The following is a 113940-nucleotide window of genomic DNA, read 5'->3' as shown; positions in this document are numbered from 1 at the left end:
TTACCTGGCGATGATGCGGCGCTTCTACGAGGCGGGCGTCACCGAACTCAACGGCCATCTGCTCTACGCGCTGCCCGAAGGCGAGTACACCACTGCAAACGCCTGGCTGGACCACCACGGCATCGGCGAGGCGGTCGCCGAGGCCGCCTCGGAGTACCGGGACCGCCCCGACGGCGAGATCGACGCGATCTTCGACCGGGTCGAATCCAAGGCCGTCGACGCCTGGCAGCTCGACGCCGGCTTGATGACCTACGGCGAGGCGGTCGCCGAGCTGCTCGAGTTCCGCGAGAGCGAGGGCGAGCAACTCGACATGAGCGTCGCGGAGTGGCGGGCGTTCGCCGAGCGCGCGCCCCTCTACACCGCGCGCGAGAAGGCCAGAGAGATCGGAGCGGCGGTCGGCTGGGACTGCGAGCTGGCCAAGACGCCGGAAGGCTACTACCAGGTTCGCGGGGGAATCCCCTACGCGATCACGAAATCGCTTGCCGCCGCGCCGTTCGCCGACATCCTGTGGATGGAGACCAAGACCGCCGACCTCGCCGACGCACGCGAGTTCGCCGAGGCGATTCACGCCGAGTTCCCGGAAAAGATGTTGGCCTACAACCTGTCCCCCTCGTTCAACTGGGACACGACCGGTATGACCGACGACGAGATGCGGACCTTCCCCGAGGAACTCGGAAAGATGGGCTTCGTCTTCAACTTCATCACCTACGGCGGTCATCAGGTCGACGGTGTCGCGTCCGAGGAGTTCGCCACGGCGCTTCGCCAGGACGGCATGCTGGCGCTGGCGCGGTTGCAGCGCAAGATGCGCCTGGTCGAATCGCCCTACCGCACACCGCAGACGCTCGTCGGCGGGCCGCGCAGCGATGCCGCGCTGGCGGCGTCGTCGGGCCGCCTGGCGACCACCAAGGCGATGGGCAAGGGTTCGACCCAGCATCAGCATCTGGTGCAGACCGAGGTGCCCAAGAAGCTTCTCGAAGAGTGGCTGGCGATGTGGGGTGAGCACTACAAACTGGACGAGCGGCTGCGGGTGCAGCTGCGCCCGACCCGGCCCGGGTCAGACGTGCTGGAACTGGGCATCTTCGGCGAGCGTGACGGTGAGGACGAGAAACTCGCCAACGTGATCGTCGACCCGATCAAGGACCGCCACGGCCGCAGCATCCTGACGGTGCGTGACCAGAACACGTTCGCCGAGAAGCTGCGCCAGAAGCGGTTGATGAGCGTCGTGCACCTGTGGCTGATCCACCGGTTCAAGCCCGAGATCATGTACTACGTCACGCCGACCGAGGACAACATCTATCAAACCGAGAAGATGAAGTCGCACGGCATCTTCACCGACGTGTACCAGGAGGTCGGCGAGATCATCGTGGCTGACATCAACCAGGCGAGGATCGAGGAGTTGCTGGCCCCCGATCGCGAGGCGCTGGGCCGGTTGATCCGCAAGGAGGATTAGGGCGCGCTGACTTCCCGCGTGGGCCTGCGGCGGACCCGTGCCTCTTGCGCGGGCCTGCGGCGGACCCGTGCCGTCTCGCGCGGGCCTGCGGCGGACCCGTGCCCTCTCGTGCGGGCCTGCGGCGGACCCGTGCCCTCTCGCGGACTTGGTGGGCGCAGCGCCCACCTATCAGCGAAAAAGTCGCTGGGAGCGAATTTTTCGCTGTGAGGTGGGCATCGAAGGTGGTGCTGACCGCTCGACGCTGGGAGCGAAAATTTCGCTGTGCGTTGGAACGCGCGAGAGTGCCTCAGCCGCCCGGCGGCGACCAGTGCACGACTTTCATCGCGGTCATCTCGTCGAGCAGTTCTGGGCCGAAGCCGAAGCCGTTACCGCTTGCGCGGCGCGGTTGCGACGCCCCGCCGGGCGCTCCGCCGAACACATCGTTGATCTTCACGGTGCCCACCGGTAGAGCTCGCCACGCCTCTTGAGCGTGCCCCATGTCGGCGGTCAGCACGGTCGCGGCCAGGCCGTAGCGGTCGTCGGCCGCTTCACGCAACGCGGTGTCGAAGTCCGGAACCACTCGCACCGGGGCCACCGGACCGAAGGTCTCCTCACAGAACACCAACATCTTCGCCGTGCAGTCGGCGAGCACCGTCGGCGGGTAGAACGAACCGGGCCCCGGCTGCGGTGCGCCGCCCGCCAGGACCCGCGCACCGTTGGCAACCGCGTCGTCGACCTGGTCTTGCACCACGTCGCGCTGACGCCTGTCGACCAACGGCCCGATCCGGTCGGCCCAAACGTCCGCTTGCGTTGCCAATTCGTCGAGAAAGGCCTCGGCCAGCGACTCGACCACGAAGACCCGCTCCAACGAAACGCAGATCTGCCCCGCGTTGGCGAACGCGCCGAGCGCGGCCTGCTCGGCCGCCCACCGCGGGTCCACGCCCGCATCGACGACCAACGCGTCGTTGCCGCCGTTCTCCAGCACCGTCTTGGCCCCGCGTTCCGCGCACACTCGAGCGATCGCCGTGCCGGTCGCGGTGCTGCCCACGTGCGCCACTACGTCGACGTCGGCCACCGAGGCAAGCTGGGCGCCGACCGATCCGTCACCGTCGAGGATCTCCAGCACACCGTCGGGAAGTCGCTCGGCCAACAATTCGGCGAATCGCCGACCGGTGGCCGGACACCGCTCACTTGGCTTGTGCACCACCGTATTTCCCGTCACCAGCGCCGCGCCCAGCAGGCCGGCCGCGACAGCGACCGGATCGTTCCACGGGGTGAGTACCGCAACGACGCCGCGCGGCTCGGGGAGCATCAGATCGGTTGCGGACCAGGAGCCGTGCAGGCTGCGGCCGCGATGCAGCGGGCCGAGTTCGGCGTACTGCACCAGCGTGCCCGCGCCCGCGTCGACTCCGCCCAACGCGTCGTCGCGGGTCTTGCCGGTCTCACGTTCGTTGAGCTCGGCCAGCTCGTCGGCCGCGGCGCGAACCGCTGCGGCCGCCTTGGTCAGCGCGGCCGCGCGTTCGGCGGCGGGGGTGCGCGCCCACCCCGGCGCGGCTGCGCGGGCTCGTCTCACGGCTTGGGCGCAGCTGCAGGCATCGGTGATCGGAATCCTGCTGACTTCGTCGCCAGTGCGGGGGTCCAGAACGGTCATTTCCATGGTCTGCGGCACGCGGAGGGTGGTACCCGCTGCGATCGTGATCAACCGCGCCGCGCGCCGCGTCTTGGCGGCCCGGCGTGGTCAGCCGTAGAGCTCTTCGAACTTGCGGATCGAACGTTCGATGTCGCCCTTCACCGCGCGTACCGCCGTCGCGCCGATTGGCCCGAACAGCGGCGCTCCCCCGAGATTCATTGTGAGAGTGAACGCCGAACCGGCTTCGACCTCGGCGACCGTCATCGTGAGCCCGTACCTGGTGCCGCCGACACCTTTTCCGGTGACCTCGATCAGCTTGGGCGGGTCGAATTGCTTGATGGTCCACGTGACGCGGTTGCGCAACCCCTTGGCCCCCGCGACGCCGACAATCGTGGTGCCGACCGTCAGCTCGTCGGGCAGTTCGCTGCGCCAGCCTTCGTACATGACCATCCAGTCCCCCAACGAGTTGAGATCCGATACGTGCTCCCACGCCTCCTGCGGAGTCAACGTGAGCTGACGCGACAACTCGAGTTTGGCCATCTTCGGATCGTAGTCAGGTCAGCTCGGCGCGGGCAGGCGTAACACCAACCGGGCCCCGCCGAGTGGGCTGGCCTCCATCGCGGCGGTGCCCCCGTGCAGCTCGGCCTGCTGGGCGACCAGCGCCAGCCCCAGCCCCGACCCGGATCGCGCCGCCGTCGAACCGCGGGAGAACCGCTCGAACACCGCGGCGCGCTCCTCCTCAGGTATCCCCGAACCGTTGTCGTCGACGGTGATCTGCACGCCTTCACCGGAAGCGACTGCGCCGAGCTGGATTTCGGTGGCGTCGCCGTGCTTGATCGCATTGGTGATCGCGTTGTCGACGACGAGCCGCAGCCCGGCAGGCAGGCCGACCATGAGCACCGTCGTCGACGACGACAGCGACACCTTCAGCCCGGGATAGTTGCGCATCGCGTCGTGTGCGGCCCGGTCCAGCAGTTCGGTGATGTCGACGGGGACGAAGTCGTCAACGGTGGTGAGTTCGCCCTGCGCGAGTCGCTCCAACGCGGTCAGCGTCGCCTCGATCCGGCTCTGGGTGCGCATGACGTCGGCGATCACCTCCTGGCGCTGCTCGTCACGCATCTGAAGCGTGGAGAGCACCTCGAGGTTGGTGCGCATCGCGGTCAGGGGTGTGCGGAGTTCGTGCGAGGCCACCGCGGCGAAATCCCTCGCTGACTCCAGTGCCGCTCGCGTGCGCTGCTGTTCATCGCCGATCCGGGCGAGCATCCCCTCGACGGCTTCAGCGATCTCGACGGCCTCCTGCACGCCGCGCACCTGAACCTCTTCCGGTTTGGACTGGGCGTTGATCGCGCGCGCCTGCTGGGCCAGCAAGCGGAACGGGTTGATCATGATCGACCACATGACCCAGCCGACCAGCACGGTGCCGACGATCACGCCGCCGCAGATCAGCAGCACCCGTCGATGCAGTTCGTCGATGCGGCGTTGCGTCTCGGCCAGCGGCGCGCCGATCGCGATCAACGCGTCGCCGGCGGTGAACGTCCGGACGCGGTATTCGACACCGTCGATGGTGGTGTCGGCGTAACCGACGTCGAACCGCGGCAACACGATGTTCTCCGGTATGGAGACCGTGATCTCGTCGACGCGGGCCGTGCGGACCAGGCCGCCGTCGGGGATGGGCGGGTTGACGTCGGCCTGTTGCGCGGTGCGCAGCAGTTCGCTGATGTCGCCGAGGCTGCTCACTGAGTCGAGGCGACGGTCCAGCTGGCTGTACTGGTCGTTGGTGACGCCGAACCACACCCATGCGCCCAGCGTGATCACCAACGCGACCACCGACAGCGCCGCGACGATCACGATGATGCGCAGCGACATCACGCGGGTCAGCAGCTGGTACAGGCGTCCACCGAGTCGCACGATCAGCAACGATAGGACGGATCAGACCCGTCGCGGCAGTTGCGCGCCGATCAATGGCGCAATCTTTTCCGCCATGTAGGTATGACCCGCGTCGGTGGGGTGCACGCCGTCGGGGCCGATGAGCTCGGGCCGGTCCACGAACCACCGGGCGGCGATCGGGTCGACGAACGTCGCGCCCGCCAGTTCGGCCTGATATTTGAGGGTGTCACGGATGCGCATGACCGCGGCGGGAACGTCGGCCGTCGGCCACGGCGGCCCGATCACGAGGAAGAGCGCGGACGGCGCGATCCGTCGGGCCAACAGAAACGTGCCGTAGACCAGCACCGACAACTGTGTCGGGTCGACGTTCTGATCGTTGCGCGAACCGAAGAACACCACCAGCGTGTCGTCGGGCTTGACCGTCGCGGCGGTCAGATCCTCGAAGAGGCTGCCCCGGTTGCCACGGGTGCCGTAGCCGGCTCCCCCTTCGGCGCCGACGACCGCTGTGGTCGACAATCCCTGCTCGGCCAGGATCTGCCAGGCCTGGGTGGTCCAGGATTTCTCGCCGAGCCCGCCTTCCGGGCCGCCGGTCGTGTACGAGTCGCCGATCACCGCGATGCGGTTGAGCGCGAAGCTGAGCACGTCGATTTCCTTGTGCTCCATCGGCTTCGGATGCTGACAACCGGTGACCACGAGAATGGCGATCGCCACCGCGACGGTCAGTGCGCTGCTCACCGCGCCGGCGTACGACCGTGAGAACACGGGCGCGAGAAGCGTCGTCACCCGGCGCGGGCCGTCATCACCTCGGACCTTTCGCGCGGGCGCGACACGGTGTGCAACCTGCCTGTCGCATCCGGGATCGACGCGGTGGGGCCGTTCAGCATGCTGCGCATCCATTTCCGGGCGGGCTCCTCGACAAAGTGGTACAGCATGACCGCGCCGATCAGCGCGGTGCCAAGCAAGGCAACCATTATGAGCTTGCCCGTGAAGTCCGACGACAGCGTTAGCCCGAATTGCTGCACCATCCAACCCCAGGTGGTGTGCACCAACTCGTGAACCATGTAGAGGCAGAACGACACATGCCCGAGGTACACGACCGGCCCCAGCGAAAGAAGCCAGGGCAGCGATCCGGCGCCGATGGCCAGGGTGAACAGCAGCGGCACGAACAGCACGTCGACCAGGCCGGCACCGTCGACGATCTTGGGCAGCGGGTGCGCGTCGAGTCGGTAGAGGATCGCGACGATCGCGGCGCCGAGCAGAAGTGCGGCGTACCCGGCGGCGCGCCGAGCCTGATCGCTTGGGTCGAGCTTGCGCACCGCCGCTGCGATCAGGGCCCCGGCGGTGAACTGCATGACGATCCGAGGCAGCCAACTCCACGGGGTGTAGAACTGCCCCGACGCCAGCAGAAGCAGGATCGGCGGCATCACGGCGACGAAGGCCAGCGCGATCAGGCCCCTCGCCCTAGTCGACCGCGCGATGCGGAAGATCACCAGGATCAGACCGCCGAACAGCAGATAGGCCAGCCACTCCGCGCTGATCGACCACGCCGGCCCGTCCCAACTGGAGCCGTCGAAATAGGGCACGAACCACAGTTGGACCATCAGCGCCTGGCGCAGATAGTTCGTCGCCGTCAATGTCTCGGCTGCCGGTGACGGCACCCTGCCGACCTGCAGGGTGAAGATGATCCACAGGGCCGCCAGATGCATCGTCACCAGGTAGACCGGCCACACGCGGGCCAGCCGAAGCCACAGGAAGCGCAGCGTGGCTCGCCACTCGAACGACGGTCCCATGCGGTCGAGATAATTCCATGCCAGCACGAACCCGCTGAGCATGAAGAACAGGTCGACACCTTGGGCACCGCAGTTGAGCAGCGGCGCGAACGCCGATCGGAACCCCGGCACGGACTGCTCTAGCAGGGGCCGGAAGTGAAAGAGCACCACCCATACGGCGGCGACGATGCGCAGGCCGGAAAGGGCCTTGATTTCTCCGGTGCGCACAACACTCTCTTCGCGGAATTCCGTAGCGTTTTCGTTCGGGGTCCTGCCTGATAACCACACCGGGTTGGTCCGCTCCCCTGACCACAGACCCCGGCAGCCACCGAAGGGTAGCAGCGGGGCTCGCCACGGTTCAGGCCCGAAAAGTGCGCGCAGGGCGGCGTGCGACGTTCGAAACCGTTGGTAACAAGGCGCTTCGGCGACGACAGCAACATCGCCGAAAACTTGTACGACACGCCGATGAGCCACCCTGAACACACTCTTGACTGATTCCAGAAAACAGAGCATATTGGCAGCGTGTCCCCTACGCCTGACTACGCGGATCGGCTACGCGCCGCCGATCTTCGCGTGACCCGCCCGCGGCTTGCGGTGCTGGAGGCGGTCTACGGCAACCCCCACGCCGATACGGAGTCCATCTTCAGCGCAGTGCGTCGCGCCCTACCCGACGTCTCGCGGCAGGCCGTCTACGACGTGCTCGCCGCGCTTACCACCGCGGGGCTGGTGCGCAAGATCCAGCCTTCCGGGTCAGTGGCCCGCTACGAGTCCCGTGTCGGCGACAACCACCATCACGTCGTATGCCGGTCGTGTGGCGTCATCGCCGATATCGACTGCGCCGTCGGCGATGCACCCTGCCTGACGCCGTCGGACCCGATGGGTGCGTTGGACGGATTCGTACTCGACGAGGCCGAGGTCATCTATTGGGGCTTGTGCCCAGAGTGCTTGGTATCGCAGGTTTCCCGATCACAACCGTGATCACAGCCCAAATAACCCACCGGAAGGAACGCTGTGTCATCTGATACGTCCGACGCTCGCCCGCCTCATGATGATTCCAAGACAGCCAGCCACAGCGAGAGCGAAAACCCGGCTATCGATTCGCCGAAGCCGAAGTCGCACGCTCCTCTGACGAACCGGGACTGGTGGCCCAACCAGGTCGACGTTTCGGTGCTGCACAAGCAGAACGAGAAGGGCAATCCGCTCGGCCAGGACTTCAACTACGCCGAGGAATTCAAGAAACTCGACCTCGAGGCGTTCAAGGCCGACGTCCACAAGCTGATCACCACCTCGCAGGACTGGTGGCCCGCCGACTACGGCAGCTATGCCGGCCTGTTCGTCCGCATGAGCTGGCACGCCGCAGGCACCTACCGGATCTTCGACGGCCGCGGTGGCGCCGGCCAGGGTTCCCAGCGTTTCGCGCCGCTCAACAGCTGGCCCGACAACGCGCAGCTGGACAAGGCCCGCCGGCTGCTGTGGCCGATCAAGCAGAAGTACGGCAACAAGATCTCCTGGGCCGACCTGATCGCCTACGCCGGCAACGCCTCACTCGAGGTCGCGGGATTCAAGACGAAGGGCTTCGCGTTCGGGCGCGAGGACATCTGGGAGCCCGAGGAGATGCTGTGGGGCCAGGAGGACACCTGGCTGGGCACCGACCAGCGCTACGGCGGGACCAACGAGACCGAGCGCAAGCTGGCCGAGCCGTTCGGCGCGACCACGATGGGCCTGATCTACGTCAACCCGGAAGGCCCGGAGGGCAAGCCCGACCCGCTGGCGGCGGCGCACGACATCCGCGAGACGTTCGGCCGGATGGCGATGAACGACGAGGAGACTGCGGCGCTGATCGTCGGCGGCCACACCCTGGGCAAGACGCACGGTGCCGGCGACGGCGATCTGGTCGGGCCGGAGCCGGAGGCTGCGCCGATCGAACAGCAGGGCCTTGGCTGGAAGTGCGCGTTCGCCTCGGGTAAGGGACCTGACACCATCACCAGTGGTCTCGAGGTCGTGTGGACCCCGACTCCGACGCAGTGGGACAACAGCTTCCTGCAGACCCTCTACGGCTACGAGTGGGAGCTGACCAAGAGCCCAGGCGGCGCTTGGCAATTCGAGGCCAAAGACGCCGAGGCGATCATTCCCGATCCGTTCGGGGGCCCGCCGCGTAAGCCGACGATGCTCGTCACCGACATCTCGATGCGGGAAGATCCGATCTACGGCGCGATCACCCGCCGTTGGCTGGAGCATCCCGAGGAGATGGACGAGGCCTTCGCCAAGGCATGGTTCAAGTTGATGCACCGCGACATGGGCCCCGTCAGCCGTTACCTCGGGCCTTCGATTCCCGAGCAGGAGATCTGGCAGGACCCGGTGCCCGCGGTGGACCACGAGCTGGTCGACGAACAGGACATCGCCCAGCTCAAGAGCAAGCTGCTCGACTCGGGCCTGACCGTGCAACAGCTGATCAAGACCGCATGGTCGTCGGCGTCGAGCTTCCGCGGCACCGACAAGCGCGGCGGCGCCAACGGCGCGCGGATTCGCCTTGAGCCGCAGAAGGACTGGGAGGCGAACGAGCCCGCCGAGTTGGCTCAGGTACTTCCGGTGCTCGAGCGCATCCAGCAGGAGTTCAACAGCTCGGCGGCCGGCGGCAAGAAGATCTCGCTGGCCGACATCATCGTGCTGGGCGGCTCGGCTGCGGTCGAGAAGGCTGCGCGTGACGGCGGTTTCGAGATCAACGTGCACTTCGCGCCGGGGCGCACCGACGCCACGCAGGAGGACACCGACGTGGAGTCCTTCGCGGTGCTCGAACCACGGGCGGACGGCTTCCGTAACTTCGCGCGGGCGGGTGAGAAGGCTCCGCTGGAGCAGCTGCTGGTCGAGCGGGCCTACATGCTCGACCTGACCGCCCCTGAATTCGCGGTGCTGATCGGTGGTCTGCGGGTGCTGAACGTCAACCACGGCGGCAGCAAGCACGGCGTGTTCACCGACAAGCCGGGTGTGCTGAGCAACGACTTCTTCACGAACCTGCTCGACATGAGCACCGAGTGGAAGTCGGGTGCGGCGGAGAACGTCTACGAGGGTGTGGACCGCGCGACGGGACAGCTCAAATGGACGGCCACCGTCAATGACCTGGTGTTCGGCTCGAACTCGGTACTGCGCGGCATCGCCGAGGTCTACGCCCAGGAAGACAGCAAGGACAAGTTCGTCGAGGACTTCGTCGCTGCCTGGGTGAAGGTCATGAACAACGATCGCTTCGACTTGGATTGACATCCGGGTCTGATCGTCGATAACGACATGCGGCACCCCGCGGGCTCATCGGGCTCGCGGGGTGTCGCGCGTCCGGCGCCCTTCCTGTTGCTCTCCATCCGCGGTGAGGACGAAGCCGCCGAGGACGAATACCGGGCGATGATGCGGTTCGCCGGTCTTGACACCACCGGCATGCGGCGCATCCGGTTGACCGATGAACCGTTGGGAGACATCGACCTCGACGACTGGTCCGGAATCATCCTCGGCGGCGGGCCCTATAACGTCAGCGATCCCGTCGATGCGAAGTCGGCCACTCAGCAGCGGGTCGAATCGGAGCTGCTGGAACTCATCGGGCGCATCGTGGACCGCGACTTCCCGTTTCTCGGCTGCTGTTACGGCGTGGGCACATTGGGCACCGTTGTCGGGGCGGTCATCGACCGTACGTACCCGGAACCCGTCGGCGGCATGAAGATCACGGTCACCGACGCGGGACGCGACGATCCACTCTTCACCGAGCTGCCCGATGTCTTCGATGCCTACGGCGGACACAAGGAAGCCGCGGCGGTGCTGCCACCCGAGGCACTGTGCCTGGCGACCTCACCGCAATGCCCGGTTCAGGCGTTTCGGGTCAGACAGAACGTCTACGCCACACAATTCCATCCCGAGCTCGACCTGGACGGCCTCGACATCCGCCTTGATGCCTACAAGAACCATGGTTACTTCGCACCGGAGTCAGCGGAGCAGTTGAAACTCGAAGCGCGGCAATGGAAAGTGCGGTATCCGCAGACCATTCTGCGCCGGTTCGTGGACCGGTATGCGCGCTGACGGTTGGTCTTCCTGCTGCCGGGGCACTCCAGGGTGATGCACACCGTCGAGTACTCCCCCGGCCGGTCCGCAGATGTCTACGGCGATCCGGCGCAACCGACAGTCCTGATGTGGCACGGTGCCCAGACCGATTCGCGCACTGCGATGCGGCCGCTGGCCGAACGGGTGCATGCGCACGAGCTCGCGGTCGTGCTGGCCGACTGGGACTCACACGCCGACGATCGTGGGCGCAGCGACCTGTTGGCATCGGCGGCGTTTTCGCGTGAGCACGCCGGCGATCGGCCGCTCGTTGTCGTCGGCTGGTCGATGGGTGGCCTGGCCGCGGCCGGTCTCACGGTCCACGCCCGTGAGTTCGATGTCGCCCACACCGTCTGCCTCGCAGGGGCATTCATGGTCGCCGATCCCATCAGCGGATCGCCGTTGCCCGGCGAGCTGGATGGCGACCCTGTTCCGTTCACGCTGTTGCACGGCGCGCGCGACGATGTCGTCCCCGTCGAGGCGAGCCAGAGATTCGGCGAGACGCTCGAGCGCAACGGCTGGCCCGTCTCGTGCGTCGTGCTGGAGGCCGATCACGGGTCCATCGCCGGCGCGACCTACGACCCTGTCGCCGACCGCTACTCGGAAGCCTCGGATCCGGCGTCGCTATCGGTGGCGACGGATGTGGCGGCGCGAATCGCTGCCACGTTCTGATCTACTCCGCGGTGTCGATGCGGTGGGCCCACCGCAGGTGCCCGCCGCCCATGTCGGTACACACGAACGCCACCCCGTCAGAGCCCTGGGCGGACAAGCTCTGTTCGGGGCAGTCCATCGCGACGTTGTGGATGCCGACCAGGGGCCCAGCCGGCGTCCAGACACCCACCCTGTTGCAGACGAAGGTCGCACCGGTGGGACCGAGTCCGTAGTTGAAATACTTGCCGGGCTTACAGGGCGTCCCCTCGACGACATTGCGCGGGACATTGGGAACGCAGTCGGCGGAATAGCACACCGCCGACGCGTGGGGAGCAAGAGTGATCGAGGCGGCGGCGCACGTCAGGGCCGCCGTCAGCGCCGCGATGTGTGAGCTCGCCATCTCTCGATGGTGACACTCGAATACGAAGTTCGGTGCAAAATCACTTGACCTCAACAATGGTTCAGGTTGCAGAGTCGATCCATGGTTGCTTCGACGACGCAGTTGACCCGAATTCGGGACGATCTCTGGCAGACCCGGACGGACACGCCCTTCCCGGGCCTCACCACACACGCGTATCTGTGGCGAGGACCACGTGGCAACGTGCTGTTCTACAGCCCCGCCACGGAGTCGGATTTCGACGCCATCGACGCGCTCGGCGGCGTCCGCGCGCAATATCTGTCGCATCTCGACGAGGCCGGTCCGAACCTGAAACGAATCGAGAAGCGGTTCGGTCGCCGGCTGCACGCGCCGGAGGCCGAGATCGACACCATCGCCGAGCACGCGCGCGTCGACGTGGCCGTCGCTTGTGTGCGGCACGTCGATGGCAACGGTGTCGAGATACTCCCCACGCCGGGCCACTCCGACGGCAGCACAAGCTATCTCGTCACCGGTGCGACCGGTGAGCGCTACCTGTTCACCGGCGACACCATGTTCCCCACCCCCGAGGGCACGTGGGCCACGTTCCTGGTTCCGGGTCGCGGCGACGCCGGGCAACTACGCGAGAGTGTGGAACTGCTAGGCACAGTGGCACCGGACCTCGTGATCTCGAGTGCCTTCGGCGGCGAGACGGCGTGGCTGGCCGTCGACCCGCAACAGTGGGCAGAGTGCGTGGCGCAGGCGCTGGCGACCGTGCCGTCATAGACCGGTGCGTAGCGGTTCGGTGCCGCGACTTCTGCAGGATGGTTGTGATTCCGGAAAATCCACAGCCCTGCTGCAGATTTCGGTGGACTCGACTCGGCTGACAGCTCAGACCCCAACCTTCACCCGTGCGGCGGGCGTTGGTCGTCGGCATCGCCCGGGTCGGGGTCGCGCTAGGGCGTGCGCTGGTCGTAGGTGTCGTGCCATCGCCACCACTCGTAAGGCGGACCCTGCGGATAGCCTTCGGGTGAATCCTCCCAATCTTCCTGCCGACCGAGCGCTGTCATGTCGAGGAAGGGCCAGGTGTTCACGAACGCTTCATCGCCGCGGCCGTTGATGAGGTAGGTGCGGAACATCCGGTCACCGTCACGGATGAACGCGTTGGTGCCGTGCCAGTCCTTGACGCCGAAATCGTCGTCGAAGTCGTCGGTGATCGTGTACCACGGGATGTGGTCCCAGCCCATCTTGGTTTTCATCCGGGCCAGGTCGGATTGTGTTGCCCGCGAGACGTATACAAGTGTCGTGTCGCGGGCGTTGAGGTGGGCGAGGTTCGGAACGTGGTCAGCCATCAAGGAGCAGCCGACACATCCGTGTTCGGGCCAGCCGGGATGCCCGGGAACGTCACCGTCACCGGTGCCGGGCTCGATGAACGCGCGGTACACGAGCAGTTGGCGTCGGCCGTCGAACAGATCGAGCAAGCTCACCCTGCCGTCGGGCCCCTCGAAGGTGTAGTTCTTGTCGACGGCCATCCACGGCATCCGGCGGCGTTGGGCGGCCAGGGCGTCGCGGGCTCGCATGAGTTCCTTCTCTTTGACGAGCATCTCCTGCCAGGCAGCGTCCCATTCTGCTGGGGGAACTATCGGTGGTGCTTTCACTTCTCCTCACTCCCTTGTCATCTCGCGGTTAAGTCATCCGAGCGCCCCGCTGAAAGGCGCGACCACTGCGCGATCGGTCGTCCGTTGCTGCGCATAGGCTGGCGATCCGCCGCGAGGGGGTATATCGGCCAACCCGCCGGTGAGTCCTCCCACTCTTCCTGGCGCCCGTACGCAGTGAGGTCCATCAGCGCCAGGCTGAAATCCATGGCTTCGACGCCGCGGCGGGTCGTCCAGTAGGTCTCGAAGACACGGTCGCCGTCGCGCAGATAGCAAACCAGGTGCATGAGATTTTTCTGGCGTCCGACGAGCAGCGTCTCGAGCGAGCCCTGCGCCGAGTACCACGGCATCTCCCATCCCATGAAATCGCGGTAGCGCCGGCTTTCGTCGTAGGGGCCCTGGCAGAGCACTGCGTAGGTGATGTCCCGAGAGTGAAGGTACGACAGCTCGGTGACCTGGCTGGCGCACCATGTGCAGCCTTCACACTGTGCAGGTGCCGGGTGGCCGGCATGCCACATGAAGTAGTACGCGACCAGTTGCGTACGCCCCTCGAACGCGTCGAGCAAGGTGACCGGCCCTCGTGGACCGACGAGCATTGTGGTGGAGTCGATTTCGACCATCGGCAGACGCCGGCGGGCCGCGGCGATCGCGTCGCCTTCGCGGGTATGGGCCTTTTCCCGGACCCTCAAGGCGTCGATCGCGGCCTGCCACGTCTCGCGGTCGGCGACCGCAGGCATCGAGGTCATGACGCTGCTTCCAGTTCACTCTTGAGGTTGGCGAGCTTCCATGGCCATCCGCCGGAGATCAGGCCACGCACAGTGCTTTCCGGCGGAAACTCGTCGTGCACAACAGTCAGCTTCACCTGGCCGTCCTCGACCGGTTCGATCTCGAAGGTGACCTTCGACCGCCTCTCGGCCGCCGCCTTTTCCACGACGTCCTGGTCGAGGCCCAGCGTCACCAGTTCGGGCACGAAGGTGTGGAAGGTGAACGCGAGCCTCCGATACGGCTCCGACTCGAGAATTACCTGCTCCGGATCCGTGATCTCCAGCCCGGTGCAGTCGGACCACACATAGGAGGAGCCCTTCTTGAAGTCCGACACCAGGGCGTGACCCATGTAGCGGTTGGAGAAGGCCGGGTCGGTGATGGCCTGCCACAGGCGTTCGGGTGTGGTGCGGATATAGGTGACATAGACGAATTCGCTGCTGCTCATCGGGTGGGTCTCCAATGCTGTCTTGAGGTCCGCGAGCGTCTGCACTCGCGCGCGGTCGTACTGATGGATCCAACGGTCGGCTATCGCGTTGATCGGCTCCGCGTTGAGGTAGTGCAACTTCTCGCGCCCCCGCCACACGGTGGTGATGAGGTTGGCGGATTCCAGCACGGCGAGGTGCTTGCTCACGGACTGGCGGGCCATCGACAACCGCGAGCACAGATCGCGCAGCGTCTGGCCGTTGCGGTCGTTGAGGCTGTCGAGAAGCAAGCGCCGATTCGGGTCGGCCAGCGCCTTGAAAACGTCGTCCATCCCTGCCACCTGGTTCATGCAGCCGGTTGGCTGCACGTTTGACGATAGGCAGCCGCCTGGCTGCGTGTCAATGGTGAGGGTCGGACGTCATCCGGAGCGTGCGCTCACCGCGAGAATCAGCGCATGAATACTGCAGCGGTCGCACGTTAGGCAGCTTTAGGCGGACGAGTTGAGCTCCTCGAAACGTGCCAAGGCGCGGTCGCGGTCCTCGGGATCAAAAGCCTCGATATGTGTGACTCGGTCCCCGCCCCAGAGGTTGATCAAAACGAAGGGAACTTCGATCGCGAAACCGTCGGAGGACGTCCCCTTGACCACTACATGACACGCGACGCCGAGAGTCGAGTGAGCCACGACTTCTGCCGTTTCGATCCAGAGGTCCGGAGCGAGTGATGTAAGCGTCCGGATCGAGGTGATGTAATCGGCGCTGCTGCTTCCGAGCTGGCGATGATTGATATAGGTGGCTCCGGCACAGACTGCGGTGAGCGCGTCCCACTGATGGCGATTGGTCATTTCGATGTTTGTGCGGTGCGATTCGAGGATTTCGGGATGCGTCACCTCTCCGGAGGCGATCCAACGGGCGTCCAGTTCCCTCATCGCGGCATCAAGGTCATCGCTGTCGAAAATCACAGAGTGACAGACCAATCCGCCTTCCGTGACTTCCGTGATCGACAAATCCTCCACCGCGATGGGCTGACCGGGAGCGTCGGTGTCGCGGAACCAGTCGCGGCACAGCACCAAACGGTGTCCGCGGACGGCGACTGGCTCGGCAGTCCACCGCCAACTGTCAGGTGCTTCGGAGATCATGCTGGGAACGAATTCCTGTCGGAGTGAACCCTCGCTGCGCAATCCTTTACGTCGGTCGTCGTATCGACCGTCCGGGGTGACGAAAGAACGGAAGGCGTCAAGATCGCGGCGACCGAATGCGTCCACCAATCTCGCGCGGGTGCGCGTCGCCCCATTGGCAAGCTGATGTGTCGTTTCTTTGAGCTCGTCGAGTCTCGTCAATGCGGCGTCGAGATCCGCCTCGTCGAAAACTTCACAGCGGCTGATCGCGTCGCCCTCGACCGTCAATAGGGTGATCTCGCGCCATTCACCGTCAAAACCCTCTTGTGACGTCGCGTGCACGGTTTGAGTGAATACCGCTCCAAGTGTATTGAGCCTATGAATGACCTCCGGGTACACATGAATCTTCCGGACCACTTCCCATGTGGCATGGATCAAAGCGCTCTGTTCACCCGGTGCGAATGCGGTGCCTCCGCGTCGGTGGTCGATGTTCACCCAGTCCGGAGTGGTACGGAATAGCTCTCGCCGGTTGAACACGCTGTACGCCCGTGCGATCGCCGACCATGTGCGAGCGTGTGCCGCTGCTTCGCCAGCGAGGTAGCGAGTTTCGAGTTCCTCGAAGGCAGCGTCGACGTCGTCGCTATCGAAGTTGACGAAGTCGTCTATCAAGCCATCGTCATTGATCTCGACGACCGCTAAATGGTCGACGGTGATGGGTTGGCCGTCAACGCCGGTATCGCGGTAGATCTGACGGCCCAGCGACAGTCGCGATCCTCTAGTAGCGAGGTGCTCGACGCTCAGCCGCCAGGTCCGGGGCGCCTCGAAAAGCGCCTGCGTAGCCTTTGCGCGGTCCGAGGGACCGTGCAAAGCCTGCAATCCTCTTCGGCGGTCGTCGATACGGCCCGTTTCCGAAGTGAGGGCAACGAAATCGTCAACATCATGATGATTGAAGGCATCTGCGAGGCACTGCCAAATCCGCATCGCAGCGTTTTCGAACCGAAACGGTGCCTGGTTGAGTTCATCGAATCTCGCGAGGGCGGCATCGATGTCGGTCTCGTCGAACAACTCGCATCGCTCGATCGAGCCTCCCGCGACCGTCAAAAGCTGGATAAATCGCCACTCGGCCTCGAAGCTGTCGTGTGAGGTGCCGGCGACGACCGATGTTACGAGCACCGCTTCATCGGTGAGACGATGTACGACTTCGATATGAGCGTTCAGGTCGGGTGTCACATCCCATACGTCGGGATGCGCGGCGGCGCCAGAGGAGGTGGATGCGAGCGGTGTGCCGCGCCGGTGGTCGGTGTAGATCCAATCTCGTTCGAACTGCTCTTGCCGGTTGAGCGCGGCATAGGCGCGTGTAACGACCGACCAGGTCTCTGCGTGTGGACTTGCCTCTCCCGCAGAGTATTTGGCGTCGAGCTCCGCGAATGCCTCGCTAAGGGCGTCAAGGTCGAAGACGGTATTCGAGACCAGCCGATTGTCGGCGTCTGTCTCGATGATCATGAGCGCTTCGGCGACGATTTCGCCGCGCGGGCCCTCACCCGCCGTGAAACGACTCAGGCATAACGCGAGGCGCTCGCCCCTGGTCGCGATGGCGGGCGACCCCGCGTTCCTGAAGCCGACCTCGCCCACCGACCGCATATTTTCGATATGGATGGCCCGACCACGCCTCACGCCTGCGTTGACGACCTGGCGGCGATCGTAGGACGTGAAGTTCTCGGCCATCGCTCCTTGTACGGCGTCCGAGTCTTGCGCGTCGAAGCACACCCATAGATCCGCTAAAGCGCGGGTGGCTGCATTCTCCGGTCCTGTTAGGGAGCGCTGTTCTGGTTTCGTGGCAGCGTCTGTCATCACTGGAACCGGTGAACTGAGTTCCTCGAATCGAACGAGGGCTGCGTCCAGGTCTGTTTCGTCGAACAACTCGACTCGACTCAGAAGGTCACCGTCAAATGTCGCTAGGGTGATGACGCGCCACTCGGCGTTGAAGCCATCGCGTGAGCTGCCAGTCGCCACACGCGTGAAGACAGCTCCAGAGTCGTTCAGCCGATGCACAACCTCGATGTAGTTGGAGATGTCGGGCGCCAGCTCCCAGGAAGTGCGGACATATGGGAAGAGCTGGCCCGGTGCGATTGAGGTACCGCTTCGGTGGTCGGTGTTGACCCAATCGGGCGTCGTGGGAGGAAGCACGCGGCGGTTGAACGCGGCGATGGCGTTCGCGAGGACCGTCCACGTGCGACCATGGGCTGCCGCTTCGCCGGCTCCGTACCGTGTGTCGAGCTCGGTGAACGCGGCATCCAGGTCGTCCCCGTCGAACACCACCGTCGAAGTTATGAGCGGTTGTGCTGCGTCCAGTTCGACGAGGTTCAGTACATCGGTGTGGGATCGTTCGCTGCGAACGCGAGCTAGAACGAGGCGCCGCCCGCGGGTCGCAACCAGGGTCGAGGTGACATCGCCGGTTCCCACATCGGCGACAGCGCGCATGTTGGCGACGAAAGCCTCACGGCCCTGCCGTAACCCGTCATTGACGATGCGTCTCCTGTCCTCGGCGCGAACATCGGCTGCCAATAACTTCCCTATCGCCGACCAGTCCCGCGCGGCGAAGCAGGTCCAAAGGTCCTCGACCATCTGGTATGCCGCATTGACGGGTCGAGATACTGGACGGGTCAGTTCCTCGAAGCGTGCGAGCGCGGCGTCGAGGTCTGCAGGATCGAACAACTCACATCTTCTGATCAGATCACCGTCGATCACCGACAGGCTGAGCTCTTGCCATTCGGCTTGGAAGCCCTGCGACGTCGTTCCTACTGCCGCGTGGGTGACCACCGCGCCAAGATTCGTCAACCGATGCACGGCCTGGATGTAGATCCTCGCATCAGGCGCCACCTCCCACGTCGCGTCCATATATGCCCTGATTTCGCCCGCCGCCAGTCGCCGGCCCTGACGATGGTCGACATCCACGAAATCCGCAGTGATCTCGGGAAACTGCCCCGTGTTTGCCACAGCGAATGCCTGTGAGATGGTCGTCCATGTGTGTGCGTACTGAGACGCTTCGCCTGCAAGGTAGCGGGCATCGAGTTCTTCGAGCGCAGCGTCCAAGTCCTCGGTATCGAAAATCACACGTGCCACAATGAGTTGGTCGTCGTCAACCTCGATGATTCCGAGAAGGTCGCTGCGGAACGCACCGGGGCCGCGGTCTCGGCCGGTGAATCGGGTGTGACTGAGCGCTAGGCGTTGACCGCGGACGGCGATGGGCACCGTCTTGGCTTCGGCAACCCCCAATCCCGCAGCGGTACGCATGTTCTCGATCTCGGCACTCACACCTTGTTGCCTACCGCCGTTCACGGTTCGGCGTCGATCCTCGGTGTAGGTGCCATCGGTGAGCATTGCAGCCATGGCGTCCCAATCGCGGACGTGGAAGCATGCATCGAACCGATCGTCTGCGCGGGTTGCCGCGTTTTCGAATTGAGTTGTCCGGCATACAAGCTCATCGAAGTGCGCCAGTGCCGACTCTAGATCCGTCTCATCGAACAACTCGACACGATTGACCAGTCCCCCGGCAACGGTCGACAGGCTGACACCGCGCCACTCGGCCTGAAATCCCTGAGCAGAAGTACCTTTGGCGACGTAGGACACGACCCCTCCACGGGCGTCCAGCCGATGTACCGCCTCGATGTAGGTCTTGACATCGGGAGTGTTGGTCTGAGCAGCCAGGGTATAGGAACCGAGTTCACCCGGCGCGAAAGCGACTGCACGCCGGTGATCGAGATTGATGCAGCCTGGCGCGACTCGAGGAAGTTCACCCCGGTTCACGGCAGCGAATGATTCGACGACGGCCGACCATGTCTGCGCATAATCGGAGGCTTCCCCCGCCAGATAACGGTCGTCGAGCTCTTGGAAGGCGGCGGCGAGATCGTCATCGTCGAACGCGACCACCGCTGTGGCCTGGTTGTCCAGGTTGATCTCGGTGACGCTGAGCATCTGGGCACTTACATCATCAAGTGACTCGTTTTGATTGAGCACGCGAACGCGACTAAGAATGAGTCGATCGCCGCGGATTGCAAGGACGGTCGACGACACCCGCGCCCCGCTGACCTGGGCAGTGGCACGCATATCCGAGATGTGCACGTCTCGACCCTGGCGGACACCGGCATTCACGACCCGGCGGCGATCGTCAGTGACGACGTCTTCTGCCAACGTCTCCGCCATTGCGGCCCAATCGTGCGCGTCAAAGGATGCGCAATAGCGGTCGGTCACCTCGCTCGCTGCATTCTTCAAAGCGGTTGGCCGGTCCAGCTCGTCGAATCGAGCGGTGGCGGCCTCAAGATCGGTCTCGTCGAAAAGTTCTGATCGGTTGATCCGGTCGCCGTTGATGGTCGACAATGCGATTTCGCGCCACTCGGCAGTGAACCCGTCGCGAGATTTCCCCTTGATGACACGCGTGACAACCGCACCAATGTCAGTAAGGCGGTGCACCGCTTCGATGTAGATGCTGATGTCTGGATCGAGGACATCCCAGGTTGCCTTCAGGAAAGGTTCCAGCTCATTTGGCGCAAACGACGTCACACGTCGGTGGTCGACGTTGACCCAATCCGGCGTCGTCGGCGGCAACTCGTGCCGGAGCACGGCGGCGTAGGCGCCGGCGATAACCGCCCATGTCCGAGCATGAGGGGTCGCCTCTGCAGCGAGATAACGGCTTTCGAGTTCCTCAAAGGCCGAGCCGATATCGTTGACGTCAAATACCACCACTGCTGTGAACTGCCCATTGACGTCGACTTCGATGATCTGAACGACATCAAACTGAATCGCCTCCGGGTCGTGGCCCGAGGCGTGAAAGCGCATGAGCGCGAGCCGTTTGCCTCGGGTGGCCACTGTGGCCGCCGACAGGTTTCGCCACAATCCGAGATCGACGGCCGCGCGAACGTCTTCCATGGCATGAGTTCGACCATGCCGTACTCCCGAGTTCACAATTCGACGGCGGTCATCGTAGGAATAGCTGTCGGCGATCATCTCCGCGATAGCGTCCCAATCGCCTGCCTCGAAATGCGCCAGGAAACGCAGATTTGCTCTGCTGGCGGCGTTTTCGAGGTCCGGCGCTTGGTGACTGACCTCTTGGAATCTCGACATGGCGGCGTCGAGATCATCTTCGTCGAAGAGCTCACAGCCGCTGATCAGCGGGCCGTCGACCGAAAACAAGTTGAGCATGCGCCATTCGGCCGGAAACCCCTGAGCTGTGGTGCCGCGGGAGACCTGCGTGACGAGCGCTCCTTTGTCGCCAAGGCGGTGCACTTTCTCCACGTAATTGTGGAGATCTGGAGTGAGGTCCCAGAGGGCGGCGGTCACTTCCCGAAGGTCGGCGTTGGCAAGCGGTGTCCCCCGACGGTGGTCGATGGTTGACCAGTCTGCCGTCGACGGCGGGATTTTATGGCGAGCGAGGCTGGCGTAGACACCGACAACAACGGTCCACGTCTGTGCGTGACTCGCGGCTTCGCCTGTGAGGTAACGCGTCTCGAGTTCCTCGAACGCGGCGTCGAAACCGTCGGCGTCGAACGTGACGTAAGCGATGATCCGGCCGTCTGCGTCAGTTTCGACGATGTCGAAGACGTCCGCTCGAAAGTCGTGAGATCCAAGGTAGTGCGTGCGACTCAGGGCGAGCCGCTCGCCGCGAATAGCAAGGAGCTCAGAAGACACCGTGTCCACGCCGAGGTCCGCCATAGCCCGCCAGTTGGCAATTCCATCGCTACCACGTAGCAAGGGACCATTGACGACCTGACGGCGGTCATCGATAGTGACGTCCGCGGCCAGAAGTTCGCGGGCGGCATCCCAATCGCGCCTCGTGAAACACGTTCGCAATCGCTTCGCCGATTCGCTTGCGGCGTTCTGTAAGCGCGGTTCCGACTGATTCAGCTCGTCGAACTCCGCCAAGGCGAGGTCGAGATCGGCCTCGTCGAAAATCTCGCAGCGACTGACCAACTCGCCCTCGACGGTCACAAGGTCGATCTCGCGCCACTCCGCATAGAACCCTTCGCGCGAGGTGCCGGACACCGTTCGAGTCACGACCGCTCCCAGCTCAGAGATTCTGTGCACCGCCGCGATATGGATGTCGATATCGGGTGTCTCGACCTGCGACGTACGGATGTAGGCACCGAGTCGGCCGGCTGTGACCGGGGCCAAACGTCTGTGGTCGACGTTCACCCAGTCGGGCGTCGTCGGCGCGAGTTCGTTGCGATTGAGTCCCGCATAACCCCTGACGATGACCGCCCACGTTCGTGCGTAGGGTGAGGCCTCGCCGGACATGTACCGGGTGTCGAGTTCCTTGAATGCGGCATCAATGTCCTCTAACTCGAAAACGATGCGCGCCACGACCCGTTCGTCGGGTCCAAGTTCGAGGGTGTCCAAGGCATCTCCGTGGAAGCCTCCCGGTCCTTGAGCGGACTGGACATGACTGAGGACGAGGTGATCGCCGCGGGTAGCAATCACCTTTGATGTCACGTCTTTCGCTCCGACATCGGCTAGCGCCTTCAGCTCGGTGATCAGGGCGCCGCGCCCCTGGCGAAGACCCGTATTCACTATGCGGCGACGGTCATCGCTCGAAAGGTCTTCGGCCAGCATGTCGCTGATGGTGTGCCAATCCCGCGCTGCGAAGCACGCCTTGAATCGCTCATATAATCGGCTTGCTGCGGTCTCGAGTCGAGGCGCCGGACGGGTGAGCTCGTCGAAGCGGGCGAGCGCTGCATCGACGTCCGTTTCGTCGAATAGCTCGTAGCGGGTGAGCTGCCCATCTTCAATCAGCAAGGTGTTGACCACCTGCCACTCGGCTTCGAAGCCTTCTTGAGCGACTCCGTAGGACCGACTGGTGATTACTACACCGCCATCGCTGATGCGATGCACCTCTTCGATATACGTGCGTAGATCCAGGGGTAAGGCCCTCTTCGGGCGGTCGGCTGCCGTCAGGTCTTCGGACGTGTATCGCGTCAGTCGCCGGTGGTCGATACTCGGGCAGTCAGTCGCGTCGTATTCGTGCCGGTTGAAAGCAGCGGTGAAGTGTGCGACGGCAGACCACGTCTGCGCAAACGCGGCCGCTTCGGCCGCGAGATACCGGGCGTCGAGTTCGGCGATGGCGGCGTCGAAGTCGTCGCGGTCGAACCCGATCATGGCCACGATCAGTCCGTCGCTGTCGACTTCCGTCAATGCCAACGTTTCGGTTGCAAACGCTTCCGGCCGCGTATCGCGCCCCTGAAACAGCAGGTGGCTCAATACGAGTCGATGACCCCTTAAGGCCAGGGGCGTCGCCGACACCTGCGCTACACCGAGCGCAGCGAGTTCGCGGACGTTGGCAACCTCTGTTGCGCGGTCGTCGCTGATTCTGTGAAGCCCACGTCGGCGATCATCGACCCGGACATTCGGGGCAAATAGTCTGGTGATTTCATCCCACTTACGGGCCGCGAAGAGCTCGCAGGTCCGTCCGACGGCCCGTGTCGCGCGATTCTGGAGCAGCGAGCGCGTCTGTGTTGATTCCTGCTGGCTATACAGCGCACCCACTTCCGCGAGCGCGGCATCTAGGTCGTCGGCGTCGAACCACACCCGACGGGCGATCCGACCCTCATCGTCGAGGGCATAGAGCTCGAGAACATCCTCCTGCGGCGCCTGCGGTCCAACCTCCGCGCCACCGATCGTCAATCGGCAGAGCGCGAGTCGCTCCCCTCGCACCGCGACCACACTCTGGCCGTGCCGCATCGTATTGACATCGGCGACGCGGCTCGCCAGCCCTGGCCAGTCACCAGATTCCAAATCGTCCTTCGTGAAGCCGACCATTTTCCGTCTGCTCTCGACGGAGACATCGGGTGCATACAGGCTCTGGTACTCATCCCAGGCGCCGCGGTCGGCGGCCGCCGCCAATTGGTGAACGACCCGTACGCACGCGTTCTCCGGCTGAGCCGCGACAGTCTGAGTGACAGGTGGAGTCGCATCGCGCGTTCCCAGCAGCCTGTGAGCCTTCTCCGAAAGCGCTGCAGCACCTTTCCGGTCGTAGAGGGTGGCCGCCTGTTCCGCCGCGGCGCGCATGCCGGCCATATCACCGGCGAGGCGCAACACGGTTGCCAGCGCCAGGCAGGCATCCCCGTGATCCACCAAGGCATCCGTCGCCGCAGCCAAACTGACCGCCTCTTCCGCGACCTCCTTGGCACGGTCATGCACACCGGCGCGGGCCAACAGCTGCGCCCTGACCGAACGCCACGCGATCGACGCCTTCGACCCATGTCCGGCGAGACGTTCGCTCACTGAACACAATTCGTCCGCCTCGTCAGCTCGATCCAAAGCCAGGCAGGCCCGCGCCAACAACGCCGCCGTGTCCGCCGTGTCGATGTCGAGCCCCATCCGCCGGAAACCCTCGTAAGCCCGGCGCAAGTATGGTTCGGCGGCCGCCGGATCGTCCGCGACCAACTCGATGATGCCCGCGAACTGGTCGACCTCCAGAAGCGCGTGACGCAGGCCGAGTTCGGTCAGCGTCCGTCTCGCCGACTCGATCAGGCGACGTCCCTCGGCGGCCCGTCCCCGGAGCGCGTCGAGCACCGCTTGGCACCGCGTCGACGTCGCCTCAACAAGCGGCGACCCGGTCGTGATGCGCAACAGCCGCACCACGTCCAGACACCGTCCGCCCGCGCGCGGAACAGGGTTGGGGCCCCACAGCGCCGCCAGCGGCGCACCCGCCAGCACTGCGTTGACCCGGCTGTGGTCACGGGCCCGTCGTGCCGCCGTCAGCGCCTGGTCCAAAGCCGTTTCGCAGTCACCGATGCGGCCCAGACGCGCCAGGCATCCGGCGCGTACGGTGTGCGCCTTGGCCTCCCCCGCCGCGTCCTCGAGTGTGGCCAGTCGTTCGGCGGCCACGTTCACCGCCGACTCGATATCGTCCAGCCGCTCGGGATCGGTGAGCATCGAAAGCTCACCGTCGAAACAGATCCCCCACGCCCCGAGCCTGCCCGAATCGCCGGCAGTGACGCGTAATTGCGTTACCGCATCCTTGGCTGATGTCACATCGCCGGCGGCGAGCAACGCCTCGCAATGAGCGATCAGCAACTCGGCTTGCAACGCGTCGCGGTCGGGTAGTTCGTCGTCCAGTTCCTCGAGCGCATGGAGCGCACGGTCATAAAGGTCGGCCGCGCCTTCGTAGGCCACCCGCGACATCGCCTGATCCGCCGCACGCCGGCAGTATTCGACCGCCTTGACCGCGTTTCCGGCCCAAGCACATTCGAAGTAGTGATAGGCCAACTCGGCCAGCAGCTCATCATCGGCGCCCGCTTCGCCTTCGAGCGTCCCCGCGATGCGCTGATGCAACCGCATGCGCCGCACGGAGGGAAGCTCGGCAAGCAGCGACTGGCGCACCAGGGCGTGATTGAACCGGTAACGGCCCCCGGGCTCCTCGATGACGATGCCCGCCTTACCGGCCTCATCGAAGGCGTCGACCAGGTCTTCACCGACCACCTGCTCAACGAGCGTCAACGCGAACCGGCTTCCCACGACCGCGGCCGCCGCCAGCGCCTTGTTCGTCTCGGCCGTGAGTCGGGACAGCCTGCGGCTCACCGCCTCCCGAACACCCTGCGGCAGCGTGCTCGGATCCCAACGGCCCCCGCTTTCCTCCACGTGGCGCAGGGCCTCGATCAAAAAGAACGGATTGCCACCTGTCACGGTCGCCAGCGCCCGGCCCAATTCTTCGTCGTGGTAACCGGCTTCGGCGACATAGGCGGTGACATCACCCTCATCGAGGCCGCCGAGCTGCAGGCGGGTCGCGGTGCCGTCGCGATGGAGGTCGGCGAGCATCGCGGCCAGCGGATGGGAGCGGTCGAGATCGGTGCTGCGGTACGTGCCGATGATCTGGACTCGAGCTTCGTCCCCGAAACGCAGGAGGTGCCGCAGCAACAACAGCGTCGGTTTGGCGGCCCAGTGAAGGTCGTCGAGGATCAGCACGACGGGAGCGGTCGCGGAGGCTGTACCCAGGAGAGCGACCACCGCGTCGAACATCGCGTAACGCTCGGTGTCCGGATCGGCTCGCGGCGGCACGGTCACGTCGGGCAGCGCATCGCCCAGTCCCGGCACCAACGGCAAGAGCGACTCGACACCGCGAACGCTGCGCAGCCGATGGGAGTCGACGCACGACACCAGCGAGCGCAACGCCTCGGCGAACGGCTGATACGGCGCGCCGAGGTCCTCGTCACACCGGCCGTACAAGACGACGGCGCCCTGTTCGTACGCTTGCCGCGACCACTCTCCGGCCAGCCGCGTCTTGCCCACGCCCGGCTCGCCGGCGATCAGTACAGCGCGGGTGCCGGCCGCAAGGGTCGACTGCCATGCCGACACCAGCCGTTCCAGTTCCCGACCTCGTCCGACAAACGGTCCGGGTCCGACGAGGACCGCGGGCAGCCCGGGCCGCACCATCGGTGCCTCAGCTGCGGGAGGACTGGGGTCGTCCGCGGCCTCCATGCGCAGTTCGAAGACGTGCTCGGGCCGAGGAAGGTTGCGCAACCGGCGCGTGCCCAGGTCAGCGAGTACGACGTCATCCGGGAGCGAGTCAATGACGAGTTCAGCGGTCGCGCCCGAGCACAGGATCTGGCCGCCCGCGGCCAGGGAACGCAGACGCGCAGCGCGGTTGACTGCCCGGCCGAAGTAGTCGCCGTCGCGGAACTCCACCTCTCCGGTGTGGAGCGCCACCCGGATCCGCATCGGGTGCGCAAGCCGCCAATCCTCGTGATCGATCGCCCCCTGCAACTCGATCGCCGCGGCCGCGGCCGCCGACGGCCGGTCGAACACCGAGAACGTCGCATCCCCTTCGCCGCGCGTCTTGATGAGCCGACCGCCGCGCGACGTGACGACCTGCTCGACGATCTCGTCGTGGCGGGCGAGCGCCACGGCCATCGCATCGGCGTCGGCCTCCCACGCCGCCGTCGATCCCTCGATATCGGTGAGAAGGAACGTGACCGCGCGAGTGACCGTGGAAAGTTGCTGCGACTGAGGCACTTCCAACGCGGCATCCTGCGCGACGATCGCCGCCTCCAGCCTCCGCAACTCCGGTCCGGGATCGACACCGAGCTCCTCGGCCAGCAGCGATCGCGCCCGCCGGTATGCGCCCAACGCCTCGCCCTGACGTCCCGCCCGGTACAGCGCGAGCATCAAATGCCCCCAACGACGTTCGCGCAGAGGTGCTTCCGCGATCGCGGACTCGAGTTCCCCCACGATCTCGGCGGCGCGACCCGTCGCGAGCAGGGCGTCGGCCCGGTCCTCGACCAAGGCGGCGTGACCTTCGAGCCAGCGTGTCTTTTCCGATGACCCGCGCGAGCCGTCCGGAAGTTCAGGAATGCCACGCCACAGGTCCAGCGCCTGGTCGAACAGGGTCACCGCCCGGGTCGGGTCGCCCGCGGCAAGGGCCTTACGGCCGAGTTTCGCGGCGGTCTTGTAGCGGAGGGCGTCGATTTCGGTGGTGCTCAGGGTCCAGCCGGTGCCTTCGGTCAGCACGAAGCCGTCTCCCAACGCGCGACGCAGCGACGAGATGTGGGTCTGCAACGCCTTGGTGGCTGTCCGCGGCGGCTCGTCGCCCCAGAGCAGCGCGACGAGAGTGTCGGCCGACACGACCGAACCGCCGTGCAGCCCGAGCATGGTGAGGATGGCCCGGGGTTTGGCGCCGGGGATGGCGACCGGCAACCCGTACTGCCGGACCTGCAGAGGTCCCAGAACCCCCAGTTCCACCTCTTGAAGCGTAATCACATCGCGATCGTCTGAGGGCCGATTCAACATGCGGTCAAAAACCGGTAAAGAACCCTGTGAGCTGGGTCTTTGCGCTGGCAATGAAACCCGGTCCCCGGGTGTGGCAGGCTCAGCTCGTGGAGCTGCCCACACCGAATCCCGCCCTGTCCCATCTGGCCGATGTGGTGCCGTCGATCCTGTCGGCGATGGGCGCGGGCGGTTTCGAGAATTCCCTCGGGCTCGTCGATGACCTCGGAGGGGCCTGTGTCCTGCTGATCGACGGTTTGGGCGCCGAACTTCTCGACCGGTACGCCGCCGATGCACCCACGATGGCGTCGCTTCGGGGTCGGACCTTGACCGTCGGCTTCCCGTCGACCACCGCCGCGGGATTGGCGGCGGTCGGCACCGGCCGCCGCTCCGGCGAGCACGGGTTCGTCGGCTACTCCTTCCGAGTGCCGGACGCCGGTGTCATCAACGCCCTGCGATGGCGCCCGCACCCCTGGGGCCAGGACCTTCGCGGCACCGTCATCCCTGAACAGATGCAGCCACTGCCCACCACTTTCGAGCGGGCCACCTCGGCGGGCGTCACCGTCAGCGTCATCTCCGGCGCCGAGTTCACCGGCTCCGGGCTTACCCGTGCCGTGCTTCGCGGCGGACGCTACGTGGGTGTTCATGCGCTCGGCGATCTCGCGGCGGCGGTGCAGACCACGCTCTCCGACGGCGGGTTCTGCTACGGGTACCACGCCGAGCTCGACATGCTGGGCCACCTGTACGGGCCGGGGTCGACGCAATGGCGCATGCAGCTGCGACAGATCGACACGCTCATCGAATCGGTGGTCGAGGCGTTGCCGCCGGGCGGGCTGCTGGCCGTGGTGGCCGACCACGGGATGGTCGAGGTCTCCCCTGGCCGCACGGTCGACGTCGACGCCACCCCGGCGCTGCTTGACGGCGTGGAGGCAGTCGCCGGAGAGGCGCGGGCCCGGCACATCTATATAGAAGACGGTTCGCAGGGCGATGTCCTCGACGCCTGGCGGACCGTGCTGGGTGAGCGCGCGTGGGTGCTTTCCAGGGAGCAAGCCATCGAGGCCGGCTGGTTCGGACCCCAGGTCAGCGACGAGGTTCGGCCCCGGATCGGCGATATCGTGGCCGCCGCCCGCGACACCGCGGCGATCGTGCGGCGCACCACCGAACCGCTGGAATCATCATTGATCGGGCACCACGGGTCGCTCACCTTCGCTGAACAGACGGTTCCGTTGCTGCTGGCGCTCGGCTGAGCTTTCGCCACACCCTCGCGGTGCATGGCAGATCGACTGGATTCCAACGTGATTCAGACCGTGATGCGGCAGCGCATTGGCAATTCGATTGCTGCACGGCCAAATTCAACCGGTGGTATTCGACGTTGCTAATCCAACGCCAAAAAGGGTGACTCTGCAATGCTATTCGTGAAGTAGGTAATAGAAACCACAGGCTGTGAAGGCCATCACAGAATTTGGTGGCACTCTCCGGAAACTTGTAGCGTCCGACCGCGTGTTTGCTATTGCCACGCTTTTGACGCTTGTAAACCAGGTGTCCGGCACGCCGTACGTCACCGGCGGCGACTCGCCTGCCGGTACGGACTGCTCGGGCCTGGTGTCTTGGGTGACGAATGCAGCGACCGGTCGGCCCGTGTACGGCGACCGGTTCAACACGGGAAACATCGAGAGCGCCCTGCTCGAGCGCGGTTTCCAGTACGGCACCCAGCCCGGTGCCCTGGTGGTCGGCTGGAACAGCGGCCACACCGCGGCCACCCTGCCCGACGGCACTCCCGTCTCGTCCGGTGAGGGCGGCGGCGTGAAGATCGGGGGCGGCGGCGCCTACCAGGACCAGTTCACCAATCACATGTTCCTGCCGGTGCCGCCTGAGCAGCCGATGGTCCCGGGTGCCCCACCCGCGCCGGTGGTGATGATGGCCGGGCACGAGCCCGCCCCGCCGGCCGCTCCGTTCGCCCCTCCGCCGCCGCCTCCTCCGGCCGACCCGTTCGCGCCGCCGGCTCCGATGCCTCCGGCCTGAGCGTGACCCGCGCCCGGATAGCCTCTGCGGCGTGATCGTGCTTCTTCCGCCCTCGGAAACCAAACGGGTCGGAGGCGACGGGCCCCCACTGCGGCTGGAGTCGCTCAGCTCGCCTGAGCTCGGACCTTTGCGCGCCGAACTGCTCGACGAGCTGGCAAAACTGGCCGCCGACCGGCCTGCATGCCGGCGCGCCCTGGGGCTCTCCGCATCACAGGACGCCGAAATCGAGCGCAACGCGGAATTACGCGTCGCGCCGACGTTGCCGGCGATCAGCCGCTACACCGGAGTCCTCTACGACGCGCTGGACGTCGGATCGCTTCGCGGGGCCGCCGCAGCGCGGGCAAGGGCACGGCTGGCCGTCGGCTCTGCCTTGTTCGGACTGCTGCGCGCCGACGATCCGGTCCCGGCCTATCGGCTCTCGGCGACGTCGAAGCTTCCCGGCCGGCCGTCATTGGCGACGCGGTGGCGCCCACTGCTGGAACCCGTGCTGGCCGACTGGGCCGTCGACGACCTGGTCGTCGACCTCCGCTCCGGTTCGTATGCGGCGCTCGGCCGGCTGCCCAACGCGGTACGGGTGGACGTGGTCGCCGAGCATCCAGACGGGCGCCGCAGCGTGGTGACCCACTTCAACAAGGCGCACAAGGGGCGACTCGCCCGCGTACTGGCGAGCTCGCGATCCGAACTCGCGGATGCGGCCGCGGTCGCAGCTGTGGCGCGGCGCGCGGGTATGCGGGTGGAACGCCGCGGAGACGAGTTGACCGTCGTCGTCGCCGCCTGAGCGGACCGCCGTCAGATCTTGACGATCATGTCGCTGGTGTAGAACTCCTTGGGGTCCTGGGAGAACGGGTCGGGCCGCGTGATCCACACCCACGCTCCCGTCGCTCCCGGTTCGATGCTGTCGTGGAGGCTGACGGTGCCGTGACCGACACCGTTGGTCTGCAACGGAGCCATGGCGACACCGGGATCGCTGCCGAGGCACGGCGCCGACGACGGCCGCGGAACCTGAATGAGCCGGACGTCGTAGCGCGTGTTGGGTATGGCCACGTCGAGCGTGACATCCGCGGACAGATTCGACCCGCTCGACCTGATGACGCTCGTGCCCCGCCCATAGCCGGTCGGGCCGTTGTAGTCGGTCTCGCTGAAATCGCAACGCCGCGACACCTGGTTCATCGGGACGAAGGTGTCATTGGCCGCCGCGATGCCGGCGGTCAGCAACCCCAGGGGTGCCGCGGTCGTGAGCGCGGCGGCCGAGGCCATCAGTCGGATCGATCGGCGCATGTCTTCGTCCCCGTTCCTCATCCGCGGTGTGTAGCCACCGGATTGACCGTCGTCGCTACCGTAAACCACCCGCGACCCGCGCCGGAACGGTTCGCCGGGTGTTCGGCGCCTGGGCGATCAGTCCCGGCACTCGACGACGTCGTAGGCGCCGTCGGCATACCGCGCCCTGATCAACTTCTTGTCGAACTTGCCGACGCTGGTCTTGGGCACCTCCTCGACGAATGCCCAACGCTCCGGCAACCAGAATCGGGGCACGTTGTCGCTCAGATGTTTCCGCAATTCGTCGGGGGTGACGGACGCCTCGTCGTCGAGAACCACCGCCGCCAACGGCCGCTCCTGCCATCGATCGTCGGGCACCGCGACGACCGCCGCCTCGTACACGGCGGGGTGGTCCATGATGCGCAGCTCCAACTCCACCGACGAGATCCACTCCCCACCGGACTTGATCACGTCCTTGGCTCGGTCGGTCAACGTGATGAAGCCCTGCGGATCGATCTTTCCGACGTCGCCGGTGCGCAACCACCCCTCGTCGAACTTGCTCGAGTCGGCGTTGAGGTAGTACGACCCGGTGATCCACGGGCCGCGAATCTCGATCTCGCCCACGGCTTTCCCGTCGCTGGGCAGGACCGCGCCCTGGTCGTCGACGATGCGGATCTCCACACCGCACAATGCGCGGCCGGCCGCGGCCCGCAACGTCCAGTGGTCATCGCCGGTCACTTCCGGTGGCGGGACCGCAATCGCCGCGAGCGGAGAGGTTTCGGTCATACCCCAGCCCTGCCGGATGACGACGCCGAAGCGCTCCTGGTACTCCTTCATCATCGCCAGTGGGACCGCCGATCCGCCGCAGCAGACGTTGCGTAGCGACGAGATGTCCCTGTCCGGGTTGGCGTGCAAGAAGTTGAGCACGTCGTTCCATATCGTCGGCACCGCCGCCGACACGGTCGGGCGGTGGCGCTCGATCATGTCGACCAGCGGAGCGGCCTGCAGAAACCGGTCGGGCAGCAGCAGATCCGCGCCGGCCATCACCGACGCATACGGCTGACCCCACGCATTGGCGTGAAACATCGGAACGACCGTCAACACGCGGTCACCGTCGGCCAGACCGATGCCGTTGGCGGAGCACACGGCCATCGAGTGCAGGTACGTCGACCGGTGGCTGTAGACGACGCCTTTCGGGTTGCCGGTCGTGCCGCTGGTGTAACACATTGCGGCGGCACTCTTTTCGTCAAGATCCGGCCAGTCGTACTCGAGCGGCTGCTCGGCGATGAGGTCGTCGTACCGAATCACCGTGGGGCCCGCGTCGGCGAGCTCGGAGATGTCGCCCTCCCCCACCACGACCACGGTGTGCACGGTCGTCAGCCGCGGCAGGATCGGTGCGAACAACGCCACGAGCGACATATCCACCAGCACAACGGAATCCTCGGCCTGGTTGGCGATGAACGCGACCTGATCGCCGCCCAGGCGGATGTTGAGTGTGTGCAGCACCGCGCCCATGCACGGCGCGGCGAAGTACGCCTCGAGGTGTTCCTGGTTGTTCCACATGAACGTGGCGACCCGTTGCCCCTCGGTCACTCCGAGCGCACGCAGCCCGTTGGCCAACTGGGCCACCCGGGTTCCGAGCTCGCCGAAGCTGATCTCCCGCGAACCGTCGGGCGTCGCGGTGATCACCTTGCGCCCGGAGTGCCACCCCGTGCCGTGTCGCAGGATCGTGGTCAGGGTCAGTGGAAAGTCCTGCATCGTGCTGTCCATCGGCACCTCCCGTGCGGCTGGCTCGATAGCGCCATGATGGTCCATGTCCTGGCGTTTCGACAGGAAACCGGGTATCGCGTCGCTAGCATCTGCGGTCATGGTCCAACCGAGCTATCCGCCCGCCTACCCGATGCCGCGGCCCCCGAAGCGGCCGGTGTCCGGCGCGGACATCGCGGCTTCGATAGTCGCCCTGGTGATGACCGCCGCGATGCTCGTCGTCGGTGCGGTGTTCGGGCTCTTCTCCCTCGCGTTCCTGGATCACTGCCCTCCCGAGAGTTGTAGCGAGGCGGGCGCGGTCGGCGCGATCATCAACGCGCTGTTGATCGCCGCCGCCATCGGTGTGGCCGGGTTGATCGTCACGGTCGTGCAGCTGGTGCGGCGTGCGCGTGGCTGGCCGTTCGCTCTGGGAACCTTCGGGCTCTGCCTGGCCACGCTCATCGTCGGCGGCTTCTTCTACACCTTGGCGGTCGGCTGAAACACCCGAGCGCCGCGGCGACTTGGCCTACCGTTGGTCGCGCCGAGCACACCCGCCGGCGTCACCTCAGATGGGAGGCTGCGTGTTACGCGATATCCGGGAGTTGACCGATTCACCGGAGGAGTACGCCGAGGAACTGCGGAGGCGGTGGGGCGGGCTTCTGAGCTATCGCTACATCGGCCGCAGTTACGCGCAGATGGATCTCGTCGAGGAGGACAACACGGTCACCGTGCGCCGCGATATGCGCGACGCCGCGGGTGGGCTGCTGTTCGCCGTGCTGGGCATCTCAGCACCCGAGAGCGGCCACATGTCCGACCTGGAGGCGGTGCCGAACCCGGTCATCCACTCCTGCCAGATCCTCGATCCGGGCCTGGGCGTGCGACGCTTCGAGGTGGTATCCGAGGAACTGAGGGTCGGCCGCCAGATGGGCTACAGCCGCGCGAAGATCGTCGACGCCGACAACCCGGATCGGGCGCTCGCGCTGATCGAGGGTCAGGGGGTCAGCATCGGCATCCCGCCCGAGGGACTGGAACGAATGGAGGCCAATCCCCTCGAGATCGTCGACTCCCCCGACCTGCCGCCGCTGTGGCAGGTGTTCGGCGGCCATCGTCGACCAGACGGCCGCTGGGGGCTGCCCGAACTGTCGGTCGAGGTCGCATCACCCGATGCGGCCCTGCACGTCGGACCGCAGTTCGTCATCCTCGAGACCGCCGCCATCGACGCCGCGGCCGCGGCCGCGGGAACCGACCGTCTCCACGGCGTGTCCTGCCATGTGATGTTCATGGCGCGCGGAAAGGCTGGCCCATTCCGGGTGGACACCGAAGTGGTACGCGCGTCTGCCGACACGATCGCGGTGCGGGTGCTGATGCATGACGAGGGCGTCGACGACCGTGTCACCACCGCGGCGTCATACGTGTTTCGGATGGCCTGATCGCAATCAGCGGCCGGGCACCATGAGACACTTCCGCCATGGTTGTCGCAATCGCCCGCCCCAAGCTCGAGGGCAGCGTCGCTGTCGGTGAGGATCGACGTATCGGCTTCGCCGAGTTCGGTGACCCGCAAGGCCGCGCCATCTTCTGGCTGCACGGCACCCCGGGTGCCCGCCGCCAGATCCCGATGGAAGCGCGCATCTATGCCGAGAAGGCGAACATCCGCCTGATCGGCCTCGACCGGCCCGGCATCGGGTCCTCGACCCCGCATCGGTACGAGCGGGTCGTCGATTTCGCCGTCGATCTGCGCACCATCGCCGACACCCTGGGCATCGACAAGATGGCCGTCGTCGGCCTGTCCGGTGGAGGCCCGTACACGCTCGGGTGCGCGGCCGCGCTGCCGGACCGTGTGGTTGTGGCGAGCGTGATCGGCGGTGTCGCCCCCACCGTCGGCCCCGACGAGATCCCCGGTGGGCTGATGGGCAACCTCGGCACGCGCGTCGCGCCGCTGCTGCAGTACGCGGGAATCCCGATCGGCCTGCTGGCCTCGGCGCTGATCCGGTTTATCAAGCCGGTCGCTTCACCGGTCGCCGATCTGTACGGCCGGGTGTCACCCGAGGGGGACCGCCGCCTGCTGGCCCGCCCGGAGATCAAGGCGATGTTCCTCGACGATCTGCTCAACGGCAGCCGCAAACAACTGGCCGCACCGTTCTCCGACATCGTCGTCTTCGCCCGTGACTGGGGCTTCCGGCTCGATGAGATCACCGTGCCCGTCCGGTGGTGGCACGGCGACGCCGACCACATCGTCCCGTTCAGGCATGGCGAGCACGTCGTGTCGAAACTTCGCGACGCCGAGCTGTACCCGATGCCGGGCGAGAGTCACCTCGCCGGCCTGGGCCGCGCCGAGGAGATCCTGCAGACGACGATGAAGGTCTGGGACGAACAGAAGAGCCAGCGCTCCTGACCGCTCAGCTCAGCGTTCCTGACCGCTCAGCTCAGCGTTTGAGCCAGCCGGACACCGTGGACAGGTCCCGGCTGTAGGCCATCAGGATGTCGTCGTGGTACAGCGCACCGCCGCTGATGGCGTCGTTTCCCTGCCAGATCACGTGGATACGCACCGGGCTGCGCGTGTAATAGTCGGTACGGTCCGCCTCCCTGCGGTCCCATCCGACCTCTACGGCGCGTTCAGACATCTGCTCGCGCGCGTTCTCCGCCATCGGTACTCCTCCTGTGTCGGACCCGTACGTTAGCCGATCCGCATGGCACCGCTGCAGGAGGCTGCGGACGCGCATCAGTGCTCTGGCACCGCGAACGTGACCACGAGGACGTCGCGGCGCGCGGGTCGGGACGGATCGATGGGCAGGATGGATGTCACGCCATGAAGCGTACGACGGTCCGGATTACCCCGCCGATTTCGTGAACGTCAGACGTCAGCTCAGTGCGCGGCGCAGCAAGTGCATGGCCACCGTGGTGGACCGCTCACGGATATCGGCGCGGTCACCGGGCATCCGCATCGATCTTGTGACCGCAGTACCGTCCGCCAGCTTCAGGCTGAAACACACGGTGCCGACCGGTTTCTCCTTCGTCCCGCCGCCCGGCCCGGCGATGCCGGTGATCGCGACCGCGGTGTCCGCGCCGAACCGGTTCAGCGCTCCGTCGGCCATCGCTTCGGCGACGGGTTCGGAGACAGCGCCATGCTTTTCGATCAGCGCGGGGTCGACGCCGAGCAACCCGGACTTGGCGTCGTTCGCGTAAGCCACCACCGCGCCCGCGACGTACGCCGACGAACCCGCGAGGTCGGTCAGCCGCGCAGCCAACAGACCGCCGGTGCACGACTCCGCGGTCGCGATGCGCCGCCCGGTCAGCAGCCGGGCGACCTGGTCGTCGATTCGCGAGCCGTCCTCGGAGAAGACCGCGTCGCCATGACGATCGCGCAGCACCGCCATCAGGTCGGCATAGGTCTCGGCGGCGTCGGGTTCGAACCGGGTGACGACCTCGAGTTCGCCGCGCCGCAGGCAGGTGGTGATCTCGAGCCGATCGAAGCCGTCGACCTCGCGTTCGGCGTCGCGCAGCGTGTCGGCCAGACCGGACTCCGGAAGCCCGAACATCCGCACCATCTCCTGGCGATACACCGTGCGGCCCGCTATCGCCTTCTGCACGGCGGCGGTCTGCAACGCCAGCGGCCACATGGGCTGCAGCTCGCGCGGCGGGCCGGGCAGCACGACGACCGTCGGCGAGCCGGGAACCACGACACCCGGTGCGGTGCCCACCGGATCGATGACGTCAGCGCCTTCGGGGATCAGGGCCTGTTTGCGGTTGGCCACCCGGATCGCTTCGGCGTCGACGTCCGGGAACCGTGCCATCAGCCGCGACACGATGTCGGCGATCTTCTCCTCGAGTCGGTTGTCCAACACCAACTCTCGGCCGCTGAACCGAGCCACGGTGTCGACGGTCATGTCGTCGGCAGTGGGCCCCAGGCCGCCGGTGGTGATGATGAGGTCCACACCCTCGTCGGCCAGGAAACGCAGCTGGGCCTCGATGTCGCCGCGCCGGTCGCCGCACATCGTGATGTGTGCCAGTTCGACACCCAACTCCAGCAGCCGGTCGGCCAGCCAGGGTCCGTTGAGGTCTTGGATCCGGCCGGTGAGGACTTCCGTACCGGTGACGACGATGCCCGCGCGTGCGCTCACGATTGACGACATTACGCACCCGACACAGCGGCGGCGCACGGCGGTAATGTCGTTACCCATGACCGCGCCCAAGTCGCTTCGCGAGTTGTTCGACCAACTCGGCCTGACCGAGGTGCCGTCACCCGAGGGCACCGTGACGATGGAGATGCCGGTCGACGAGCGGACCACCAACACCGCGGGCGGTCTGCAGGGCGGCTTGATCGCGACGATGGCCGACGTGACGGCGGGTCAACTCGCCTCTCGAGTCACCCCGTTCGGCCACGCCATCGCCACCACCGACCTGTTCATCCGCTACCTGCGGCCCATCAAGATCGGGCCGGCGAAGGCGGTCGCGCGGATTCTGCGTACCGGGAAACGTTCGGCGGTCGTGCAGGTCGACATCTACCGCGGCAACGACGACGAGATCGGAGCGACCGCGACGGTGAACTTCGCCGCCGTCGACTGACCTGACCCGGACCGCGCCCGCCGACTAGCCCCTGGCCGACTAGACCCCTGGCCGACCAGGCCCCTGGCCGACCAGACCCCTGGCCGATTGTGGGGTTATGTCACGCTCGCGGCGCGGAAGACGTGCGGGTAACCCACGTTCGGCGCCAGATCTACTGTGCGAGATCTACTTGTGCGGGACGTCGTTGGTCAGGCCGCCGTCCATGACGTACTCTGCGCCGGTCGAGTATCGGGACTCGTCGCTGGCCAGGAACACCACGAACGTGGCGACCTCCTCGGGCTGACCGGGCCGGCCCAACGGAATCCGCAGCATGTTGTCCGGGAAGTGTTTGGTCATCGGGGTGCGGATGAAGCCGGGATGCACCGAATTCACCCGAATGTTGTGCGACCCCAGCTCGAGTGCCGCCGACTTGGTCAGCCCGCGCACCGCCCACTTGGAGGCGACGTACGGGTGCACCATCACCGCGCCGCGCAATCCCTCGATCGACGAGATGTTGATGATCGACCCGCCGCCCGCGGCCTTCATCGCCTCAACCGAATGCTGCATGCCGAGGAAGGTGCCGGTGAGGTTGACGTCGATGACCTTCTGCCACTTGGCCATGTCGAACTGACCGATCTGCCCGAGCGCGACCGTGCCCGCGTTGTTCACCAACACGTTGAGCTTGCCGAATTCGTTGACCGCGGTGGCGACCGCGGCCTCCCACTGGTCGGCCTGGGTGACGTCGAGGTGCACGTAGCGGGCGGACTCGCCGATCTCCTCGGCCAGCGCCTTGCCCTTCTCGTCGAGGATGTCGCCGATTACCACCTTGGCACCCTCGGCAACCAGTGCACGGGCATCGGCCGCGCCCATCCCCTGCGCTCCGCCACTGATCAGAGCCACCTTGTCGTCCACACGTCCCATGGGGCGTCAGGCTACCGCACCCCGCGCAGAACTAGAACCTGTTCCAATTTGGCTGGCCAGCACGCATACTGCAGGCCATGGCTATTCGGGTGGCGCTCATCGGAACCGGCAACTGCGGCAGCCTCGCGCTGAAGCAACTCATCGACGATGCGCGGTTCGATCTCACCGGCGTCTGGGTCGCGTCAGAGGCCAAGGTGGGCAAGGACGCCGGCGAACTAGCCGGCCTCGACGTCACCACCGGAGTGACCGCGGTCGATGATCTCGACGCGATCATCGCCGGCGCACCGGAGTGCGTCGTCTACTGCGCGATGGGCGACACCCGACTGCCCGACGCGATGGCCGACGTGCGCAAGATCCTCGCGGCGGGCATCGATGTGGTCGGCTCCGGTCTCGGCGTATTGCAGTACCCGTGGCGGGTGATCCCTGACAAGTACATTCAGCGAGTCGAAGACGCTGCCCGAGAAGGGAGTTCGACGGTCTTCATGACGGGCGTCGACCCTGGCTTCGTGACCGACCTGCTCCCCTTCGCGCTCGCCGGAACGTGTCAGAGCATCGAACAGATCCGCACGATGGAGATCGCCGACTACGCGAGCTACGACGGCGCCACGGTGATGTTCGATGTGATGGGTTTCGGCAACGAGATCGGTGACCTCCCGATGCTGTACCAGCCGGGGGTGCTGAGCATCGCCTGGGGCACCGCGATCCGGCAGCTCGCCGCGGGTCTGGGCATCGAGGTCGACGAGATCAAGGATTCCGTCGAACAGGAGCCTGCTCCCGAGGACTTCGACGTCGCGGTCGGCACGATCAAGAAGGGCACGGTGGCCGCCGTGCGCTTCTTGATCGAGGGCATGGTCAAAGGCCGGCCGGCGATCGTCGTCGAGCACGTCACCCGGTTGCGCGGCGACCTGCGACCGGATTGGGCCCAACCCGCACAGCCGGGCGGTTCGTACCGTGTCGAGATCACCGGCGAACCGTCCTATGTCATGGACATCTGCCCGACCAGTCGCAACGGCGACCACAACTACGCGGCGATCCTGGCCGCGGCCGGCCGCATCGTCAACGCGATCCCGGACGTGGTGGCGGCCGCGCCGGGGATCCGGACCACTTTGGACATGCCGCTCGTGACGGGCAAGGGGTTGTACTCGGCTCAGTAGGCTGACGAAGCTATGAGCCTGCAGCCGGCGATACCCAAACGCGTGGACGCGGTAGCCGAAGTCGCCGCGAGCCCGCAGGGTCCCCGCGTCGGAGCGTTCTTCGACCTCGACGGCACGCTGGTCGACGGCTTCACGGCCACGGCACACGCCGCCGACCGCATCCGTCGCAGACAGGCGCGCATCGGCGAGGTGCTCGGTGTGGTCGAAGCGTCGCTGCGATACCGGTTGGGCCGCATGCAATTCGAGCGACTTCTCACCCGCGCGGCCGGTTATCTACGCGGCGAGTCCTTGGCCGAACTCGACGAGCTCGGCGAGCGGCTCTTCGTCGAACGGGTGGCGGCGCGCGTGTTCCCCTACATGCACGAGATCGTCCAAGCCCACCAGCAGCGCGGTCACACCGTCGTGCTCAGCAGCTCGGCGCTGACCATCCACGCCGAGCCCGTCGCCCGGTTCACCGGGATCGACCACGTGTTGTGCAACCACTTCGAGACCGACGACGCTGGGCTCCTCACCGGCCGGATCCGAAAGCCCGTCATCTGGGGAGCCAACAAATCGACCGCGGTGCAGCGTTTCTGCGAGGCCAATGATGTTGAGCTGCAACGTAGCTACTTCTACGCCGACGGCGACGAGGACTCGGTGTTGATGGCTCTGGTCGGCAATCCGCGGCCGGTGAACCCGCGCCCCGGGCTCGCCGCGATGGCGGCCGAAAACGGGTGGCCTGTGTTGCAGGTCGAGGGGTCGAGCAACCGCAGGCTGGTGTCGTTGCGCCGGTTCATCGGTTACGACTGAGCGCGCCGAGCGTCGGGAATATGACGGGATCTGGGCCGAATCGCGTCATAAAGCCGACTCTCAGCGAAAGATCTAACCGTGACCGCAAAGTTCAACGACGTCGCCGCGGTCGTCGCGACGCGCGACTTTGTGGCCGCCCGGTCCTGGTACTGCGAGGTCATGGGGCGCGGCCCCGACCTCGAGCCGATCGAGGGCGTCGCCGAGTGGCAGATCGCCGCGACGGCGTGGCTGCAGCTGATGGCGGACCACTCGCGGGCGGGCCGGTCGGCGGTCCGGATCGGGGTCGACGATCTCGACGCACAGATCGCCGAGTTGGCGGGGCTCGGCATCGACACCGGAGAGGTCGTCGTGATCGCCGATCTGGTGAAGGTCGTCGACGTCGTCGACCCGGACGGTAACGAGGTCTCTTTCGTACAAGACCTCGGTGCGTACTAAACTAGAACACGTTTCAATTTGAGCGGTGACCATCAAGGAGCAGGTATGCGCACTCCGATCTGTAACGACCTCGGCATCGAGTATCCGATCTTCGCGTTCACCCACTGCCGGGACGTGGTGGTCGCCGTGAGCAAGGCCGGCGGCTTCGGCGTCCTCGGCGCCGTCGGATACACACCGGAGCAGCTCGAGATCGAGCTCAAGTGGATCGACGAGAACATCGGCGACCACCCGTACGGCGTGGACATCGTGATCCCGAACAAGTACGAGGGCATGGACTCCGCCGATATGGACCCGGAGGTGCTCAAGAAGACGCTCAACGATCTCGTCCCGCAGGAGCACATCGACTTCGCCAAGAAGATCCTCTCCGAGCATGGCGTCCCGGTCGATCACAGCGACGACGACGCGTTGCAACTGCTCGGCTGGACCGAGGCCACCGCCACCCCGCAGGTCGAGGTCGCGCTGCGGCATCCGAAGTGCACGCTGATCGCCAACGCGCTCGGCACTCCCCCCGCCGACATGATCAAGCACATCCACGACGAAGGCCGTAAGGTCGCCGCGCTGTGCGGGTCACCTTCGCAGGCGCGCAAACACGCCGACGCCGGGGTGGACATCATCATCGCCCAGGGCGGCGAGGCCGGCGGGCACTGCGGCGAGATCGGCTCGATCGTGCTGTGGCCGCAGGTCGTCAAGGAGGTCGCGCCGGTGCCCGTGCTGGCCGCAGGCGGCATCGGCAGCGGCGAGCAGATCGCTGCCGCGCTGGCGCTCGGGACGCAAGGCGCCTGGACGGGTTCGCAGTGGGTGATGGTGGAGGAGTCGGAGAACACTCCGGTTCAGCACGCCGCGTACGTCAAGGCCACCAGCAAGGACACTGTGCGCAGCCGGTCGTTCACCGGTAAGCCCGCGCGGATGCTGCGCAACGAGTGGACCGAGGCGTGGGAGGACCCCAACAACCCCGAGCCGCTCGGAATGCCGTTGCAGTACATGGTTTCCGGGATGGCGGTGGCTGCCACCCACAAGTACCCGAACGAGTCCGTCGACGTGGCGTTCAACCCGATCGGTCAGGTGGTCGGGCAGTTCAGCAAGGTCGAGAAGACCGCGACGGTGATCGAGCGCTGGGTGCAGGAGTACCTCGAGGCGACCGGCAGGCTCGACGAGATCAACGAGGCCGCCTCGGTCTAGAAGTGGCTCGCCGCACGGACGATGGCACCGGTGTAGGCGCAGTCCCTGCGCGTCGATGTACTGAGCGTGGCCCGCTGATCTTGGGGTACTCGGGTACCCATGACGCACATAAGACGGTGGGGGGCCGTATACATACTGCTCCTGCTGTTCGTCGGCTCGTGGCTCGGCCAGTTCTTCACCCAACTGGCCGAGTTCACGAGCACCCAGCAGCAGCATGGGCAACCGTTCATATGGGGTGAATACCTCCACCAGTTCTTCGCGAGCACCTTCGAGAACTGGCAGAGCGAGTGGTTGCAACTGATCTTCCAGGCGATCTTGCTGCTCGGTGCCAAGCACTGGTTGTTCAAGGTCGACGCTGAGGATCTGGAGCGCATCGAAGCCAAGATCGACGACATCAAAGACCGGTTGGGCCTGCCTACACCCCCACCGTGAGAAGCCGCTGGGTGGCCCGTTCCACCACTTCGCGCCGGGTTAGTCCGGCGTGGTCGGCGGCGATGAAGTGACCGCCGATCGCCAGCGAGAAGGCGAGCATGGCGCGAGCCTCGACATCGGCGGCGTCCTCCACGAAAGTGCCGATGAGAGTACGCAGGTACTCCATCCGGCGGTTGTCGACGCGACGAAGGCGCCGCGCCACCGCGCGGTCGCGGCGAGCCCAGTCGCGCACCGCCAGGTCGACCGGGAGGAGCTCTTTGGAGAACGTGAGCAGGCCCGCCTTGCGGACCTTCGCTCTGGCGTCGCCACCCTCGGACTCCACACGTGCGAGCACATCGTCGGTGCTCCGCCGTTCCCACGACTCCAACAGTGCGTCGAGGAAGTCCTGCCGATTGGTGAAGTGCCAATAGAAGCCGCCACGCGTGACGCCCAACGCTTTGGCGAGTAAATCCACCCGAACGGCGTCCGGCCCACCCGCTGCCAACGCCTCGAGTCCGGCGTCGATCCACCCGTTCCGTGGTGTGCGGATTTGAGCGACCATTCCTGTCCCCTCTGCTAGGGCCTTGACGGCGTTACGAATTCAAGCATACAGTGATGTATGTTTGGCGCTGAGCGGCTCGACGTCGTCGAGCATTTCGCCCGTCCCTGGCGAATCCACGAAATCGCCAAGGGCTTCGAGGTTCTCGACGTCTGGGCGTTGCCGACACCGGGACGGCGCGATGACTTCGACGAACTCGTGACGCTGTGGCGGACATTCGATCCCGCGCGGACCTCCCCCGTCGTGCGCTTTCTGTTCGCCACCCGGTGGGCGCTGGGCAGGTTGTTCGCGCTCGACACGCCAGAGGCGAGCACGGGGGTACGCGTCCCTACCCTGCGAGACCGGCTCACCCCCGAATTACGAGGAACTGCAACGAAGCTCGCTGTTGACCACGCCCATTTTCAGCCCCTGTATCGCATCGACGACGAGTTCGCGATGGAGATCGCCAATCGAACCGTTCACGGGGTGCTGCACGTCGGCTGGGTAGTCGACGTCACGGGTGTTTACCGCGCGCAGATGGCGGTGCTGGTCCGGCCCAACGGGGTGATGGGCCGGATGTATTTGCGCGCGATCGCTCCCGTCCGTCACCTGGTCGTCTACCCGCTGATGCTGCGCGACATCGGCCGACTGTGGCGCAGCGGGCCGGGTGCGACACGACACGAAGGCAGTCAACCATGACGAGAAGCCACGCCTCCGATCGTCGTGTTCGGCAGATCTCTCCACCCGAAGCGTTGCTCACCGCGAGCGCACTCGGGCGCATCGACTACGCCGACGCGTTCGAGGTCGACACCGAGCATCCACCCGAGCGCAGCGCCGAAGAATGGCTGCGGACAGTTTTGGAGGACGCCCCGCTGCACACCAGGATCCGGCTGTTGTCGGCGTGGTCGGCGATCGGGCTCAAGCTGCGGACGCCGGGTTCGGCCGGGTCGATACTCGGGTGGGACATCCGCGCCCGCGACGCCGATCTCGTGGTGGTCGGGACCCACTCACGGATCGGGATGCCGGCAGAACTGGTCCTGCGTCGCGAGCACGGCGGATTGCTGTTCGCGACGCTCGTCCGTCACAACAATGCCTTCGTGCGGGCTGTGTGGGCCACGATCGAGACGTCGCACGTCCAAACGGTCCGGTCGCTTCTCGAACGAGCCCGCCGCTATGGCGCGGGTGCCGGTGGAGTAGGCGCGGGCGGTGCGGGCGCTGTCGCGGGCGCGGGCGATGCGGGTGCGACCGGAACGTAGGGTCCGGGGTTCTGGTCCGGAATCGGCGTGTTCATGCCGCGCTGTGCGAGACCCATGATCAACGCTTCCTTACCGCTGATCTCATGCCTCTGGACGGCGTACCACAAGTCCTTCAGGTAGCTGACGTTCGGGCTCTCGTTTCCTCGGCCGGTCGGGTCCAGCACGGTCCCCGGCGGCAGCGCCTCCGGGCTCGCGAGATGCGGGACGGGCTCGGGCGGGGTGGCCGGTGCTTCGCCTTCTTCAGGCGCGGGCGGCGGTGCCGCGGGCGCAGGGCGCATCAACGCCAAGGGATCCGGGGCGGCTGCCGGTTGTGGGGCGGGCGCCGGCGCAGCGGCTTCCAGAACCGGTGCGCTGCTGGGCGCTGCGGGCGGCGGCGGCGGAGGAACCGGCGCGGCAGGTTCGGCGAGGGTCTGCGGCGCAGTGGCCATGAGTGCCGCTGCGATTCCCGCGCCAAGCAGCGAAAGCTTCTTCGGGTTGATGACGATCCTCACCGCTGCCCCCTTCCCGGGTTACCGCCGAAAGACCGGAGCACGGCCCTTCGACGGCGTCACTGTTGGTTCGAACAGTTTCGCAGAATTGTTACAGGAGTGCTCGCCGTGACGAAGAGGTCAATTTCCGCGCCGCAGAGAACACGTTCCACTTCTCTTTTCGTTGGACTTTCCCGAACCCGCCTCACCAGCCCTTGACCGTGGTGTAGCAAGGCGGTGAGGGCACTAGACGACGTCATAGAGGGATGCAGCCATGCCGACTCCGAACCTTCCGCCCGGATTCGATTTCACCGATCCAGATATCTACGCCGAACGCCTGCCGGTCGACGAACTCGCCGAGCTGCGGAAGGTGGCGCCGATCTGGTGGAACGAACAGACGAAAGGAAACCTGGCCTTCGGGGACGACGGTTTCTGGGTGGTCACCAAGCACAAGGACGTCAAGGAGATCTCGCGACGCAGCGACGTCTTCTCCAGTAACAAGAAGACCGCGCTTCCCCGCTATCGTGACGAGGCCGATCCCGAATCGCTCGAGGGCGGCAAGGTTGTCCTGCTCAATCAGGACGCCCCGCACCATACGCATCTGCGCAAGATCGTCTCGCGTGCGTTCACCCCGCGCGCGGTCGAATCCCTGCGCGCCGAACTTCGCGAGCGCGCGGCCAAGATCGTCAAGGCGGCCGCCGCCGAGGGCTCCGGCGACTTCGTCGAGCAGGTATCGGCCGAGCTTCCACTGCAGGCGATCGCGGGGCTGATGGGTGTGCCGCAGGAAGATCGGATGAAGCTGTTCCACTGGTCGAATCAGATGGTGGGCGATCAGGATCCGGAGTACACCCGCAACGACCCCACCGCCGCTTCGGTAGAGCTGATCATGTACGGCATGCAGATGGCCGCGGAGCGCAGCAAGAACCCGGGCGAGGATCTGGTCACCAAGCTCGTGCAGGCCGACGTCGAGGGGCACAAACTCACCGACGACGAGTTCGGCTTCTTCGTCATCCTGCTGGCGGTGGCGGGCAACGAGACGACGCGGAACTCGATCACCCAAGGCATGATGGCGTTCACCGAATTCCCCGACCAGTGGGAGCTTTTCAAGCGGGAACGACCCGTCACCGCCGCCGACGAGATCGTGCGCTGGGCCACCCCCGTGACGTCGTTTCAGCGCACCGCGCTCGAGGACACCGAGCTGTCCGGTGTGAGGATCAAGAGGGGCGACCGGGTTGTCATGTTCTACCGGTCGGCGAATTTCGACGAAGAGGTCTTCGACGACCCCTACACCTTCAACATCCTGCGAGATCCCAACCCGCACGTGGGATTCGGCGGTACGGGTGCGCACTACTGCATCGGCGCGAACCTGGCCCGTATGACGATCGACCTCATCTTCAACGCGATCGCCGACGAGATGCCGAACCTGCGGCCGCTGAGCCCACCCGAACGGCTCCGGTCCGGCTGGCTCAACGGCATCAAACACTGGCAGGTCGACTACGTCGGCGCGGACACGGCCGTCAGTGGTCGGGCGCCGGTCGGCGCCCGTAGCGAGCCCGCGCCGTGACGCCGTCCCCCGATCGGTGGACACACCTTTCCACCGGGGAAGGGTCCGATCGGCGGACGCGCCGGGTCGCAGCGCATCGATACCGTCAGTTCGGCACCTGAAAGAGACGGGTGTCTGGTTCCACCCGGACGGGATCGACTACCAAGCCGGGTCTTGTTCGCAAGACCGGACCGTGAGTTGTCCATCGGGGGCATGCCTTACCTCACGGTCTGTCCCGTCCGGGCCCCACTGCGTATCAGTAGTCGATGATCGAGCGCCAGTACTCCTCCGGTATCTCGCCGTTCGACTTCAGCACCAGGGCCAGACCGGTCGCCATCGCGATGCCCAGCAGGCCCAGCCATAACCCGAAGAGGCTGATGACGATCCAGAGCGCGGTGGTGACGGCAGGCCACGGCGACAGCGCCGCCAACACGGGCGCGAAGAAGAAGCCGGCCCCGATGTACCACGCCGACCCGGCGCGGTCGGAGATCAGCACGAAACGCAGCCACCGCGGGATGGGCGTCGTCGCGGGTAGCGCTGCCATGATTGCCTCCTTCTGTTCGATGGCACTGACAACGCTGCTCTCCTGAGGTAACCGGCGCAATTACCTACCAGGTAGTGGCCCGGGCGCGTGTGGGCGGCCACACTGGCCACATGACCTCCGCGGCTGTGCAGACCCAGACGTTCGGTGCGCTGTTGAAACAGTGGCGTGGTCGCCGTCGGCTCAGCCAGCTCGATCTCGCCGTCGCCGCCGATGTGTCGCCCCGGCACGTCAGCTTCATCGAGACCGGACGATCCACGCCGAGCCGGACGATGGTGCTGCGGCTGGCCGAGGTGCTCGACGTGCCGCGTCGTGAGCAGAACCAGCTGTTGATGGCGGCGGGTTTGGCGCCGGTGCACCTCGAGCGGTCCCTCGATGACCCGGACATGGCCGCAGTCCGGGCCGGTATCGATCGAGTCCTGTTCGCCTACAACCCTTTTCCGTGTGTCGTGGTGGACCGCCGATGGCAGATCGTGCGGGCCAACGAGGGTGCCGGCGTGCTGATGGACGGTGTCGCACCAGAACTGCTCGAACGACCGAACGCACTGCGCATCGCCTTGCATCCCGACGGCCTGGCGCCGAGGATCAGAAACCTCGCGCAGTGGCGGCATCACCTCATCGAGCGCCTTCGGCGTGAGGTCGCGGTCAGCGGCTCCGATGAGCTGTCGTCGCTCTTGGCTGAAATCGACTCCTACCCCGGCGGTTCCGACGGCTCATCGGAGCTGGGCAGCGTGGCGGTACCGCTCGAGCTCGCCACACCCGACGGGCGCCTGTTGACCTTCCTGTCCACCGTGACGACGTTCGGCACCGCGCTCGACCTCACCGCCGCCGAGCTCTCGATCGAGGCGTTCCTGCCCGCTGACGACGCCACCGTCGCCGCTTTGCGGTGAGAACCGGCGATTATCGGATCCTGGAGGGCATCTCGATCGCCGCGTTCATCGGCGCGACCAACCGGATCGGCATCGCGCTGTCGGTCCCGCCCATTTCCGGGTAGACGGGTATCCCCGGCCGCTGAGGGTCCGGAACACGCCGGACCGGTAGTCGACCGAACCGCGCATATGCGGCCGCCAACACCAATAGAGTCTGGCGTCATGGACATCCGACTCGTTGCGGCGGCCGCGGTAATTCTCGGGGTCGCGGGCTGCTCCACACCGCCCGCGGCACTCGGTGGGACGACCGCGAAGGTAACCATCAACGGCGAGAGCACAGGTGGACCGCACGCCGTGTCGTGCACCCAGTCCGGGTGGCTGTGGACGATCGAGACCCCCGATGAGAACAAAGGCTTCACGGCCAGCGTCGGCACCGGAGACAAGGTCACCGTCGAATCGGTGACCTTCCACGACTTCGGCGGCTTCACCGGCAACTTCTGGCAGGGGAACATCGGCGAGGCCGAGGTCGAGGGTGACGGCGGCACGTTCACCATCACCGGGTCGGCGGATGGTTCGTTCACCGACAACCCGAGTAACGCGGTGACGGCCACCTTCCGCATCGAAGCCAACTGCTGAGGGTCTGCGTCGTGCATGAATTTCGTCGGGCGGTCGAGTCCGGGGATCTCGACGCCGTCATCGCGCTGTGCCGCGACGACATCGTGTTCCGCAGCCCCGTCGTCTTCACGCCATACAAGGGGCGCGATGCGCTGCGAACGATCCTCGCGGCGGTGATGGAGGTCTTCGAGGATTTCCGTTACGTCCGTGAGATCGGAGTGGCCGACGCCCGGGACCACGCGCTGGTGTTCCAGGCGAAAGTCGGCGACAAGGACATCGAAGGCTGCGATTTCGTTCGAACCGATGAGGATGGGGCCATCAGCGAGCTCACCGTGATGGTGCGCCCGTTGTCGGCGACCCTGAGCCTGGCCGAGACGATGAAGGAGCGGTTGGCGGGAGCCTGATCCACTGGTCTGACCACTTGACCTCTGTCCGGTCCGGTGGCACGCTGGCCACATGGCCCTGCAACCGGTTAATCGGCGCTCCGTGCCCGAGGACGTGTTCGAACAGATCGTGTCCGAGGTGCTCAGCGGGCAGATGCAACCCGGCGAGTCCCTGCCCAGCGAGCGCAGGCTGGCCGAGGTCCTCGGCGTCTCCCGGCCCGCCGTTCGGGAGGCGCTCAAGCGACTCACCGCAGCAGGCCTGGTCGAGGTGCGGCAGGGTGACGCAACCACCGTGCGCGACTTTCGGCGCCACGCGGGTCTGGATCTTCTTCCGCGGCTGCTCATTCGAGCCGGCGAACTCGACCTGTCCGTCGTCAGGAGCATCCTGGAGACGCGGTTGCACAACGGGCCCAAGGTCGCCGAACTGGCCGCCGAACGCAGCGGTCCCGCTCTGGCTGAAGCGCTCGATCAGACACTGCGAGATCTGGACACCGAGGACGATCCCGTCGCGCAGCAACGCCATGCCCTGGCCTTCTGGGACCACATCGTCGACGGGGCCGACTCGATCGCGTTCCGGCTGATGTACAACACGCTGCGAGCCACCTACGAACCCGCGCTTCCCGCCTTGGCCACCGTGATGGCCGCAGAGGTCGGAAGGCCACACGCATACCGCGAGTTGGCCGACGCGATCACCGCACACGATCCGTCGCGCGCCCGGCGGGCCGCCCAGGACCTCCTCGAACCGGCGACCGCTGCGCTACTGGACGCTCTCGACAATCTGAAGGATCAACGATGACCACGACCGCACGGCGCGCACGCAAGGACTTCACGCTCACCGATGCGCTGCGCCAATTCTGGAAACACCCCTCCCCCTGGATGATCGGCGCCACCCTCGTCGCCGCGGTGATAGCCCGTATCGCTGTCGGCGACTGGCAGCTCACCGATGCGATGGTGCCGGTGGTGATGCTCGCGTTGTTTCCGTTCTTCGAGTGGATCATCCACGTCTTCGTTCTGCACTGGAAGCCGAAACGGCTGGGCTCGTTGACGGTCGACCCGCTGCTGGCGCGAGAGCACCGCGCGCACCACAGCGATCCGCGCGACGTTCCGTTGATCTTCATCCCGTGGAAGTCGTTGGCCACGTGGGTGTTGCCGTTGACGGTCGCGGTCGGACTCTTGGCGTTCCCGCGGTTGGGTATGGGGCTGACATACCTCGTCTGTATCGGAACTCTCGGGCTGGTCTACGAGTGGACGCACTACCTGATCCACAGCGACTACAAACCGAAAACCGCTCTGTATCGCGCGATCTGGCGCAACCACCGGCATCATCACTTCAAGAACGAGCACTACTGGTTCACCGTGACCAGTTCGGGAACTGCCGACAGGGTGCTCGGCACCTGTCCCGACCCGGCCGCGGTGCAGAACTCACCGACCGTGAAGAACCTGCATGCCGATGCGCAATTGGTCGGTGCGCCCGGCGATTAAGCCTGGACGATGACCGGGTCGCCGATGCTCACCATGTCGTAGTACCACGCCGCGTTGTCCGGACTGAGATTGATGCAGCCGTGGCTCACGTTCTCGTACCCCTGCGATCCCGTCGACCAGGGTGCCGAGTGCACGTACACGCCGCCCCAGTTGATGCGGACGGCGTAGTAGACGGTGAGCTTGTAGCCTTCGGGATCGTCCAGCGGAATGCCGATGGTGCGGGAATCCATGATCACCGGGCTCTGCTTCTCGAGCACCGTGAACGATCCCTTGGGTGTCGCGAAGCCCGGCTTGCCCATCGATGCGGGCATCTCACGCATGGTTTCGCCGTCAACGCTGACGGTGAAGGTATGGGCGTCGATGTCGGCGACCGCGAGCACCTCCGAGCCGGTCTGGAAGTTGGCCTTGGCATCGCCCGCCATCACGGTGATGGTGGAATGTGCCGGAAAGAACTTCTCTGGAGTCCACTGCAGCACACGGTCATCGGGCCAGGCGAAGGTGCCCTGCTGGGTTCCGAGCGGCATCGTCGGCGCGGAGACACCGAACGTGCGCTCAGCGGCCGCCCGGTCGGCGATGGGCTGCTTGAACGTCACCGTGATCGGGTGCGCCACACCGACCGTCTGGCCGGCAGGCTGAATGCTGGCTACTGCGTTCGGTGTTGCGATGCCCGCTGAACTAGTCGGGGCGGAGACCACGGTGAGCACCGCGAGGCTCGCCACCGCGAGCATATTTCGTAGCTTCAGCACACTTTTATCCTAATTCGTCTCGTGGAGTTCCCCGGGCAATCGCAAGGCGGGCTCGCGCGCGCATGTCGCAGCACGGGCGGATACCCACTCCCCACGCTTATCGAACGCGCTGCTCAGAACGTTTCATACCGGATCGGCCTCGGACGAGGTCGTGATTCGGTTGGCGGCTGGCAAATCCCCGCCGAAGACGGGTTCAGTGCCCCCAGCACACCATCGGTTCGCGGTTCAGCAACCGGGTCGGGCCATCCTGATCGCTGCGATAGCCGTTATGCGGGTGGCGTCCAGGATTGTCGGGTAGGCCCTCGGCGAGTCACCCGGGCGGCAGCGGTGCGGGTTCGCGCGCCGGGGGTGCGACGTCCACGGGCGGCGGAGCGGCGACCGCCTCGGACGGTGGCGGAGGCAGCGGCGCCCCCGGCGGTGGAGCCAACGCGGGATCGACGGGCGGAGGTGCCGTTGCCTGTTGGAGCGCGGGGTCGTTGTCGCCGACGTCGGAGAACCGGTCCCTGATCCGCTGCAACCAGCCTCGGCGCTCGGGCACCGGAGTGGGCTCGGCAGGCACCAGACCGGGCGCCATCGATTCCGGCGGCAGCGCCGGCGGTCCCGGCGCCGGTGCGACGGGCGCCGGTGCGACGGGCGCTTCAGGTGGCGGTGCGGCGGGCAGCGGATCCTCCACCGCTGCGGGGACGTCGACGACGGCCACGGGCGGTTCCTCCGGCGGCACCGGAATCGCGGCCGGCGGCGGCGCGGGTGGTGCCGCGGGCACAGGCGTAACGGCCGGGCGGGGCGCGGGCGCTGCCGCGATGTCGGGCGACGATTTCGCGGCCGGGCTCGGCTCGGCGGGCGTGGTGTCCTTGCCCGGCGCCAGTTGCATGCTGATCGCCGCCGAGACCGATACGACGAATGTGACCGTCCCCGCGGCCAGCATGGCCAGCGGCCCGGCATGTGCGGGCTGTCGTCGAGGCCGCCTGCCTGTGCGTTCGAGCGGCTGCTCGGTCTCGAACGCCGACGGACCGCTGTCGGCCGCCGCGAGCGCAGCGCCGCGCGCCAAGGCCAACTCGGCTTCGGCGGGCGCGAACACCGGCACCGACAACACGGTCTCCAGCCGGGGCATGATCGCGTCCAGATCCGCGCCCGACCCCACCAGCACCAACGCCTCGGGCCGCCAGTCGACCCTGGTGAACAGGGTGTTCAACCAGCGGATCAACGATTCTTCGCTGTCGATCGAGTGGCTGACCGCGGTCTGCACGGCCCCCTCGCGGGTGTTGACGACCAGCGCAATGACCGCGTCGTACTCGATCACGCACAGCGCGGTGACCTCGTTGCCGAGCAACTCGGCCACACCCCACGCCAAGGCCTCCGACGCGTCAGGCAGTTGCACCGCCACCGCGTTGTCGAACCCGCATTCGCGCAGCGATCGAAGGAGCAGCGAAGCTTCGGCTTGGGCGTCGTCGCTCCACGTCACACCGATGGTGTGCAACCGGTGACCGCGGCTGGCGGCAAGCGCTTCGGTGCGCAGCACCGCGGCTGCGGCCTCATCGGAAGCGTGTCGCGGAGACGACCGGCGGGTCGGCAGGATCTCAATGGCTTCGCGGTCGACCGTTGCGCCGTCGGCTCCCTGCCCTTCGACGAGGACAAGACCGACGGCCGACGGTGTCACCGACAAGCCGAGTACGGCGTCCACTCATACCCCTTCGGACGTCCACTTACCGGGGTGACCGTAACAGCACGGCGCAGCGCCGGCTCCCCGGGGAGTGGCCGCTGCGGTGAAAGCTGCTGCCACAGGCCAGAATCGAAATGTGCTGTGCCGCTGAACCTCCTGTAAGAGAAGGCCGAACAGCTTTGCCGGGTCGATTGTCTGCTATCGGGCGCGGCGCACGCGTCGGCGTGGCAATGTGAAGACCCATGGCAGGAGTCCAGCAGACGCAGGGCGGGCCCAGCGGTCGCACGGTGCTCGGTCACCCGATCGGCTTGGCGAACCTGTTCGGAGTGGAGCTGTGGGAACGGTTCTCCTTCTACGGGATGCTGACCATCCTTGGCTACTACCTCTATTACTCGGTGACCGAGGGCGGCCTCGGGCTCCCGCAGAGCACCGCCACCGGCATCGTCGGCGCGTACGGCGGACTGGTCTACCTGTCGACCGTGCTCGGCGGTTGGATCGCTGACCGGGTCCTGGGCATGGAGCGCACCGTCTTCTACGGCGGCGTCGTGGTGATGTTCGGTCACATCGCCCTGGCCGTCATCCCCGACCTGGCGGGTGTGACCGTCGGGCTGGTGCTCGTCGCTCTCGGTTCGGGGGCGCTGAAGGCCAACGCGTCGTCCCTACTCGGCACGCTCTACGCCAAGGGTGACCCGCGCTGCGACGGCGGATTCACGTTGTTCTATCTCGGTATCAACCTCGGCGCCTTCGTCGGTCCGCTCATCACCGGGTTGCTGCAGACCCACGTCGGCTTCCACTACGGATTCGGCGCCGCCGCGATCGGAATGGCCTTGGGCCTGGCACAGTACGTCGTCTTCCGTCGAAATCTTGGCGACCACGGCCGTCACATACCGAATCCCCTGCCGCGCAGCGCAATCGGTCGGCTGGCGGCCATCGCGCTGGCGGGAGCGGTGGTCATCTGGATGGTGTTCGCAACGGGCGTGGTGACGCTGGCGAACCTGTCACATGTCACGACTGGCATCCTGGTCGCGGCGTCGGTGACTTATTTCGTCGTGATGCTGAGAAGCGCCAACGTCACGACCGTCGAACGCGTCAGGGTGCGCGCGTTCATCCCGCTGTTCGTGGCGAACGCCGTGTTCTGGTCGCTGTTCCAGCAGATCTTCACCGTGCTCGCCGTGTACTCCGACGAGCGAATGAACTGGTCGATCTTCGGATGGACCGCGCCGTCGAACTGGATCGGCTCCATCGAACCGGTGTGGATCATCACGCTGTCACCGCTGTTCGCGGCGATGTGGACCAGGCTCGGCGACCGCGCCCCGACCACCCCGCGCAAGTTCGCGTACGGCGTGATCGGAATGGGCGTGGCGTTCCTGCTGTTTCTGCCGATGGCGGGCACGACCGGCCGCGCGGTGCCCGCGCTGTACATCGTCGGTGTGATGGCGGTGTTCGCGATCAGCGAGCTGATGCTGTCACCGATCGGATTGTCGGCGACCACAAAGCTTGCGCCCGAGGCGTTCCGGGCCCAGATGATGGCGCTGTACTTCTTCTCGGTCGGTATCGGCACGGCGATGTCCGGTGTGTTGGCCGGTTACTACAAGGCGACGCACGAGTTCGCTTACTTCGGGATCATCGGTGCGGTCGCGGTAGCCGCCGGTGTGGTGGTGTTCGCGCTCGCGCCGTGGATCAGCCGCCATATGGAGGGGGTTCATTGATCGCGGCGTCCCCGCACGCCTAGCCGGCCAGAATCTCCTGCAACAGGGCGGGTTCGATGTTGCCGCCGGAGAGGACGACGACCGTTCGGCCCGCCGGGCTCGGCCCTTTACGGTAGGCGGCCAGCGCGACCGCCCCGCTCGGTTCGCTCACCAGGTGTGCACGTTGAGCGAGTTCACGTACCGCCGAACGAATTTCGTCTTCGGTCACGGTGACGACGTCATCGAGCACCCGTTGCAGGTGGGCGAACGTCAATTCGGAAGGTTGCGAGCGTAACCCGTCGGCGATGGTGCGGTTGCGGTCCTCGATGGACCAGTCGACGCGATGTCCGACGCTCAGGCTCTGGGCGGTGTCGGCGGCCAGTTCCGGTTCGACCCCGATCACCTTGGCATTCGGGCACATCGCCTTGATCGCCGTACCGATCCCCGAGGCGAGGCCGCCGCCGCTGACGGGTATCAGGACGGTGTCGACGCTCGGCAGATCCTCGGCGATCTCCAGCCCGATCGTGCCCTGGCCGGCGATGATGTCGGGGTGGTCGAACGGCGGTATCAGGACACCGCCGGTCTCCTCGACGACCTCGGCGGCGACCCGTTCCCGTTGTCCCGCACCGCACAACACCACCGTCGCCCCATGGCTTCGAGTGGCCGCCACCTTCACATCCGGTGTCTCCTGCGGCATCACGATGTGGGCGGGTATCGCGTACACCGCCGCCGCGTAGGCCACCGCCTGCGCGTGGTTCCCGCTCGAATATGCCACCACTCCCCTGGTGCGTACGGATTCGTCGAGGTGGCCGATCGCATTGAACGCACCCCGCACCTTGAAAGCCCCGATCGACTGCAGGCTCTCGGGCTTGACCCACAACGGCCGATCGTCGTCACCGGCCCACGGGGCGGGAAGCAGCGGTGTGCGCAGCACGAAGGCCCGGATCCGCGCGGCCGCCTGTTCGATGTCGTCGAGCGTCACCAATTCCACCCCACCAGTGTGCACCGCAGGGAATCCGGAGAGACAATGGCGATATGGCTGGAACCTTGTTCTTCGACGGCAACTGCGGGATGTGCACCCGCGCCGTCTACTTCATCCTGAAGATGAACCGAACGGGTGGTCTGCGAACCGCGCCGCTGCAGGGCGAGGGCGTCGCCGAGCGGTTGGGCATCCCCCAGTCACAGATCCTCGACGCCGCGCGGTGGCACGACCAGTCCGGCGATGTGTACGACGGCGCACAGGCGGTGAACGCCGCGGTGGCGGCCGCGTTGGGAACCCGGATCCCGCTTCTCGTGTACCGGATCCCCGGGATTCGTGCGTTGCAGGACGCGGTGTACCGGTATGTCGCCAGTCATCGCCACCGCTTCCCGGGTACGACGCCGTACTGCGAATCGCATCCTGTCGGCTGTTGACCCGGTGGCCATTTCCGACGTTCTCGTCCGGGAAGCGCAGCGCGGCGATCTGGACACGATTGCTGACATCTACGCGCACTACGTCGAAAACACCGTGGCGACCTTCGAATTGGTGCGCCCCGATCGCGTGGAGTGGAACCGCCGGTACGGCGCCGTCGTCGAAGCAGGGTTGCCGTTCCTGACGGCGGTTCTGGACGGTGAGATCGTCGGATACGCCTACTGCGCTCCGTGGAAGACGCGCCCCGCCTACCGGCAGACGGTGGAGGACTCCGTTTACGTCGCCCCACACGCCGTCGGTCGCGGGGTGGGCGGAAAGCTGCTCGATGCGTTGCTCGCGGCCTGCGCGACGGCGGGCGTACGGGAGGTGATCGCCGTGATCGCCGACGCCGATGCGGCCGCCTCGGCTGCGTTGCACCGCGGCCGCGGGTTCCTCGAGGCCGGCCGGCTCACCGCGGTCGGATTCAAGCACGACCGATGGCTTGACACGCTGCTCCTTCAGCGAAGCCTCCTCGCCTGAGGGAGACTTCGGCCGCCTCCGGATGTTTTTCGGCAAGTTGGGTACTCCCTAGCCGATTGGGCCACGGTCGAGGAGGCTGCCGATGAGTTCTGGGGTGCAAACCGGCACGATCACCACGCAGGTTCCGAGCCGGTTGGATCGGTTGCCGTGGTCGCGATTCCACTGGCGCGTCGTCATCGGACTCGGTGCGGTGTGGATGCTCGACGGCCTCGAGGTCACCATGGTCGGCAACGTCGCCTCTCGGTTGACCGAGAGCGGCAGCGGGATCGAGTTGACCGCAGGTGAAATCGGTATCGCCGCCGCGATTTACATCACCGGCGCATGCCTGGGTGCGCTGTTCTTCGGGCAGCTCACCGACCGGCTCGGCCGCAAGAAGCTGTTCCTGCTCACCCTCGCGGTCTACCTCGCCGCCACGGTGGCAACGGCTTTCGCGTTCGCGCCGTGGTACTTCTACATAGCGCGGTTCTTCACCGGCGCGGGTATCGGCGGTGAATACGCCGCGATCAACTCCGCAATCGACGAGTTGATCCCCGCGCGTGTCCGTGGCCGCGTCGACCTGATCATCAACGGTTCCTACTGGCTGGGCGCCGCCGGCGGTGCGGCAGGCGCACTGGTGCTGTTGAACACCGCGATCTTCCCGGCCGACATCGGTTGGCGCATCGCGTTCGGTATCGGCGCCGTCTTTGGCCTCGTGATTCTCGTCGTGCGGCGAAACGTCCCGGAAAGCCCGCGGTGGTTGTTCATTCACGGTCGCGAGGACGAAGCCGAACGCATCGTCGGCGAGATCGAGCGCGAGGTCGAACGCGAGACTGGGCAGACCCTCGAGGAACCCGAGGGCACGCTGACCGTGCGTCAGCGCAAGGCGATTCCCTTCCGGGAGATTGCCCACGTGGCCTTCACGAAGTATCCCCGCCGGGCCGTGCTCGGCCTCGCGCTGTTCATCGGGCAGGCGTTCCTCTACAACGCGTTCACGTTCAACCTGGGCACCCTGCTGAGTGGTTTCTACGATGTTGCGTCGGGCACCGTCCCGATCTTTTACGCGCTGTGGGCGTTGAGCAACTTCGCCGGCCCGATCCTGCTCGGCCGGTTCTTCGACACGATCGGCCGAAAACCGATGATCGCGTTCGCATATCTGGGTTCGGCGAGCGTGGCTGTGGCGCTGACCGTGCTGTTCGTGTCTCAGACGGGCGGGGTGTGGGTCTTCATGACCGTGCTCGGTGTGTGCTTCTTCCTCGCCTCATCGGGAGCCAGCGCCGCATATCTCACCGTCAGTGAGATTTTCCCCATGGAGACGCGGGCTTTGGCGATCGCGTTCTTCTACGCGGTCGGCACGGCCATCGGCGGTATCACCGGACCGCTACTGTTCGGCCAACTGATCGAATCCGGCGATCGCGGGCTCGTCGCGGTCAGCTTCCTGATCGGGGCGGCGGTGATGGCCGTCGGGGGCGTCGTCGAGCTGATATTCGGTGTGAAGGCCGAAGGTCAGAAACTCGAAGACCTCGCCATGCCGCTGACGACCGCCGACGAAGACGAGGAGAGGTCCGAAGCGCCTTCGGAGCGTGACGAGGAACGCGCGGCCCGCCAGGCGCGCATCGCCGAGCGCACCGAACGTGAGCGGGCAGCCAGCCAGGCGCGGCGCTACCGGCCCGGCCCGGCGGCGGGCTGGTATGGGGCATGGCGTGAGCCGCCGACGCCCGGTGTGCCCGAGTCGGCGCTCGACCACGAGATCGAAACCATCGCGCGCGCGGTGAGCGAGCACGAACCGATGTCCGTGCGTGAATTGCACAGGGCGGTCGGTGCGCGGTATTGGGGACCCGGCGAGTTCCGCAAGGCGATGCGGGCGGCGTTGGCGGAGAACCGAATCGCCCGACATCCCCGTGGCAAGGTCGGTATGCCACCGGAAACATCACAGCAATGACTTTGGGCTGCAGCATATTCGGGCATAATCCGACGTTCCGCGCAGATGGCCGCATCATGCGGTGGCAGTGCGAGCGGTGTGGCGAGGCGCAGGGCGCCAAGGAATACGCCACCGCCGAAGACGCGCACAGATACGCCAAAGCGTTCAACAAACGCGATACCGACGACCTCGGGAAGCGCGCGCCTCTACTCGGCCTGCTGCCGTTGCGGCTGTGGCGGGCCCTGCGTCGGCGTTAGCTCTTGGTCAGGGTGAACTGACAGACGTCGGTGTAGCCCTCGCGGAACAGGTCGGCGCAGCCGGTTAGGTACTTCATGTACCGGTCGTACACCTCTTCGGACTGAATCGCGATCGCCTCGTCCTTGTGGGCCTCGAGCGCGGCGCTCCAGTGGTCCAACGTGCGGGCGTAGTGCAACCGCAACGGCTGGACCAGGCCCACCTTGAATCCCGCTTGGGTCGCGTGCCTCTTGACCGCGACGGGCTGGGGCAGATCCCCGCCGGGGAAGATCTCGTCCATGATGAATTTGAAGAACCGGAGCTTGGTCATGGTCAGCGGCAGACCGCGCTCCGCGAACTCCTCATCGTCGGGCTTGACGATGGTGTGCAGCATCATCACTCCGTCGGCGGGCAGCGCGTCGTACGCCATCTTGAAGAACTCGGGGTAGCGGTCGCGGCCGAAGTGCTCGAACGCGCCGATCGACACGATGCGATCGACCGGTTCGTGGAACTGCTCCCAACCCTGGAGCAGGACCCGCTTGCTGCGGGGGCTGTCGATGCCGTCGAGCACCTTCTGCACGTGGGCCTGCTGGTTCTTGCTCAGCGTCAGGCCCACCACGTTGACGTCGTAGCGCTCCAACGCCCGTTTGATCGTCCCGCCCCAACCGCATCCGATGTCGAGCAGCGTCATACCCGGTTGCAGGCCGAGCTTGCCCAGCGATAGATCGATCTTGGCGAGCTGGGCTTCCTCGAGGGTCATGTCGTCGCGCTCGAAGAAGGCACAACTGTAGGTCTGTGTCGGGTCCAGGAACAGCCGGTAGAACTCGTCGGACAAGTCGTAGTGCGACTGCACATCCTCGAAATGCGGTGTGAGGTCCTGGGCGGTATCGGTGGATTTTTCTGGCACGGTCAGCCCCTGGCGTCGAATTGGGTCAGGTCGAAGCTCCGCACGGTTCGAGAGCCTCCCCCGTCGCAGGCAGTTTACGCACAGCACCTGGATGCAGCCGTCATTGCCCTGGTCAAGCGTGTGTATCGCCGCATGGCTGTCGTCCGCACTAAAGTTGGACCCCATACGGGTAACCCTCAACGAGAACGGAGACCGATCATGAGCACACCTGACGGCCTCGCGTTCGGCGATGCCATTCCCGAAGCCGACGTGGCGGACCAGCGCACCCCGGTGTACCCCGACGACCAGGACACCTGGCAGGACGCCTCGGCGATCTCCCGCGAACGCACGTGGGACGCCAACGAAGCTGATCTGGTCGATCAGGCGATCGAGGTGCCGATCCCCGAGGACGACCTGCCGCTGGAATAACCCACCGCGCGCGCACTCGTCGCGAGGATCCGCTGCCCCGCTCGCCTGCGGGTAGTAAGCATGACGCCATGGATCTACGTCCGGAATTGCTCGAAAGCCTCGACTTCGATCCCAACGCCTCGCGTGTCTTCGGCGAGCCCTACGAGACAGCCGACGGCACCACCGTCCTCCCCGTCGCTGAAGTCCGCGGCCGAGCCAGGCGCGGCGGTGAGCCGAACGTCAAGGTGACGAGCAGGCCGGCCGGTGTGTTCGTCATCAAGGACGGCGATGCGGTATGGCGACCAGCGGTCGACGCGACCCGCATCACGCTGGCCGGAATCCTGGTCGGGCTGGTGACCTCAGCGCTCGCCGGGGTGGCGATGGTGCGACGCCCGCCCTGGCCCGACCTGTACGGCGACATCTCGTCGCGATGAGGCGGTGCACGGCGACGGTCAGTTCTGCCGTGGGAGCAGCTCAACGACGAACTGGTCGACGAATTCGGCCATCGCGATGCGCCCCGCTGGACGGATGACGAATTTGGTCAGGCCGGCGTCCAGGTAGGCGTCGAGTTGCCGGTGCAGCTGCGGCCAACCGTCGGCGATCAGCTCGGAGGGGTCGACGTCGGGCCGGCGCCGGCTGATCGCCGCCAGCATCTGCGGCGACGCTGCGCCGTCGGCGACGGCCAGGTTGATGCCGAAGTGGTCCGGCTCGACCTCTCGCCCGGCATCCTCGGCCGCGCGCTGGATCGCCTGTCGGGCTCGACGCGCCTCGGCGGGAGTGACGAAGCTGCCGAGCCAACCGTCGCCCAGGCGGCCGATACGCCGGAACGCGGCGGGGGCCGACCCGCCCAGCCAGATGTCGAGCGGCTTGACGGGCCGGGGTGCCACCGCCGCCGACGAGACCGTGTAGTAGTCGCCGTCGAACGAGACGTCGTCGTGTTCGAGCACCGCACGAAGCAGCCGCAGCGCCTCGTCGAACACCGCGGCGCGCGCCCCGTCGGGCACCACGAAGATCTCGCGTTCTGCCGCGATGGCGGACCGCAACCCGAAGACCGGGAGCACCCGTTTGGGCGCTAACGCCGCGAGTGAGGCCAGCTGCTTGGCGACGAGCACCGGGTGCCGTCCCGGTAGCACCGCGACCGACGTACCGACCTTCAAGCTGCGGGTGCGCGCCAGAGCGAAAGCCATTCCGACGAACGGATCGACGGCCTCGGAGTACACGAGTTCGGAAAACCACAGCGAGTCGACGCCGGTGTCTTCCAGCTGGTCGACGATGTCCGGCAGCTGTTGCGGCCCGATGTCGGCGCCGAGCCCGATCCCGAATCGAATTTTCACGTCGCCGACATCGTACTTGCGCGTGCTTTCGGGGCGGCGTCGGTGCACGGGGCGCTAGGGTTCTCGAAAACGCTTGCCAGAGAGCGAGGAAACGGTGGACGGAGCGGTGACGGTGGCGATGGCGGCGCCGGCGGAGCGGATCTGGGACCTGATCGCCGATGTGCGAAACACCGGCAAGTTCTCCCCCGAAGTCATGGAGGCCGAGTGGCTCGGTGGTGCCACCGGTCCCGCGCTGGGGGCCCGGTTCCGGGGCCACGTCAAACGCAACGAGATCGGGCCCGTCTACTGGACGACGTGTGAGGTGACGGCCTGCGAACCGAACCGGGAATTCGGCTTCGCGGTGCTCATCGGAGACAAGCCCGTGAACAACTGGCACTACCGGCTCGCCCCCGTCGACGGCGGTACTGAGGTCACCGAGTCTTTCCGGCTCAACGACTCGCTGCTGATGAAGCTGTTCTCGGTGTTCGGAGGCCAGCTTCGGCGCAGGCGCAACATCCGCGACATGCGCAAGACGCTCGAGCGCATCAAGGCGGTGGTCGAGGCGCCCGAGGGCAGCTGAGCAGGAAACGTTGTCCGCCAGCGGATTACAGGCTGCGCAGGCGCCGGACGCGATCGCTGATCGCCCGCTGCGAGACGCCGGCGTTCCTGGCCAGGGCCTCGAACGCGTGGGGGCAACCCGGGTACACATGCAGTTCGGTGGGCACTCCGGCGTCGGCCAGTCGGGTCGCATAGGCGACGTCTTCCTTGCGGAAGATGTCGAGATCGCCCACGTCGATGTAGGTGTCGGGAAGTGCGCTCAGGTCCGTGGCTCGGGCAGGTGCCGCGTACGGCGACACGGAGGCCGATCCGGCGTCCTCACCCAACAGTGCGCCCCACCCGGTGGCGTTGTCGTCGTACGTCCACGTCAGGTACGGCAGCAGGCCGGGATCCGGTGTCCCGGGGCGGTCGTCGAGCATCGGATAGATCAGTAGCTGCTGTGCGACTGCCGGGCCGCCGCGGTCGCGCGCCAGCAGGCACACACCCGCGGCGAGGCCGCCGCCCGCGCTGTCGCCCATGACCGCGACCCGGTCGGGTTCGATGCCGAGCGTCGAAGCGTTGCCGGCCAGCCAGCACAGTGCCTCATAGCAGTCCTCGGCCGGTACGGGGTGCGGGTGTTCGGGAGCGACCCGGTAGTCGACCATCAGCATCGGCACCCCGGAGGCCGCTACGTAGTCCCGCACTGCGAGGTCGTAGAGGCTTCCGACGTGTTCAAGGCCGAAAATCATTCCGCCGCCGTGCAGGTACAGCGCCGCGCTGCCCGGCTGCTCCCCCGCCCGCTGATACCAGCCGAGCGCCAGCGTTGCCCCGTCATCGGTAGTCAGCGAGTGCCGCGTGACCTCCACGCCGGCGGCGGGCCCCCGTTGGCCCGCGACGGTGTCGAACATCCGGTGACCGTTGACGCGCCGTGAGTCGACATCGCCGATCGGCGCGGGGTCGACGTCGCCGACCGCGGCAAGCAGCGGTGCCATCTCCTCCAGCACTTGGGCGTCGATACCGAGGGGCATGCGGGCACACTATCGCGGCCCGGCGTGGTCGCGATGTGAGTTCGACGCATTGACTTTGCCTCGGACGTGATGTCGATGCGGTATTGATTCCCTTGCGCTGCTTGACTTCTGGGAACCAACTGTCGGTTTGGCGAGGCGTACTCGAACCGCGTGAGACAGGATCTGCTCGCAGATGCGGACTTTGACGGTGTGGTCAATCCGCCCCGGTGGGGCCGGCGCATTTGGTAGAACAATGCCAGTTGCGCCGCGAGCCGAGGAGCCTGCAATGGGTCAGTGGTCACGTGAGGAGATCGAGGAGGCGTTTCACGCCTATCAGGACGCGGTCGTCGACATCGGCAAGACGTGGGACTGGTCGAGCTATGCCGATCACTTCACCGAGGACGCGACCTACGTCGAACATGCCCTCGGCAACATGGCGGGCAGGGAGACCATCCGTGACTGGATCGTCTCGACGATGAACATGTTCCCAGGCAGCGAGATGCCCTTCTATCCGGTCGAGTGGTACTCGATCGACGTCGACAAGGGCTGGGTGATCAACCGCAACGTCAACACGATGAAGGATCCCGGCGACGGCAGCGTGCACGGCACCCCGTGATCACCGTTCTCAGGTACGCCGGCGACGGGAAGTGGAGCTATGAAGAGGACGCCTACAACCCGATGAACTTCCTGGTGATGGTGCAGGGCTACATCCAGCGCTGTCACGAACTGGGCACCATCTCCGACGACGCCCGCGTGTTCGCGAAGAACATGAACTGGCAGTTGTCATAATCCATTTGGCCACGTGTTCGGGATTCGGCTTCTGCGGTCAATAATCGGCCTACCCTCGGGCGGGTGGACACCGCGACACCGCCCACCTTCGGCGCGCACATGATCAGGGTCAACGGCACACCTCCGCCCGAGGTGCCGTTGTCCGAGGTCGACCTGGGTTCCTGGAAGTTCTGGGTGCAACCCGACGACTTCCGTGACGGCGCATTCGCCACGCTGCGCCGCGAAGCGCCGGTCTCGTTTCACGCACCGCTGGAAACCCCCGGTGTGGCCGAAGGTCCCGGCCACTGGGCGATCACCAAGTTCGACGACGTCTGGTACGCCAGCAGACATCCGCATATCTTCAGCTCGAGTCCGAGCATCACCATCAACGACGCGAACCCGGAATTGTCCGAGTATTTCGGCTCGATGATCGTGACCGACGATCCGCGTCATCTTCGACTGCGAAACATCGTCAGCCGGGCTTTCACCCCCAGGGTGGTCACACGCACCGAGGTCGCGGTCAGAGATCGCGCCCGGCGCCTCGTCGAAGAGATGATCGCCGAACATCCCGACGGCCACGGGGAGGTCGTCGCGGAGTTGGCCGGACCACTGCCGCTGCAGGTGATCTGCGACATGATGGGTATCCCCGAGGACGACCATCAGCAGATCTTCCACTGGACCAACGTGATCCTCGGCTTCGGGGACAAAGACATCGCGCAGGACTACGAGGAGTTCGTCAAGGTCGCGATGGACATCGGCGCCTACGCGACCGCACATGCCGAAGATCGTCGCGCCCACCCGCAGGAGGATCTGACGACCGCGCTGGTCGAGGCCGAGGTCGACGGCGAACGTTTGACATCGGCCGAGATCGCATCGTTCTTCATCCTGTTGGTGGTGGCCGGGAACGAGACCACCCGCAACGCGATCAGCCACGGCGTGCTCGCGCTCACCCGCTATCCGCGCGAACGCGAGCGGTGGTGGGCGAACTACGAGACCGTTGCCCCCACCGCCGTCGAGGAGATCGTCCGGTGGGCGTTCCCGGTGAACTACATGCGCCGCACCTTGACCGAAGACTGCGAACTCAGCGGCGTCACGATGTCTGCCGGAGACAAGGCCACGCTCTGGTACTGCTCGGCGAACCGCGACGAAGACAAGTTCGCCGACCCCTGGACGTTCGACGTGACACGAAGCCCCAATCCGCATGCCGGATTCGGCGGCGGTGGAGCGCATTTCTGTCTGGGCGCCAACCTAGCCCGGCGCGAGATCACCGTCGTCTTCGAGGAACTGCACCGGCAGATACCCGACATCGCCGCCACCGAGGAACCGGCGCGGTTACTGTCGCCGTTCATCCACGGGATCAAGCGACTGCCGGTGTCCTGGACACCGCCTCGCTGAGGTCGTCACGACTGGGTCGCGCCGCAGGCGGTGACATGGTTCGCAGCCCGGTTGGCCGATCACTTGTGTCGTCAGGCGTTCCATGGGTAACCAACGGCCATGCATCCCGAACACTTTCGTACCCTGCTGACTTCGAACGGCCCGTATGCGTCGGTGTACTTCGACGATTCCCACAACACCGCCGACGCGGCGGCTCAGATGGACCTGAAGTGGCGCGCGCTGCGTGAGCAGCTCGAGGAGCAGGGCGCCGATCCGGCGGTGACAGAGAGCATCGAGCAGGCCATCACGGATGCGGCTCCCCCGGTCGGGCCCAGTGGTCGCGCGGTCGTGGCCAGCGCCGACGGTGTCTTGGTCAACGAACACCTCATTCGGCCCATCGAGCCTGTCGTCCGGGTGTCGGCACTGCCCTACATCGTCCCGGTCGTCGAGCACGGCCTCGACCGACCGACGTACGCCGTGGTGATCGTGGACTACGAGGGCGGCGACATCACGCTGTACCGCGAGGGCACCGCGGTCTCGGACACCGTCGACGGGGATGCCTACCCCGTGCACAAGGCTTCGGGCGCCGACACCCCGGGATATGGCGATCCGCAGCGGACCAGCGATGAGGCGCGCCAACAGAACATCCGGGCGGTCGCAAGCCAGCTGACCACGCTGGTCGACGACGCCAAACCCGAAGTCGTATTCGTCGTCGGCGAGGTTCAGTCGCGCACCGACCTGATTGGGGAACTACCCGAGCGAGTCGCTTCGCTGGTGGTCGACGTGGGCGTCGGGGCGCGGCACAGCGGGTTCGACGACGCCGACCTGCAACACGAGATCGATCAGGAGTTTCAGCGTCGCCGCGTGGCGGCGATCGACGAGGCCGCACAACGCTTCACCGCCGAGCTCGGGCGCGGCGAGGGCATGGCGACCGAAGGGCTGGACGGCGTGACGGCGGCCTTGCGGGCGGGCGCCGTCGACACCCTGATCATCGGAGACGTCGGCGACGCGACCGTCGTGGCCGGCGATGACCTGGCCACGATCGCGCCGAACGCCGACGTCCTCTCCGAGCTGGGCACGGCCCCGAGCCAGACCCTGCGGGCCGACGAGGCGCTGCCGATGGCGGCGATCAACACCGGAGCCGCGTTGATCCGCACCGACGAGCGCATCGATCCGGCCGACGGCGTCGCCGCGATCTTGCGCTACGCGCTGCCCCGCTGACGCCGGGCGCGGCTCAGCGGGCGCCGACGATATTGGCCAGCGCGGCGATCGGTGTGTCGTCGAGATGCTGGCAGAGTTCCAGCGCGTGCCCGAAAACCCGCTGCGCTCCGGCCTTTTCGAGCTCACTGCGGGAGACTCCCCCGCTGAGCACCGCGATGCTGTCGACACCTGCGCGTTTACAGGCTTCAACATCCCAGATGGTGTCGCCGACGAAGACGGCATGCGAGGCCGTCACCCCTGCGCGTTCGAGAGCGACCTCGACGATGTCGGGCTCGGGTTTGGCGGTGTCCACATCCTCCGAGGAAGTCACCGCGTACACCAGGTGGTCGCTGTCGAGCACCTCGCGCAGCACCGACAGCTCCTCTTCCGGTGCCGAGGTCGCCAACACGACCCGGATGTCGAGCTTGTGCACCGCTTCGAGCAGTCCGCGTGCGCCCGGCAGTTGCCTCAGGTGCGGCGCCAACTCCTTGTAATAGCGCGAATGCAAATCCTTGGCCTGGCTACGGGTCTCCTCGTCAGCCTCTGCTCCCAGCGTGTTGACCAGTGTCGTGCCATCCATCCCGATGGAGCGGTGGATGCGCCAGGCCTCGACCGGGTGACCGGCCTCCTCAAATGCCCGGTACCAGGCATGAACGTGCAGGTAGTTCGAGTCGACCAGCGTCCCGTCGATATCGAAGAGGACGGCCGATGCGGTCTTGGCTTGCTCGGTCACGAGCGGTGGTGCTGCTCGGGGGCCCGGTTCGGCTCGGCACGCGTGGTTCGATCGTCTCGCACGCCATCGGTTTTGGTGGTCGACGGATCGGCGACCGAGTCGGACGTTCGCGTCTGCGGGTCCAGGGCGTCGGCGCGGGCGCGTTGTTCATCGAGTTCGTCGCGCTTGGTGTTGACCGCGTTGCGGTGCGTGTGGGCAGCATCCTGCAGCCGGGCCGCCTCGGCGGCTTTCGCCTCTGCTTCGGCTTGTGCGGCACGGGCGCGAGCCTCGGTTTCCTGCGCGACGGTCTCGCGCTTGCGGAGATGATGCGACTTTTCGTCGACCTCCGTGCGGAGCCGATCGGCTTCCATGCGGCGGCGCTTGTTGCGCGCGTTGCGCGCCAGGAGCGCCACCGCCACGATCGCGGCGATCAGGACGATGGCGACGATGATCCACACGATGGCGTTGTTATCCATGTCGGCTCCTCTGGTCTGTCGAGCCGGCTCGTTGACGAACCCGCTAATTCTGCGTGTGCCCGGGCAGCCATCCGGCTAAACGGCCGATGGTCAGACAGTTAGGGGCGGCCGCCATAGGGACAGCGCTCGCTGAGTCGATGGCGGCTCGCCCGCAGCTGTCTGGCAGGGATTTCGGCCCACCGGCCGACGGAATTACCCGCTTGAGCAACGAAAAGCGTTGTTGCGGAGCGGAGCTCAGGATTCCCGTTGTTGGGCGATGCTAGAGCGTCGCGGTCAACGGTCCGGACGGCTCGCAGACCGGCTCGGGCGGGTTGCCCGAGGTGGAGCAACCCCGACCCGTCGCCACGTACGTCGCGCCCGGTTGATACGGCGAGTAGTACGCCCGCGCTGTTAACAGCCCGTTGTTCTGCACACAGTTCTCCGGCCCCGCGTTGCCCTGGAGTTCGACGCAGGCGATCGACTGATACGGGGTGCCGCCGTCGCAGTTCGACGGCGACATCGTCACCGCCACCATGTCCGTTCCTGATACGTGCACGACGTGCGGGGCGGAGAGGGTGAAGGAGCAGGGCGGCTCGTCCGGGTCCGCGGCTGCCGTCGCGGTGACCGACGCACAGCTCAGCGCGACGGTGAAGACCCCGACCATCAGCGACCTGATCATCTCCGGATCGTAGGCCAAGGCCACACGTGCGCGTGCCCCCTTTCGGCGAGCGTGCACCATCCCTGTTACGCGAGCGTGCGGGTCTGCTGACGACACGCCGCGTTAGATCCGCACTTTGCGCACCGTCGCGGGTCAACGAGCGTGCGGTACTCGGCGACGAGGCGATCGACCGCTGTGCGCAGGACACCCGAGAGCGGGCCGTAGAAATTGGCGATCGGCACGACGCGCATGCGCTGAATGTGACCGTGGGCCGTGTGCTGGCGTTGACGAGTCGGTGGCGGGCAGACGAACTACCGGTGAATGTGCGGACTGTGGCGGGGTTTGCGCACATTCGTCGGCCCGCGACGGTGCGCAAAAGGCTGATTTTCCGCGGCGTGTCGTGTGCAGGCACGCACGGTCGCGGGAATGGGATCAGGCGACGTATCGGGTGAACCAGTCCTGCACACGGTGCCACGCGTCGGCCGCGGCGGTCGCGTTGTAACGCTCGCCGGTGTCGTTGAAGAATGCGTGGTTGGAGTCGGGTTCGGTGACCAACTCGAAAACCAGACCGGCTTTTTCGAGTGCCGCCCGCGCGACGGGTTCGGTGGCGTTCACCCGCTGATCCTGGGCCGCGTAAATCCCCAGCACGGCAACGTCTTTCGATCCGGAGAAGTCGGGGTTGTCGGGTGTGGGCCCGTAGAACGGGACCGCCGCCGACAGCCGAGGCTCACCGGAGTCCAACAACCGCCACACATAACCACCGCCCATGCAGAAGCCGACCGCCGCGACCTTCTTGCCGGGAACGCGTCGTTGCAGTTCGTCGATGCCCGATTTCAGATCCGCGACCCCTTCCTCTGGCGGGATCTTGCCCAGCGCCGCGGTCGCCTCCGCGGGATCGGCGAACGTCGATGTCCCGCCCTTCGCCGAGAGCAGGTCGATCGCCAGCGCTGAGTAGCCGATTCCGGCGAAGCGACCCGCCACCGAACGGATGTAGTCGTTGAGTCCCTTGTTTTCGTGGATGACGAGCACGCCGCCGCGGACGTCCGGCGCCTGGGCCCAAGCGGCCTGCAATTCGCCGCGAGGCCCAGCCCAGCTGACCGGTGTGGTCGCCACCGCTGTCTCGCTGCCGGGCGGCGGGGCGCTGGCCGTGACGGCGCCGCTCGACGTGGCCGGGGCGTCGGCCGTCGGCTCCCGGTTCTGGCCGCATGCGGCGAACAACGCGGTCGCGCCCGCGGTGCCGACACCGAGCAGCGCCAACCGGCGCAGCGCCTCCCGCCGCGACAGCAGGCCGTCGACGTGGTCGGTGGCGATCTCTTCGGCGATGTACCGCTGGAGGGGGGTCATCCCAGCGAGTATGCCCCGATACGGACACCGCCGGAACCCTCGCACGAGGCCGCAACATCGTCGGATACATGCACGTCAGCAAGCACAGTAGACAAATTCGCGAATCTGTTCACAGATTTCGTTGACATGGCAATCGCCGGGCTGTTCTATGGCGGGGTGAGCTACGACACGATCATCCGCAACGGCCTCTGGTTCGACGGCACCGGCGCTCCGTCGGCGATCCGCAACCTCGGTATCCGCGCGGGCCGTGTGGTGGCGGTCAGCGAAGACGATCTCGACGCGACCGGTTGCCCGCAAGTCATCGACGCGACCGGTAAGTGGGTCATGCCCGGCATGCTCGACATCCACACCCACTACGACGTCGAAGTGCTCAACGGTCCCGCCCTCGCCGAGTCGCTGCGCCACGGCGTGACCACGGTGATGCTCGGGTCCTGCTCGCTGTCGACCGTGCACGTCGACGCCAGCGACGCCGGTGACATCTTCGGTCGGGTCGAGGCGATCCCCCGTGACCACGTGATCGCCGCGGTCGAAGAGCACAAGACCTGGTCGAACTGCGAGCAATACATCCAAGCTCTGGAATCCCGGCCGCTCGGCCCCAACATCGCGGCATTCATCGGTCACTCCGACATGCGCGCCGCGACCATGGGACTCGACCGCGCCACGCGTAAGGACCAGCGCCCCACCGAGGCCGAGCAAGCTCAGATGGAGTGTTGGCTGTCGGAGGCGCTGGAGGCCGGATTCGTCGGAATGTCGTCGCAACAGCTGCTTTTCGACAAGCTCGATGGTGACGTGTGCCGGTCGAGGACCCTCCCGTCGACCTACGCCAAACCGCGCGAGCTGCGTCGGTTGAAGGCGTTGCTGCGACGCGCAGGCCGGGTTCTGCAGTCCGGCCCCGACATCGAGAACCCGCTCAACCTCGGCTCACAGCTGGCGCAGTCGCTGGGCCTCATCCGCAATCCGCTCAAGACCAGCTTGTTGTCGGCCGCGGACGTGAAATCGAACCCGTACAGCATCCACGCGCTCGGTCCGGCCGCGCGGCTGGTCAACAGGCTCGGCGGCAACTTCCGTTGGCAGCATCTGCCGGTCCCTTTCGAGGTTTACGCCGACGGCATCGATCTGGTGGTCTTCGAGGAATTCGGCGCGGGCGCGGCGGCGCTGCATCTGCGCGACGAGGTCGAGCGCAACGAGCTCATGCGCGATGCGGCCTACCGGCGCCGATTCCGCAAGGAGTACGAGAGCAAGCTCGGCATCCGGGTGTGGCAGCGCGACTTCTTCGACGCCGAGATCGTCGCGTGCCCGGACACATCGATCGTCGGCAAGTCGTTCGGTCTGGTCGGTCAGGAGCGCGGCGGTGTGCATCCCGTCGACGCCTTCCTCGACCTGGTGCTCGAACACGGCACGGCACTGCGATGGCGCACCACGATTTCCAACCATCGCCCCGAGGTGCTCAAGAAGCTCGCCGCCGATTCCGGCATCCAGATGGGCTTCTCGGATGCCGGTGCGCACCTGCGCAACATGGCGTTCTACAACATGGGTCTGCGGTTGCTGCGCCACGTGTACAGCGCCGAACGCGCCGGGAAGCCGTTCATGACGGTCGAACACGCGGTGCACCGGCTCACCGGTGAGCTGGCCGACTGGTATCGCCTGGACGCCGGGCACCTGCGTATCGGCGACCGCGCCGACATCGTGATCGTCGACCCCGCGCACCTCGACGATTCGCTGGACCGCTACGCAGAAGAGCGCGTCGACCATTACGGCGGGCTGTCGCGCATGGTCAACCGCAACGACGACACTGTCTCGGGTGTGTTCGTCGGCGGCCGCGCGGTCTTCCTCGACGGCAAGCCGACGCATCTCGTCGGCAAACGGCGGACCGGACGGTTCCTGCGCGCAGCGCACAAGGCGCCCGCGCTCGTCGAGCAGGAAGGGGAATTGGCCAGTGTCGGTTGAGGATACGGTTCTGGGCATGTGGAAGGCGCTCTCGGCGCGCGACTGGGAGGCGGTCAAGACCTTTCTGTCCGACGACTGCATCTACCTCGACGTGCCCGTAGGTCCGGCAGCCGCTGCGCGCGGGCCGGAGGACATCGTCAAGCGGCTCAAGATCGGCTTGGCGCCGTTGGCCTCCTACGAGAACTTCACGGGGTTGCTGGTCGACAACGGTGCGGACGTGATGTACGAGCATTCCGAGGAATGGCACTGGGCCACAGGTGAATCGGCTGTACTGAAATTCGTCAGCGTGCATCGCGTCGAGGACGGCAAGATCACGCTGTGGAAGGACTACTGGGACATGGGCGCGCTGGCCAACAACGCGCCGGCCACGTGGATGGACGACTTCGCCAACGCCGACATGTCATGGGTGTTCGACGCGACCGGACTGGTCTGACTCAGCCCTGAGGGCGCGTGGCAATGCGCGGAAACCTAGACGCTCCAGGCTAATCGGAACTTCTCGGCGGCCTGCTCGGCGCTGAGGTCGCCGAAGTTATCGTGCTCGTAGCGGCGCACCGCGACCACGGCATCCACGACCGCATCGCCGAGGACGGACCGCATCAGCGAGGAGCGCTCGAGCGCGTCGATCGCCTCGGCCTGGTTCTGGGCCATCATCACGATGCCGGCGCGCTGTCGTTGCTCATCGGTCAGCATTGCGGGATCGACCGTCGTCTCCGGCGGTAGTGCCAGCCGGCGTTCGATCCCGTGGAGGGCGAGCCCGAGGATCGCCGCCGTCGCCAGATACGGATTGGCCGACGGGTCGACGACCTTGACCTCGACGTTGGCCCCCGACGGGTTGCTGACGCCGCCGATCAGGAAACGCACTGCCGCCTCGCGGTTCTCGGTGCCCCAGCAGATCGAAGCCCCTGACCAGAGGCCGGGTTGCATGCGCTGGCCGGACAACAGCGAACCGGCGAGCACGCCCTGAGCCTCGGGAAGGCCGGCGAGCAACCCTGCCACCGCCGACTCCCCCTCGGGTGTCAAACCGTTGACACCGTCTCCGTCGGAGAACACGGGGGCGTCATCACGCGTCATCGAGAAGTGCTGATGCGAACCCGATCCGACCTCTCCGGCGAACGGGACCGGCGACAGGCTCACCCGCATCCCGTACCTGCGCGCGACTCGGCCGATGATGATCCGCATCAGCACGAGCGCATCGGCAGCCGCAACCGGCGCCAGGGGGGCCAGCGAGATCTCGAACTGGTTGACGCCGTACTCGGGGTGAAACTGCTCGATCGCGACACCCGATGCGGTTGCGGCGTCGGTTACATCGCGGACGAACCCCTCGAACTCCAAGACTCCGGCCAGGCCGTATTGGGCCCACAGGTGCGACGGCAACCGGCTGCCGTCGGGCCCGACGAGCACGAACTCCATCTCATGGCCCACGACCGTGCTGATTCCCGCATCGGACAACCTGTCCGCAACCCGGCCGAGCGCGCCGCGGCTGCAGTAGGCGTCCGGGGTTCCGTCTTGGTTGAAGAAATTACCTGGCGCCCAGGCTAATCCGTCACCGAGGATACGTAGTGCGGCGAGGTCGATGCGGATCCGCTGGTCCCCCACCACGCCGATATCGTCGCCGAAGACGATTCCGCTCTGGTCGATGGCGAAGACATGCCATACGGGGCTGGCCCCGAGACCGGGCTCGGCGAAGGTGCCCATCCGGCGCAGCGGCACCGTCTTGGCGAGCGTGAGCCCGGCGGGGTTGACAACCGTGCCGATGAGGGTGGCGACCCCGTCGGACTCGAGCTGTGCGATCGCCGCCGCCGCGAGCGGTTTGGCTGCCCCTGAGTTCACGACAGCCATTGTGCGCCCCGGTGCCGCCTACAGCGTGATCTTGCAGCTTTGTCCGATGTCCAGCGTGCGCAGCATGCGGCCCATGCCGAGCCACATCGCGCACGACAGCGCCAGATCCGTGAGCAACTCGTCGGAGAAGTGCTCGCGGCAGCGTTGCCAGAAGTTCTCGTCGTCGCGCAGACCGGTGTGGTCTCCTGCGAAGCGTTCGGCGAACTCGGCGGCGATCCGCTCCTGTGCGCTGTAGCCCGGCCACGTTCGCCATTCGGCGGCATGGTCGTAGAGGTCCTCGTCGACGCCGGCTGCGAGACCTTCGGAGTCCCGGGTGTTCTGGCACACCACACATTCGTTGTTCAGGGCGATGACCATCCGCGCCAGTTCGCGTACCCGCATCGGCAGCCGATTCTTCGTGTAGACCGCGTTGGTGAAGCCGGCCATCGCGATACCGATATCCGGGGACATCGTCACCCAGGCGGCAGCGTCATCGTCGGCGAAATCCCCGATTCGACTCATGGCCGCATCGTACGCCCGCGGACGTCGAATTGGAACGCGTTCTAGTTCCGGACCTGCACGGTCAGCCGCTTGTGACCAGCTGGGTGCGGTCGTCGGTCCAGTCGCGCTGCAGGAGCATTCGGTGCGCGATGCGCTCCAGCGCTGCCTCGACCTGGAACCGGTCTGGGCGTCCTTCGAAGGACGGCGAGGTGGCCAACTTCTCGACGATGCGGCCCACGATCGCCGTCGAGATCGCGTCGACCTGCCGAATCCCGTTCTGGGTCAGCCAGAGCCGTTCGCCGGTGCGAAGCGCCAGACCGCGTCGCACCAGATCGTCGAACGTCGGCTCGATGATCTCGTACGGCACGCGGAGCCGTTCGGCGATGTCGGTCAGCGTCGCCGAGCCGAATACCTGGTTCTGCCGGTAGATCTGAAGCAGCGCCCACATCTGGCTGACGTCGAGGTCGCAGCCGGGTTCGCGGGCCAGGCTGCGCAGTCGGATCTCCGGTGAGTCGCGGAACAGCCGGCCGACAGCCACTTCGAGGATTTTCTCGGGCGACTCGGTGCTCGGCATGCCGAAGCCCTCACCCAAGTCGGACGCCGACACGGTCTCCACCTCACGCAGCTGCACCTCCTTGAGGAACAGCGAGACGACGAATCCGACCACCGCAACGGGCACCGCGCACAGGAACACGCGACCCAGCGAGTCGGCGTAGGCGTCGACGATCGGCGCGGCCATCTGCGGGCTCAGCATGTGAAGCGCCTGCGGCGACTCCGCTGCGCGCGGCGGAGCACCGCTGGCGGCCAGTGCGGGCCCGATCCGGCTGGCGAGGAAATTGGCGAACAGGCTGCCGAAAATCGCTGCGCCGAAGGAGCTTCCGATGGTGCGGAAGAAGGTGACTCCCGAGGTGGCCACCCCGAGGTCGCTGAAGTTCGAGGTGTTCTGCACGACGAGCACGAGCACCTGCATACACAGGCCGATCCCTGTGCCGAGGATGAACAGATACAGCGACTGCTGCCACGTCGGCGTCGCGGCGTCCATGGCGGACAGCAACAGGAACGCCACCGCCATGGTTGCGGTGCCCGCGATCGGGAAAATTCGGTATCTGCCGGTGCGGCCGACGATCTGGCCGCTGCCGACCGAGGTGATCAGCATGCCCGCGACCATCGGCAGCGTGCGCAGACCCGACGTCGTCGCCGAGACGCCGTTGACGAACTGCATGAAGGTCGGCAGGAACGTCAAGGCACCCAGCATCGCGAAGCCCACGATGAACCCGAGGATGCAACAGACCGTGAACACCGGGCTGGCGAACAACCGGATGGGCAGGATCGGTTCGGCGGTGTGGAGTTCCACCCAGACGAATACGGCCAGGGCCGCAAACGAGCCCACGAACAACGCGATGATGGGGGTCGACGACCACGGATACGTGCTGCCACCCCAGCTCGTGGCCAACGTCAGCCCGGAGGCGCCCAGTCCGACGAACACGATGCCCGCGTAGTCGATGACGGCCTTCCCGGATTTCGCCAGCGGCGGGATCGCCACCGCAGCGACGGCGAGCACCACCAGCGCGACCGGCACGTTGATCCAGAACGCCCAACGCCAGGTGAGATGGTCGGTGAAGAATCCGCCGAGCAGCGGCCCGATCACGGTGGTGACACCGAACACCGCCCCAAGGGCGCCCTGGTAGCGGCCGCGGTCGCGCAGCGGGATGACCTCGCCGATCAACGCCATCGCGGTGACCATGATGGCGCCTCCGCCGACGCCCTGCAGCGCCCGGGACGCGACGAGCATGGTCATCGAACCGGCCATGCCGCACAGCACCGAGCCGGCCAGGAAGAACAGCACGGCGGCGCCGAACACCGCCTTGCGGCCGAACAGGTCACCCAGCTTGCCGACGACGGCCGTGACGATCGTGGACGCCAGCAGGTAGCTCGTCACCACCCACGACTGGTGGCCCGCACCGCCGAGGTCCGCGACCACTGTCGGCAGCGCGGTCGCCACGATCGTCTGGTCCAGCGCGGCGAGCAGCATCCCGAGCAGCACCGCGACGAAAATGGCGTTGCGGCGCCGTGGGCCGATCACCGTGCCGCCGGCGGCGGGATCGGCGGCCGTTGTCGTGGCCTGACTCGTCACTGCTTTCCTTCCGATGCGAACCCTCCAGCCATATCGTTAGTAAGGCTATGAAAGTTACGCACCGGGACAGGGTTGCCTCCGCGAGGGTGCACAAAACGCGGTGAAAGTGCGGCGTGTCGTGTGCAAACGCGCGCGCTCGCGCCAAAGGGTGCGCTCGCGCCAGGGGGAGCGCTCGCGCCAGGGGGTGCGCTACAACGAGGTCGGCGGGCGCGACACGCACTGGGCCGCGTAGAGCTCCTCGCCCAGCTTGTCCATCAGTTGCAGCTGGGTCTCGAGGTAGTCGATGTGCTCCTCTTCGTTGTAGAGGATCTTCTCGAGCAGCGTGGCCGACGTCGCGTCACCCTTCTCGCGGCACATGATGATGCCCGGACGGAGGCGCTCCAGTACCTCGTACTCGATCGCGAGGTCGGCCTCGAACTGCTCGCGGAGGGTCTGGCCGATCCGCAACGAGAACAGCCGCTGGTAGTTCGGCAGCCCGTCGAGAAGAAGAATGCGATTGGTTATGTCCTCCGCGTGGTTCATTTCTTCGAAGGACTCTTTGCGCGTGTATTCGGCGAGTTCGGTGAAGCCCCAATTCGCCTGCATCTTCGAATGCAGGAAATACTGATTAATGGCCGTGAGTTCGCTCGTCAATTGCTCGTTGAGCAGTTTGAGGACGTCCGGATCGCCTTGCATGGTCGCTCCTAGGCACTTGAGGGCTTGTCAAGCTTCGCTGTCGGTGATGCGCCTTCCACGCTAGTGCAGTTACCTCCTGCAAGCTCGCTTTAATGCTTGCGTGGGGCGAGTTTTCGGCCGAATTGTCAACCGCTGCGGCGCCTCGATGCGCAGATCGGGGGCCTACTCTGGACTGCCTAGGCTAAGTAAGGTTAGACTCTGCTAACCGTTGCCGAGGCCGCGAGGGAGACAGGGCGATTCGATGGGTCAGTACGATCTGCACTCATTGATTCTCGCGTGCGACTTTCGCGTCGCCGATGTCGAGCGAATGTGGAAATGGCTCAAAAAGCGTCGCGATAATCTGCAGTCGATTGGTGCGCATCATGTCGTCGTATATGAGTCGATCTGGGAGCCCAGCCGCGTCCTGGTGACAATTGGAATCCGAAATGCGCGATCAATTCGTGACGTCCTTCGGTCATCGGCGGTTTTCGAGTGGTTCGACATCGCCGGCGTCGATGACATCCCGCCGATCTTCGGTGGCGAAGTGGTCGAGAAGATCGACCTCTACCCGCCCTCGCCCGCCGATCACGTCGGCCGGGTGGTCGTGGGCGTCATGTCGTCGGTCGAGGACGTGTCGGCCCTGATGGTCAAGATTCACGACGGCGTCGAACGCTTCAAGCGCGGCGGGGTGCGCAAGATCTGGGTCTACCGTGCCCTCGACGACGGGCAGGAAGTCATGATCCTGCAGGAGATCGAGGATGAAGCCGCCGCCCGGCAGTGGATCGATCACCCGGACGGGGCCGCGGAGTGGATGACCAACTCGGGACTGGGTCCGTATCCGAGCCACTTCATCGGTCGGTTCGCCCACCTGATGAGCATCGACGGGCAGGGGTGACGGGGCGCGATGTTTGTCTGCCTGTGTATGGGAATCACCAGCCACGACGTAACCGAATGCGTGGCCAACGGCGCCCGGACGTCGAAGCAGGTCGCCGAGGCCTGCGGCGCCGGTGGCGACTGCGGGAGGTGCCGGCGCACCCTGCGGGCGATCATCGCGGCGCACTGCGAAGCCGACGACGCGGCGCCCAGAGCGGTGAATCACTAGCCTCGCGTCACTGGTCGCGTTTGCCGGTGAAGTCGGCCAGCGCACTCGCGTTCGCCGCCGCGCCCATCAACACCGCGAAATGTTCGTTCTCCCTTGCCGTCGCCGCGTCGATTCCCTCGCGGGTCGGTGCCGTCATCGTCTGCTTGACCGCCATGAGGCTGGCGATGGGCCGCGAAGCGAGGACTTCGGCGTGCCTGCGCGCCTCGGCCAACAACTCCTCGGGTGGACACACCTTCCAGGCCAGGCCCATCCGGTGCGCCTCGACCGCGTCCACCCATTCCGATGACATCAGCAGCCATGCGGCGTTCTGCCGACCGATCAGCCGCGGCAACAGATACGACGACGCCGCCTCGGGCGCCACACCCAGGCTCGTGAACGGCGTCTTGAGTCGCGCGTCGGCCGACATGAAGACCAAGTCGGCGTAGCCGAGGATCGTCGCCCCGATGCCGACGCCGACGCCGTTGACGGCACAGATCAGCGGTTTGGGGAAATCGGCGAGCGCGTCGATCATCGTGGTGAAGTGGCTGCCCTGTTCGTTGAACGCGGGATCGGTGATGCGCCTTTGCATCTCGTTGAGGTCGTTGCCCGCGCTGAACGCGCGCCCCTCCCCGGTCAGCAGGACGACCGCGACCTCGTCGTCGGCGGCCGCGTCCCTCAGCGCGGTCGCGGTCGCGAGGTACAACTCCTCGTTGAACGCGTTGAGCACGTCCGGCCGGTTCAGGGTAAGCGTGCGAATCCGGTTGTCGTCGGCGATCCGCAGGGTCGTTTCAGCCACCGCAGCAGATTAAGCGTTAGCCGTTGCTGTAGACCCGAGTGGGTGCGACGAGTACCACGGTGCGGCGCTGCTCTGCCATCACGCGGTCGTATTCCGCCCAGTCGTCGTGGGTTCCGCCCGCGGCTTGGAACACCTCCCGCAGTAGCAGCCGCAATCTGTCGGGTTCGGTGAGCCACGGTCGAGGATCGTCCGGCCCGGCGAGCTCGGCGTTGCCCTCCACGGTCGCCCACTGCCAGCCGCGGCGGAAGGTCACCGCCAGCTGCGGGTGGGCACGGAGGTTGGCCAGCTTGACCCTGCCGTAGGTGACGAAGCCGAGCACCGGTGCACCGGTGTCCGGATGTGCCAGCTTGCCGACGTTGACCAATGAGGCCTGAATGGTGCCGTCGGCGCGCAAGGTCGCCACCACGGCCAGCCCACTCTCGGGCGCGGCCAGCCCGGCGGCATCGTCGAGTGTGGTCATGACTTTCCTTGTGCAACAAAGACATTCGTGAACGGCGTCCGGTACACGTAGCGACTGGTCGGGACCGTGTCGACGTCGCGATTCGCGCCGAATGCCGACGTGCTGGCCACCATGCGTTCCATGCGGCTGCGTAACTCGTCGTCGTCGGTCGCTCCGAAGAACGCATGAAGGTCGGAAAGCGCGGCCGACGGGAACAACTCCTCGACGATCGCCGACACCGGCGGCGCGCCCGGCGTGAGAGCGCGCACGACCGCGTTCTGCGTGTAGCCGAACGTCGACTGGGTCTCGATGGCCACCGGTGTGTGGTCGATGTGCCAGCGGGTCAACCACGTCGCCTCGTCCAGGTCGGCGGGTCTGCGCAGAAGTGCGACATTGGCGAAGCCCTCGGTCCGCTCCCCCGGCGCGGTGTCCGGCGGAGCCATGGGGACCGATTCGGTGACCAGGTAGGCGGCCACGTCGTCGGCCTCCTGGCGGAGTCGTGCCAGGGCGGCGGTGACCTGATCGCCGTAGGACTGCTGGGTCCACAGACTGACGAAGCCGACCACCGGCGGGTCCAGCGTGGTCAGGGTCATCAGCGAGTCGCGGACCACGCCGTCGCGCACATTCACCGTCAGGCCCGCAGTGCCGAGGTTCAGCAGATCGGGGACCACCTGTTGATGCAGACGCGCACACCAGGCGTCGTCGGTGTCGACGCCCCGCAACGTGATGACGACTTTCTCCACGAAGCGAACCTAACGCGTCGCAGCGCTCAGGCTTCCAACCGCTCGCGGATGCGAGCCAATCGCTGCCTCAGCTCGTTCTCGTCGATGACGCCCCGAGCCACCAGCGAGTGCGCCAGCGCCACCAGTTGGCTCTCGGGGTAGGGCAACTGGGCGTAGCGCGTCGCCGCCAACACGTCCTCTTCGTCGCGTCGCGCCTTGAAGTCCGGGATGTCGGCCTCGCATGCCGCCCGGTCGAGCGCGTCGCACAAACCGTCCAGGCTTGTCTTCCAGGGCGGCACAGGGTTTTCCACCCCGTACTTCGCCGCCATCCGCGACCAGACCTGATTGCGTTCGACGATCTCCTCAAGCGGTGCGACCGTGGTCTGTTCGATACCGGGATCCGGTGTGCCGCTCATGCTTCCGAGGCGGGATGCACGGCAGGACGGGTGTCGGTGATGACGTTGGTGGTGACGCCGGGTTTGGGCAGGGCAACGCCGATCAGGCAATCACGCGTGACGATTTCGGCGAGTTGCGCTTCGGTCCAATCTTCGGTCCCCTCGGGACGCATGGGCATCACCATGAAGCGGTGCTTCTGGTTGGAGTCCTGCACGCGAACAGTCACCTGGTCGGGCAGATACAGACCGAACTCCGCCAGCACCTGACGCGGCCAGCGCACCATTCGCCTGCGGTAGTTGGGCGTGCGGTACCACTCCGGCGAATTGCCCAGGATCGGCCGCGGATAGCAGGAGCACAGCGCGCACACGATCACGTTGTGCACGTCGGGTGTGTCGGCCAGGATCTCGAAAGCCGTGAAGTCGCTGGGTGTTCCGAATCCGGTCGGCTCCATCCAGTCGACGCCGACCTCCTTGCTGGCGGTCATCGGTTCGGTCAGCGCGAGCTTCTTGAACTCGGGGTCCAGCCATGCCCTGGCGACCAGCGTGGCCGCGGGCGTCGGCCCGATCTGTTCGGCGAACTCGGTGAAGCGGCGATGCTCCTCGGCGGTGAAGATGCCTTTCTCGATGCACAGTTCGCGCAACGCGATCTCGAGGACCTCGAAGTCGGTGATCTCGTCGACCATCGGTGCCACCGTGCGATCGTGATCGTGATCGTGATCGTGGTCTGTCATGAGGCGGCCTCCAGCCAGTGCTCGGGGATCTCGGTCTGTATGACGTCGTCGCCGGTGCCGGTGTAGCCGTGCCACAACTCCGACATGTTGAACCGCACGACGTAGAACCATTCCGGTTTGGCGGGCCGGTCCCAGGTCTCGTCCTCGGCCGCCGGGCTCTCGTAGGCGACGGTCGCGATCTCGCCGCGTGCCCCGCGCACGTATTCGGGTGTGCGGGTGTAGAAGATCACCGGGAGTTCACGCACGAGCACCGTATCGCCGACTCTGAACTTCGGTTCGCCGGCCTGCCCGGCATAGACCTGCGGGTCGCCTTTGCCCACCGCGTGCTTGTGGTGGGCGTTGCGCTTGACGTCTGCTCCGTCGCCTTCGAACTTCGGCTTGGCTTCCAGCTTTTTGCCGGCCAGCCCGCCCTCGTAGCGCGCCTTCACCTCTGCCATCCGCTCACTCAATTCGGTCAGGCCGATGTGGTGCTTCTCGACCAACACGCGGGCGACGGCCAACAGCCAGCGGCCGTAGTACGGCAGTCCCAGATACTCGGCCCGGCCCACATCGACGTTGCCGATGCGGCGCCGTTCTTCGGAAAGCCAGATCCCGCGCCAGGCGAGCACTTCGCAGATGACATACGTCATGTGCTCCCAGAGCTCGTACTGTTTGTTCTCGTACTTGATCGGCGCATCCGGTTCCCCGCCGACGTCGTGTACGGGTTTGAGGTATGCGGTGATCCGGTTGTGATCGAGCAGATCCGGTGTCGGCGCATCCGGCAGTTCGGGATAGGCCGATTTCAACCGGGCCACCAGGTCGAGTTGAGCTGCTCGCTCGGCCGCCGTGCTCATGACGATTCCCTTCGTTGCCCCGGCCGAGCCACCGTCGACGTGCACGGCTCAACTCGGTGGTTCTCATGAGACGGAGTGCTCGCGATGCGGAACGGCGGACCGTCATCGGCTGTCGATTCGCGCGCGACAGCGATATCCGCCACCGGCACCTCCGATGCTGTCGCCCTACCCCGTCGGCTGACTCTAACGCCGAAACCCGGTCGGCGCAGGCGAATCGGACGAGGGTTGTGGTCGGCTCCCCCGGTGTCGGGCTTGTGCTGTGGCACATGAGGTTTGAGGCATCGGCGCCGGGCTGCACGACGGTGGCCGGTTACATCCCCGCAACATCGAAAAATTGACGCGCGTGATGTCCCGGCGATGAAGTGCACAAGCGTCAGAATGAGTACGTGAGCACCCGCAGCAGGGTCATCGATGCCCTCCGGCCGGCCATGCCCGAACCATGGGCGGTGGTCAGAAGCCTGCTCGGGGTGTTGGTGATGGCCTCGATCGCGTTGCTGTGGGAGTCCGGGGCAACGGCTGTCTGGGTAGCAGGCGCCGGGGCGGTCGCGGGCGCAGTCGCGTTGCAAGACAGCCCGGGCGGGCGGATCGCACGAGTGCTCGTCGTCGCCGTGCAGATGGGCGTGGCGGTTTTCCTCGGGTCCCTGCTCTCCTCGTTCGACGCCCTGTTCATCGTGGTGCTGGCGGTCTGGTGCTTCGGGGCAGGCCTGCAGTGGGCGGTGGGAAACAACGCGGGTCTGGTGGCCGCCGCGGGAGGAGCCCTGTTCGCGATCGCGCCGCCGCTGTCCCCGTCGGTGTCGTCGGTGCTCGTCCCGACCGCCCTGACGATCGTCGCCGGCGCGCTGCAGGCGGGGTTGATCGCGGTCTCGCCGCCGCAGCGATGGCGTACTCAACGCGAGGCGCTCGCCGATGCCTACGGGGCGCTGGCCGCGGATGCGCGTCGGCTCGCCCACGATGCGGAGACATCCGCCGGCGCCACGCTGAAGCCGTCATTGCGCGATGCGTTCATCGACACCCAGGCGGGCCGCCGGCCCGAGGCGTACCGGGGTGGGCACCGGCTGCCCGAACGGATCATGGCGACATTGCGCATGCTGCGTGCCACCCCGGCCGGCGACCGCGACGACGTCTCCAGGCTGCTGGCGGCCGCGGCCGAGGTGCTCGACGCGATCGCCGACCACACCCACGTCGCGCGGCGTAACGCCGAGCACGGTCTGGTCCGGTTGGATGCCGCGGCCGACGCACTGGACGAGCCGGAAAGCCCTGACCTCAAACGGCTTTCCCAGCAACTGCACGAGGCAGCGGAGTTGCGTTTTCCCGATCTGTATCGGCCTGACCTGATCAGCCCCGCGCGTGGGGCGCTGACCTCCGTCCGCTCCCATATGACCCTGACCTCACCGCTTTTCCGTCACGCCGTCCGATTGTCCGCGGCGGTCGCGGTCGCCGCGTGTGCGGACCGACTCGCTCCTGTCGCGCACGGTTACTGGATCGCGCTGACGGTGCTCATGGTGTTGCGCCCGGAGACCGCTCACACCTATACCCGCTGCGTCGGGCGTCTCGCGGGCATCGGCACGGGTGTCGTCGTCGCGTCGGTGATCGTGATGCTGGCTCATCCCACGGGTCTGATCGCCGCCGCACTTGCGACGCTGGGCCTCGCCTCCACGTACGCCGCGACCAGGACGGGTTACATCGCCACCAGCGCCGCCTTGGCGGCTTCCGCGGTGTTTCTTCTCGAGATCGACGCCGCCACCTCCGGCGCGACGCTCGAGGACCGGTTGTTCTCGATCGTCGTCGGCGGCGGGCTCGCGGTCGTGGCACACGTCGCGTTGCCCGACCACGCGCTGACCCGGTTGCATCACCGCGCCGGCGAACTGCTCAAAACCGAGATCGATTACGCCGCAACGGTGGTCAGGGCTTACGTCCATCCCCTCGATCACCCGGCCGACGCCGTTTCGTCGGCCTGGCAACACGCTTACCGCGCCCGCGCTGGATTCGAAGCCGCATCGGGTGCGACCCGGATGGAGTCCCGCGAGCTGCGTCGGTGGTTGCGGTCGTACCGCACCGCGCTGAACGCGGTCACCATTTCGTGCACGGCGCTGGAGGGCAACCTGCCCAATCGGCCGCCGCCGACGTTGACTCCTGAGTTCATCGCCGCCGTCGACGATTTCGTCGATGCGCTGCGCGGGGCGCCGCCGAATCCGGGCACACCGTGGACCGTGGACATCGCGGCCTTGACCGCGGCCAATCAGCAGGTGCGGGAGAAGGCCGAGGCGCTCTCCGGTGACGACGGCGCCGCCCGCGTACTGGTCGCCGAAATCGGCGCCATCACGCGCAGCTTGTCGGGGATCGCCGCTATCCGCGAGCCCACTTCGGCTCGATGAACACACCCTCGGCTTCCACCGTCACACCCTCGTCGTCGGCGAGGTATCCCGTCGCATAGGACTTGATACCTTCGGACCTCGTGGTCGTCGCCTCGGCGTGCAGGCGCCCGAGGCGGGTGGGGCGCAGATACCGCAGAGTGATGGTTCCGGTGAACCTTGGGTTTATCGAGTTGGCGGCGACCTCGCCGAGTACATGGTCGAGGATCAGCGCCGAGATTCCGCCGTGCACATGCCCCGGCGGGCCCTCGTAGGCGGCGCCGAGTTCGAAATCGGTGTAGACCGTGCCGTCGGCACCCTGCTCGATGGTCAATGGCGGCGCGATCGGGTTGCGCAGTCCGATCACCGGGTTGCCCCACGGCAGCCGGTCGCCCCCGGTGGTGAAGCGCACGCCGAAGGGTCCGTCGATCTGCCGTGACCGCAGAACCGCTGTCGCACTGTCGATCTGCTTGCGGATCGTCGCGACCGTGTCGGCGTCCACCTCGGTGCGGATCGTCGCGTCGATCAACTGTCGAACCGATTCGGCGAGCGGACCGTAGACACCACGCAGCCGGTCGATTTCTGCTGGGGACACATCGCCGATGTCGGTGAACTCCACCACGCAAGCACTAGAACACGTTCCAGCGGGGGTTGTCGAATCGCTCGTCTGCCTGCGCGCCGACCTTCGCGCGAGCACTCAACCTTGTACGGATCGCAGCCGGGAAACCGGACACGGGTGTGGGCTGAGGCCATGCAACGGGTGGGAGGGCGAGGCGCGCATCACAACGGCGTCGCAACCCGCATTAGATTACCTATCTTTTCGTAGTCACCTGTCTATGAACAGTCTTACGCTGCTCGTATGGCAGCACGCGCACACAGCGTCGACCCACGGGCCGAGCGGGTACGCGCACGCCTTCGGCAGGCGGCGTTCGCGCTCGCGCACGAGCGACCGGTCGACGGGTTGACCGTCGGCGACATCGTCGCGCGCGCAGGCGTCAGCAGGCAGGTCTTCTACCAGCACTTCACCGACCGCGACGACGCGGTGGCGACCGCGATCACCGTCGCGTTTGCCGCCGCCACCGCCGATATCGACGGCGCTGCGCCGGCCCGGATCCTGCGGCTGTTCGACTTCGTCGCCGACCATCGAGCGGCGTATCGCCACGTCGTCTCCAGCACCGTGTCGCAACGCGTCGTCGCGGCGTTCCGCGCCGAACTGACACCGGCATGCGACGAGCTGGCCAGCGCTGCCGTGCCCGCGGTGACAGCGATCGCCGGCGTCGCGCCCGAGGCGGTGACCCGGTTCCTTGTCGGCGGCTTCACCGAGGTCCTGCGGTCCTGGATGGACGACCCGAGCGCCACCGACCTGAGCGACCGCGTGCGTGCGGCGCTGGACACCGTCAACGCACTGCTCGGCATGTCCGACCACTCGAAAGGCTCACACCATGGGTAAACACCACGCCCCCGAGCACTCCCCTCTGCGCGACCCCACCGCGGTACGCACGACCGTGCTGGCGCTGTTGGGCATGGCGCTGGTCGTCATCGCGATGATCGCAAGCTACTCCGGTGCTTTCGCCAAGCCCACGCTGCACGACATGACCGTCGCCGTGGCCGGGACGCAGCGATTCGTCGACGGGGTCCGGGGCAATGACGCGCTGACAGTCATCGAGGTCGGCGACGAAGCCGTTGCGCGCCAACAGGTCTACGAACGCAATGCCGACGCGGCGTTCGCTGTCCATCCCGGTGGCGCGATGACGATCTACGTCGCGGGCGGCGGTGGCCGCAGCGTGGCAGCCGCGGCAGAAAGCGTCGGTGAAGTGGTCGCTTCGAGGGCGGGCCTGCATCCCGTTGTGGAAGACGTCGCACCGCCGTCCGCCGGCGACCCGTCGGGCACCGTCGAGTTCTACGCGGTCATCTTCCTCTCGATCGGTGCGTCCGTCGCCGCGACGGTGCTCGGCAGGTTCATGGGCACGGTGCGCAGGCCCGCCACGTTGGCCCTGCGAACAGCGACGCTGGTCGCCTACTCGGCGCTGCTCGCGGGCGGCGTCACCCTTTACGTCGATGTGGTCCTCGACGCGCTGGTCGGGCACATCTGGCAGGTCTTCGGCACGCTGTGGCTGTACGCGATGGCCGTCGGCGGGGCGATCACCGGTGTTGCCGCGGCATTCGGGGCCGCCGCTTCGTTGGCCCTGACGGGCTTTTTGGTGATCATCGGCAACGCCGCGGCGGCCGGACCCGTCGGCCGGCCACTGCTCTCGGAGTTCTACGCCACCTTCAGCGCGATCGTCCCGCAGGGCGCCGGGGTCTCGCTCTTGCGTAGCGTCGTCTACTTCGGCGGCAACGGTGCGCAGCCAGCTGTGCTCACCTTGCTGGCATGGGGCGCCGCGGGTTGTCTGCTCGCAAGCCTCGCCACCGCTGCGCGGGTGAATTATCGTGCCGTGCATGAGCATCTCGCTCGGCGACGAGACCTATTACGACCTCGGGTCCTATCACCGGCCGATTGACACCCCGTCGCCGCAGGCGCAGGTGTGGTTCGACCGCGGGATGGTGTGGTGCTACGCGTTCAACCACGAGGAGGCGATCCGCTGCTTCGAGAGGGCACTGGAACTGGACCCGGGGTTGGGGATCGCACGCTGGGGCATCGCGTACGCGATCGGGCCGAACTACAACAAGGGTTGGGACGCCTTCGATCCCGTCGATGCGGCCGCGTCGCTGGCACGCGCCAGGATGGAGTTGCATCTGGCCGCCGACCATCGCGCGGCACCGGTCGAACGCGGGCTGATCGCCGCGCTGCAGAGCCGTTTCCCCACCGACGATCCGAACGACACCCAGGCGCTCGAAGCCGGTGGCGCAGACTACGCCGATTCGATGGCGGCGCTGGCACAGGCACACCCCGACGATGTCGACGTACAGGCCCTTGCCGCCGACGCGTTGGTGAACGTGACGGCATGGGCGTTGTGGGACACCAGAACCGGCGAGCCCGCGCCGGGCTCGCGTGTGGTGGCGGCCAAACGCATTCTCGACGACGCGCTCGCTACCGAGGAGGGCCGCAGCCACCCCGGCATTCTGCACCTGTACGTGCACACGATGGAGATGTCGGCGGCCCCGCAGGATGCGCTGCCGGCCGCGGACCTGCTGCGCGGCCTGGTGCCCGATGCCGGCCATCTGCAACACATGCCGAGCCACATCGATGTGCTGTGCGGCAACTACCGCGACTCGGTGGTGGCCAATCAGGCGGCGATACAGGTGGATCGGCGGTTCGTCGAACACGAGGGGCCGCTGAACTTCTACTCGCTGTACCGAGCGCACAACCTGCACTTCGTGGTGTATTCGGCGATGTTCGAGGGCAATTCACGCGCCGCATTCGCCGCCGCCGATGAGCTGGCCGTCCAGCTCAGCCCCGAACTGTTGGCGATCGAGTCCCCGCCGATGGCCGACTGGCTGGAGGCGTTCGTGCCGCTGCGTACCCACGTGCTGGTGAGGTTCGGCCGTTGGCACGACCTGATAGCCCAGCCCCTGCCCGAGGACCGGCAGCTGTACTGCAGCACCGTCGCGACGATCCACTACGGGCGCGGCGTCGCGCACGCCGCCACGGGCAACCAGGAACAAGCCCGCGCCGAACGCGACGCGTTCGCAGAAGCCTACGGCCGCATCCCCGAAAGCCGATATTTGTTCAACAACACCGTGATCGACATCCTGGCGATCGCCGGTGAGATGCTCGACGGTGAGATCGCCTACCGCGCAGAGGACTACGACACGGCGTTCGCGCATCTGCGGCGGGCGATCGAACTCGACGACGCGCTGCCCTACGACGAGCCATGGGGCTGGATGCAGCCGACTCGTCACGCCTACGGCGCCCTGCTGCTCGAACAGGGTCGCGTCGAGGAGGCCGCCGCGGTCTATGCCGCCGACCTCGGACTCGATCCCACGCTGCCCCGGCCGTGCCAGCATCCGAACAACGTGTGGAGCCTGCACGGCTATCACGAATGCCTGCAGCGGCTGGGGCGCGAGGCCGAGGCTGCGGTCATCGGTCAACAGCTCACCCTCGCAGCGGCGCGCGCCGACGTCCCGGTCCGCGCCTCCTGTGCCTGTCGGCTGGACGTCTCTCCGGACTGTTGCGACTGATCCGTAGACTCCGACGTGTGGCCATCAGCGATGACGATCTCGCCCGCCTCGGCCGCTGTGCGGAGCTGGCGCGTGAAGCGCTGGAGGACGGCGACGAGCCGTTCGGCTCCCTTCTGGTCGACGACGCGGGCCGCACGCTGTTCGAGGACCGCAACCGCGTCAAGGACGGAGACCACACGCGCCATCCGGAGTTCGCGATCGCCCGCTGGGCCGCGGCCAACCTGACGCCCGACGAGCGGGCCGCCGCGACCGTCTACACCTCCGGGGAGCACTGCCCGATGTGTTCGGCGGCCCACGCGTGGGTGGGGCTCGGCCGGATCGTGTACGCGGCGTCGTCGGAGCAGCTGACCCGATGGCTGGCCGAATGGAATGCGCCGCTACCGCCGGTGGTATCGCTGCCGATCACCACGATCGCCCCTGGCGTCGAGGCGGACGGGCCCGCCGAGCAGTTCCGCGAGGCGATGAAGACCCTCTACGAAGCGAAGTTCCGGCCGTGACGGATGCCTCGCACACCGCGGCCGTCTCCGAACCGGGCTGGGTCCAGCACGTCATCTGGTGGCACGTCTACCCGCTCGGTTTCGTCGGTGCGCATCCGGCCGACCCGCCGCCGAGCCCGGACGAGCACCGGCTGCTGCGCATCGTCGACTGGCTTGACCACGCGATCGAACTCGGGGCGTCGGGACTGGCACTGGGGCCGATCTTCTCCTCACGCACCCACGGCTACGACACCACCGATCACCTCCGCATCGACCCGCGACTCGGGGACGACGACGACTTCGGCACGCTCGTCGTCGAGGCGCACCGGCGCGGGCTGCGGATTCTGCTCGACGGCGTGTTCAACCATGTCGGAACCGATTTCGCCCACACCGAGTGGTTGCGCACTCGAGGTGACCGCGTCGACGTGTTCGAGGGACACGGCGACCTCGTGGCGCTGGACCACGGAAACCCGGCGGTGGCCGACTACGTCGTCGACGTGATGACGCGCTGGCTGCGGCGCGGCGCCGACGGGTGGCGTCTCGACGCCGCCTACGCGGTCGACGACCGGTTCTGGGCGGAGGTGCTCCCGCGTGTTCGCGAACAGTTCCCCGACGCGTACTTCCTTGCCGAGATCATCCACGGCGACTATGCGCAACGAGTGCGCTCGTCGGGCTTCGACTCGGTGACCCAGTACGAACTGTGGAAGGCCGCGTGGAGCGCGCTCAACGACGGTAACTTCCATGAGCTGGACTGGGCGCTGGTGCGCCACAACGAGTTTCTGGATACGTTCGTGCCGACGACCTTCGTCGGCAATCACGACGTCACCAGGATCGCCAGCCGACTCGACGACATCCGCCACCTCGAACACGCCTTGGTTCTGCAGATGACGACCGGTGGCACACCGAGCGTCTACGCCGGAGACGAGTTCGGCTACCGGGGAATCAAAGAGGAACGTTTCGGCGGCGACGACGCGGTGCGACCCGAGTTCGCGACTCCCCCGCTCGATGTCGACGAACACGGCGCAGACGTGTTCCGCTTACACAAGTTTCTGATCGGGCTGCGCCGACGCCACGCGTGGCTGCACACCGCGCGTACATCGCCGTTGCTGTTGACCAACCGCCAGTACGTCTACCAGAGCCGCGCCGGATCCGAGGCGTTGATCGTCGCGCTCAACATCGCCGAGGAACCGCTGGCGATCTCGTTGCCCCACCTCGGATTTGATCGGGGTGAAGTTCTCGCCGGCTCCGGTGCACCGCCGTCCGAGGTCGTCACCACCTACGAGGTCGGACCCCACGGCTGGCTGATCATCGCTCCGCACTGAGCAGTTCGACGGTCAGCGGGTCGGGTTCGCCGTCGTAGTACTTCGCCAGTACGCGGCCGAAGAGCGCCTGGTCATCGGGGTTGTCGGCGGCGCGACTGAACAAGGTCATCGACGAGCGCACCTTGAGGTTGTCCGGCCACCCGAACAAGCCGTCGGCCGATGGTTGTTCACTGCGGGCGACCAGATCCGCGCACTCCCGCAGGCGCGGTCCCAGCACACCGTGGGCCAGGTAGGCCCGGGCCTCGGCGAGGGAGCCGATCCCGTACCGCTGCGCGGTCGGGCTCCTGCCGAGCCCGCGCAATTGCGGGAACACGAACCAGATCCAGTGGCTGCGCTTACGGCCGGCGCGCAGTTCGTCGAGAACCGCGTCGTACACGCGTTCCTGGGCGTCGAGGAAGCGCTGCAGGTCGAAGGGGTCGCCGGACATCGATCTGTCTTTAGTCATGTCGTCGGCCAGTCTGACAAGCTAACCTGTGCGATTCAATGACAACTATCAGCGGCAGGCCGGCAGGGGCGCCATCGTGACGCGCCGCCGCATCCCACGCCCGCAGGACCTGGCGCCGCTGCTGCAGTTCAAGAAGCCGCAGTTGAATGCGACGAAGCGCAGGCTGGCCGCGGCGCTGACGATCGAGGACCTGCGCCGAATCGCCAAGCGACGGACCCCTAAGGCGGCCTTCGACTACACCGACGGCGCCGCCGAGGAGGAGCTGTCACTGGCTCGTGCACGACAAGCTTTCCGTGACATCGAGTTTCATCCCACCATCCTTCGCGACGTGTCGAGCGTCGACACCAGCGCGACCGTGCTCGGCGGGCACGTCGCTCAACCCTTCGGCATCGCACCCACCGGCTTCACCCGGCTGATGCACACCGAGGGCGAGACCGCGGGCGCCCGTGCCGCCGCGCGGGCCGGCATCCCGTTCGCGCTCTCGACGCTGGGCACCGCCTCGATCGAAGATGTCAAGCAGGCTAATCCACACGGCCGCAACTGGTTTCAGCTGTACATGTGGAAGGACCGGGACCGGTCGATGGCGCTCGTCGAACGGGCCGCCGCCGCCGGCTACGACACGCTGCTCGTGACCGTCGACGTCCCGGTCGCAGGGGCCCGCCACCGCGACACCCGCAACGGCATGTCGATCCCGCCGGCGCTGACGTTGCGCACGGTGCTCGACGCCGTTCCCCATCCGCGGTGGTGGTTCGACCTGCTCACCACCGAACCGTTGTCGTTCGCGTCGCTGGACCGATGGCCGGGCACCGTCGCCGAGTATCTCGACACCATGTTCGACCCCAAGGTGAACTTCGACGATCTGGTGTGGATCAAGAAGCAGTGGCCGAACAAGCTGGTGGTCAAGGGAATTCAGACACTCGATGACGCCAGGACCGTCGTCGGACTCGGGGTGGACGGCATCGTGCTGTCCAATCACGGTGGCCGCCAACTCGACCGGGCGCCGGTGCCCTTCCATGTGCTGCCGAGTGTCGCCGCCGAACTCGGCGACGCCACCGAGATTTTGCTGGACACCGGGGTGATGTCCGGCGCCGACGTCGTCGCGGCGGTCGCGCTCGGTGCGCGCTTCGTGCTGGTGGGCCGCGCCTACCTCTACGGGCTCATGGCCGGTGGCGAAGCCGGTGTCGACCGGGCCGTCGAAATCCTTTCGCAGCAGGTCAGACGGACAATGCAGCTACTCGGAGTGACGTCGCTGAGCGAGCTCGGCCCGGGGCACGTCACCCAGCTGCACCGGCTGCGGCCCGGCGCGGCGAGTCCGCCGCCTATTTCTCCTCAGTCACTCTGATCACACAGGTCACAGCGGATTTCCGGTGCAGGTGAGTCCTCGCTGAGTCGTAATCGTTAGCCAACCGCGATGTGGCAACCGCATGTCGGGGCGACAGTCGCGGTGCGAGTACGTGTTTCATTACCCACGCACAGCAAACGGCAATTGCTTGTGGAAGCGATGAAAGGTGGGTTGGTTGCCGTTATGAAGATTTTGGAGAGGTGCCGGGGTACCGGTACAAAACTGTTTCGCCGAATGGCGGTGGTGGCGTTCGCCGTGGCGGCGCTGCCCGGACTGATCGGCTTCGCCGGGGGTTCGGCCACTGCCGGTGCGTTCTCGCGGCCCGGGTTGCCCGTCGAGTATCTGGACGTGTTCTCCCCCGCGATGAACCGCAATATCCGGGTCCAGTTCCAGGGCGGTGGACCGCACGCGGTGTATCTGCTCGACGGTCTGCGTGCCCAGGACGATTTCAACGGCTGGGACATCAACACCCCCGCCTTCGAGTGGTACTACCAGTCCGGGCTCTCGGTCGTCATGCCGGTCGGCGGGCAGTCCAGTTTCTACACCGACTGGTACCAGCCGTCGCGGGGTAACGGCCAGGACTACACCTACAAGTGGGAGACGTTCCTGACGCAGGAACTCCCGGCGTGGCTGGAAGCCAACAGGGGCGTGTCCCAGAACGGCAATGCCGTGGTGGGTATTTCGATGGCCGGCAGCACCGCGCTGACGTACGCGATCTACCACCCGCAGAAGTTCATCTACGCCGCCTCGCTGTCGGGCTTCCTCAATCCGTCCGAGGGCTGGTGGCCGATGCTGATCGGTCTCGCGATGCAAGACGCGGGCGGGTACAACGCCGAGAGCATGTGGGGTCCGTCGTCGGATCCGGCGTGGAAGCGCAACGACCCGATGGTCAACATCAACCAGCTGGTGGCCAACAACACCCGCATCTGGATCTACTGCGGCACAGGTACGCCGTCGGATCTCGATGGCGGCACGGCCGGCCAGAACCTGATGGCGGCACAGTTCCTCGAAGGGTTCACCTTGCGGACCAACGTCACCTTCAAGGACAACTACGTCGCCGCGGGTGGCACCAACGGTGTGTTCAACTTCCCGCCACAGGGGACTCACAGCTGGGGCTACTGGGGTCAACAGCTGGAGATGATGAAGCCTGACATCCAGCGGGTGCTGGGTGCACAGGCCAGTGCATAACCGCACCGCGTAGATCCACCCACAACAGGGAGCCTGCCGTTTCCCCCGAACGGCAGGCTTCCTGCCGTCTACGGGTGTTCGGGTTGGTCAACTACGCCGCGAGTGAGAGCTCATGGTGGTGAACCGGGTCATCAGCGACCGGGAATGCTATTTCGCGGTAGGCATACGCCGCCCTGTGCGTCGGGGAACAAATCAGGCCATCTAAAGGTTGAGCGCAACAGACTCAAACTTTGGAGGATTGATGGCTGAAGCCAAGACAGTTCCGGTCTTGTTCTCGAGCGAGTCGATCGTGCTGCCCGGGATGGTCGTGCCGATCGAGCTCGACGAGGCCGCGCGGGCCGCGGTCGATGCTGCCCGCGCGAGCGAATCCGGAGAACTGCTGATCGCTCCCCGCCTCGAGGACCGTTACCCCTCCTACGGGGTGCTGGCCTCGATCGTGCAGATCGGGCGCATGGTCGGCGGACCCGCCGCGGTGGTGCGGGGTGAGAGCCGTGCGCACATCGGGGCCGGCGCCACCGGACCTGGCGCGGCGCTGTGGGTCGAGGTGACCGTGGTCGAGGAACAAGACCCGGTGCCCGAGGCGGCCTATGAGCTCGCGGCCGAGTACAAGAAGCTGCTGCTGGCGATGCTGCAGCGGCGCGAGGCCTGGCAGATCATCGATTTCGTCAACCAGCTCTCCGACCCGTCGGCGCTGGCCGACACCGCGGGCTACGCGTCGTACCTGACCCAGGTCCAGAAGCGCCAGCTGCTCGAGACGCCGGATGTGGCCGAGCGGTTGCGCGCGCTGATCGAGTGGACGGGTGCGCAGCTGGCCGAGGTCGAGGTCACCGAGAAGATCGCCGAAGACGTGCGTGAGGGCATGGAGAAGACGCAGAAGGAGTTCCTGCTGCGTCAGCAGCTCAACGCCATCCGCAAGGAACTCGGCGAGGACGAACCCGACGGCTCCGACGACTATCGCGGCCGCATCGAGGCCGCGGACCTGCCGGAGAAGGTGCGCGAGGCCGCCCTGCGTGAGGTCGGCAAGCTCGAGCGCGCGAGCGATCAGAGCCCGGAAAGCGGGTGGATCCGCACCTGGTTGGACACCGTGCTCGACCTGCCGTGGAACGTCCACACCGAGGACTCGACCGACCTCAAGGCAGCGCGGGAGATTTTGGACGCCGACCACCACGGCCTCGAGGACGTCAAGGACCGCATCGTCGAGTACCTGGCCGTGCGGGCGCGCCGCGCCCAGCGCGGACTGCAGGTCGTCGGCGGTCGCGGTTCGGGTGCGGTGATGGTGCTGGCCGGTCCACCCGGTGTCGGCAAGACCTCGCTGGGTGAGAGCGTGGCTCGCGCGTTGGGCCGCAAGTTCGTTCGCGTCGCCCTCGGCGGCGTGCGCGACGAGGCCGAGATCCGTGGCCACCGGCGTACCTACGTCGGCGCGCTGCCCGGCCGCATCGTGCGTGCCGTCGGTGAAGCGGGTTCGATGAACCCCGTCGTGCTGCTCGACGAGATCGACAAGGTCGGCTCCGACTTCCGTGGGGACCCCGCGGCAGCGCTGCTGGAGGTCTTGGACCCCGCGCAGAACCACACGTTCCGCGACCACTACCTGGACCTCGATCTGGACCTGTCGGACGTGGTGTTCCTGGCCACGGCCAACGTCATCGAGAACATTCCCTCGGCGTTGCTGGACCGCATGGAACTGGTCCAGATCGACGGCTACACCGAGGACGACAAGGTCGCCATCGCCCGCGACTTCCTGCTGCCCCGGCAGCGCGAACGGGCGGCGCTGACCGAGGACGAGGTGATCGTGACCGAGGCGGCGCTGCGCAAGATCGCCGCCGACTACACCCGCGAGCCGGGTGTGCGTCAGTTCGAGCGGCTGTTGGCCAAAGCGCTGCGCAAGGTGACGACGAAGCTGGCTTCCGACGGGATCACGACCATCACCGTCGACGAGTCGGATCTCGTTGAGTTCCTGGGTCGTCCGCGCTTCCTGCCGGAATCGGCCGAGCGCACGGCGGTACCGGGCGTGGCCACCGGGTTGGCGGTCACCGGCCTCGGCGGCGATGTGCTCTACATCGAGGCCGGGGCGACCGACGGTGAGCCCGGGCTGCAACTGACCGGGCAACTGGGCGAGGTCATGAAGGAGTCCGCGCAGATCGCGCTGTCCTACGTGCGCTCGCACGCCGAGCAGCTGGGCGTCGACCCCAAGGCGCTGGACCGCCGGATCCACGTGCACGTGCCCGCGGGCGCCGTGCCGAAGGACGGTCCGTCGGCGGGTGTGACGATGGTGACCGCGCTGGTGTCGATGGCCACCGGCCGGCAGGTTCGTGCGGACGTCGGGATGACCGGCGAGGTCACGTTGAACGGTCGGGTGCTGCCCATCGGGGGTGTCAAGCAGAAGTTGCTGGCCGCGCAACGCGCCGGACTGTCAACGGTTTTCATCCCGCAACGCAACGAGCCCGATCTCGATGACGTCCCGGCCGACGTGCTCGACGCGCTGGAGGTCAAGCCGATGACCGACGTCGCCGACATCGTCGCGCAGGCTCTGCAGCCCGCAGAGGTCGCCGCCACCGTCGCCGCCTGACCGCACTATTGCACTCAGGGTCGTGATCGCTCGGGCGGTCACGACCCTGAGCGCATTTCCGAGCGTCTGACGACCCGCCGAACCGGTACCGTCACCGCATGGCGTACGACAAGGACCTCGCCCACCGCATCCGCGAACTGCTCAGCGGCGAACAAGGAGTCGAGGAGAAGGCGATGTTCGGCGGGCTGGCATTCCTGATCGGCGGCAACATGGCGTTGGCCGCCAGCGGCCAGGGCGGTCTGATGGTCCGGGTGCATCCTGATGACACCGCGAAGCTGTTGTCGCGCGAACACGTTGCTCCAATGGTGATGGCCGGCAGGGAGATGCGCGGATGGCTGCGGGTGGGCGGCGCCGGCCTCGCAACCAAGCGCCAACTGCGGCTTTGGGTCAACCGCGGGACCGACTATGCGAAGAGTTTGCCCCCCAAAGAGCGCGGGTACGCCAGCCGACGTGGACGCCGCAGCACGTAAGAAGCTGGTCAAGCGCCTCCTCGAGCAGGCGGGCACGACCTACGCCGAAGACGCCGGTATCCGCTTGGCGGACAAGCCCATGCCGCTCTTCGAGCTGCTGACCCTGTGCATGCTGTCGAGTAAGCCGATCGACGCCTCCATCGCGGTCGCGGCCGCGCGGGAGTTGTTCCGCGCGGGCCTGCGCACCCCCGAGGCCGTCCTCGACGCCGACCGCCGCGAGATGATTCGCGCCTTCGGCCGTGCCCACTATGTTCGGTACGACGAGAGCTCGGCGACCAGGCTCACCGATATCGCCACGACCGTCGTCGACGAATACGGCGGGGACCTCCGCAATCTCGGCGGGACACAGGACCACGACGCGACCGCCGTGAAACGTTCGCTCAAGGGATTCAAGGGAATCGGCGATACCGGTGCCGACATCTTCCTGCGAGAGGTGCAGGACACCTGGACCTGGATTCGCCCGTACTTCGACACGCGCGCTCTCAGCGCCGCGAACGCACTCGGATTACCTAGGGACAGAGCTGAACTCGCTGCGCTGGCGCCACGCAAGTGCGCGAAGCTCGCCGCCGCCTTGGTCAAGGTGTCGCTGAACGACGCCCTGCGCGACGCCGTCGCGGCACAGGAATGACGCGGTGGTGATCCGGATCGGAACTTCCGGATGGTCATATGACCATTGGAAGGACGTGCTGTACCCGGCGGGATTGCCGACGGCCAAACGGCTGGCCCGCTACGTCGAGGAGTTCGACACCGTCGAACTGAACGCCAGCTTCTACCGCTGGCCGAAGGACAGCGCGTTCGCCGGTTGGCGGCAGCGGTTGCCCGACGGGTTCACGATGTCGGTCAAAGCCCAACGCGGCCTGACGCACTACCGCCGGCTGCGGGAACCGGAGCCGTGGGTCGAGCGCTTCGAGCGATGCTGGGAGCTTCTGGGCGACCGCAGCGAAGCTTTGCTCGTGCAACTGCATCCCGAGCTGGAGCGCGACGACGCCCGCCTGGAGCACTTTCTCGGCCTTATGCCCGATCGGATCCCGGTGGCGATGGAGTTGCGGCATGCGTCGTGGGACGACCCGGACGTCTACGCCCTGCTGGAGCGGCACGGCGCCGCCTACGTGGTGATGAGCGGTGCGGGTTTGCGCTGCGTACCGCGAGCGACCAGCGATCTGGTCTACATCCGCATGCACGGCCCGGACCAGGATTCGATGTACGCGGGCTCCTACCCCGACGACGCGTTGCGGCGCTGGGCCGACCGGATCCTGGCGTGGGAGAGCGAAGGCAGGCGCATCCTCGTCTACTTCAACAACGATCTGGGTGGGCACGCGGTGTGGAACGCGCAGACGCTCAAGACGATGCTGGCCGGCTGATCCCCCACCCCGCTGCGCGGACGAAAACCGGTTCCGGCACGCTTAGGAGCCGAGATGCGTGCCCTATGTCTGATGTCGGCCGCCGCGATCCTGGTCGCGGGCTGCTCGGCCGAGCGGATCGTCACCACCGACGAACCGTTCGTGGCGTCGCCGACGCTTACCACCGCCGAACCGCCCGCTCCGCCACCGAAAAGCGCGCACCTGGTCGACGCATTCGACTACGTCGCGCGTCCGGCCGGGTCGGCTGTGTACTACTTCACCACGCCGAGTGGACGCTGGTCGTGCGCCGTCGTGCCGCGCGACAAGGCGGGCTGCCAGTCGGCGACCTCCCCGCAGTCCAGCATGAACATCACGGGTGAACCGGACACAGTCGACAACGGCGCCGGCGAGCAGGCCGCGCCCAACGCGATCGTCATCGAGCGCGACGGCGAACCCCGATTCGTGGCGTTGGAACAGCCGGAGTTCGTCCTCGACGACGCGAAGGTGCTGGAATTCAACCGAATCCTGGTCGTCGCCGGGTTCCGCTGCAATGTGCAGGAGGCCGGCGTCTCGTGCATGAGCGAGGTGACCGGCAAGGGATTTACCTTCGCCCCCGAGGGTTTTCAGCCGCGATACACCGAGGTGCCGGCCAACGCACCGTAACGACGAGGAAGGCAGGCCCGCATGAGGATCGAGCCCGGACAGGTCGCCGTCGTCACCGGCGGTACCAGCGGCATCGGTTTCGCGCTCGCCGCGCATCTGCTGCGTCGCGGTGTCGACGTGGTGATCGCCGACATCCGCGACGACGCGATACTCGCGGCGGTCGACGCCCTGTCCGATCAGCAGGGGGCGGTGACCGGGGTACGCGTCGACGTGCGTGACGCGGCTGATGTCGAGGCACTGGCGGCGCACACCTTGGACCGCTTCGGACGCGTCGATCTGGTGTGCAACAACGCCGGGGTGGTGTGCGAACAGACGCCGGTGTGGGAGCAACGGATCGAGACGTGGCGGTGGCTGATCGACGTCAAGCTGATCGGTGTCGTACACGGGGTGAAGACCTTCGCTCCGCTGTTCATCGCGCAACGCTGCGGGCACTTCCTCAACACCGCGTCCGCGGGCGGGCTCATCCCGCTGCCCCACCTCGGGCCGTACAACGCGACCATGCACGCCGTCGTCGGACTGACAGAGACGCTCGATATCGAACTGCGCTCCGTCTCAAGCGATATGGGGGCCACCGTGTTGTGCCCCGGGCTGGTGGACACGCCGCTGGGACCCAACTCGGCGAGTCTTACCCCGCCCGGGGCGGTCAGCGTCCCCAACGACCGCGACGACGACGCGATGCGCGGTGCGATCAGCCCCGCCGTGGTCGCCGATGCCGCGATCGCCGCGGTGGAGGCCGGCCGGATCCATGCCGTCGTTGGCCCGGGCGCGGCGGAGGCGGCCCGCCAGCGCATCGACGCGCTGTCGGCAGACCTCGACTGACTACCGCAACGCGGCCGTACCGTCCGGGTTCACCTGGACCTTCGCCCCCGAGATGTCCTCGTCGACCGTCGCCGCCGCCCCCGCCGCATCGGGGATGACCGCCAGCACCCGCTCGTCGTCGGGGGTGCGAACCGCGAGGAACGCCTTCTCCGGAGAACCATCGCGGTCGAACGGCGTTGTCCACGTCTCCACGGTGCCCACCCCGGCCCAGTCCACGAGCGCCGTCCGGGTCGGCTCGCGATCGACCTCCGATTGCACGTCTTCCCAACGAAACTCGTGCGGCGGCGGCTCGGTGCCGTAGATACCGAAGCTGTGCTTGGTGAGGTAACCGCCGTTGGCGGTGATCAACCCGAGCTGGCCGGGCGCGGCGAGGAGTCGTTCAGCCATGGTCGCGATCGAGTGGGTCACGTAGTTGTTCCACGGTCCGCCCGCGAAGGTCAGCCCGCCGGTCACCGTCAGCGGTCTGGCGGGGTCTGCGATCGGGAGGCCGAGTTCGTTGGCAGCCACCTGAACCGCTGAAGGGAAGCACGAGTAGACGTCGACGAGCCCGACATCGTCGATGCCGACCTCGGCCAACTCCAGGGCCCGCCGCCCCCCGATCCGGATCGCCGGAGACGTGTAGAACTCGGCGCGCTCGCCGATCGCATAGGTATCGTGCGAGTCGGTGCCCGAGTACGGGAAAACCCAACGGTCCCTGGGGATCTGCAGATGGGTGGCCTTATCGGCCGAGGTGAGCACCAGCACCGCGGCCTGGTCGACCATGTTGTTGGAGTTCATCAGCTTCGGATAGGGCCAGCTGATCATCCGGTTGCCCGGACCGGCCTGCCAGATCTGCTCGGCCGGCACCGCATCTCGGACCCACGCGTGCGGGTTGCTCGCGGCGACCGCACTGAATCTTGCCCACAGCTCACCGATCCGGCGCCGGTGCTCCTCGTCGGATTCGCCCGCGGCGATACGCAGGGCCTGCTCGAACATCGGGTAGACGTAGGCAGGCCGATCCAGGCTGATCTTGATTTCGGCGGGCCCGGCCATCGGGACCCCTTCGTCGGCGCCTTCGGCCATCGGGACGGACTCGTCCTGGCGCGGCCAGTCAGGCCGCACACCCTTGGCGCGCAGCCGGGTTCGGGTGCGCCAGGTCTCACCGCCCGCGATCAGAACCACCTCGGCCCGACCGTTCTGAATGTCTCGGCACGCCTGGTTGACCAGCGACTGCGGCGTATTACCGCCGACCCCGGTATAGCGGGTCGCGGCGTTGTCGGCGTGGAGGCGTTGCGCGAGAAGCAATCCCGGATCGCGGTACCGCAACGAAAGGAGATTCACCACCCGAACCGAGTCGGCGGCCTCAAGCACCCTGGGGTCCGCCGCTTGGCGCGCAGCGGCGACCATCAGGTCGATCGGCGACACATCGGGGTTCTCGTCGCGCTGGTTGACTTGTCCGTAGCCGACCAACACAGGCGTCCTGGCTTCCATCACGGCCTTTCTGGGTATGCGAAGAGCGTGCCGTCGGCGATGAGCCGATCGGTCTCCTCGGCGGGGATGTCGAGGATCTGCCGGCAGATCTCACGGGTCTGCTCCCCCGGCATCGGCGCGGGCCTCAGCAGGGCGGGCGGGATGTTCGTGTACGGCGCCGGCCCCGTCTCGGTGAGCATGGGCGCATCGAAAAGCGGATGCTCCATGTCGGAGTACAGCTTTCGGTAACGCACCTGCGGGTCGGCAGGCACATCGACGGCACGGTTCATCGGCGCGGCGGCGATCCCCGCATCCTGCAAAGTGCGCGCCACCACGGTCTTGTCGCGGATGCGGGTCCATTCGGCGGTGTCGATGCCGCCGGTGACCGATTCCAGCGCGGCGTGGTCGTTCGCGGAACGCAGCGAGATCACGCACCACTCGTCGTCACCGGCGCATGGGTACACACCGTGCGTGGCTGTGTCGTCGGCGACGGGCAGGTCTGCCGCACGCCCGGACTCGGTGACATAGCGGGTCGCCAGTTGGCTGACCGCGGCCTCGGACTGCGAGACGTGTACGTGTGCGGGTTGCCCGGTTCGGTCGCGCCGAATCAGCGCAGCCAGTGCGGCGATCGCGGTGAGCCGCGCCGACACGTGGTCGGGGAAGATCGTCGTCGCATCGTAGAAGCCACCGTCGGCAGATGCCCACAGCGCGGTGACCCCGGTGGTGGCCCGCACCAGCGGCCCGTAGCCCATGCGCGAACTCCACGGACCGGTCGCGCCGAAGGCGCTGCTCTCCGCGAGCACGATGCGCGGATTCAGCTCGCGCAGACGGTCGTAGGAGAATCCCAGCGACGCAAGCGTTCCCGGCTTGAAGTTGGCGAACACGGCGTCGGCGCCTGTGACCAGGCGGGCGAAAAGGTCGGCGCCTGCGGGGGTCCGCAGGTCGAGCCCCAGGCTGTGCTCGTTGCGGTGGGTCAGCGCCCAGGACCTGCTCATCACCTCACCGGGCGGCGCCTGGCGCAGGCCGTCGGGATAGGCGGCGCTCTCGATCTTGACCACCTCGGCGCCGAGGTCGGCGAACAACCTGCCCAGCTCACCCCCGGCGACGATGACGCCGAGGTCGAGGATGCGCATCCCCTCGAAAGGACGCTGCGGCACGGCCGTGGCCAGTGATGCTGTCACCGATGACGCTGTGCCCCAGGCAGGTTCGTCAGCACCGGCAGCGGGCGCCAACCACCTCAGGCCGCGACGATGGCCGTCGACGACGAAGGGCCCCACCGGGGCGACGACATCCGCACCCGGGGCGAACTCGGCGGTGGTCAGCGCACCGACCGCGCGGAAGTGCTCGGAGGCCAACGTCTCCGTGGGGTTGAGCACGGCCGCGATCGGAACTCCCCGCTCTTGTCCCTCGGTGACCAGAGCCTCCATGGTCTGGGCTGCGACGAAATCGCCGATCAGGGCGTTGAGTTCGCGAGACGCCGCATACCGCGCCGCGATCGTGTCGAACTTGGGGTCGGCGAACTGTTCGGGTTCGCCCAGCCAGGCGCGCATGCCCCGCCACTGACGCGGGGACAGCAGGCAGATCCGTACATGCCCGTCCTTGCAGGCGAATATCGGATAGATGTTCTGGTTGCGTGGCCTGCCGCGCCAGATCTCGGTGGTCTTCTTGACGCCGACGGCCGCCTGCCCTTCTGAGCCGAACGGCGGATCCAGCGACTGGAGCACCGCCTCGAATCGGGAGAAGTCGATGTAATCGCCCGTCCCAGTGCGTAACCGGTGGTAGTAGGCGGCCAGCGCTGCCCATGCCGCCTGTGTCGCAGCGGTTCCCGATGCCAGTCCGATCGGGGGAAGCACCGGGGTGCCGGCAGTCGGCCCGGTACGGGACAGTGCCGTCGACAACGCGTACAACACGGGGTCGGTGGCCCGCCACGAGGCATACGGCCCTTCGGTGCCGAAGTCCGTGACCGACAGCACGACGAGGTGGCCGAACTGTTGAGCCAGGGCCGCGCAGGACGTCCCGAATTCGCCTGCCCCGCTGGGTCTTCCGCTGTCAACAACGATATCGGCGGTGCCCGCCAGGTCCCAGAGCGCCCGGCGACCGTCGGGGCTGGCGGGGTCGAGAACCGCGCACCGCTTGTTCGCGTTGTGCAGCCGGAACGGGACACTCGCTCCGGCCACGGTCGGCAGCGCCTGCCGGCCGGACCGTCCACCGGGTGGCTCGATCTTCAGGACATCGGCGCCGAGGTCGGCGTACAGCCGGCTCACCCCGTCGGATTCGGCGCCGCCGAGGTCGAGCACCCGCACGGATGCCAGCAGTGGTTCGCTCACGCCGCCGCCAGGAGACTTTCGACCCACTGCAGGTGGTCGTCGGTGTCGGTGGCGACGTACATCAGGTCGACGAAGACGTCCGGATAACCGGCGTCGGCCAGCGTCCGCACCGCCTCGGCGACCGCATCGATCGGTGTGCCGCCGGCGACGTTGATGCGCACACAGGTGTGAATGGCCGCCGGATCCCGGCCGGCCTCGCGGGCGGCGTCGTCGATGGTGCGGCGCTGCGTCGCAAGGAACTCGGGCATGACACCTCCGGGCACCAGCACGGCCGGGAGCCACCCGTCGCCGCGCGTCCCGATGCGCCGCAAACTCGCCGGAGTGAACCCGCCGAGATAGATCGGCGGGCGCGGTTGCTGGATCGGTTTGAGGTCCACCCACGACGACGGGATCGACCACCGCTTGCCGTCATGTTCCACCGGATTCATCGTCCACAGCCGCTCGAGGGCATCGAGCACCTCGTCCAGTTGGGCGCCGCGGGTGCGGAACGGGGCGCCGGCGGCGGAGTACTCCTCCGGCGACCACCCGATCCCGAAACCGGGAACGAGCCTGCCCCCGCTGACCACATCGATGGCGGTCAGTTGGCGGCCCAGCTGCACCGGCGGGTACCACGGTGCGACGAACACGCTGCTGCCCAATCGGACGCGCGACGTCGCGGCGGCGACGACCGCCAACGCGATGAACGGGTCCAGGGCGGCGCGGAACTGTTCGGGAATGGTGTCCTGGCCCGCGTAGCCGACGCTGGGGTGCACCGCGGTCAGCAAGCGGTCTCCCACCCAGAGGCTGTCGGCGCCGAGGCTTTCGGCGCTGGCCGCGTAGCGCGCGAGGTCCGCGCGGGCGGACGCCCCGAACTGCGGCACTGCGAATCCCAACACGCCAGACAGGCTAATGGGTAGCTTCACGCGCATCGGGTACAGGAGTGGCACCCGTTCGCCCGTTTCGACGATGATGAGTCAGATGACTGCCGAGGCCCTGTCCCCCACGCTGTCCGCCGATGAACTCGACCTGATCGACGCCTACTGGCGCGCCGCCAACTACCTGTCCGTCGGCCAGATCTATCTTCTGGACAATCCACTGCTGCGCGAGCCGCTGGCGCCCGAGCACGTCAAGCCGCGACTGCTCGGTCACTGGGGTACCACGCCGGGGCTCAATCTCGTCTATGCGCACCTGAACCGCGTCATCTGCGACCGCGACGTCAACGTCATCTACATCACCGGCCCGGGACACGGCGGTCCCGGCTTAGTGGCCAACGCCTATCTCGAAGGCACCTACAGCGATGTGTACTCGGGTATTCCCGAAGACACCGAGGGAATGCGAAAGCTGTTCCGCCAGTTCTCTTTCCCTGGTGGTATCCCCAGCCACGTCGCCGCGGAGACCCCCGGGTCGATCCACGAAGGTGGGGAGTTGGGTTACGCACTGGTACACGCCTACGGCGCGGCGTTCGACAACCCCGACCTGGTGGTCGCCTGTGTCATCGGTGACGGTGAAGCCGAGACCGGCCCGCTGGCGGCCAGTTGGCATTCGAACAAGTTCCTCAACCCGGTCACCGACGGTGCGGTGCTGCCCATCCTGCACCTGAACAGCTACAAGATCGCCAACCCCACGGTCCTCGCGCGCATTCCGCAAGAGGAACTCGAGTCGCTGATGTTCGGCTACGGCTACCGGCCCATCACGGTGGCCGGCGACGATCCGGCCAACGTGCATCAGCAGCTGGCGACGGCGCTCGACGAAGCCTTCGACCAGATCGCCGCGATCCAGCGCGCCGCTCGCCTCGACGGCGAACAGGGCCGGCCCGTCGCACGACGATCAAGCGGCGAGGAACGAGCCGCGTTGAGGAGTGAGACCTTCCGGCCCGTGTGGCCGATGCTGGTGTTGAGGACACCGAAGGGCTGGACGGGCCCGCAGAACGTCGACGGCAAGAAGGTCGAGGGCACGTGGCGGTCCCATCAGGTTCCGTTGTCGGGCACCCACACCAACCCCGAACACCGCGCTCAGCTCGAGGAGTGGATGCGCAGCTACCGGCCCGAGGAACTGTTCGACGAGGACGGCGCGCTACGGCCTGAGTTACGCGCGTTGGCCCCGCGCGGCCAGCGGCGGATGAGCGCCAACCCGCACGCCAACGGCGGTCTCCTGCTCAAGGATCTGGACATGCCGCGCTTCACCGATTACGCGGTGCCGGTCGACGACCCCGCGTCCGAATCGACCGAGGCCACCCGGGTGCTCGGGACGTTTCTGCGCGACGTCATCGCGCGTAACGCCGACCGGTTCCGGTTGATGGGACCCGACGAGACGGCGTCCAACCGGCTGTCGGCAACCCTCGAGGCGACCGACAAGGCCTGGCTGGCCGAGGTCACCCCCGATGACGAGAACCTCGGTCCGGAGGGCCGGGTGATGGAGGTGCTGTCCGAACACCTTTGCCAGGGCTGGCTCGAGGGATACCTGCTGACGGGCAGGCACGGGCTGTTCAACTGCTACGAGGCGTTCATCCACATCATCGACTCCATGCTCAACCAGCACGCCAAGTGGCTTAACAGCAGTCGAGAGCTGTCCTGGCGGGCGCCGATCGCATCGCTGAATTACCTTCTGACATCACATGTCTGGCGCCAGGACCACAACGGCGCGTCACACCAGGATCCCGGCTTCATCGACCACGTCGCCAACAAGCGACCCGAGGTCGTGCGGGTGTACTTGCCGCCGGACGCCAACACCTTGCTGTCGGTGGCCGACCACTGCCTGCGCAGCCGCCACTACGTCAACGTGATCGTCGCCGGCAAGCAACCGGCGCTGAACTACCTGGACATGGATTCGGCGATCGCGCACTGCACCCGCGGTCTGGGGATCTGGGAGTGGGCGAGCAACACGACCGGGGAGCCGGACGTGGTGCTCGCGTGCGCCGGAGACATCCCGACCCTGGAAACCGTTGCGGCCGCCGACATCCTGCGTCGGCGGCTGCCCGAGCTGAAGGTGCGGGTGGTCAACGTCGTCGACATCATGCGGCTGCAACCGCAGTCCGAGCACCCGCACGGCCTGTCCGATCGCGAATTCGACTCGATCTTCACCACGGACAAGCCGATCATCTTCGCCTACCACGGCTATCCCTGGCTGATTCACCGGCTGACCTACCGGCACGCCAACCATGCCCAGTTGCATGTGCGCGGTTTCAAGGAACGCGGCACCACGACGACCCCGTTCGACATGGTGATGCTCAACGACCTCGATCGGTTCCATCTGGTCATGGACGTGATCGACCGCGTCGCCAATCTGGGCAGCAGCGTGGCCGGGCTGCGCCAGGAGATGGCTGACGCGCGCCTGGCGGCCCGGCGCTACACGCGGGAACACGGCGAGGACGATCCGGCGATCTCGGGGTGGACGTGGGACCCGGATTACCAAGCGCCGTCGCTGTCGCAGGACACCCTCAGCGAACACGACCGCTAGACTGGATATTCGTGTCCGACCAAGCCGCCCTCGCCGAGCGCCCGCATCCGCTGGTCGAACAGCTCTCCGCGTTGCACCACTTCCGCACCTACGTCGACATTGCTGTGGTCGTGGTGGTGTTGGCGCTGACGAATTTGATCGCGCACTTCACCACGCCGTGGGCCAGCGTGGCGACGGTGCCTGCGGCGGCGCTGCTTCTGGTGGCGCTGGTCCGCTCCCGCGGCCTGGGGTGGGCCGAACTCGGCCTGAGCCGCGAACACCTGAAGTCCGGAACCGGCTACGCGCTGGGTGCCGTCGCGCTGGTGTTGTCGGTCATCGCGATCGGTGCGCTGCTGCCGTGGACGCGGCCGATGTTCATGAACAACAACTACGCCACGATCTCGGGCGCGCTCATCGCGTCGATGGTCATCATCCCCTTGCAGACCGTGATCCCCGAGGAACTGGCGTTCCGCGGGGTGCTGCACGGAGCGCTCGACCGCGCCTGGGGCTGGCGTGGTGTCGCCGCGGCCGGCTCGCTGTTGTTCGGACTCTGGCACATCGCCACCTCGCTGGGCCTGACCAGTAGCAACGTCGGCTTCACCCGAATCTTCGGCGGAGGTGTGGTCGGCACCGTCGCAGGCGTGACGTTGGCGGTGGTCGCCACCGGCGTCGCGGGCTTCGTCTTCACCTGGTTGCGCCGCCGCAGCGGCAGCCTGATCGCGCCGATCGCGCTGCACTGGTCGCTGAACGGGCTCGGCGCGCTGGCGGCCGCGTTCGTGTGGCATCTGAGCTGACGTCAGTGCGCGGCGCGCTTGCGGGCGCGGAACTCCCGGTTCTTGAGCTTGTTACCGCAGGTCGCCATGCTGCACCAGGTACCGCCGTGGTTGCGCGAGCGATCGTAGAACGCCCACTGGCACTCCTCGTTGGCACACGCCTTCAACAGCGACCAGGAGCCGTCGCGCTGTGCATCGTGGATCGCCAGTAGCAGTTCGGTGAGGCGGTCGTGCAGCGAGGTGCCCACCGCCGACAGCCGAATCCGCCCCGAGTCTTCGACCTCGGCCCGTGCGGCCCCGCCAGCCGCGGCCCGCAGCGGCGCCAACGCCGCCGCAGTCGGCGGCGGGCCACCGGCGTTGTGGACCAGCATCGCGCGTAAGGCCTCGCGCACACCACGCAGCAGCTCGAGGTGGGCCTCGTCGATGCCGTCCCCGGGGCGCAGTAACCCCTTGTCGTGCAGCCACGGTCGCGCGTCATCCGGATCGGCCAAACGGTCGGGGCCGGACGGCAACTCCGCCGTGTTGACCAGGCTCTGAACCAGGGCGAGACGCGGCGGTGCCGGTTTCGTCTCGTGGTCCCCCAGCCACCGGGTGCGAGTCATATAGCCAGCCTAGCCTTTCCATGACCAGTATCGCAATTTGACCGGTCATGCATGACCGTTATAAAGTTGTCAGCGGTCACACCTCCGAGCGCTACCGAGGATCGATATGTCGGATAATCCGAACCCGCCCACCCTGGTGTCGCCGGTTGCGGCGGCGAGCGGGGCGACTGCCCCGTCTCTACGCGCGCGGCTGGTGGCGCGGCTGAGGGCCAACAGGTTCGACCGGATGGCGGCCGTCGGCGGCGTGGCACCCGACAGCGGTGCTTACGTCGCGCACTGCGTCCGGCTGACCTCGCTCGCCGAGCGCGAGGCGGTGGCCCGGGCACTGCGACGGATCGTCCGGGACGCCCGCGGGCACGGCCCGCTGATGTCCTCGCGGGTGCCGTTGCACGTACCGAACATCGCGGCCGCCGAGGACGTGATCGACGAGATAGCGCTGCGGCTGCACTCTCCCCGGATGGTCGGAGCGCGGGGCATGGCGCGGCTACGCCTCCTGCTGGCCGACGGGACCGGTCCCGTTTACCGGTACGGCCGTGGGGATCTCGTGGGCCGGCTCCGCGCCGCGATGGCCGAGCTCTAAATGACCAACACCGCGGCCCCGGAGATCCGGCCGGAGGCCAGATCGCTCAGCGCGGCGTCGGCCCGGTTGAGCGGGTATGGCGGGCTGGTCACCTCGATGTGGTGTTCACCGGCGAAAGCCAGAAAGGCCCGGGCGTCGGCGCGAGTGTTGGCGGTGACCGATCTGACCTGACGCTCTTGGAAGAGGTGACGCTGGTAGTTCAACGTCGGGATGTCGGAAAGGTGAATACCCGCGATCGCAAGCGTGCCACCACGATCGAGCGCTTCGAGTGCCGGCAGGACGAGCTCACCGACGGGCGCGAACAGGATCGCGGCATCGAGGTCGACGGGTGGACGCTCGTCGGCGCCCTGAGCCGACGCCGCCCCCAGGCTCAGGGCCAGCTCACGCGCGGCTTCCCCGCGCGTCATCACATGAACTTCGGCGCCCTGCGTGACGGCTACCTGCGTGGTCAGGTGCGCGCTGCCGCCGAATCCGTATATGCCCAACCGGCCACCCGGTGGGAGGTCCGCGCGCAGCAGCGACCGATAGCCGATGATCCCGGCGCACAACAGCGGCGCCAGCTCGGTGTCGGAGTAGCCCGCTGGTAGTGGATGGGCGTATGCCGCTGGCACCGTGGCGAACTCGGCATACCCACCGTCGGCATCCCAACCGGTGTAACGCGATTGTGGGCACAGGTTCTCGTCGCCTCTGAGGCAGTACCGGCATCGCCCACACGTATGCCGCAGCCACGCGATGCCGACGCGGTCGCCGACGGAGAACTCCGCGCCCGTGCTCTCCCCCACCTCGACGACCTCGCCGACGACCTCGTGTCCCGGCACGACCAGGGGCCGATGCACGGGCAGATCGCCTTCGGCGACGTGAAGATCGGTGCGGCACACGCCACATGCGCGGACCGCCACCGCAAGCTCGCCGGGTCCCGGACGCGGAACCTCGACTCGCACGCGTTCCATCGGCCGCGAGGCCATCGGTCCCGGTTGTCGAACCTGCCAGGCGGTCATGGTTGAGACGCTCATCACCACATGGTCGCCCCGCGACGGCCCGGGCACCACCCTCGGGCGTCTTCACTGTCAGCGAACAACGCTAACGACCGCGGCGGCGAACCGGACAGATCTGGTGTGCGGCAGGGCATCCCTGTACGCCGGCCGGGACACTTGTAGGGGAAATCCTGATTCCTAGGTGATAACAACGGCATAACCTGTAGATAACGACGAACCGCCGTGCGGCTACGGCGAAGGCTCAGTACCGGGCGCGAAGACCGGTACCGCGAAGGAGAGGGTGGAAGAGATGAAAACACTTGTTGCACTGGCGGTTGGAGCGCTGGCGGCCAGCGGCATCGCCTTGGCCGCTCCGGCCAACGCCGGATGCCAGGGAGGCTGGACGCCGTGGGGCGGCGGCACGATCTGTGACGGACCGGTCGGCGCCGACGGCAACTTCGAACGGTGTCAGACCGCGGGCGCAATGGGATTCGGCGGCACGAACTGCTTCATCGTGAACGTCTCGAACGCCAACCCGCCGCGGGTCGGCCCCTGACAATCGCACCAGCGCAAAGAATTCGAAAGCTTCCTCCACGGCTTGATGCCGTGGAGGAAGCTTTCGCTATACGTCAGGCCGGGGGCGTCATCCCGGGCGCATTCTCCGGCGCGACCGGAACCGGCACGCCGACCGCCGGCCGCGGGGCAGGCGCATTGGGATCCGCTGGCGGCGGAGGCGGTGCATTGGGATCCGCTGGCGGCGGAGGCGGTGCATTGGGATCCGCTGGCGGCGGAGGCGGCGCGTTGGGATCAGCGGGCGGTGGCGCCGGTGCGTTCGGATCGGCGGGCGGGGCCTCAGGTGCCGCGGGCGGGGTGTACGGCCGGATCGAATTGGCCAGCGTCACCGCTTCTTCCTTCGGCACAGGGTTGTTCGCGGTGCCGAGCCAGACCACGAACCACCGCTCGGGGGTGCGCTGACCGCGCGGCGTACCCGGTTCGACGGGGTTGCCCACCACGCCGGCCCAGATCTGGCCGTTGGGCTTGTTCGTATCGGTGAACTTCACCTCGTAGTACGACGCGACGCCCGGCATGCCATCGGCATTGAGCTCGACGGTCTCCTGGTTGACCCGGGTGCCGGGGAACGGCATGAAGAACTCGCCCATGTCGGAGGCCAACCGCTGCGCAGCCTTCGTGTTGTCCGTCTCAGCGCCCGCGAAGAGCTTCAGGTCGAGCCGGCCGAGCAGAATGCTGGTGTCGTTGGGCGGTTCGGCGCCTTCGGGGGCGTCCTTGGTCAGCAACGCCTGGCCGTAGGAAAGCTGCGTCGAATCCGCCACTTTCCATCCGGCAGGCACGACGTAGCTGAGGCCACCTGCGGCCGAGTCGACGCGGCCAGGATCACCGGGCGCCGGGGCCGGCGCGTTCGGATCGGCGGGTGCGGGTGCCGGAGCACCGGGTGCCGGTGCAGGTGCCCCTGGTGCCGGAGGTGGCGGCGGGGCGCCGGGTGCGGGAGGTGGTGCGCCGGGCGCGGGAGCCGGAGCGGGCGCCCCTGGTGCCGGAGGGGGTGCGGGCGCCCCTGGTGCCGGAGGCGGCGGAGGCCCTTGTAGGAAGGTGTTCCCCGTCGGCGGCGGTGGGGGCGGCTCAGGCGTCGGTTCGGGCTGCGCCTGGGCCACCGTCGGGAGCGCGAGCGCTATGGCGGTTGCCCCGGTCACCGCCGCGACCGCCAATGTCCTCGAGAGCCCCCTGCGCGGGGCTGAAATCGCGTCCGGCTGATCCATGGGAAAGAAACTACCGTGTTACCGCCGTGACGCAAGTGTGAATTGCTCAAAATGAGGATAAATAAGACGTAGCTGAGAAGACGATAAGCACTGATAGCTGTAACGTCATGATTTTGCTGACACAGCACAGTACCCGCGCGTGGCGCGGGGTGGCCGAACCGCTGTCGATGCCCGGTGACTCGCTTGTTTTTCGCGTCCGCTGCGGTAACCGTTACTGGGCCGGATGCAGCGTGACCTCCTGTGCCTTCACCGCGAAAAACACCCGCTCGCCAGGGGCAAGCCTCAGTTCGGTCGCGGAGTCGGCGGTGATGTCGGCGGCGAGCCCCGGGCTGCCGTCGGGCTGCTCCTCGGCCCGCACCCGGATCGCGGGGCCGCGGCCGTCGAGTTCGGCGACGGTGACTTCGACGGTGTTACGGGGGCTGCCGTGCGGCCGGTCGCGGTACACCGCGACCGCCGCGGGATGAAACAGGGCGACCGCCGGCCCCGCGGTCGCGATATCCGACGCCGGGTTGCCGTGCCAGGCCGCGTCCCATCGGGTGGTCAGGACGCCGTGGCCGTCCGCCGTCCCGCGAACCAGGTTGACCCCGGCCAGTCGGGCACCGAAATCGCTCCGTGGAGCCGCTAATACCGTTGCAGCAGAACCTGTTTCGATGATGGTGCCGGATTCGAGCACCAGTACCCGATCGGCGAGGGCGACCACGTCGAGCACATCGTGGGACACCAACACCGCGGACCGCCCGTCGCGTGTGAGCACGTCGCGCAGCACCTTGCGCATCGCAGCGGCGGCCGCAACGTCCAGGCCGGCCAACGGCTCGTCGAGCAGCAGCACGTCGGGTTCGGCCGCCAACGCACGCGCCAGTGCGACCCGTTGCGCCTGTCCCCCGGACAGCTGACGCGGCCTGCGGTCGGCCAGTCCTGTCGCGTCGACCTGGGCGAGCCAATGCTCGGGGCGCGTGCTGCCTGGCGGAAAGGCCACGTTGGCGGCCACGTCGAGATGTGGAAACAGCAGCGGATCCTGCATCAGAAGCCCGACGCGGCGGTCGTGGGTCGCCACATGGAGACCCGATGCGGTGTCGGTGAGCACCCGCCCGCCCACCCGTACGACACCTTCGTCGGGACGGACCAGTCCCGCGATGACGTGCAGAATCGTCGACTTGCCCGCGCCGTTGGGGCCCAGCACGGCCAGCACCTCACCACCGGCGACGTCGAACGCGACGTCGACGCCGCGCTGCTCGACGACCGCACGCACGCTGATACCGGTCACGCCGCGCTCCACGCACTGTCACCGCGCAGCCGTCGACTCCCCAACCCCAGCACCACCACGGCTGCCACCACCACGAGCAGCAGCGACAACGCCACCGCGGCCTCGGGGTCACTCTCCCGCTGCAGGTAGATCTCCAGCGGCAGCGTCCGAGTGACGCCCTCGCGGGAGCCAGCGAACGTGAGCGTCGCACCGAACTCGCCGAGGGACCGGGCGAACGCCAGCACCGCGCCCGAGACCAGGCCGGGCGTCAGCAGCGGAAGCGTGACGCGCCACCACACCCGGGACGGGCGGGCGCCCAGAGTGGCGGCCACGGTTTCGTAGCCGGTTCCGGCCGTACGGGCGGCCCCTTCGAGCGCGATGACCAGGAAGGGCAGCGACACGAACGTCTGCGCGAGCACGACCGCCGTCGTCGTGAACGCGATCTGGACACCCGCGGCCTCCAGATACTGGCCGAGCAGGCCGAGCCGGCCGAATGCGTACAGCAACGCGATCCCGCCGACCACCGGAGGCAGCACGAGCGGAAGCAGGATGAGGGGCCGCACGGTTCGGACAAGTCGACTGTCGCTGCGCGCCAGGACCAGCGCCATCGGAACGCCCACCAGCAGGCATAGCAACGTGCTGGCGGTCGCCGTGCGCAGGCTGAGCAGCAGGGCGTTGACTGAAGACTCGCTGCTGATCAGCTGCACGACGTTCAGCCAGTCCACCCTGGCCGCGATCGCCACGAGCGGCACCGCGACGAACAGCGCGCCGACCGCGGCGGGCAGATACAGCCAACGCGGCAGACCAGCCGGGTTACTCAACCCGTCCCGCCTCGCACTCCACAGGCCAAACCCTATGGGACTCGCGCCTGCGCGCCGGTTTCGTGCTTTAGCTACTGTCCAGTAACATTTCGGAGGATCGCTGCGTGCAGCGTCGAACACGACAGGGAGGTCCTCGCGATGGAGGTGCTCGTCACCGCAGGTGACACCGATCTGGGCCGCACGATCGCCGAAGGTTTCCGCGACGCCGGTCACCGCGTCGTGATCGTGGGCGCCCGCCGCGACGAACTCGAGGTTGCCGCGAAGGAACTCGACGTCGACGCCAGCGTGCTCGACAACACCGATCCCGACAGCCTGGAAGCGGCGCGACAGCAGTTACCGCATCACCTCGACACGATCGTCAACGTGCCCGCCCCCGGGTGGGACGGCGGCGATCCGCGCACCTATTCACTGTCCGACGTGGCTCGGGCATGGCGTGCGGCACTCGACTCGACCGTCGTCTCCGCCGTGCTGACGGTGCAGATTCTCGGTGACCATCTGCGCTCGGGCGGTTCGATCGTCAACGTGGTCCCCGAAAACCCGGCCGTCGGCAGCGCGGACGCGGCGATCAAGGCCGCGCTCGCGGACTGGACCGCGGGTCAGGCCGAGCACTTCGGCACTCGCGGGATCACTGTCAACGCGGTGGCCTCGGGACGGAACGCCGAGCCCGGCTATGAAGGCCTGTCGCGCACGCCGCCGCCGGTCGCCGACGAGATCGCGCGCCTGGCCCTTTTTCTCACCACGCCGGCGGCGCGGCACATCACCGGCCAGGTGCTACACGTCAGCAAGGGCGCGCTCGCAAACTTCGGCTGACTATTCCGCTGTTCGCACGGAGCTAAACGGGATGACCGCTCCGCTTAGGTGTGGTTTCGTGCTCTCATGACCATCAGACTCGGACTCCAGATCCCGAACTTCTCCTACGGCACGGGCGTCGCCGAAATCTTCCCCACCGTCATCGCACAGGCGCAGGAGGCCGAGGCCGCCGGTTTCGACTCGGTCTTCGTGATGGACCACTTCTATCAACTGCCCGGGCTCGGCACGCCGGACCAGCCCATGCTCGAGGCGTACACCGCGCTGGGCGGGCTGGCCACGGCCACCGAGCGGGTTCAGCTCGGCACCCTGGTGACCGGCAACACCTACCGCAACCCGACGCTGCTGGCCAAGGCGATCACCACGCTGGATGTGATGAGCCAGGGACGCGCCATCCTCGGCATCGGCACCGGCTGGTACGAGCTCGAACACGACAGCCTTGGCTACGAGTTCGGCACTTTCACCGACCGCTTCAACAAGCTCGGCGAGGCGTTGGAGATCATCCTGCCGATGCTGCGCGGCGAGCGCCCGACGTTCGACGGCAAGTACTACCGCGCCAAAGACGCGATGGCCGAACCGCGGTTCCGGGACCACATCCCGCTGATGATCGGCGGCAGCGGCGAGAAGAAGACGATTCCGCTGGCGGCCCGGCACTTCGACCACCTCAACATCATCGCCGGCTTCGACGAGCTGCCGCGCAAGTTGCAGGTGGTCAAGGAGCGCTGCGAGGAGATCGGTCGCGACCCCGCGACGCTGGAGACCAGCATGCTCGTCGTCGCGATCATCGACGAGAACGTCACCGGCGACATCATCCCCGACGACTACAAGCAGCAAGCGGTGTTCGGCAGTGCCGATCAGATCGCCGAGCAGATCAAGACCAAGGTCGTCGACGCCGGTGTCGACGGGGTGATCTTGAGCCCGGTGACGAGCCTGGACGGGTACCACCCCGGCCGGGTCACCGCGGTGGGCGAAGCCCTCCGGCCGCTGCTTGGCGGGTGATCCCGACCCCGGGTGGGATATAACACAACGAACCCGTTCACTGATCGGGTGTTCAGGCGACTACCGTTACGGGTAGTGAACTGCACGTGGAAGCACCGTCGAGGAGCCCAATATGAGCCATCCCGGAGCCACTGCATCTGATCGGCACAAGGTCGTCATCATCGGGTCAGGGTTCGGCGGGCTGACCGCTGCCAAGAGGCTTAAGAGAGCCGACGTCGATGTCAAGCTGATCGCCAAGACCACCCACCACCTGTTCCAGCCGCTGCTGTACCAGGTGGCGACCGGCATCATCCCGTCCGGCGAGATCGCGCCGCCGACGCGGATGATCCTGCGCAAGCAGAAGAACTGCCAGGTGGTCCTCGGCGACGTCACCCACATCGACCTGGCCAACCAGACGGTCACCTCCGAGTTGCTGGGCCACACCTACGTGACCCCGTACGACTCGCTCATCGTCGCCGCGGGTGCCGGCCAGTCCTACTTCGGAAACGACCATTTCGCGGAGTGGGCGCCGGGCATGAAGTCCATCGACGATGCGCTGGAGTTGCGGG

The 113940-nt window shown here is 66.6% G+C and carries 109 protein-coding genes and 3 pseudogenes (2 of these 112 running past the window's edge); 63 read left to right on the top strand and 49 right to left on the bottom strand.

Translation table 11 applies throughout. From position 1 onward, the window contains the following. Positions 1 to 1450: the 3' portion of an isocitrate lyase ICL2 gene (aceA, locus tag AU192_RS00825; protein ID WP_064393809.1), read on the top strand. It extends 851 nt beyond the left edge of the window; the window shows 1450 of its 2301 coding nt (coding positions 852-2301); the start codon falls outside the window, past its left edge; it ends in the stop codon at positions 1448 to 1450. Between the two features lie 286 nt (positions 1451 to 1736). Here the strand turns inward: aceA and AU192_RS00820 are convergent, their stop codons facing one another. The 5 genes from AU192_RS00820 to AU192_RS00800 all read right to left on the bottom strand — a co-directional run bounded on the left by AU192_RS00820 (position 1737) and on the right by AU192_RS00800 (position 6943). Beyond that, complete coding sequence (locus tag AU192_RS00820) at positions 1737 to 3080, bottom strand: aldehyde dehydrogenase family protein (RefSeq protein WP_064394162.1); 1344 nt, start codon at positions 3078 to 3080, stop codon at positions 1737 to 1739. Between the two features lie 87 nt (positions 3081 to 3167). Next, positions 3168 to 3599 (bottom strand): type II toxin-antitoxin system Rv0910 family toxin, encoded by a 432-nt coding sequence (locus AU192_RS00815; protein ID WP_064393808.1) that lies wholly within the window; start codon positions 3597 to 3599, stop codon positions 3168 to 3170. 18 nt (positions 3600 to 3617) lie between these two features. Next, on the bottom strand, positions 3618 to 4925 hold the full coding sequence (locus tag AU192_RS00810) for a sensor histidine kinase (protein ID WP_082694195.1): 1308 nt from the start codon (positions 4923 to 4925) through the stop codon (positions 3618 to 3620). A gap of 63 nt (positions 4926 to 4988) precedes the next feature. Next, positions 4989 to 5681, bottom strand: a complete 693-nt coding sequence (locus tag AU192_RS00805; RefSeq protein ID WP_064394160.1) for an Rv0518 family GDSL lipase — start codon at positions 5679 to 5681, stop codon at positions 4989 to 4991. A 44-nt stretch (positions 5682 to 5725) separates the two neighbouring features. Beyond that, positions 5726 to 6943: an acyltransferase family protein gene (locus AU192_RS00800; RefSeq protein WP_064393807.1), complete on the bottom strand. Its 1218-nt coding sequence runs from the start codon at positions 6941 to 6943 to the stop codon at positions 5726 to 5728. Between the two features lie 294 nt (positions 6944 to 7237). Here AU192_RS00800 and AU192_RS00795 point away from each other — a divergent pair, with 294 nt between their 5' ends. From AU192_RS00795 to AU192_RS00780, 4 genes are read left to right on the top strand one after another with little or no spacing between them, the layout of a single operon-like run. Beyond that, entirely contained in the window at positions 7238 to 7693 is a 456-nt protein-coding gene (locus AU192_RS00795; protein ID WP_064393806.1) for a Fur family transcriptional regulator, read from the top strand. A gap of 33 nt (positions 7694 to 7726) precedes the next feature. Then, positions 7727 to 9970: a catalase/peroxidase HPI gene (gene katG, locus AU192_RS00790; RefSeq protein ID WP_064393805.1), complete on the top strand. Its 2244-nt coding sequence runs from the start codon at positions 7727 to 7729 to the stop codon at positions 9968 to 9970. A gap of 27 nt (positions 9971 to 9997) precedes the next feature. Then, a complete protein-coding gene (locus AU192_RS00785) occupies positions 9998 to 10774 on the top strand; it encodes a glutamine amidotransferase (protein ID WP_064393804.1) in 777 nt (258 codons plus the stop codon). 36 nt (positions 10775 to 10810) lie between these two features. Continuing rightward, entirely contained in the window at positions 10811 to 11464 is a 654-nt protein-coding gene (locus AU192_RS00780) for an alpha/beta hydrolase family protein (RefSeq protein ID WP_064394159.1), read from the top strand. Between the two features lies 1 nt (position 11465). Here the strand turns inward: AU192_RS00780 and AU192_RS00775 are convergent, their stop codons facing one another. Next, the gene (locus tag AU192_RS00775) at positions 11466 to 11843 is read right to left on the bottom strand and encodes a hypothetical protein (RefSeq protein WP_064393803.1); all 378 of its coding nucleotides are present in this window, start codon (positions 11841 to 11843) and stop codon (positions 11466 to 11468) included. An 81-nt stretch (positions 11844 to 11924) separates the two neighbouring features. Here AU192_RS00775 and AU192_RS00770 point away from each other — a divergent pair, with 81 nt between their 5' ends. Then, complete coding sequence (locus AU192_RS00770; RefSeq protein WP_064393802.1) at positions 11925 to 12584, top strand: MBL fold metallo-hydrolase; 660 nt, start codon at positions 11925 to 11927, stop codon at positions 12582 to 12584. Between the two features lie 170 nt (positions 12585 to 12754). Here AU192_RS00770 and AU192_RS00765 read toward each other — a convergent pair whose 3' ends face one another. The 4 genes from AU192_RS00765 to AU192_RS00750 all read right to left on the bottom strand — a co-directional run bounded on the left by AU192_RS00765 (position 12755) and on the right by AU192_RS00750 (position 27485). Further along, positions 12755 to 13456, bottom strand: coding sequence for a DUF899 domain-containing protein (locus AU192_RS00765; RefSeq protein ID WP_082694861.1), 702 nt, complete (start codon positions 13454 to 13456; stop codon positions 12755 to 12757). Between the two features lie 17 nt (positions 13457 to 13473). Then, positions 13474 to 14199, bottom strand: a complete 726-nt coding sequence (locus AU192_RS00760; protein WP_064393800.1) for a DUF899 family protein — start codon at positions 14197 to 14199, stop codon at positions 13474 to 13476. Further along, on the bottom strand, positions 14196 to 14972 hold the full coding sequence (locus tag AU192_RS00755; protein WP_064394158.1) for an ArsR/SmtB family transcription factor: 777 nt from the start codon (positions 14970 to 14972) through the stop codon (positions 14196 to 14198). Before AU192_RS00755 ends, AU192_RS00760 begins: the two co-directional genes overlap by 4 nt. 156 nt (positions 14973 to 15128) lie before the next feature. Next, entirely contained in the window at positions 15129 to 27485 is a 12357-nt protein-coding gene (locus AU192_RS00750; RefSeq protein ID WP_278183949.1) for a BTAD domain-containing putative transcriptional regulator, read from the bottom strand. A 134-nt stretch (positions 27486 to 27619) separates the two neighbouring features. Here AU192_RS00750 and AU192_RS00745 point away from each other — a divergent pair, with 134 nt between their 5' ends. From AU192_RS00745 to yaaA, 3 genes are all read left to right on the top strand, one after another. Next, positions 27620 to 28756, top strand: a complete 1137-nt coding sequence (locus AU192_RS00745; RefSeq protein WP_064394157.1) for an alkaline phosphatase family protein — start codon at positions 27620 to 27622, stop codon at positions 28754 to 28756. A gap of 253 nt (positions 28757 to 29009) precedes the next feature. Continuing rightward, positions 29010 to 29531: an NlpC/P60 family protein gene (locus tag AU192_RS00740; RefSeq protein WP_064393798.1), complete on the top strand. Its 522-nt coding sequence runs from the start codon at positions 29010 to 29012 to the stop codon at positions 29529 to 29531. Positions 29532 to 29562: 31 nt separating this feature from the next. After that, entirely contained in the window at positions 29563 to 30309 is a 747-nt protein-coding gene (gene yaaA / locus AU192_RS00735; RefSeq protein WP_064393797.1) for a peroxide stress protein YaaA, read from the top strand. An 11-nt stretch (positions 30310 to 30320) separates the two neighbouring features. On the opposite strand, the gene AU192_RS00730 is transcribed toward yaaA, so the two are convergent. Beyond that, the gene (locus AU192_RS00730; protein WP_064394156.1) at positions 30321 to 30830 is read right to left on the bottom strand and encodes a hypothetical protein; all 510 of its coding nucleotides are present in this window, start codon (positions 30828 to 30830) and stop codon (positions 30321 to 30323) included. A 96-nt stretch (positions 30831 to 30926) separates the two neighbouring features. Further along, positions 30927 to 32558: a fatty acid--CoA ligase gene (locus AU192_RS00725; protein WP_064393796.1), complete on the bottom strand. Its 1632-nt coding sequence runs from the start codon at positions 32556 to 32558 to the stop codon at positions 30927 to 30929. A 97-nt stretch (positions 32559 to 32655) separates the two neighbouring features. On the opposite strand from AU192_RS00725, the gene AU192_RS00720 reads away from it, so the two are divergent. The 3 genes from AU192_RS00720 to AU192_RS00710 all read left to right on the top strand — a co-directional run bounded on the left by AU192_RS00720 (position 32656) and on the right by AU192_RS00710 (position 34926). Continuing rightward, positions 32656 to 33033: a hypothetical protein gene (locus AU192_RS00720; protein WP_064393795.1), complete on the top strand. Its 378-nt coding sequence runs from the start codon at positions 32656 to 32658 to the stop codon at positions 33031 to 33033. 82 nt (positions 33034 to 33115) lie between these two features. Beyond that, complete coding sequence (locus AU192_RS00715; protein ID WP_064394155.1) at positions 33116 to 33964, top strand: acyl-CoA thioesterase domain-containing protein; 849 nt, start codon at positions 33116 to 33118, stop codon at positions 33962 to 33964. Between the two features lie 38 nt (positions 33965 to 34002). Further along, on the top strand, positions 34003 to 34926 hold the full coding sequence (locus AU192_RS00710; RefSeq protein WP_064393794.1) for an alpha/beta fold hydrolase: 924 nt from the start codon (positions 34003 to 34005) through the stop codon (positions 34924 to 34926). Between the two features lie 31 nt (positions 34927 to 34957). Here the strand turns inward: AU192_RS00710 and AU192_RS00705 are convergent, their stop codons facing one another. The 3 genes and pseudogenes from AU192_RS00705 to AU192_RS00700 form a co-directional block, all read right to left on the bottom strand. Next, positions 34958 to 35179 (bottom strand): hypothetical protein, encoded by a 222-nt coding sequence (locus tag AU192_RS00705; RefSeq protein ID WP_064393793.1) that lies wholly within the window; start codon positions 35177 to 35179, stop codon positions 34958 to 34960. A 74-nt stretch (positions 35180 to 35253) separates the two neighbouring features. Then, a pseudogene (locus AU192_RS24910) lies at positions 35254 to 35358 on the bottom strand (2OG-Fe dioxygenase family protein); the annotation flags it as partial. A 34-nt stretch (positions 35359 to 35392) separates the two neighbouring features. Next, positions 35393 to 36652 carry a competence/damage-inducible protein A gene (locus AU192_RS00700; RefSeq protein WP_064394154.1) on the bottom strand — a complete coding sequence of 420 codons (1260 nt, stop codon included), beginning with the start codon at positions 36650 to 36652 and terminating at the stop codon, positions 35393 to 35395. Positions 36653 to 36710: 58 nt separating this feature from the next. On the opposite strand from AU192_RS00700, the gene AU192_RS00695 reads away from it, so the two are divergent. Beyond that, positions 36711 to 37097, top strand: coding sequence for a PaaI family thioesterase (locus AU192_RS00695; RefSeq protein WP_064393792.1), 387 nt, complete (start codon positions 36711 to 36713; stop codon positions 37095 to 37097). Positions 37098 to 37262: 165 nt separating this feature from the next. Here the strand turns inward: AU192_RS00695 and AU192_RS00690 are convergent, their stop codons facing one another. Beyond that, positions 37263 to 37997 carry a glucose 1-dehydrogenase gene (locus AU192_RS00690; RefSeq protein WP_064393791.1) on the bottom strand — a complete coding sequence of 245 codons (735 nt, stop codon included), beginning with the start codon at positions 37995 to 37997 and terminating at the stop codon, positions 37263 to 37265. 77 nt (positions 37998 to 38074) lie between these two features. Between AU192_RS00690 and AU192_RS00685 the strand changes: the two genes are divergently transcribed. The 5 genes from AU192_RS00685 (at position 38075) to AU192_RS00665 (ending at position 41986) form a co-directional block, all read left to right on the top strand. Further along, complete coding sequence (locus AU192_RS00685; RefSeq protein ID WP_064393790.1) at positions 38075 to 39151, top strand: NAD(P)H-dependent amine dehydrogenase family protein; 1077 nt, start codon at positions 38075 to 38077, stop codon at positions 39149 to 39151. A gap of 12 nt (positions 39152 to 39163) precedes the next feature. Further along, positions 39164 to 39940: an HAD family hydrolase gene (locus tag AU192_RS00680; RefSeq protein ID WP_064393789.1), complete on the top strand. Its 777-nt coding sequence runs from the start codon at positions 39164 to 39166 to the stop codon at positions 39938 to 39940. Positions 39941 to 40018: 78 nt separating this feature from the next. Then, the gene (locus tag AU192_RS00675) at positions 40019 to 40375 is read left to right on the top strand and encodes a VOC family protein (protein ID WP_064393788.1); all 357 of its coding nucleotides are present in this window, start codon (positions 40019 to 40021) and stop codon (positions 40373 to 40375) included. Positions 40376 to 40420: 45 nt separating this feature from the next. Then, positions 40421 to 41554 (top strand): nitronate monooxygenase, encoded by a 1134-nt coding sequence (locus tag AU192_RS00670; protein WP_064393787.1) that lies wholly within the window; start codon positions 40421 to 40423, stop codon positions 41552 to 41554. Positions 41555 to 41653: 99 nt separating this feature from the next. Next, a complete protein-coding gene (locus AU192_RS00665) occupies positions 41654 to 41986 on the top strand; it encodes a DUF6766 family protein (RefSeq protein WP_064393786.1) in 333 nt (110 codons plus the stop codon). Here the strand turns inward: AU192_RS00665 and AU192_RS00660 are convergent. Next, a complete protein-coding gene (locus tag AU192_RS00660) occupies positions 41970 to 42527 on the bottom strand; it encodes a TetR/AcrR family transcriptional regulator (protein WP_064393785.1) in 558 nt (185 codons plus the stop codon). The genes AU192_RS00665 and AU192_RS00660 overlap by 17 nt on opposite strands. Before the next feature lie 57 nt (positions 42528 to 42584). Between AU192_RS00660 and AU192_RS00655 the strand changes: the two genes are divergently transcribed. Beyond that, positions 42585 to 43202, top strand: coding sequence for a DUF2867 domain-containing protein (locus AU192_RS00655; protein WP_064393784.1), 618 nt, complete (start codon positions 42585 to 42587; stop codon positions 43200 to 43202). Then, a complete protein-coding gene (locus AU192_RS00650) occupies positions 43199 to 43759 on the top strand; it encodes a hypothetical protein (RefSeq protein ID WP_174522745.1) in 561 nt (186 codons plus the stop codon). Before AU192_RS00655 ends, AU192_RS00650 begins: the two co-directional genes overlap by 4 nt. On the opposite strand, the gene AU192_RS00645 is transcribed toward AU192_RS00650, so the two are convergent. Further along, positions 43675 to 44250, bottom strand: a complete 576-nt coding sequence (locus AU192_RS00645; RefSeq protein ID WP_064393783.1) for a hypothetical protein — start codon at positions 44248 to 44250, stop codon at positions 43675 to 43677. The two genes, AU192_RS00650 and AU192_RS00645, sit on opposite strands and share 85 nt — an antisense overlap. A 250-nt stretch (positions 44251 to 44500) precedes the next feature. Between AU192_RS00645 and AU192_RS00640 the strand changes: the two genes are divergently transcribed. After that, entirely contained in the window at positions 44501 to 45790 is a 1290-nt protein-coding gene (locus AU192_RS00640; RefSeq protein WP_064393782.1) for a cytochrome P450, read from the top strand. Between the two features lie 235 nt (positions 45791 to 46025). Here the strand turns inward: AU192_RS00640 and AU192_RS00635 are convergent, their stop codons facing one another. Further along, on the bottom strand, positions 46026 to 46313 hold the full coding sequence (locus tag AU192_RS00635; protein ID WP_064393781.1) for a hypothetical protein: 288 nt from the start codon (positions 46311 to 46313) through the stop codon (positions 46026 to 46028). Between the two features lie 110 nt (positions 46314 to 46423). Between AU192_RS00635 and AU192_RS00630 the strand changes: the two genes are divergently transcribed. The 6 genes and pseudogenes from AU192_RS00630 to AU192_RS00610 all read left to right on the top strand — a co-directional run bounded on the left by AU192_RS00630 (position 46424) and on the right by AU192_RS00610 (position 49659). After that, on the top strand, positions 46424 to 47200 hold the full coding sequence (locus AU192_RS00630; RefSeq protein ID WP_064393780.1) for a helix-turn-helix transcriptional regulator: 777 nt from the start codon (positions 46424 to 46426) through the stop codon (positions 47198 to 47200). Between the two features lie 8 nt (positions 47201 to 47208). Continuing rightward, positions 47209 to 47304, top strand: a pseudogene (locus AU192_RS25315) (peroxidase-related enzyme); the annotation flags it as partial. 97 nt (positions 47305 to 47401) lie between these two features. Continuing rightward, positions 47402 to 47815, top strand: a complete 414-nt coding sequence (locus AU192_RS00625; RefSeq protein WP_064393779.1) for a lipoprotein LpqH — start codon at positions 47402 to 47404, stop codon at positions 47813 to 47815. An 11-nt stretch (positions 47816 to 47826) separates the two neighbouring features. Next, positions 47827 to 48198, top strand: coding sequence for a nuclear transport factor 2 family protein (locus AU192_RS00620; protein WP_064393778.1), 372 nt, complete (start codon positions 47827 to 47829; stop codon positions 48196 to 48198). A gap of 52 nt (positions 48199 to 48250) precedes the next feature. After that, a complete protein-coding gene (locus tag AU192_RS00615; protein ID WP_064393777.1) occupies positions 48251 to 48973 on the top strand; it encodes a FadR/GntR family transcriptional regulator in 723 nt (240 codons plus the stop codon). After that, positions 48970 to 49659: a sterol desaturase family protein gene (locus tag AU192_RS00610; RefSeq protein WP_064393776.1), complete on the top strand. Its 690-nt coding sequence runs from the start codon at positions 48970 to 48972 to the stop codon at positions 49657 to 49659. Before AU192_RS00615 ends, AU192_RS00610 begins: the two co-directional genes overlap by 4 nt. On the opposite strand, the gene AU192_RS00605 is transcribed toward AU192_RS00610, so the two are convergent. Together AU192_RS00605 and AU192_RS00600 are read right to left on the bottom strand one after the other, a co-directional pair. Continuing rightward, positions 49656 to 50387 carry a L,D-transpeptidase gene (locus tag AU192_RS00605; RefSeq protein ID WP_064393775.1) on the bottom strand — a complete coding sequence of 244 codons (732 nt, stop codon included), beginning with the start codon at positions 50385 to 50387 and terminating at the stop codon, positions 49656 to 49658. The two genes, AU192_RS00610 and AU192_RS00605, sit on opposite strands and share 4 nt — an antisense overlap. Before the next feature lie 328 nt (positions 50388 to 50715). Further along, positions 50716 to 52086, bottom strand: a complete 1371-nt coding sequence (locus AU192_RS00600; protein WP_064393774.1) for a DUF7159 family protein — start codon at positions 52084 to 52086, stop codon at positions 50716 to 50718. Between the two features lie 221 nt (positions 52087 to 52307). On the opposite strand from AU192_RS00600, the gene AU192_RS00595 reads away from it, so the two are divergent. After that, positions 52308 to 53774: a peptide MFS transporter gene (locus AU192_RS00595; protein WP_064393773.1), complete on the top strand. Its 1467-nt coding sequence runs from the start codon at positions 52308 to 52310 to the stop codon at positions 53772 to 53774. 19 nt (positions 53775 to 53793) lie between these two features. On the opposite strand, the gene AU192_RS00590 is transcribed toward AU192_RS00595, so the two are convergent. Continuing rightward, the gene (locus tag AU192_RS00590) at positions 53794 to 54744 is read right to left on the bottom strand and encodes a threonine ammonia-lyase (protein ID WP_064393772.1); all 951 of its coding nucleotides are present in this window, start codon (positions 54742 to 54744) and stop codon (positions 53794 to 53796) included. A 44-nt stretch (positions 54745 to 54788) separates the two neighbouring features. Between AU192_RS00590 and AU192_RS00585 the strand changes: the two genes are divergently transcribed. From AU192_RS00585 to AU192_RS00570, 4 genes are all read left to right on the top strand, one after another. Further along, positions 54789 to 55166, top strand: coding sequence for a thiol-disulfide oxidoreductase DCC family protein (locus tag AU192_RS00585; RefSeq protein ID WP_064393771.1), 378 nt, complete (start codon positions 54789 to 54791; stop codon positions 55164 to 55166). Between the two features lie 4 nt (positions 55167 to 55170). Next, positions 55171 to 55683 (top strand): GNAT family N-acetyltransferase, encoded by a 513-nt coding sequence (locus AU192_RS00580; RefSeq protein WP_341271737.1) that lies wholly within the window; start codon positions 55171 to 55173, stop codon positions 55681 to 55683. Between the two features lie 82 nt (positions 55684 to 55765). Next, the gene (locus AU192_RS00575) at positions 55766 to 57601 is read left to right on the top strand and encodes an MFS transporter (RefSeq protein ID WP_064393770.1); all 1836 of its coding nucleotides are present in this window, start codon (positions 55766 to 55768) and stop codon (positions 57599 to 57601) included. After that, positions 57598 to 57837 (top strand): DUF1660 family phage protein, encoded by a 240-nt coding sequence (locus AU192_RS00570; protein WP_064393769.1) that lies wholly within the window; start codon positions 57598 to 57600, stop codon positions 57835 to 57837. The genes AU192_RS00575 and AU192_RS00570 overlap by 4 nt, the downstream gene beginning before the upstream one ends. On the opposite strand, the gene AU192_RS00565 is transcribed toward AU192_RS00570, so the two are convergent. Beyond that, positions 57834 to 58721, bottom strand: a complete 888-nt coding sequence (locus AU192_RS00565; RefSeq protein ID WP_064393768.1) for a cyclopropane mycolic acid synthase family methyltransferase — start codon at positions 58719 to 58721, stop codon at positions 57834 to 57836. The two genes, AU192_RS00570 and AU192_RS00565, sit on opposite strands and share 4 nt — an antisense overlap. A 198-nt stretch (positions 58722 to 58919) precedes the next feature. On the opposite strand from AU192_RS00565, the gene AU192_RS00560 reads away from it, so the two are divergent. Both AU192_RS00560 and AU192_RS00555 read left to right on the top strand, forming a co-directional pair. Continuing rightward, a complete protein-coding gene (locus tag AU192_RS00560) occupies positions 58920 to 59129 on the top strand; it encodes a hypothetical protein (protein WP_064393767.1) in 210 nt (69 codons plus the stop codon). A 68-nt stretch (positions 59130 to 59197) separates the two neighbouring features. Then, positions 59198 to 59542 (top strand): hypothetical protein, encoded by a 345-nt coding sequence (locus AU192_RS00555; RefSeq protein ID WP_064393766.1) that lies wholly within the window; start codon positions 59198 to 59200, stop codon positions 59540 to 59542. Between the two features lie 18 nt (positions 59543 to 59560). Here the strand turns inward: AU192_RS00555 and AU192_RS00550 are convergent, their stop codons facing one another. After that, positions 59561 to 60442 (bottom strand): TIGR03854 family LLM class F420-dependent oxidoreductase, encoded by an 882-nt coding sequence (locus AU192_RS00550; protein WP_064394152.1) that lies wholly within the window; start codon positions 60440 to 60442, stop codon positions 59561 to 59563. Positions 60443 to 60536: 94 nt separating this feature from the next. On the opposite strand from AU192_RS00550, the gene AU192_RS00545 reads away from it, so the two are divergent. Next, positions 60537 to 61001, top strand: a complete 465-nt coding sequence (locus AU192_RS00545) for an SRPBCC family protein (RefSeq protein ID WP_064393765.1) — start codon at positions 60537 to 60539, stop codon at positions 60999 to 61001. Between the two features lie 25 nt (positions 61002 to 61026). Here AU192_RS00545 and AU192_RS00540 read toward each other — a convergent pair whose 3' ends face one another. Further along, positions 61027 to 61986: an alpha/beta hydrolase gene (locus AU192_RS00540; RefSeq protein WP_064393764.1), complete on the bottom strand. Its 960-nt coding sequence runs from the start codon at positions 61984 to 61986 to the stop codon at positions 61027 to 61029. A 265-nt stretch (positions 61987 to 62251) separates the two neighbouring features. Here AU192_RS00540 and AU192_RS00535 point away from each other — a divergent pair. The 3 genes and pseudogenes from AU192_RS00535 (at position 62252) to AU192_RS00525 (ending at position 65328) form a co-directional block, all read left to right on the top strand. After that, positions 62252 to 62754: pseudogene (locus tag AU192_RS00535) on the top strand (YybH family protein). Between the two features lie 99 nt (positions 62755 to 62853). Continuing rightward, entirely contained in the window at positions 62854 to 64128 is a 1275-nt protein-coding gene (locus AU192_RS00530; protein ID WP_064394151.1) for a cytochrome P450, read from the top strand. Between the two features lie 99 nt (positions 64129 to 64227). Next, the gene (locus AU192_RS00525; protein WP_064393763.1) at positions 64228 to 65328 is read left to right on the top strand and encodes an Rv2629 family ribosome hibernation factor; all 1101 of its coding nucleotides are present in this window, start codon (positions 64228 to 64230) and stop codon (positions 65326 to 65328) included. Between the two features lie 13 nt (positions 65329 to 65341). On the opposite strand, the gene AU192_RS00520 is transcribed toward AU192_RS00525, so the two are convergent. From AU192_RS00520 to AU192_RS00505, 4 genes are all read right to left on the bottom strand, one after another. After that, positions 65342 to 66040 (bottom strand): HAD family hydrolase, encoded by a 699-nt coding sequence (locus AU192_RS00520; RefSeq protein WP_064393762.1) that lies wholly within the window; start codon positions 66038 to 66040, stop codon positions 65342 to 65344. After that, positions 66037 to 66495, bottom strand: coding sequence for a hypothetical protein (locus AU192_RS00515; RefSeq protein ID WP_064393761.1), 459 nt, complete (start codon positions 66493 to 66495; stop codon positions 66037 to 66039). The genes AU192_RS00520 and AU192_RS00515 overlap by 4 nt, the downstream gene beginning before the upstream one ends. Positions 66496 to 66754: 259 nt before the next feature. Continuing rightward, on the bottom strand, positions 66755 to 67153 hold the full coding sequence (locus AU192_RS00510; protein ID WP_064394150.1) for a hypothetical protein: 399 nt from the start codon (positions 67151 to 67153) through the stop codon (positions 66755 to 66757). 411 nt (positions 67154 to 67564) lie between these two features. Further along, on the bottom strand, positions 67565 to 68476 hold the full coding sequence (locus AU192_RS00505) for a dienelactone hydrolase family protein (protein ID WP_064393760.1): 912 nt from the start codon (positions 68474 to 68476) through the stop codon (positions 67565 to 67567). A 126-nt stretch (positions 68477 to 68602) separates the two neighbouring features. Here AU192_RS00505 and AU192_RS00500 point away from each other — a divergent pair, with 126 nt between their 5' ends. Both AU192_RS00500 and AU192_RS00495 read left to right on the top strand, forming a co-directional pair. Beyond that, complete coding sequence (locus tag AU192_RS00500; protein ID WP_064393759.1) at positions 68603 to 70423, top strand: N-acyl-D-amino-acid deacylase family protein; 1821 nt, start codon at positions 68603 to 68605, stop codon at positions 70421 to 70423. Positions 70424 to 70439: 16 nt separating this feature from the next. Further along, complete coding sequence (locus tag AU192_RS00495; protein WP_207544893.1) at positions 70440 to 70856, top strand: nuclear transport factor 2 family protein; 417 nt, start codon at positions 70440 to 70442, stop codon at positions 70854 to 70856. A 35-nt stretch (positions 70857 to 70891) separates the two neighbouring features. On the opposite strand, the gene AU192_RS00490 is transcribed toward AU192_RS00495, so the two are convergent. From AU192_RS00490 to bfr, 4 genes are all read right to left on the bottom strand, one after another. After that, on the bottom strand, positions 70892 to 72262 hold the full coding sequence (locus AU192_RS00490; protein ID WP_064393757.1) for a type I glutamate--ammonia ligase: 1371 nt from the start codon (positions 72260 to 72262) through the stop codon (positions 70892 to 70894). A gap of 18 nt (positions 72263 to 72280) precedes the next feature. Next, positions 72281 to 72763 carry a carboxymuconolactone decarboxylase family protein gene (locus tag AU192_RS00485; protein ID WP_064393756.1) on the bottom strand — a complete coding sequence of 161 codons (483 nt, stop codon included), beginning with the start codon at positions 72761 to 72763 and terminating at the stop codon, positions 72281 to 72283. A 61-nt stretch (positions 72764 to 72824) separates the two neighbouring features. Next, positions 72825 to 74876: an MDR family MFS transporter gene (locus AU192_RS00480; protein WP_064393755.1), complete on the bottom strand. Its 2052-nt coding sequence runs from the start codon at positions 74874 to 74876 to the stop codon at positions 72825 to 72827. A gap of 189 nt (positions 74877 to 75065) precedes the next feature. Further along, positions 75066 to 75551: a bacterioferritin gene (gene bfr, locus AU192_RS00475; protein WP_064393754.1), complete on the bottom strand. Its 486-nt coding sequence runs from the start codon at positions 75549 to 75551 to the stop codon at positions 75066 to 75068. A 241-nt stretch (positions 75552 to 75792) separates the two neighbouring features. On the opposite strand from bfr, the gene AU192_RS00470 reads away from it, so the two are divergent. Next, entirely contained in the window at positions 75793 to 76425 is a 633-nt protein-coding gene (locus AU192_RS00470; RefSeq protein ID WP_064393753.1) for a hypothetical protein, read from the top strand. Between the two features lie 9 nt (positions 76426 to 76434). Beyond that, on the top strand, positions 76435 to 76632 hold the full coding sequence (locus AU192_RS00465; RefSeq protein ID WP_064393752.1) for a (2Fe-2S)-binding protein: 198 nt from the start codon (positions 76435 to 76437) through the stop codon (positions 76630 to 76632). Between the two features lie 7 nt (positions 76633 to 76639). Here AU192_RS00465 and AU192_RS00460 read toward each other — a convergent pair whose 3' ends face one another. The 6 genes from AU192_RS00460 to AU192_RS00435 are packed head-to-tail and all read right to left on the bottom strand — an operon-like array spanning position 76640 to position 80527. Next, a complete protein-coding gene (locus tag AU192_RS00460; protein ID WP_064393751.1) occupies positions 76640 to 77407 on the bottom strand; it encodes an enoyl-CoA hydratase/isomerase family protein in 768 nt (255 codons plus the stop codon). 16 nt (positions 77408 to 77423) lie between these two features. Further along, positions 77424 to 77867, bottom strand: a complete 444-nt coding sequence (locus AU192_RS00455; protein WP_064393750.1) for a TIGR03618 family F420-dependent PPOX class oxidoreductase — start codon at positions 77865 to 77867, stop codon at positions 77424 to 77426. Beyond that, positions 77864 to 78589 carry an EthD domain-containing protein gene (locus tag AU192_RS00450; protein WP_064393749.1) on the bottom strand — a complete coding sequence of 242 codons (726 nt, stop codon included), beginning with the start codon at positions 78587 to 78589 and terminating at the stop codon, positions 77864 to 77866. Before AU192_RS00450 ends, AU192_RS00455 begins: the two co-directional genes overlap by 4 nt. A gap of 26 nt (positions 78590 to 78615) precedes the next feature. Then, the gene (locus tag AU192_RS00445) at positions 78616 to 78984 is read right to left on the bottom strand and encodes a hypothetical protein (RefSeq protein WP_064393748.1); all 369 of its coding nucleotides are present in this window, start codon (positions 78982 to 78984) and stop codon (positions 78616 to 78618) included. Beyond that, positions 78981 to 79694 (bottom strand): thiocyanate hydrolase subunit gamma, encoded by a 714-nt coding sequence (gene scnC / locus AU192_RS00440; RefSeq protein WP_064393747.1) that lies wholly within the window; start codon positions 79692 to 79694, stop codon positions 78981 to 78983. Before scnC ends, AU192_RS00445 begins: the two co-directional genes overlap by 4 nt. Next, positions 79691 to 80527, bottom strand: coding sequence for an SH3-like domain-containing protein (locus tag AU192_RS00435; RefSeq protein ID WP_064393746.1), 837 nt, complete (start codon positions 80525 to 80527; stop codon positions 79691 to 79693). Before AU192_RS00435 ends, scnC begins: the two co-directional genes overlap by 4 nt. A gap of 428 nt (positions 80528 to 80955) precedes the next feature. Between AU192_RS00435 and AU192_RS00430 the strand changes: the two genes are divergently transcribed. Beyond that, positions 80956 to 82902, top strand: a complete 1947-nt coding sequence (locus tag AU192_RS00430) for an FUSC family protein (RefSeq protein ID WP_120275371.1) — start codon at positions 80956 to 80958, stop codon at positions 82900 to 82902. On the opposite strand, the gene AU192_RS00425 is transcribed toward AU192_RS00430, so the two are convergent. Further along, entirely contained in the window at positions 82874 to 83500 is a 627-nt protein-coding gene (locus AU192_RS00425; protein ID WP_064393745.1) for a PaaI family thioesterase, read from the bottom strand. The two genes, AU192_RS00430 and AU192_RS00425, sit on opposite strands and share 29 nt — an antisense overlap. Before the next feature lie 237 nt (positions 83501 to 83737). Here AU192_RS00425 and AU192_RS00420 point away from each other — a divergent pair, with 237 nt between their 5' ends. Genes AU192_RS00420 through AU192_RS00400 form a run of 5 tightly spaced genes read left to right on the top strand, consistent with a single transcriptional unit; the run spans position 83738 to position 88798 of the window. Beyond that, positions 83738 to 84328, top strand: a complete 591-nt coding sequence (locus tag AU192_RS00420; RefSeq protein ID WP_064393744.1) for a TetR/AcrR family transcriptional regulator — start codon at positions 83738 to 83740, stop codon at positions 84326 to 84328. After that, entirely contained in the window at positions 84321 to 85379 is a 1059-nt protein-coding gene (locus AU192_RS00415; protein WP_064393743.1) for a hypothetical protein, read from the top strand. The genes AU192_RS00420 and AU192_RS00415 overlap by 8 nt, the downstream gene beginning before the upstream one ends. After that, on the top strand, positions 85318 to 87000 hold the full coding sequence (locus AU192_RS00410; protein WP_064393742.1) for a tetratricopeptide repeat protein: 1683 nt from the start codon (positions 85318 to 85320) through the stop codon (positions 86998 to 87000). Before AU192_RS00415 ends, AU192_RS00410 begins: the two co-directional genes overlap by 62 nt. A gap of 17 nt (positions 87001 to 87017) precedes the next feature. Further along, positions 87018 to 87497: a nucleoside deaminase gene (locus tag AU192_RS00405; protein ID WP_064393741.1), complete on the top strand. Its 480-nt coding sequence runs from the start codon at positions 87018 to 87020 to the stop codon at positions 87495 to 87497. Then, complete coding sequence (locus AU192_RS00400; protein WP_064393740.1) at positions 87494 to 88798, top strand: alpha-amylase family protein; 1305 nt, start codon at positions 87494 to 87496, stop codon at positions 88796 to 88798. The genes AU192_RS00405 and AU192_RS00400 overlap by 4 nt, the downstream gene beginning before the upstream one ends. On the opposite strand, the gene AU192_RS00395 is transcribed toward AU192_RS00400, so the two are convergent. Then, entirely contained in the window at positions 88782 to 89243 is a 462-nt protein-coding gene (locus AU192_RS00395; protein WP_068201698.1) for a DUF1810 domain-containing protein, read from the bottom strand. The genes AU192_RS00400 and AU192_RS00395 overlap by 17 nt on opposite strands. 73 nt (positions 89244 to 89316) lie before the next feature. Here AU192_RS00395 and AU192_RS00390 point away from each other — a divergent pair, with 73 nt between their 5' ends. The 8 genes from AU192_RS00390 to AU192_RS00355 all read left to right on the top strand — a co-directional run bounded on the left by AU192_RS00390 (position 89317) and on the right by AU192_RS00355 (position 97631). Continuing rightward, complete coding sequence (locus tag AU192_RS00390) at positions 89317 to 90585, top strand: alpha-hydroxy acid oxidase (RefSeq protein WP_133148009.1); 1269 nt, start codon at positions 89317 to 89319, stop codon at positions 90583 to 90585. A 183-nt stretch (positions 90586 to 90768) separates the two neighbouring features. After that, a complete protein-coding gene (locus AU192_RS00385; protein WP_064393738.1) occupies positions 90769 to 91773 on the top strand; it encodes an esterase family protein in 1005 nt (334 codons plus the stop codon). 241 nt (positions 91774 to 92014) lie between these two features. Next, positions 92015 to 94339: an endopeptidase La gene (gene lon, locus AU192_RS00380; RefSeq protein WP_064393737.1), complete on the top strand. Its 2325-nt coding sequence runs from the start codon at positions 92015 to 92017 to the stop codon at positions 94337 to 94339. Positions 94340 to 94437: 98 nt separating this feature from the next. Next, on the top strand, positions 94438 to 94809 hold the full coding sequence (locus tag AU192_RS00375) for a TfoX/Sxy family protein (protein WP_064393736.1): 372 nt from the start codon (positions 94438 to 94440) through the stop codon (positions 94807 to 94809). Next, positions 94745 to 95437, top strand: a complete 693-nt coding sequence (locus tag AU192_RS00370; protein ID WP_064393735.1) for an HhH-GDP family DNA glycosylase — start codon at positions 94745 to 94747, stop codon at positions 95435 to 95437. Before AU192_RS00375 ends, AU192_RS00370 begins: the two co-directional genes overlap by 65 nt. Before the next feature lie 4 nt (positions 95438 to 95441). Beyond that, positions 95442 to 96170: a DUF72 domain-containing protein gene (locus AU192_RS00365; RefSeq protein WP_174522743.1), complete on the top strand. Its 729-nt coding sequence runs from the start codon at positions 95442 to 95444 to the stop codon at positions 96168 to 96170. 54 nt (positions 96171 to 96224) lie between these two features. Further along, complete coding sequence (locus AU192_RS00360; protein WP_064393734.1) at positions 96225 to 96812, top strand: hypothetical protein; 588 nt, start codon at positions 96225 to 96227, stop codon at positions 96810 to 96812. A gap of 21 nt (positions 96813 to 96833) precedes the next feature. Beyond that, entirely contained in the window at positions 96834 to 97631 is a 798-nt protein-coding gene (locus AU192_RS00355) for an SDR family NAD(P)-dependent oxidoreductase (RefSeq protein WP_064393733.1), read from the top strand. Here AU192_RS00355 and AU192_RS00350 read toward each other — a convergent pair whose 3' ends face one another. The 3 genes from AU192_RS00350 to AU192_RS00340 are packed head-to-tail and all read right to left on the bottom strand — an operon-like array spanning position 97632 to position 102282. Further along, a complete protein-coding gene (locus AU192_RS00350) occupies positions 97632 to 99101 on the bottom strand; it encodes an acetyl-CoA acetyltransferase (RefSeq protein WP_064393732.1) in 1470 nt (489 codons plus the stop codon). Beyond that, positions 99101 to 101407: a CaiB/BaiF CoA-transferase family protein gene (locus AU192_RS00345; protein WP_064393731.1), complete on the bottom strand. Its 2307-nt coding sequence runs from the start codon at positions 101405 to 101407 to the stop codon at positions 99101 to 99103. Before AU192_RS00345 ends, AU192_RS00350 begins: the two co-directional genes overlap by 1 nt. Further along, positions 101404 to 102282: a TIGR03619 family F420-dependent LLM class oxidoreductase gene (locus tag AU192_RS00340; RefSeq protein WP_064393730.1), complete on the bottom strand. Its 879-nt coding sequence runs from the start codon at positions 102280 to 102282 to the stop codon at positions 101404 to 101406. Before AU192_RS00340 ends, AU192_RS00345 begins: the two co-directional genes overlap by 4 nt. Before the next feature lie 82 nt (positions 102283 to 102364). Here AU192_RS00340 and AU192_RS00335 point away from each other — a divergent pair, with 82 nt between their 5' ends. Both AU192_RS00335 and AU192_RS00330 read left to right on the top strand, forming a co-directional pair. Beyond that, on the top strand, positions 102365 to 104842 hold the full coding sequence (locus AU192_RS00335; RefSeq protein WP_064394146.1) for a phosphoketolase family protein: 2478 nt from the start codon (positions 102365 to 102367) through the stop codon (positions 104840 to 104842). 11 nt (positions 104843 to 104853) lie between these two features. Continuing rightward, positions 104854 to 105615 (top strand): CPBP family intramembrane glutamic endopeptidase, encoded by a 762-nt coding sequence (locus AU192_RS00330; RefSeq protein ID WP_064393729.1) that lies wholly within the window; start codon positions 104854 to 104856, stop codon positions 105613 to 105615. A gap of 2 nt (positions 105616 to 105617) precedes the next feature. Here AU192_RS00330 and AU192_RS00325 read toward each other — a convergent pair whose 3' ends face one another. Next, entirely contained in the window at positions 105618 to 106196 is a 579-nt protein-coding gene (locus tag AU192_RS00325) for a CGNR zinc finger domain-containing protein (protein ID WP_064393728.1), read from the bottom strand. Between the two features lie 106 nt (positions 106197 to 106302). Between AU192_RS00325 and AU192_RS00320 the strand changes: the two genes are divergently transcribed. Continuing rightward, positions 106303 to 106776, top strand: coding sequence for a hypothetical protein (locus tag AU192_RS00320; protein ID WP_082694859.1), 474 nt, complete (start codon positions 106303 to 106305; stop codon positions 106774 to 106776). On the opposite strand, the gene AU192_RS00315 is transcribed toward AU192_RS00320, so the two are convergent. After that, complete coding sequence (locus AU192_RS00315) at positions 106773 to 107789, bottom strand: zinc-binding alcohol dehydrogenase family protein (protein WP_064394144.1); 1017 nt, start codon at positions 107787 to 107789, stop codon at positions 106773 to 106775. The genes AU192_RS00320 and AU192_RS00315 overlap by 4 nt on opposite strands. A gap of 271 nt (positions 107790 to 108060) precedes the next feature. Here AU192_RS00315 and AU192_RS00310 point away from each other — a divergent pair, with 271 nt between their 5' ends. Then, positions 108061 to 108306 carry a CDGP domain-containing protein gene (locus tag AU192_RS00310; RefSeq protein WP_064394143.1) on the top strand — a complete coding sequence of 82 codons (246 nt, stop codon included), beginning with the start codon at positions 108061 to 108063 and terminating at the stop codon, positions 108304 to 108306. Positions 108307 to 108379: 73 nt separating this feature from the next. On the opposite strand, the gene AU192_RS00305 is transcribed toward AU192_RS00310, so the two are convergent. The 3 genes from AU192_RS00305 to AU192_RS00295 form a co-directional block, all read right to left on the bottom strand. Next, positions 108380 to 109522: an APA family fibronectin-binding glycoprotein gene (locus tag AU192_RS00305; protein ID WP_064393727.1), complete on the bottom strand. Its 1143-nt coding sequence runs from the start codon at positions 109520 to 109522 to the stop codon at positions 108380 to 108382. 211 nt (positions 109523 to 109733) lie between these two features. Continuing rightward, complete coding sequence (locus AU192_RS26235) at positions 109734 to 110786, bottom strand: sulfate/molybdate ABC transporter ATP-binding protein (RefSeq protein WP_064394142.1); 1053 nt, start codon at positions 110784 to 110786, stop codon at positions 109734 to 109736. After that, positions 110783 to 111586, bottom strand: a complete 804-nt coding sequence (locus tag AU192_RS00295) for an ABC transporter permease (RefSeq protein ID WP_064393726.1) — start codon at positions 111584 to 111586, stop codon at positions 110783 to 110785. Before AU192_RS00295 ends, AU192_RS26235 begins: the two co-directional genes overlap by 4 nt. A gap of 138 nt (positions 111587 to 111724) precedes the next feature. On the opposite strand from AU192_RS00295, the gene AU192_RS00290 reads away from it, so the two are divergent. From AU192_RS00290 to AU192_RS00280, 3 genes are all read left to right on the top strand, one after another. Then, positions 111725 to 112396, top strand: coding sequence for an SDR family oxidoreductase (locus tag AU192_RS00290; RefSeq protein ID WP_064393725.1), 672 nt, complete (start codon positions 111725 to 111727; stop codon positions 112394 to 112396). A gap of 66 nt (positions 112397 to 112462) precedes the next feature. Then, entirely contained in the window at positions 112463 to 113392 is a 930-nt protein-coding gene (locus AU192_RS00285) for an LLM class F420-dependent oxidoreductase (protein WP_064393724.1), read from the top strand. Between the two features lie 112 nt (positions 113393 to 113504). Beyond that, positions 113505 to 113940: the 5' portion of an NAD(P)/FAD-dependent oxidoreductase gene (locus tag AU192_RS00280; RefSeq protein WP_064393723.1), read on the top strand. Its footprint extends 938 nt past the window's final position; only the first 436 of its 1374 coding nucleotides appear in the window; its start codon is at positions 113505 to 113507; its stop codon lies off the right edge, out of view.

The sequence above is a fragment of the Mycobacterium lehmannii genome, from assembly GCF_001499925.1.
GTDB classification, from domain to species: Bacteria; Actinomycetota; Actinomycetes; order Mycobacteriales; family Mycobacteriaceae; genus Mycobacterium; species Mycobacterium lehmannii.
This window is presented reverse-complemented; position numbering and strand designations above follow the sequence as displayed.

Bases quoted from the DNA above. Each gene is read 5' to 3' on its own strand.
- AU192_RS00810 (WP_082694195.1), bottom strand. From the start codon at position 4,925: ATGTCGCTGCGCATCATCGTGATCGTCGCGGCGCTGTCGGTGGTCGCG.
- AU192_RS00775 (WP_064393803.1), bottom strand. From the start codon at position 11,843: ATGGCGAGCTCACACATCGCGGCGCTGACGGCGGCCCTGACGTGCGCC.
- AU192_RS00530 (WP_064394151.1), top strand. From the start codon at position 62,854: ATGATCAGGGTCAACGGCACACCTCCGCCCGAGGTGCCGTTGTCCGAG.
- AU192_RS00820 (WP_064394162.1), bottom strand. From the start codon at position 3,080: ATGACCGTTCTGGACCCCCGCACTGGCGACGAAGTCAGCAGGATTCCG.
- AU192_RS00445 (WP_064393748.1), bottom strand. From the start codon at position 78,984: ATGAGCGGCACACCGGATCCCGGTATCGAACAGACCACGGTCGCACCG.
- AU192_RS00420 (WP_064393744.1), top strand. From the start codon at position 83,738: ATGGCAGCACGCGCACACAGCGTCGACCCACGGGCCGAGCGGGTACGC.
- AU192_RS00465 (WP_064393752.1), top strand. From the start codon at position 76,435: ATGTTTGTCTGCCTGTGTATGGGAATCACCAGCCACGACGTAACCGAA.
- AU192_RS00395 (WP_068201698.1), bottom strand. From the start codon at position 89,243: ATGACTAAAGACAGATCGATGTCCGGCGACCCCTTCGACCTGCAGCGC.
- AU192_RS00555 (WP_064393766.1), top strand. From the start codon at position 59,198: ATGGATCTACGTCCGGAATTGCTCGAAAGCCTCGACTTCGATCCCAAC.
- AU192_RS00670 (WP_064393787.1), top strand. From the start codon at position 40,421: ATGCGCACTCCGATCTGTAACGACCTCGGCATCGAGTATCCGATCTTC.
- AU192_RS00760 (WP_064393800.1), bottom strand. From the start codon at position 14,199: ATGACCTCGATGCCTGCGGTCGCCGACCGCGAGACGTGGCAGGCCGCG.
- AU192_RS00385 (WP_064393738.1), top strand. From the start codon at position 90,769: ATGAAGATTTTGGAGAGGTGCCGGGGTACCGGTACAAAACTGTTTCGC.
- AU192_RS00755 (WP_064394158.1), bottom strand. From the start codon at position 14,972: ATGGACGACGTTTTCAAGGCGCTGGCCGACCCGAATCGGCGCTTGCTT.
- AU192_RS00685 (WP_064393790.1), top strand. From the start codon at position 38,075: ATGGCTATTCGGGTGGCGCTCATCGGAACCGGCAACTGCGGCAGCCTC.
- AU192_RS00435 (WP_064393746.1), bottom strand. From the start codon at position 80,527: ATGAGCACGGCGGCCGAGCGAGCAGCTCAACTCGACCTGGTGGCCCGG.
- AU192_RS00415 (WP_064393743.1), top strand. From the start codon at position 84,321: ATGGGTAAACACCACGCCCCCGAGCACTCCCCTCTGCGCGACCCCACC.
- AU192_RS00705 (WP_064393793.1), bottom strand. From the start codon at position 35,179: ATGGCGGAGAACGCGCGCGAGCAGATGTCTGAACGCGCCGTAGAGGTC.
- AU192_RS00470 (WP_064393753.1), top strand. From the start codon at position 75,793: ATGGGTCAGTACGATCTGCACTCATTGATTCTCGCGTGCGACTTTCGC.
- AU192_RS00285 (WP_064393724.1), top strand. From the start codon at position 112,463: ATGACCATCAGACTCGGACTCCAGATCCCGAACTTCTCCTACGGCACG.
- AU192_RS00640 (WP_064393782.1), top strand. From the start codon at position 44,501: ATGCCGACTCCGAACCTTCCGCCCGGATTCGATTTCACCGATCCAGAT.
- lon (WP_064393737.1), top strand. From the start codon at position 92,015: ATGGCTGAAGCCAAGACAGTTCCGGTCTTGTTCTCGAGCGAGTCGATC.
- AU192_RS00430 (WP_120275371.1), top strand. From the start codon at position 80,956: ATGCCCGAACCATGGGCGGTGGTCAGAAGCCTGCTCGGGGTGTTGGTG.
- AU192_RS00785 (WP_064393804.1), top strand. From the start codon at position 9,998: ATGCGGCACCCCGCGGGCTCATCGGGCTCGCGGGGTGTCGCGCGTCCG.
- AU192_RS00510 (WP_064394150.1), bottom strand. From the start codon at position 67,153: ATGATCAGGTCGCTGATGGTCGGGGTCTTCACCGTCGCGCTGAGCTGT.
- AU192_RS00655 (WP_064393784.1), top strand. From the start codon at position 42,585: ATGTTTGGCGCTGAGCGGCTCGACGTCGTCGAGCATTTCGCCCGTCCC.
- AU192_RS00690 (WP_064393791.1), bottom strand. From the start codon at position 37,997: ATGGGACGTGTGGACGACAAGGTGGCTCTGATCAGTGGCGGAGCGCAG.
- AU192_RS00665 (WP_064393786.1), top strand. From the start codon at position 41,654: ATGACGCACATAAGACGGTGGGGGGCCGTATACATACTGCTCCTGCTG.
- AU192_RS00660 (WP_064393785.1), bottom strand. From the start codon at position 42,527: ATGGTCGCTCAAATCCGCACACCACGGAACGGGTGGATCGACGCCGGA.
- AU192_RS00630 (WP_064393780.1), top strand. From the start codon at position 46,424: ATGACCTCCGCGGCTGTGCAGACCCAGACGTTCGGTGCGCTGTTGAAA.
- AU192_RS00695 (WP_064393792.1), top strand. From the start codon at position 36,711: ATGACCGCGCCCAAGTCGCTTCGCGAGTTGTTCGACCAACTCGGCCTG.
- AU192_RS00485 (WP_064393756.1), bottom strand. From the start codon at position 72,763: ATGAGTCGAATCGGGGATTTCGCCGACGATGACGCTGCCGCCTGGGTG.
- bfr (WP_064393754.1), bottom strand. From the start codon at position 75,551: ATGCAAGGCGATCCGGACGTCCTCAAACTGCTCAACGAGCAATTGACG.
- AU192_RS00495 (WP_207544893.1), top strand. From the start codon at position 70,440: ATGTGGAAGGCGCTCTCGGCGCGCGACTGGGAGGCGGTCAAGACCTTT.
- AU192_RS00815 (WP_064393808.1), bottom strand. From the start codon at position 3,599: ATGGCCAAACTCGAGTTGTCGCGTCAGCTCACGTTGACTCCGCAGGAG.
- AU192_RS00780 (WP_064394159.1), top strand. From the start codon at position 10,811: ATGCACACCGTCGAGTACTCCCCCGGCCGGTCCGCAGATGTCTACGGC.
- scnC (WP_064393747.1), bottom strand. From the start codon at position 79,694: ATGACAGACCACGATCACGATCACGATCACGATCGCACGGTGGCACCG.
- AU192_RS00585 (WP_064393771.1), top strand. From the start codon at position 54,789: ATGGCTGGAACCTTGTTCTTCGACGGCAACTGCGGGATGTGCACCCGC.
- AU192_RS00455 (WP_064393750.1), bottom strand. From the start codon at position 77,867: ATGACCACACTCGACGATGCCGCCGGGCTGGCCGCGCCCGAGAGTGGG.
- AU192_RS00335 (WP_064394146.1), top strand. From the start codon at position 102,365: ATGACTGCCGAGGCCCTGTCCCCCACGCTGTCCGCCGATGAACTCGAC.
- AU192_RS00490 (WP_064393757.1), bottom strand. From the start codon at position 72,262: ATGGCTGTCGTGAACTCAGGGGCAGCCAAACCGCTCGCGGCGGCGGCG.
- AU192_RS00540 (WP_064393764.1), bottom strand. From the start codon at position 61,986: ATGCCCCTCGGTATCGACGCCCAAGTGCTGGAGGAGATGGCACCGCTG.
- AU192_RS00500 (WP_064393759.1), top strand. From the start codon at position 68,603: ATGGCAATCGCCGGGCTGTTCTATGGCGGGGTGAGCTACGACACGATC.
- AU192_RS00610 (WP_064393776.1), top strand. From the start codon at position 48,970: ATGACCACGACCGCACGGCGCGCACGCAAGGACTTCACGCTCACCGAT.
- AU192_RS00725 (WP_064393796.1), bottom strand. From the start codon at position 32,558: ATGGACAGCACGATGCAGGACTTTCCACTGACCCTGACCACGATCCTG.
- AU192_RS00350 (WP_064393732.1), bottom strand. From the start codon at position 99,101: ATGGAAGCCAGGACGCCTGTGTTGGTCGGCTACGGACAAGTCAACCAG.
- AU192_RS00290 (WP_064393725.1), top strand. From the start codon at position 111,725: ATGGAGGTGCTCGTCACCGCAGGTGACACCGATCTGGGCCGCACGATC.
- AU192_RS00650 (WP_174522745.1), top strand. From the start codon at position 43,199: ATGACGAGAAGCCACGCCTCCGATCGTCGTGTTCGGCAGATCTCTCCA.
- AU192_RS00625 (WP_064393779.1), top strand. From the start codon at position 47,402: ATGGACATCCGACTCGTTGCGGCGGCCGCGGTAATTCTCGGGGTCGCG.
- AU192_RS00730 (WP_064394156.1), bottom strand. From the start codon at position 30,830: ATGAGGAACGGGGACGAAGACATGCGCCGATCGATCCGACTGATGGCC.
- AU192_RS00515 (WP_064393761.1), bottom strand. From the start codon at position 66,495: ATGGATAACAACGCCATCGTGTGGATCATCGTCGCCATCGTCCTGATC.
- AU192_RS00355 (WP_064393733.1), top strand. From the start codon at position 96,834: ATGAGGATCGAGCCCGGACAGGTCGCCGTCGTCACCGGCGGTACCAGC.
- AU192_RS00575 (WP_064393770.1), top strand. From the start codon at position 55,766: ATGAGTTCTGGGGTGCAAACCGGCACGATCACCACGCAGGTTCCGAGC.
- AU192_RS00605 (WP_064393775.1), bottom strand. From the start codon at position 50,387: ATGCTCGCGGTGGCGAGCCTCGCGGTGCTCACCGTGGTCTCCGCCCCG.
- AU192_RS00525 (WP_064393763.1), top strand. From the start codon at position 64,228: ATGCATCCCGAACACTTTCGTACCCTGCTGACTTCGAACGGCCCGTAT.
- AU192_RS00710 (WP_064393794.1), top strand. From the start codon at position 34,003: ATGGTTGTCGCAATCGCCCGCCCCAAGCTCGAGGGCAGCGTCGCTGTC.
- AU192_RS00370 (WP_064393735.1), top strand. From the start codon at position 94,745: ATGCGAAGAGTTTGCCCCCCAAAGAGCGCGGGTACGCCAGCCGACGTG.
- AU192_RS00635 (WP_064393781.1), bottom strand. From the start codon at position 46,313: ATGGCAGCGCTACCCGCGACGACGCCCATCCCGCGGTGGCTGCGTTTC.
- AU192_RS00770 (WP_064393802.1), top strand. From the start codon at position 11,925: ATGGTTGCTTCGACGACGCAGTTGACCCGAATTCGGGACGATCTCTGG.
- AU192_RS00595 (WP_064393773.1), top strand. From the start codon at position 52,308: ATGGCAGGAGTCCAGCAGACGCAGGGCGGGCCCAGCGGTCGCACGGTG.
- AU192_RS00570 (WP_064393769.1), top strand. From the start codon at position 57,598: ATGACTTTGGGCTGCAGCATATTCGGGCATAATCCGACGTTCCGCGCA.
- AU192_RS00375 (WP_064393736.1), top strand. From the start codon at position 94,438: ATGGCGTACGACAAGGACCTCGCCCACCGCATCCGCGAACTGCTCAGC.
- AU192_RS00615 (WP_064393777.1), top strand. From the start codon at position 48,251: ATGGCCCTGCAACCGGTTAATCGGCGCTCCGTGCCCGAGGACGTGTTC.
- AU192_RS00305 (WP_064393727.1), bottom strand. From the start codon at position 109,522: ATGGATCAGCCGGACGCGATTTCAGCCCCGCGCAGGGGGCTCTCGAGG.
- AU192_RS00410 (WP_064393742.1), top strand. From the start codon at position 85,318: ATGAGCATCTCGCTCGGCGACGAGACCTATTACGACCTCGGGTCCTAT.
- AU192_RS00560 (WP_064393767.1), top strand. From the start codon at position 58,920: ATGAGCACACCTGACGGCCTCGCGTTCGGCGATGCCATTCCCGAAGCC.
- AU192_RS00505 (WP_064393760.1), bottom strand. From the start codon at position 68,476: ATGACCCCCCTCCAGCGGTACATCGCCGAAGAGATCGCCACCGACCAC.
- AU192_RS00320 (WP_082694859.1), top strand. From the start codon at position 106,303: ATGTCGGATAATCCGAACCCGCCCACCCTGGTGTCGCCGGTTGCGGCG.
- AU192_RS00720 (WP_064393795.1), top strand. From the start codon at position 32,656: ATGGTCCAACCGAGCTATCCGCCCGCCTACCCGATGCCGCGGCCCCCG.
- AU192_RS00360 (WP_064393734.1), top strand. From the start codon at position 96,225: ATGCGTGCCCTATGTCTGATGTCGGCCGCCGCGATCCTGGTCGCGGGC.
- AU192_RS00680 (WP_064393789.1), top strand. From the start codon at position 39,164: ATGAGCCTGCAGCCGGCGATACCCAAACGCGTGGACGCGGTAGCCGAA.
- AU192_RS00315 (WP_064394144.1), bottom strand. From the start codon at position 107,789: ATGAGCGTCTCAACCATGACCGCCTGGCAGGTTCGACAACCGGGACCG.
- AU192_RS00325 (WP_064393728.1), bottom strand. From the start codon at position 106,196: ATGACTCGCACCCGGTGGCTGGGGGACCACGAGACGAAACCGGCACCG.
- AU192_RS00310 (WP_064394143.1), top strand. From the start codon at position 108,061: ATGAAAACACTTGTTGCACTGGCGGTTGGAGCGCTGGCGGCCAGCGGC.